This window comes from Streptomyces sp. NPDC050806 (assembly GCF_055586425.1).
Genome location: NZ_JBVJIF010000010.1, coordinates 395,088 through 504,532, shown reverse-complemented (window position 1 = coordinate 504,532; position 109,445 = coordinate 395,088). Strand labels below are relative to the sequence as shown.

Annotated in this window: 93 protein-coding genes and 1 tRNA gene (1 of these 94 only partly in view); 46 read left to right on the top strand and 48 right to left on the bottom strand. The window is 72.7% G+C overall.

Translation table 11 applies throughout. The features are described from left to right. Window positions 1-18: 18 nt before the first annotated feature. The 6 genes from ACZ6WH_RS31675 to ACZ6WH_RS31650 form a co-directional block, all read right to left on the bottom strand. A complete protein-coding gene (locus tag ACZ6WH_RS31675; RefSeq protein WP_469732679.1) occupies window positions 19-948 on the bottom strand; it encodes an ABC transporter permease in 930 nt (309 codons plus the stop codon). Window positions 949-1,035: 87 nt separating this feature from the next. Then, window positions 1,036-1,908 (bottom strand): glycosyltransferase family 2 protein, encoded by an 873-nt coding sequence (locus tag ACZ6WH_RS31670; RefSeq protein ID WP_399713562.1) that lies wholly within the window; start codon window positions 1,906-1,908, stop codon window positions 1,036-1,038. A gap of 17 nt (window positions 1,909-1,925) precedes the next feature. Further along, entirely contained in the window at window positions 1,926-2,705 is a 780-nt protein-coding gene (locus tag ACZ6WH_RS31665; RefSeq protein WP_361561218.1) for a CDP-alcohol phosphatidyltransferase family protein, read from the bottom strand. Further along, the gene (locus ACZ6WH_RS31660) at window positions 2,683-3,747 is read right to left on the bottom strand and encodes an iron-containing alcohol dehydrogenase family protein (RefSeq protein WP_469732676.1); all 1,065 of its coding nucleotides are present in this window, start codon (window positions 3,745-3,747) and stop codon (window positions 2,683-2,685) included. The genes ACZ6WH_RS31665 and ACZ6WH_RS31660 overlap by 23 nt, the downstream gene beginning before the upstream one ends. Further along, entirely contained in the window at window positions 3,735-4,472 is a 738-nt protein-coding gene (locus ACZ6WH_RS31655; RefSeq protein ID WP_432860664.1) for a phosphocholine cytidylyltransferase family protein, read from the bottom strand. The genes ACZ6WH_RS31660 and ACZ6WH_RS31655 overlap by 13 nt, the downstream gene beginning before the upstream one ends. Beyond that, the gene (locus tag ACZ6WH_RS31650; RefSeq protein WP_469732727.1) at window positions 4,469-6,289 is read right to left on the bottom strand and encodes a DUF5941 domain-containing protein; all 1,821 of its coding nucleotides are present in this window, start codon (window positions 6,287-6,289) and stop codon (window positions 4,469-4,471) included. Before ACZ6WH_RS31650 ends, ACZ6WH_RS31655 begins: the two co-directional genes overlap by 4 nt. 255 nt (window positions 6,290-6,544) lie before the next feature. On the opposite strand from ACZ6WH_RS31650, the gene galE reads away from it, so the two are divergent. Together galE and idi are read left to right on the top strand one after the other, a co-directional pair. Beyond that, complete coding sequence (gene galE / locus ACZ6WH_RS31645) at window positions 6,545-7,555, top strand: UDP-glucose 4-epimerase GalE (protein ID WP_469732674.1); 1,011 nt, start codon at window positions 6,545-6,547, stop codon at window positions 7,553-7,555. Between the two features lie 125 nt (window positions 7,556-7,680). Further along, window positions 7,681-8,292, top strand: coding sequence for an isopentenyl-diphosphate Delta-isomerase (gene idi / locus ACZ6WH_RS31640; RefSeq protein ID WP_399712694.1), 612 nt, complete (start codon window positions 7,681-7,683; stop codon window positions 8,290-8,292). On the opposite strand, the gene ACZ6WH_RS31635 is transcribed toward idi, so the two are convergent. The 3 genes from ACZ6WH_RS31635 to ACZ6WH_RS31625 all read right to left on the bottom strand — a co-directional run bounded on the left by ACZ6WH_RS31635 (window position 8,267) and on the right by ACZ6WH_RS31625 (window position 10,846). Further along, a complete protein-coding gene (locus ACZ6WH_RS31635; protein ID WP_432860659.1) occupies window positions 8,267-8,764 on the bottom strand; it encodes an ATP-binding protein in 498 nt (165 codons plus the stop codon). The two genes, idi and ACZ6WH_RS31635, sit on opposite strands and share 26 nt — an antisense overlap. Before the next feature lie 283 nt (window positions 8,765-9,047). After that, a tRNA-Met gene (locus ACZ6WH_RS31630) sits at window positions 9,048-9,121 on the bottom strand. A gap of 72 nt (window positions 9,122-9,193) precedes the next feature. Continuing rightward, the gene (locus tag ACZ6WH_RS31625) at window positions 9,194-10,846 is read right to left on the bottom strand and encodes an ABC-F family ATP-binding cassette domain-containing protein (RefSeq protein WP_469732671.1); all 1,653 of its coding nucleotides are present in this window, start codon (window positions 10,844-10,846) and stop codon (window positions 9,194-9,196) included. 229 nt (window positions 10,847-11,075) lie between these two features. Here ACZ6WH_RS31625 and ACZ6WH_RS31620 point away from each other — a divergent pair, with 229 nt between their 5' ends. Continuing rightward, window positions 11,076-11,825 (top strand): enoyl-CoA hydratase/isomerase family protein, encoded by a 750-nt coding sequence (locus ACZ6WH_RS31620; RefSeq protein ID WP_469732669.1) that lies wholly within the window; start codon window positions 11,076-11,078, stop codon window positions 11,823-11,825. A 13-nt stretch (window positions 11,826-11,838) separates the two neighbouring features. Here ACZ6WH_RS31620 and ACZ6WH_RS31615 read toward each other — a convergent pair whose 3' ends face one another. From ACZ6WH_RS31615 to ACZ6WH_RS31605, 3 genes are all read right to left on the bottom strand, one after another. Further along, window positions 11,839-12,630 (bottom strand): maleylpyruvate isomerase family mycothiol-dependent enzyme, encoded by a 792-nt coding sequence (locus tag ACZ6WH_RS31615; RefSeq protein WP_469732667.1) that lies wholly within the window; start codon window positions 12,628-12,630, stop codon window positions 11,839-11,841. Between the two features lie 64 nt (window positions 12,631-12,694). Next, window positions 12,695-13,339 (bottom strand): DJ-1/PfpI family protein, encoded by a 645-nt coding sequence (locus ACZ6WH_RS31610; protein ID WP_469732665.1) that lies wholly within the window; start codon window positions 13,337-13,339, stop codon window positions 12,695-12,697. A gap of 14 nt (window positions 13,340-13,353) precedes the next feature. Then, on the bottom strand, window positions 13,354-14,337 hold the full coding sequence (locus tag ACZ6WH_RS31605) for a GlxA family transcriptional regulator (RefSeq protein WP_469732663.1): 984 nt from the start codon (window positions 14,335-14,337) through the stop codon (window positions 13,354-13,356). Window positions 14,338-14,466: 129 nt separating this feature from the next. Here ACZ6WH_RS31605 and ACZ6WH_RS31600 point away from each other — a divergent pair, with 129 nt between their 5' ends. Both ACZ6WH_RS31600 and ACZ6WH_RS31595 read left to right on the top strand, forming a co-directional pair. Next, window positions 14,467-15,357: an SCO6745 family protein gene (locus ACZ6WH_RS31600; protein WP_469732661.1), complete on the top strand. Its 891-nt coding sequence runs from the start codon at window positions 14,467-14,469 to the stop codon at window positions 15,355-15,357. Between the two features lie 190 nt (window positions 15,358-15,547). Beyond that, window positions 15,548-17,983 carry a Tex family protein gene (locus tag ACZ6WH_RS31595; RefSeq protein ID WP_469732725.1) on the top strand — a complete coding sequence of 812 codons (2,436 nt, stop codon included), beginning with the start codon at window positions 15,548-15,550 and terminating at the stop codon, window positions 17,981-17,983. A 284-nt stretch (window positions 17,984-18,267) separates the two neighbouring features. Here ACZ6WH_RS31595 and ACZ6WH_RS31590 read toward each other — a convergent pair whose 3' ends face one another. Continuing rightward, window positions 18,268-18,900, bottom strand: coding sequence for a MarR family winged helix-turn-helix transcriptional regulator (locus ACZ6WH_RS31590; RefSeq protein ID WP_469732659.1), 633 nt, complete (start codon window positions 18,898-18,900; stop codon window positions 18,268-18,270). A 67-nt stretch (window positions 18,901-18,967) separates the two neighbouring features. Here ACZ6WH_RS31590 and ACZ6WH_RS31585 point away from each other — a divergent pair, with 67 nt between their 5' ends. Next, window positions 18,968-19,687 carry an SDR family NAD(P)-dependent oxidoreductase gene (locus ACZ6WH_RS31585; RefSeq protein WP_469732657.1) on the top strand — a complete coding sequence of 240 codons (720 nt, stop codon included), beginning with the start codon at window positions 18,968-18,970 and terminating at the stop codon, window positions 19,685-19,687. A 180-nt stretch (window positions 19,688-19,867) separates the two neighbouring features. Here the strand turns inward: ACZ6WH_RS31585 and ACZ6WH_RS31580 are convergent, their stop codons facing one another. After that, window positions 19,868-21,970, bottom strand: a complete 2,103-nt coding sequence (locus ACZ6WH_RS31580) for an FUSC family protein (protein ID WP_469732655.1) — start codon at window positions 21,968-21,970, stop codon at window positions 19,868-19,870. A gap of 189 nt (window positions 21,971-22,159) precedes the next feature. Between ACZ6WH_RS31580 and ACZ6WH_RS31575 the strand changes: the two genes are divergently transcribed. Beyond that, window positions 22,160-23,110 (top strand): FAD-dependent oxidoreductase, encoded by a 951-nt coding sequence (locus ACZ6WH_RS31575; protein WP_469732653.1) that lies wholly within the window; start codon window positions 22,160-22,162, stop codon window positions 23,108-23,110. Window positions 23,111-23,268: 158 nt separating this feature from the next. Here the strand turns inward: ACZ6WH_RS31575 and ACZ6WH_RS31570 are convergent, their stop codons facing one another. The 3 genes from ACZ6WH_RS31570 to ACZ6WH_RS31560 form a co-directional block, all read right to left on the bottom strand. After that, on the bottom strand, window positions 23,269-25,029 hold the full coding sequence (locus ACZ6WH_RS31570) for a BCCT family transporter (protein ID WP_469732651.1): 1,761 nt from the start codon (window positions 25,027-25,029) through the stop codon (window positions 23,269-23,271). Window positions 25,030-25,083: 54 nt separating this feature from the next. After that, window positions 25,084-26,397: a M14 family metallopeptidase gene (locus ACZ6WH_RS31565; RefSeq protein ID WP_469732649.1), complete on the bottom strand. Its 1,314-nt coding sequence runs from the start codon at window positions 26,395-26,397 to the stop codon at window positions 25,084-25,086. An 85-nt stretch (window positions 26,398-26,482) separates the two neighbouring features. After that, window positions 26,483-28,492, bottom strand: a complete 2,010-nt coding sequence (locus tag ACZ6WH_RS31560) for a Xaa-Pro dipeptidyl-peptidase (protein WP_469732647.1) — start codon at window positions 28,490-28,492, stop codon at window positions 26,483-26,485. 215 nt (window positions 28,493-28,707) lie between these two features. Between ACZ6WH_RS31560 and ACZ6WH_RS31555 the strand changes: the two genes are divergently transcribed. Further along, window positions 28,708-30,234 carry a M1 family metallopeptidase gene (locus ACZ6WH_RS31555; protein WP_469732645.1) on the top strand — a complete coding sequence of 509 codons (1,527 nt, stop codon included), beginning with the start codon at window positions 28,708-28,710 and terminating at the stop codon, window positions 30,232-30,234. Window positions 30,235-30,325: 91 nt separating this feature from the next. Beyond that, window positions 30,326-31,348, top strand: a complete 1,023-nt coding sequence (sph, locus tag ACZ6WH_RS31550; RefSeq protein ID WP_469732643.1) for a sphingomyelin phosphodiesterase — start codon at window positions 30,326-30,328, stop codon at window positions 31,346-31,348. A 73-nt stretch (window positions 31,349-31,421) separates the two neighbouring features. Here the strand turns inward: sph and ACZ6WH_RS31545 are convergent, their stop codons facing one another. The 3 genes from ACZ6WH_RS31545 to ACZ6WH_RS31535 form a co-directional block, all read right to left on the bottom strand. Next, window positions 31,422-32,825 carry an amino acid permease gene (locus ACZ6WH_RS31545; protein ID WP_469732723.1) on the bottom strand — a complete coding sequence of 468 codons (1,404 nt, stop codon included), beginning with the start codon at window positions 32,823-32,825 and terminating at the stop codon, window positions 31,422-31,424. 285 nt (window positions 32,826-33,110) lie between these two features. Continuing rightward, entirely contained in the window at window positions 33,111-33,869 is a 759-nt protein-coding gene (locus ACZ6WH_RS31540; RefSeq protein WP_469732641.1) for a hypothetical protein, read from the bottom strand. Further along, window positions 33,866-35,080 (bottom strand): TRAFAC clade GTPase domain-containing protein, encoded by a 1,215-nt coding sequence (locus ACZ6WH_RS31535; protein ID WP_469732639.1) that lies wholly within the window; start codon window positions 35,078-35,080, stop codon window positions 33,866-33,868. The genes ACZ6WH_RS31540 and ACZ6WH_RS31535 overlap by 4 nt, the downstream gene beginning before the upstream one ends. Window positions 35,081-35,212: 132 nt before the next feature. Between ACZ6WH_RS31535 and ACZ6WH_RS31530 the strand changes: the two genes are divergently transcribed. Then, the gene (locus ACZ6WH_RS31530; protein ID WP_469732721.1) at window positions 35,213-35,938 is read left to right on the top strand and encodes a MerR family transcriptional regulator; all 726 of its coding nucleotides are present in this window, start codon (window positions 35,213-35,215) and stop codon (window positions 35,936-35,938) included. Between the two features lie 42 nt (window positions 35,939-35,980). Here ACZ6WH_RS31530 and ACZ6WH_RS31525 read toward each other — a convergent pair whose 3' ends face one another. The 4 genes from ACZ6WH_RS31525 to ACZ6WH_RS31510 form a co-directional block, all read right to left on the bottom strand. Beyond that, window positions 35,981-38,152, bottom strand: coding sequence for a 3-hydroxyacyl-CoA dehydrogenase NAD-binding domain-containing protein (locus ACZ6WH_RS31525; protein WP_469732637.1), 2,172 nt, complete (start codon window positions 38,150-38,152; stop codon window positions 35,981-35,983). A gap of 34 nt (window positions 38,153-38,186) precedes the next feature. Beyond that, window positions 38,187-39,401, bottom strand: coding sequence for an acetyl-CoA C-acetyltransferase (locus ACZ6WH_RS31520; RefSeq protein WP_469732635.1), 1,215 nt, complete (start codon window positions 39,399-39,401; stop codon window positions 38,187-38,189). Window positions 39,402-39,467: 66 nt separating this feature from the next. Then, entirely contained in the window at window positions 39,468-40,610 is a 1,143-nt protein-coding gene (locus tag ACZ6WH_RS31515) for an acyl-CoA dehydrogenase family protein (protein WP_469732719.1), read from the bottom strand. Window positions 40,611-40,627: 17 nt separating this feature from the next. Further along, window positions 40,628-41,896: a CaiB/BaiF CoA transferase family protein gene (locus ACZ6WH_RS31510; RefSeq protein WP_469732633.1), complete on the bottom strand. Its 1,269-nt coding sequence runs from the start codon at window positions 41,894-41,896 to the stop codon at window positions 40,628-40,630. Between the two features lie 242 nt (window positions 41,897-42,138). On the opposite strand from ACZ6WH_RS31510, the gene ACZ6WH_RS31505 reads away from it, so the two are divergent. Both ACZ6WH_RS31505 and ACZ6WH_RS31500 read left to right on the top strand, forming a co-directional pair. Further along, the gene (locus ACZ6WH_RS31505; protein WP_469732631.1) at window positions 42,139-42,882 is read left to right on the top strand and encodes an MgtC/SapB family protein; all 744 of its coding nucleotides are present in this window, start codon (window positions 42,139-42,141) and stop codon (window positions 42,880-42,882) included. Between the two features lie 186 nt (window positions 42,883-43,068). Then, on the top strand, window positions 43,069-44,256 hold the full coding sequence (locus ACZ6WH_RS31500; RefSeq protein WP_469732629.1) for a saccharopine dehydrogenase family protein: 1,188 nt from the start codon (window positions 43,069-43,071) through the stop codon (window positions 44,254-44,256). 48 nt (window positions 44,257-44,304) lie between these two features. On the opposite strand, the gene ACZ6WH_RS31495 is transcribed toward ACZ6WH_RS31500, so the two are convergent. Continuing rightward, the gene (locus ACZ6WH_RS31495; protein WP_469732627.1) at window positions 44,305-45,039 is read right to left on the bottom strand and encodes an endonuclease V; all 735 of its coding nucleotides are present in this window, start codon (window positions 45,037-45,039) and stop codon (window positions 44,305-44,307) included. Between the two features lie 68 nt (window positions 45,040-45,107). On the opposite strand from ACZ6WH_RS31495, the gene ACZ6WH_RS31490 reads away from it, so the two are divergent. Then, complete coding sequence (locus ACZ6WH_RS31490; RefSeq protein WP_469732625.1) at window positions 45,108-46,532, top strand: carboxylesterase family protein; 1,425 nt, start codon at window positions 45,108-45,110, stop codon at window positions 46,530-46,532. A 41-nt stretch (window positions 46,533-46,573) separates the two neighbouring features. Here the strand turns inward: ACZ6WH_RS31490 and ACZ6WH_RS31485 are convergent, their stop codons facing one another. Continuing rightward, window positions 46,574-47,947: a cryptochrome/photolyase family protein gene (locus ACZ6WH_RS31485; RefSeq protein ID WP_469732623.1), complete on the bottom strand. Its 1,374-nt coding sequence runs from the start codon at window positions 47,945-47,947 to the stop codon at window positions 46,574-46,576. 240 nt (window positions 47,948-48,187) lie between these two features. On the opposite strand from ACZ6WH_RS31485, the gene ACZ6WH_RS31480 reads away from it, so the two are divergent. Both ACZ6WH_RS31480 and ACZ6WH_RS31475 read left to right on the top strand, forming a co-directional pair. After that, complete coding sequence (locus ACZ6WH_RS31480) at window positions 48,188-48,946, top strand: response regulator (RefSeq protein ID WP_469732621.1); 759 nt, start codon at window positions 48,188-48,190, stop codon at window positions 48,944-48,946. 90 nt (window positions 48,947-49,036) lie between these two features. Continuing rightward, window positions 49,037-49,552: a flavodoxin domain-containing protein gene (locus ACZ6WH_RS31475; RefSeq protein WP_469732619.1), complete on the top strand. Its 516-nt coding sequence runs from the start codon at window positions 49,037-49,039 to the stop codon at window positions 49,550-49,552. Window positions 49,553-49,645: 93 nt separating this feature from the next. Here ACZ6WH_RS31475 and ACZ6WH_RS31470 read toward each other — a convergent pair whose 3' ends face one another. Then, window positions 49,646-49,819, bottom strand: a complete 174-nt coding sequence (locus tag ACZ6WH_RS31470) for a hypothetical protein (protein ID WP_469732617.1) — start codon at window positions 49,817-49,819, stop codon at window positions 49,646-49,648. 176 nt (window positions 49,820-49,995) lie between these two features. On the opposite strand from ACZ6WH_RS31470, the gene ACZ6WH_RS31465 reads away from it, so the two are divergent. The 4 genes from ACZ6WH_RS31465 (at window position 49,996) to ACZ6WH_RS31450 (ending at window position 53,684) form a co-directional block, all read left to right on the top strand. Beyond that, window positions 49,996-50,295, top strand: a complete 300-nt coding sequence (locus ACZ6WH_RS31465) for a YciI family protein (RefSeq protein WP_469732615.1) — start codon at window positions 49,996-49,998, stop codon at window positions 50,293-50,295. Window positions 50,296-50,538: 243 nt separating this feature from the next. Further along, window positions 50,539-51,444 carry an SIS domain-containing protein gene (locus tag ACZ6WH_RS31460; RefSeq protein WP_469732613.1) on the top strand — a complete coding sequence of 302 codons (906 nt, stop codon included), beginning with the start codon at window positions 50,539-50,541 and terminating at the stop codon, window positions 51,442-51,444. Between the two features lie 207 nt (window positions 51,445-51,651). Beyond that, window positions 51,652-52,533 (top strand): class II fructose-bisphosphate aldolase, encoded by an 882-nt coding sequence (locus ACZ6WH_RS31455; protein ID WP_469732611.1) that lies wholly within the window; start codon window positions 51,652-51,654, stop codon window positions 52,531-52,533. Window positions 52,534-52,808: 275 nt separating this feature from the next. After that, window positions 52,809-53,684: a DeoR/GlpR family DNA-binding transcription regulator gene (locus tag ACZ6WH_RS31450; RefSeq protein WP_469732609.1), complete on the top strand. Its 876-nt coding sequence runs from the start codon at window positions 52,809-52,811 to the stop codon at window positions 53,682-53,684. A gap of 149 nt (window positions 53,685-53,833) precedes the next feature. Here ACZ6WH_RS31450 and ACZ6WH_RS31445 read toward each other — a convergent pair whose 3' ends face one another. Beyond that, window positions 53,834-54,808, bottom strand: coding sequence for an SDR family oxidoreductase (locus ACZ6WH_RS31445; protein ID WP_469732607.1), 975 nt, complete (start codon window positions 54,806-54,808; stop codon window positions 53,834-53,836). Window positions 54,809-54,891: 83 nt separating this feature from the next. On the opposite strand from ACZ6WH_RS31445, the gene ACZ6WH_RS31440 reads away from it, so the two are divergent. Beyond that, complete coding sequence (locus ACZ6WH_RS31440; protein ID WP_469732605.1) at window positions 54,892-55,626, top strand: TetR/AcrR family transcriptional regulator; 735 nt, start codon at window positions 54,892-54,894, stop codon at window positions 55,624-55,626. A 350-nt stretch (window positions 55,627-55,976) separates the two neighbouring features. On the opposite strand, the gene ACZ6WH_RS31435 is transcribed toward ACZ6WH_RS31440, so the two are convergent. After that, on the bottom strand, window positions 55,977-56,300 hold the full coding sequence (locus ACZ6WH_RS31435) for a hypothetical protein (RefSeq protein ID WP_469732603.1): 324 nt from the start codon (window positions 56,298-56,300) through the stop codon (window positions 55,977-55,979). 346 nt (window positions 56,301-56,646) lie between these two features. On the opposite strand from ACZ6WH_RS31435, the gene ACZ6WH_RS31430 reads away from it, so the two are divergent. Both ACZ6WH_RS31430 and ACZ6WH_RS31425 read left to right on the top strand, forming a co-directional pair. Next, window positions 56,647-58,524, top strand: a complete 1,878-nt coding sequence (locus tag ACZ6WH_RS31430) for an FUSC family protein (RefSeq protein WP_469732601.1) — start codon at window positions 56,647-56,649, stop codon at window positions 58,522-58,524. Between the two features lie 173 nt (window positions 58,525-58,697). Beyond that, the gene (locus ACZ6WH_RS31425) at window positions 58,698-59,204 is read left to right on the top strand and encodes a MarR family winged helix-turn-helix transcriptional regulator (RefSeq protein WP_432864890.1); all 507 of its coding nucleotides are present in this window, start codon (window positions 58,698-58,700) and stop codon (window positions 59,202-59,204) included. 46 nt (window positions 59,205-59,250) lie between these two features. Here ACZ6WH_RS31425 and ACZ6WH_RS31420 read toward each other — a convergent pair whose 3' ends face one another. Then, complete coding sequence (locus tag ACZ6WH_RS31420; RefSeq protein WP_469732717.1) at window positions 59,251-60,363, bottom strand: WD40/YVTN/BNR-like repeat-containing protein; 1,113 nt, start codon at window positions 60,361-60,363, stop codon at window positions 59,251-59,253. A gap of 221 nt (window positions 60,364-60,584) precedes the next feature. Here ACZ6WH_RS31420 and ACZ6WH_RS31415 point away from each other — a divergent pair, with 221 nt between their 5' ends. From ACZ6WH_RS31415 to ACZ6WH_RS31385, 7 genes are all read left to right on the top strand, one after another. Continuing rightward, the gene (locus ACZ6WH_RS31415) at window positions 60,585-60,830 is read left to right on the top strand and encodes a DUF2630 family protein (RefSeq protein WP_361561140.1); all 246 of its coding nucleotides are present in this window, start codon (window positions 60,585-60,587) and stop codon (window positions 60,828-60,830) included. 352 nt (window positions 60,831-61,182) lie between these two features. Beyond that, on the top strand, window positions 61,183-61,596 hold the full coding sequence (gene ssgD / locus ACZ6WH_RS31410; RefSeq protein WP_432860595.1) for a spore wall synthesis regulator SsgD: 414 nt from the start codon (window positions 61,183-61,185) through the stop codon (window positions 61,594-61,596). A 298-nt stretch (window positions 61,597-61,894) separates the two neighbouring features. Further along, a complete protein-coding gene (gene ssgD, locus ACZ6WH_RS31405) occupies window positions 61,895-62,302 on the top strand; it encodes a spore wall synthesis regulator SsgD (RefSeq protein WP_432860593.1) in 408 nt (135 codons plus the stop codon). Window positions 62,303-62,426: 124 nt separating this feature from the next. After that, window positions 62,427-63,134 carry a response regulator gene (locus ACZ6WH_RS31400; RefSeq protein ID WP_469732598.1) on the top strand — a complete coding sequence of 236 codons (708 nt, stop codon included), beginning with the start codon at window positions 62,427-62,429 and terminating at the stop codon, window positions 63,132-63,134. Then, entirely contained in the window at window positions 63,131-64,738 is a 1,608-nt protein-coding gene (locus ACZ6WH_RS31395; RefSeq protein WP_469732596.1) for an ATP-binding protein, read from the top strand. The genes ACZ6WH_RS31400 and ACZ6WH_RS31395 overlap by 4 nt, the downstream gene beginning before the upstream one ends. Beyond that, window positions 64,735-65,349 carry a hypothetical protein gene (locus ACZ6WH_RS31390; RefSeq protein ID WP_469732594.1) on the top strand — a complete coding sequence of 205 codons (615 nt, stop codon included), beginning with the start codon at window positions 64,735-64,737 and terminating at the stop codon, window positions 65,347-65,349. Before ACZ6WH_RS31395 ends, ACZ6WH_RS31390 begins: the two co-directional genes overlap by 4 nt. A gap of 76 nt (window positions 65,350-65,425) precedes the next feature. After that, complete coding sequence (locus ACZ6WH_RS31385) at window positions 65,426-67,054, top strand: GMC family oxidoreductase (RefSeq protein WP_469732592.1); 1,629 nt, start codon at window positions 65,426-65,428, stop codon at window positions 67,052-67,054. A gap of 30 nt (window positions 67,055-67,084) precedes the next feature. Here ACZ6WH_RS31385 and ACZ6WH_RS31380 read toward each other — a convergent pair whose 3' ends face one another. Together ACZ6WH_RS31380 and ACZ6WH_RS31375 are read right to left on the bottom strand one after the other, a co-directional pair. After that, on the bottom strand, window positions 67,085-68,392 hold the full coding sequence (locus tag ACZ6WH_RS31380; protein WP_469732590.1) for a DUF4185 domain-containing protein: 1,308 nt from the start codon (window positions 68,390-68,392) through the stop codon (window positions 67,085-67,087). Between the two features lie 101 nt (window positions 68,393-68,493). Further along, entirely contained in the window at window positions 68,494-69,483 is a 990-nt protein-coding gene (locus ACZ6WH_RS31375; RefSeq protein ID WP_469732588.1) for a multicopper oxidase domain-containing protein, read from the bottom strand. 194 nt (window positions 69,484-69,677) lie between these two features. Here ACZ6WH_RS31375 and ACZ6WH_RS31370 point away from each other — a divergent pair, with 194 nt between their 5' ends. Then, window positions 69,678-72,158, top strand: coding sequence for a ThuA domain-containing protein (locus tag ACZ6WH_RS31370; protein WP_469732586.1), 2,481 nt, complete (start codon window positions 69,678-69,680; stop codon window positions 72,156-72,158). After that, on the top strand, window positions 72,155-74,332 hold the full coding sequence (locus tag ACZ6WH_RS31365) for an OmpL47-type beta-barrel domain-containing protein (RefSeq protein ID WP_469732584.1): 2,178 nt from the start codon (window positions 72,155-72,157) through the stop codon (window positions 74,330-74,332). The genes ACZ6WH_RS31370 and ACZ6WH_RS31365 overlap by 4 nt, the downstream gene beginning before the upstream one ends. A gap of 77 nt (window positions 74,333-74,409) precedes the next feature. On the opposite strand, the gene ACZ6WH_RS31360 is transcribed toward ACZ6WH_RS31365, so the two are convergent. After that, on the bottom strand, window positions 74,410-75,702 hold the full coding sequence (locus ACZ6WH_RS31360) for a YeeE/YedE family protein (RefSeq protein WP_469732582.1): 1,293 nt from the start codon (window positions 75,700-75,702) through the stop codon (window positions 74,410-74,412). Window positions 75,703-75,971: 269 nt separating this feature from the next. On the opposite strand from ACZ6WH_RS31360, the gene ACZ6WH_RS31355 reads away from it, so the two are divergent. Both ACZ6WH_RS31355 and ACZ6WH_RS31350 read left to right on the top strand, forming a co-directional pair. Next, window positions 75,972-76,415 (top strand): YchJ family protein, encoded by a 444-nt coding sequence (locus tag ACZ6WH_RS31355; RefSeq protein WP_469732580.1) that lies wholly within the window; start codon window positions 75,972-75,974, stop codon window positions 76,413-76,415. Between the two features lie 115 nt (window positions 76,416-76,530). After that, window positions 76,531-77,124: a hypothetical protein gene (locus ACZ6WH_RS31350; RefSeq protein WP_469732578.1), complete on the top strand. Its 594-nt coding sequence runs from the start codon at window positions 76,531-76,533 to the stop codon at window positions 77,122-77,124. On the opposite strand, the gene ACZ6WH_RS31345 is transcribed toward ACZ6WH_RS31350, so the two are convergent. The 11 genes from ACZ6WH_RS31345 to ACZ6WH_RS31295 all read right to left on the bottom strand — a co-directional run bounded on the left by ACZ6WH_RS31345 (window position 77,058) and on the right by ACZ6WH_RS31295 (window position 91,807). Further along, complete coding sequence (locus ACZ6WH_RS31345) at window positions 77,058-78,284, bottom strand: thiolase (RefSeq protein ID WP_469732576.1); 1,227 nt, start codon at window positions 78,282-78,284, stop codon at window positions 77,058-77,060. The genes ACZ6WH_RS31350 and ACZ6WH_RS31345 overlap by 67 nt on opposite strands. Next, entirely contained in the window at window positions 78,281-78,658 is a 378-nt protein-coding gene (locus ACZ6WH_RS31340; RefSeq protein WP_469732574.1) for a Zn-ribbon domain-containing OB-fold protein, read from the bottom strand. The genes ACZ6WH_RS31345 and ACZ6WH_RS31340 overlap by 4 nt, the downstream gene beginning before the upstream one ends. Then, complete coding sequence (locus tag ACZ6WH_RS31335; protein WP_469732572.1) at window positions 78,655-80,832, bottom strand: acetate--CoA ligase family protein; 2,178 nt, start codon at window positions 80,830-80,832, stop codon at window positions 78,655-78,657. The genes ACZ6WH_RS31340 and ACZ6WH_RS31335 overlap by 4 nt, the downstream gene beginning before the upstream one ends. After that, window positions 80,829-81,977: an acyl-CoA dehydrogenase family protein gene (locus ACZ6WH_RS31330; protein WP_469732570.1), complete on the bottom strand. Its 1,149-nt coding sequence runs from the start codon at window positions 81,975-81,977 to the stop codon at window positions 80,829-80,831. The genes ACZ6WH_RS31335 and ACZ6WH_RS31330 overlap by 4 nt, the downstream gene beginning before the upstream one ends. 173 nt (window positions 81,978-82,150) lie before the next feature. After that, complete coding sequence (locus tag ACZ6WH_RS31325; protein WP_469732568.1) at window positions 82,151-84,490, bottom strand: penicillin acylase family protein; 2,340 nt, start codon at window positions 84,488-84,490, stop codon at window positions 82,151-82,153. After that, window positions 84,487-86,157 carry an amidohydrolase gene (locus tag ACZ6WH_RS31320; RefSeq protein WP_469732566.1) on the bottom strand — a complete coding sequence of 557 codons (1,671 nt, stop codon included), beginning with the start codon at window positions 86,155-86,157 and terminating at the stop codon, window positions 84,487-84,489. The genes ACZ6WH_RS31325 and ACZ6WH_RS31320 overlap by 4 nt, the downstream gene beginning before the upstream one ends. Beyond that, window positions 86,154-87,701: a sodium:solute symporter family protein gene (locus tag ACZ6WH_RS31315; protein WP_469732564.1), complete on the bottom strand. Its 1,548-nt coding sequence runs from the start codon at window positions 87,699-87,701 to the stop codon at window positions 86,154-86,156. The genes ACZ6WH_RS31320 and ACZ6WH_RS31315 overlap by 4 nt, the downstream gene beginning before the upstream one ends. After that, on the bottom strand, window positions 87,698-88,078 hold the full coding sequence (locus ACZ6WH_RS31310; RefSeq protein WP_469732562.1) for a DUF3311 domain-containing protein: 381 nt from the start codon (window positions 88,076-88,078) through the stop codon (window positions 87,698-87,700). The genes ACZ6WH_RS31315 and ACZ6WH_RS31310 overlap by 4 nt, the downstream gene beginning before the upstream one ends. Before the next feature lie 150 nt (window positions 88,079-88,228). Next, window positions 88,229-89,041, bottom strand: a complete 813-nt coding sequence (locus tag ACZ6WH_RS31305) for an SDR family NAD(P)-dependent oxidoreductase (protein WP_469732560.1) — start codon at window positions 89,039-89,041, stop codon at window positions 88,229-88,231. A gap of 86 nt (window positions 89,042-89,127) precedes the next feature. Beyond that, entirely contained in the window at window positions 89,128-90,582 is a 1,455-nt protein-coding gene (locus tag ACZ6WH_RS31300; RefSeq protein ID WP_469732558.1) for an aldehyde dehydrogenase family protein, read from the bottom strand. Next, entirely contained in the window at window positions 90,572-91,807 is a 1,236-nt protein-coding gene (locus ACZ6WH_RS31295; RefSeq protein ID WP_469732556.1) for a M20 family metallopeptidase, read from the bottom strand. The genes ACZ6WH_RS31300 and ACZ6WH_RS31295 overlap by 11 nt, the downstream gene beginning before the upstream one ends. A 135-nt stretch (window positions 91,808-91,942) precedes the next feature. Here ACZ6WH_RS31295 and ACZ6WH_RS31290 point away from each other — a divergent pair, with 135 nt between their 5' ends. The 9 genes from ACZ6WH_RS31290 to ACZ6WH_RS31250 all read left to right on the top strand — a co-directional run bounded on the left by ACZ6WH_RS31290 (window position 91,943) and on the right by ACZ6WH_RS31250 (window position 101,984). Then, complete coding sequence (locus ACZ6WH_RS31290; RefSeq protein ID WP_469732554.1) at window positions 91,943-92,716, top strand: FadR/GntR family transcriptional regulator; 774 nt, start codon at window positions 91,943-91,945, stop codon at window positions 92,714-92,716. A 633-nt stretch (window positions 92,717-93,349) separates the two neighbouring features. Then, a complete protein-coding gene (locus ACZ6WH_RS31285; protein WP_469732552.1) occupies window positions 93,350-93,697 on the top strand; it encodes a hypothetical protein in 348 nt (115 codons plus the stop codon). Between the two features lie 18 nt (window positions 93,698-93,715). Further along, complete coding sequence (locus tag ACZ6WH_RS31280) at window positions 93,716-93,964, top strand: hypothetical protein (RefSeq protein ID WP_469732550.1); 249 nt, start codon at window positions 93,716-93,718, stop codon at window positions 93,962-93,964. 227 nt (window positions 93,965-94,191) lie between these two features. Further along, complete coding sequence (locus ACZ6WH_RS31275; protein ID WP_469732548.1) at window positions 94,192-96,393, top strand: M64 family metallopeptidase; 2,202 nt, start codon at window positions 94,192-94,194, stop codon at window positions 96,391-96,393. A 43-nt stretch (window positions 96,394-96,436) separates the two neighbouring features. Continuing rightward, a complete protein-coding gene (locus ACZ6WH_RS31270; RefSeq protein WP_469732546.1) occupies window positions 96,437-97,762 on the top strand; it encodes a VWA domain-containing protein in 1,326 nt (441 codons plus the stop codon). Then, complete coding sequence (locus ACZ6WH_RS31265) at window positions 97,762-98,691, top strand: hypothetical protein (protein WP_469732544.1); 930 nt, start codon at window positions 97,762-97,764, stop codon at window positions 98,689-98,691. The genes ACZ6WH_RS31270 and ACZ6WH_RS31265 overlap by 1 nt, the downstream gene beginning before the upstream one ends. Window positions 98,692-98,849: 158 nt before the next feature. Next, complete coding sequence (locus ACZ6WH_RS31260; RefSeq protein ID WP_432860543.1) at window positions 98,850-99,500, top strand: TetR/AcrR family transcriptional regulator; 651 nt, start codon at window positions 98,850-98,852, stop codon at window positions 99,498-99,500. Next, window positions 99,493-101,160, top strand: a complete 1,668-nt coding sequence (locus tag ACZ6WH_RS31255; RefSeq protein ID WP_469732542.1) for an FAD-binding dehydrogenase — start codon at window positions 99,493-99,495, stop codon at window positions 101,158-101,160. The genes ACZ6WH_RS31260 and ACZ6WH_RS31255 overlap by 8 nt, the downstream gene beginning before the upstream one ends. Next, window positions 101,157-101,984, top strand: a complete 828-nt coding sequence (locus ACZ6WH_RS31250) for an SDR family oxidoreductase (RefSeq protein ID WP_469732540.1) — start codon at window positions 101,157-101,159, stop codon at window positions 101,982-101,984. The genes ACZ6WH_RS31255 and ACZ6WH_RS31250 overlap by 4 nt, the downstream gene beginning before the upstream one ends. Here the strand turns inward: ACZ6WH_RS31250 and ACZ6WH_RS31245 are convergent. After that, the gene (locus tag ACZ6WH_RS31245) at window positions 101,977-102,417 is read right to left on the bottom strand and encodes an ATP-binding protein (RefSeq protein WP_469732538.1); all 441 of its coding nucleotides are present in this window, start codon (window positions 102,415-102,417) and stop codon (window positions 101,977-101,979) included. The genes ACZ6WH_RS31250 and ACZ6WH_RS31245 overlap by 8 nt on opposite strands. 158 nt (window positions 102,418-102,575) lie before the next feature. On the opposite strand from ACZ6WH_RS31245, the gene ACZ6WH_RS31240 reads away from it, so the two are divergent. Both ACZ6WH_RS31240 and ACZ6WH_RS31235 read left to right on the top strand, forming a co-directional pair. Continuing rightward, window positions 102,576-103,391 (top strand): helix-turn-helix domain-containing protein, encoded by an 816-nt coding sequence (locus ACZ6WH_RS31240; protein WP_469732536.1) that lies wholly within the window; start codon window positions 102,576-102,578, stop codon window positions 103,389-103,391. Then, entirely contained in the window at window positions 103,388-103,591 is a 204-nt protein-coding gene (locus ACZ6WH_RS31235) for a DUF397 domain-containing protein (RefSeq protein ID WP_469732534.1), read from the top strand. The genes ACZ6WH_RS31240 and ACZ6WH_RS31235 overlap by 4 nt, the downstream gene beginning before the upstream one ends. A gap of 14 nt (window positions 103,592-103,605) precedes the next feature. On the opposite strand, the gene ACZ6WH_RS31230 is transcribed toward ACZ6WH_RS31235, so the two are convergent. After that, window positions 103,606-104,895, bottom strand: coding sequence for an MFS transporter (locus ACZ6WH_RS31230; protein ID WP_469732532.1), 1,290 nt, complete (start codon window positions 104,893-104,895; stop codon window positions 103,606-103,608). Between the two features lie 176 nt (window positions 104,896-105,071). Between ACZ6WH_RS31230 and ACZ6WH_RS31225 the strand changes: the two genes are divergently transcribed. Further along, complete coding sequence (locus tag ACZ6WH_RS31225; RefSeq protein ID WP_469732530.1) at window positions 105,072-105,851, top strand: FadR/GntR family transcriptional regulator; 780 nt, start codon at window positions 105,072-105,074, stop codon at window positions 105,849-105,851. A gap of 215 nt (window positions 105,852-106,066) precedes the next feature. Beyond that, a complete protein-coding gene (locus ACZ6WH_RS31220) occupies window positions 106,067-107,404 on the top strand; it encodes a pyridoxal phosphate-dependent decarboxylase family protein (RefSeq protein WP_469732528.1) in 1,338 nt (445 codons plus the stop codon). Window positions 107,405-107,443: 39 nt separating this feature from the next. Here the strand turns inward: ACZ6WH_RS31220 and ACZ6WH_RS31215 are convergent, their stop codons facing one another. Together ACZ6WH_RS31215 and ACZ6WH_RS31210 are read right to left on the bottom strand one after the other, a co-directional pair. After that, on the bottom strand, window positions 107,444-108,217 hold the full coding sequence (locus ACZ6WH_RS31215) for an IclR family transcriptional regulator (protein WP_469732526.1): 774 nt from the start codon (window positions 108,215-108,217) through the stop codon (window positions 107,444-107,446). A 132-nt stretch (window positions 108,218-108,349) separates the two neighbouring features. Continuing rightward, window positions 108,350-109,445 carry the final stretch of a HelD family protein gene (locus tag ACZ6WH_RS31210; protein ID WP_469732715.1) on the bottom strand. The gene runs 1,145 nt beyond the window's last position, so only the last 1,096 of its 2,241 coding nucleotides appear in the window; its start codon lies off the right edge, out of view; it ends in the stop codon at window positions 108,350-108,352.

Genomic DNA, 109,445 nt, shown 5'->3' with positions numbered 1-109,445 from the left:
AGATCGGTGCTCTGCTGCTCAGCCACGGCCGTACCGCTCCTCCGCCTTCCAGAAGTACACAAAGCCCACCAGGCCCATCACGACCGCCCAGCCCAACGCCAGCGCCCAGACGTGCGGCGGCAGCTGCCCGTACTTGAACGAGTCGATCAGCGCGAACCGCACCAGGTCGATGTAGACCGCGGCCGGATTCACGTCCAGCAGGAAGTGCACGAACCCCGGAACGTGCTTGCTCTTCATGATCTGGTCGATGCTGTACATCACGCCGGACGCGTACATCCACGTCCGCAGGATGAACGGCATCAGCTGCGCGAGGTCCGGGGTCTTGCTGCCCAGCCGCGCCATGATCATGGCCAGGCCGGTGTTGAAGACGAACTGCAGACACAGCGCCGGGATCGCCAGCAGCCACGACCAGCCCGGCACCTGCCCGAACGCCAGCAGGATCACCACGAGCACGCCCATGGAGAACATGAGTTGCTTGAGCTGCATCAGGCAGAACGAGATCGGCAGGCAGGCGCGCGGGAAGTGCAGCGCCCGCACCAGCCCCAGATTGCCCGAGATCGCCCGCGTCCCCGCCAGCACCGAGCTCTGCGTGAACGTGAAGATGAAGACGCCCGTCACCAGGAACGGCACGAAGTCCGGCACGCCCCGGCTGGTGCCGAGGAGCAGGCCGAAGATCAGGTAGTAGACCAGCGCGTTCAGCAGCGGCGTGGCCACCTGCCACAGCTGGCCCAGCTTGGCCTGGCTGTACTGGGCGGTCAGCTTGGCGCTGGAGAACGCCGCGATGAAGTGGCGCCGCTGCCACAGCTGCCGCACGTACGCCGGCAGGCTCGGCCGGGCGCCGCTCTGCGTCAGCCCGTACTTCTGGGCCAGCCGCACCGGCGTGAGCCCCTCCTCCGGGGCCCGCTGGGCATTCACGGCGACCGCACCGTCGTGCCTGGTCTCGCTCACAGTTGACACTCTCGTCCTCAAGGGGCGCTTCCCGGAGTGGGGTGAGTACCCCGGGCAGCGCCGGATGCTGCTCTCGCCCCGAGCTTGTCAGATGACCGGAGGCCGGCCCAGTCGGGTCAGGCGCCACACGGTACGCCACTTCATGGGGCGCCTGGGGCCGCACGGCTTGGTCCAGCCCTCCTTGAAACCGCCCAGCCAGGCCCGCAGCCCCGGCAGCGACGGGCGCCGCGCGAGGGTCAGCAGCAGCCATACCCCGAGGTACACCGGTACCAGCGGGGCGGGCAGGTTCCGACGCGCCAGCCACACCCGATTGCGCGCCACCATCCGGTGGTACACGGCGTGCCGGGTGGGCGCCATGGTCGGGTGCAGCAGGACCATGTCGGAGCGGTAGTCGATCATCCAGCCCGCGTCCAGGGCCCGCCAGGCGAGGTCGGTCTCCTCGTGGGCGTAGAAGAAGTCGTCGGGCAGCCCGCCGACCTCGTCGAAGACCTTCGTACGGACCGCGTTCGCGCCGCCGAGGAAGGTCGTGACGCGCGAGGAGCGCATCGGGTCGGACGCGCGCAGCCGCGGTACGTGGCGGCGCTGGGTCTCCCCGGTGTCCGGATCCGCGATGCGGAAGCTGATGATGCCGAGCTCCGGGTCGCGGGCGAACGCCTCGCGGCACAGCTCGGCCGTGTCCATGGTGGCGAGCAGGCCGTCGTCGTCGAGGAAGAGCAGGACGTCCTTCTCCGACCCGCCGGGCCCGAAGGCCTCGATCCCGACGTTCCGGCCCGCCGGGATGCCGACGTTCTCCGGCAGCTCCACGGTCCGTACGCCCTCGGGCAGCTCCGGCAGCGGCGAGCCGTTGCCGACGACCACGACCTCGACCGCGTCGCCGTTCTGCTTGGCGACGGAGTCGAGGAGCGCGCGCAGCTCCTCGGGGCGGTTGCCCATGGTGAGGACGACCGCGCCGAGCTTCAGGTTCTGGGGAGTCTGAGTCACTTGAGCCTGCTTGAAGCCATGATGGAAACGAGGTGCAGCAGCGTCTGGAGGAGCGCGATTCCGGCGAGCACCGCGACGCCGAGCCGCGAGAAGAACAGGTCTCCGCGGATCGTGTCGAGGACGGCCAGGACCAGGATCAGCAGCGACGCCTCGATCCCGAGGATCAGCCGGTGGAACTGGAGCGCGGCCGCCGCCTTGCGGGCCAGCGCCATGCCGGACGAGCGCGGCACGGACGCCGACTCCTGGACCGGCGGCTTCCCGGTCTGGTGGCGGGCGACGCCGACGAGGTCGGTCTCCGCCTTGATCATGATCGCGCCGACCGCGGCGAGGGTGCCGAGGAAGGCCCACAGCCAGTCGATCCGCCCGGAGCCCCACAGGTCGGCGGCGCGCAGGCCGAAGCCGACCAGCACGGCGGCGTCGGTCAGGTAGGCGCCGACCCGGTCCAGGTACACGCCGCCCAGCGAGTACTGCTCACGCCAGCGGGCGATCTCGCCGTCGACGCAGTCGAGCAGCAGGTAGAGCTGGACCGCGACGACGCCGAGGACGGCACCCGCGATCCCCGGCACCAGGAGTGCCGGGGCCGCGAGCACGCCGAAGACGGTCATCAGGTAGGTCAGCTGGTTGGGCGTGATCCTGGTGTTCACCAGGTAGCGGTCGCAGCGCAGCGAGATCTCTCGCATGTACAGGCGGCCCGCCCAGTGCTCACCGCTGCGGCGGTCCTTCACCCCTGCGGGGTGAACGACGGGCCGGAGTTCAGCTACCGATGGCCTTGGCATAGTCGAAGTATGCGTCCTTGATCTGGTCGGATTTCAGGTTGAGGTGTTCGAGGATCGTGTAGCGCCCGGGTCGCGTCTGCGGGGCGTACTCCACGACCTGCACGAACTCGTCCACGGTGAAGCCGATCTCCTCCGGCAGGACCGGCAGGCCGTGACGGCGGAGAACCTCTGCCATGAACACCGACTCCTCGGTGGCCCCGCGCAGATGCATCGCGAAGGCCGCACCCAGGCCGCACTGCTCGCCGTGGCTGGCCGCGCGCTTGGGGAAGAGGAGGTCGAAGGCGTGGTTGATCTCGTGGCAGGCGCCGGACGCCGGGCGGGAGTCGCCCGACACGGACATCGCGATGCCGGTGAGGACCAGGCCCTCGGCGAGCACCTGCAGGAAGCCGTCGTCGCCCACGCCACCGGGGTGGCGCAGTACGGCCTCGCCGGCCTGGCGCGCCATGGCGGCCGCGAGCCCGTCGATGTCCTCGCCGCGCTCGCGGGCGGCGAGCTCCCAGTCCCGGATCGCCGAGATGTTGGACAGGGCGTCGCCGATGCCGGAGCGGACGAAGCGGACCGGTGCCTCACGGATCACATCGAGGTCGATGACCACCGCGATGGGGTTCGGCACGCCGTACGAGCCGCGGCCCGCGTCGTTGTCCAGCGTCGCGACGGGCGAGCAGAGGCCGTCGTGCGACAGGTTCGTCGCCACGGCGACCAGCGGCAGGCCCACCCGCGCCGCGGCGAACTTGGCGCAGTCGATGATCTTGCCGCCGCCGAGGCCCACGACCGCGTCGAAGCGGCCCCGCTTCTTCATGGCGTCGGCGAGCTTGATGGCGTCGTCGAGCGTGCCACCCCCCACCTCGAACCACTCGGCGCTGGGCAGCGCCGGCGCGAGCCGCTCACGCAGCACGGAGCCGGAGCCGCCGCTGATGGCGATGGCGAGCTTGCCTGACGACGAGATCCTCTGGTCCGCGAGGACACCGGCCAGGTCGTTGAGCGCCCCCGGCCGGATGTCGACGACGAGCGGCGAGGGGATGAGCCTCGTCAGTACTGGCATGCGATTTCACGGCCCTTCGCGAGGTCGTCGTGGTTGTCGATCTCGACCCACTTGACATCGCCGATCGGGGCCACGTCGATCCGGAAGCCGCGGTTCACGAGCTCCTGGTAGCCGTGCTCGTAGAACTGCTGCGGGTCCGCCTCGAAGACGGTCTTCAGCGCGTCGGCCAGCTCGTCGGCGGCCTCTCCCTCGATGAGGGTGACGCCGATGTACTCACCGGTCGCCTCGGCCGGGTCCATCAGCTTGGTGATCTTCGTCATGCCCTTCTCGGGGTCGACGACGACCTTCATCTCCTCATCGGCCAGGTCCTTGACCGTGTCCAGCGCGAGGATGATCTTCTTGCCGTCGCCGCGCGCGGCGAGCAGGGTCTTCTCGACGGAGACCGGGTGCACGGTGTCGCCGTTGGCGAGGATCACGTCGTGCTTGATCGCGTCACGACCGCACCAGAGGGAGTAGGCGTTGTTCCACTCCTCGGCCTTGTCGTTGTCGATCAGCGTGAGCTTGAGGCCGTACTTCTGCTCCAGGGCCTCCTTGCGCTCGTACACGGCCTCCTTGCGGTAGCCGACGATGATCCCGACCTCGGTCAGGCCGATCTCGGCGAAGTTGCCGAGGGTGAGGTCGAGGATGGTCGTGTCGCCGTCGACCGGCACCAGGGCCTTGGGCAGGGTGTCGGTGTAGGGACGCAGACGCCGTCCGGCGCCGGCCGCCAGCACGAGGCCGATCATGCGGGTTCTCCTTCGTCGTGTACGGCGGGTGCATGGGAGGACACCCAGAAGCGGATGCTCTCGGTGAGCACCAGCAGCGCCAGGGCCCCCGCGAGGACCGTGAGCGCGATTGTGAAACCTGAGGTGGGCAGCGCGGCCGCGGCGATGGTGACCACGAGGGCGCGGCCCTCGTGCCCGCCGGTCGCCCGCACCAGGGCGCGCGGGGGCGCGCCGCTGCCGCCGCGGATGCGGTACACCGTGTCGTAGTGATGGTAGGCGACCGCGGCCACCAGCCCGAATGCCGCCGGCAACGCTCCGTTCACCTCGGAACGGGCCGCAATCACCAGAATCGCGACGTATTCGCCGATGCGGAAGAGCGGCGGCACGAGCCAGTCGAGCGCGCCCTTGAGGGGGCGGGCGACGGCAAGTCCGGAGAGTACGGCGTAGCCGAGCGCGGCGACGCAGACCCAGGGGCTGCCCCAGCCGGCGAACGCGGCGGTGGCGATCATCACAGCGGCGCCGACGGCGGCGATCACGGGGGCCGCGAAGCCGGGGAGCTTGCGGGCCGCGCCCTTGAAGGCGGCCGCGAAGCCCTCCGCGAGCGGCCCGGAGTCGCCGAGGTCGGCGAGCGCCTGCGCGGCGCGGTCGGTCCTCCCCCAGCTACCGCTGGGAGGTACCCCCATCGCTCCGCTCGCCCTGCGGGTCAGCGAGCGCAGTACGCGGCCCGCCGTGGTGTAGCAGGCGGCCAGCGCGCAGCCGACGAGCAGGACCCAGAAGACGATGCGGGGCGTGGTGCAGGCGGTGAGGACCGCGATCAGGGCCCAGCGCTCGCCGATCGGCAGCACGATCATCCGGCGGGCCCAGACCGTCCAGCCGACGCTGTCGAGCTTGTCGGAGAGGGCCGCGGTGGGACTGGTGTTGGCGGTGGCGTCGTGGTTCGCCTCGTTGAAGGAGAAGTCCACGACGTGCCGGACCGTCTGCAGCACCATGGCGCCGAGCGCGAGGGCCCAGACGTCATCCCCGCCGCGGGCCGCGCCGAGCGCCAGGCCCGCGTAGTACGCGTACTCCTTGGCGCGGTCGAACGTCGCGTCGAGCCAGGCGCCCATCGTCGAGTACTGCAGGGAGTAGCGGGCGAGCTGCCCGTCCGTGCAGTCCAGGACGAAGGAGAAGAGGAGGAGCACGCCGGCGGCGATGAAGCCGAGGCGATCGCCGGTGGCCGCGCAGCCCGCCGCGATCAGCGCGGTGAGCAGGGACGCGGTGGTCACCTGGTTCGGGGTGAGGCCGCGCCGCGCGCACCAGCGGGCGATGTACCGGGAGTACGGGCTGATGCAGTACGTGGTGAAGAACCCGTCGCGCGACTTCACGGCGGTCCGCAGCCGTACGGCCTCGTCGTCCACGGCGCTCACGGCGGCCCGCGCCTCGTGGCGCTGCTGTGCGCCGGAGGGTACGGAGGCGACCAGCGAGCCGAGCTCGGGGTGGTGCACCGATACGCCCTCGGCGTCCAGCGCCGTCGCGACGGCGTCCGGAAGCCCGTCGGCGGAGCCCGCCGCGGCGAGCGCGCGGGTGAGCGCGGCACGCGCCTCGGGCTGCGCCGTGAGCGCGCCGGTGACCGCCGCGGCCGGGAAGCGGGGGTCGGTCAGAGCGAGGCGAAGGCTGTGCAGGTGGCCGACGAACCGGGCGTCGACCAGCGCGACCCGGCGGCCTGCGGGGACCTCGGCCAGCAGCCGGGCCGCGTCGGCGGCGTCGGCCGCGCTGCGGACATCGAAGCCCAGCTCGCGCAGGTCGCCCTCGAGCGGCGACCCGGCGACCGGCGCACCGGTGAGGATTGCGGTCGACAGACGAATTCACTCCCTGAATGCTGGCAAGGCCGCCGGCCGGTCCGCATTCGGTACGAACTACCCGGGCAGCAGTCGTGGCACACCTCGGGCCCCGGAGGGGTCGGTGGCACGTCGGCAGAGGTTAGCGGATCGCCGGATGCGGCCGTTCACCACGCATTCACCGCGCGGTGGCCGACCGGCGGCGGCGTCTGCCGCGATCATCATGGTGGATCTTGCCGTCGATGAACAACTGCGGCGCTGGTTAGGGTGCCGGTTATGACATGGCTGATCACAGGTGGGACGGGTTATATCGGCGCGCATGTGGCGAGGGCCATGGTGGCGGCGGGCGAGCGGGTCGTCGTGCTCGACGACGTCTCCAGTGGATACCCCGCCCGGCTGCCCGCCGGGGTGCCTCTGGTGCGCGCTTCGGTACAGGACCGTGACGTGGTGGACGCCACGCTCGCGGAACACGGCGTGACCGGCGTCATCCACCTCGCCGCGAAGAAGCAGGTCGGCGAGTCGGTGGAGCAGCCGCTGACGTACTACAGGGAGAACGTGCACGGGCTGACCGTGCTGCTGGAGGCGGTGGCCGCGGCCGGCGTGCGCCGCTTCGTCCTCTCCTCGTCGGCGGCGGTGTACGGCATGCCGGACGTCGACCTCGTCACCGAGGACACCCCGTGCGCGCCGATGAACCCCTACGGCGAGACCAAGCTCGCGGGCGAGTGGCTGGTGCGCGCCGCGGGCCGGGCGCACGGCATCGCGACCGCCTGCCTGCGCTACTTCAACGTGGCGGGTGCGGCGGCGCCGGAACTGGCGGACGTCGGGGTCTTCAACATCATTCCGATGATGTTCGAGAAGGTGACCGCCGGCGAGCCTCCGCGGATCTTCGGCGACGACTACGACACCCCCGACGGCACCTGCATCCGGGACTACATCCACGTCGAGGACCTGGCCGAGGCGCACCTCGCCGCCGCACGCCGGCTCACGGGCCTCGACAGTCCGGAGGACCTCACGCTCAACGTCGGCACCGGGCAGGGCGTCTCCGTACGGGAAATGGCCGACCTGGTGCTCGGGGTCAGCGGCCGCCATGACCTGACGCCCGTCGTCGAGGCGCGGCGGGCCGGTGACCCGGCGCGGGTGGTCGCCTCGTGCGAGCGGGCGACCCGGGAGCTGGGCTGGCGCGCGCGGCACGGTATCGACGCGATGGTCGGCTCGGCGTGGGAGGGCTGGTGCCACCATCATCCGGAGGCTCGTGGGGCCGCTGGGGAGGGCGCACGGTCGGCTTGAGACGGCGCGTAACGGCTGCTGCGCGCCGCCTGTTCTGCCACGCCGCACACGGTGCGGCACTGTGCCATTGATACGGGCGCTACTAGGGCAGACTGAACATCGAGGACCGACCGAGAAGGATGGGCATGCCGATCACACCTGCCAACGGACAGACCGCCGGAACCGCGGCGGTGGCCGCGCCGGACACGGCCGCGGAGCCGATCATGCTGGAGCTGGTGGACGAGGACGGTAGAACGATCGGTACGGCGGAGAAGCTCGCCGCCCATCAGGCACCCGGGCAGCTGCACCGCGCGTTCTCCGTGTTCCTCTTCGACGAGCAGGGGCGGTTGCTGCTGCAGCGCCGCGCGCTGGGGAAGTACCACTCCCCCGGTGTGTGGTCCAACACCGCCTGCGGCCATCCGTACCCGGACGAGAAGCCGTTCGCGGCGGCGGCCCGGCGTACCGCAGAGGAGCTGGGTGTCGCCCCGTCGCTCCTCGGTGAGGCCGGCACCGTGCGCTACAACCACCCGGACCCGGAGTCCGGGCTGGTCGAGCAGGAGTACAACCACCTCTTCGTGGGCCTGGTCCGGGACACCCCGCAGCCGGACCCCGAGGAGGTCGGCGAGTACGCCTTCGTGACGCCGGCAGAGCTGACCCGGCGCCATGCCGAGGCCCCGTTCTCGGTGTGGTTCATGACCGTCCTGGACGCGGCGCGTCCGGCGATCCGTGAGCTCACAGGGGCGTCTGCGGGCTGGTAGGCGCGGGCACCTCGGCGAGCGGCAGCTCGGCCCAGACGACCTTGCCGCCGCTCGCCGTGTGCTCCACTCCGCACTTTCCGCCGGCCTCGGCGGTGAGCATCTTGATCAGCCAGAGGCCACGGCCGCCGAGATCTTCCTCGTCGGCCTCCATCGCCTTGGGCCGGTACGGGTGGTTGTCCTCGACGGCGATCCGTACCCAGTCCGCGCCGACCGCCAGCTCGACGTCGATCTGCGGGGAGAGCAGGGCTGCGTGCTGCACCGCGTTGGTGACCAGCTCGGAAGTGATCAGCAGCAGACCGTCCACGATGTCGGGCCCCGCGGGCACGCGCTGGTCGCCGAGCAGATCCCGTACCGCGTGCCGAGCCTGTGGCACCGAGGCCTCCAGTGCCGGAGCGGTGAACCTCCAGACACCTTCGTACGCGAGCGGGGCCGTCAGCTCCTCGGGAGGTTCGGCTGGGGGTCCGGAAGGCATCCTCACCCTTCGAGTGTTGGGAATCCCACCGTCCGGGCTGGCCTGCTGACAAAAAGTCAGCACTTATCGATAGTTTTTGAACGCATTTCTACGTGTCGATCATCCGGGAGATCGACCCTGACCCTTTTGTTCTTGTTTAAAGAACTGCGAGGAAGAGATGCGTTTCTCCGTTTCTCCCGCTTCGCCCCGACCGGCCGGAGCGCCGGCTCGGGGAACCGGCCGCACGCACGCCGAAGGCCCCTTCCTGTGAGGAAGGGGCCTTCGGTACGCACTGTTGCGTCAGTAGCGGGGACAGGATTTGAACCTGCGACCTCTGGGTTATGAGCCCAGCGAGCTACCGAGCTGCTCCACCCCGCGTCGGTGAACACCACCTTACGGGTTCCGTCCGGCAGGGCCAAATCCATTACCGACCGGACCGGCGGCTTCCCGTCAGCGCTCCGTCACCCGGCCGTCCGCGACCTCGACGCGCCGCGTGGTGTGCACCGCCTCCAGCAGCCGGCGGTCGTGGCTGACCAGCAGCAGCGTGCCGTTGTACGACGCGAGCGCGGACTCCAGCTGCTCGATCGCGGGCAGGTCGAGGTGGTTGGTCGGCTCGTCCAGGACGAGGAGGTTCACGCCGCGGCCCTGCAGGAGCGCGAGCGCCGCCCGGGTCCGCTCCCCCGGCGACAGCGTGGCCACCGGGCGCAGTACGTGCCCGGCCTTCAGCCCGAACTTCGCCAGCAGCGTCCGCACGTCCGCCGGCGCCATGTCGGGGACGGAGCGCCGGAAAGCGTCCACGAGCGGTTCGCCGGCCGCGTCCGGGTGCTGGAAGAGCTGGCCGCGGGCCTGTTCGATCTCCCCGACGACCACGCCGGGCCCGAGGTACGCGTCCCCGTCGTCGAGCGGCAGCCGGCCGAGCAGCGCGCCGAGGAGGGTGGACTTGCCGGAGCCGTTCGGGCCGGTGATCGCGACCCGGTCGGCCCAGTCGATCTGCAGGTCCACCGGGCCGAACCGGAAGTCCCCGCGGTCCAGGCGCGCGCCGCGGAGCGTGGCGACCACGGCTCCGGAGCGCGGCGCGGCCGCGATCTCCATGCGCAGCTCCCACTCCTTGCGCGGCTCCTCGACGACGTCCAGCCGGTCGATCAGGCGCTGGGTCTGTTTGGCCTTCGCCGCCTGCTTCTCGGTGGCCTCCACCCGGCCCTTGCGGGCGATCTTGTCGTTGTCGGGGGCCTTGCGGCGGGCGTTCCTGACGCCCTTCTCCATCCAGTTGCGCTGGAGGTGGGCGCGCGCTTCGAGGGACGCCTTGGTCTCGGCGTACTCCTCGTACTCCTCGCGGGCGTGCCGCCGGGCCCTCTCGCGCTCCTCCAGATACGCCGCGTACCCGCCGCCGAAGGCGTTCACCTGCTGCTGCGCGAGGTCCAGCTCCACCACCCGGTCGACCGTGCGGGTCAGGAACTCGCGGTCGTGGCTGACCAGGACGGTGCCGGCCCGGAGCCCGGTGACGAACCGCTCCAGCCGGTCCAGGCCGTCCAGGTCCAGGTCGTTGGTCGGCTCGTCCAGGAGGAAGACGTCGTACCGGGAGAGGAGGAGGGAGGCGAGCGAGGCGCGCGCCGCCTGGCCGCCCGAGAGGGAGGTCATCGGCTGGTCCAGGCCGACCGCCAGGCCCAGCTGGGCGGCGGTCTCCTCGGCCCGCTCGTCCAGGTCGGCGGCGCCGAGCGCGAGCCAGCGCTCCAGGGCGACGGCGTACGCGTCGTCGGCGCCCGGCTTCTCCTCGACCAGCGCCCGGGTCGCCTCGTCCAGGGCGAGCTGGGCGGCGGCGACGCCGGTGCGGCGGGCGAGGAAGTCGCGGACCGACTCCCCGGCGCGGCGCTCGGGTTCCTGCGGGAGGTGGCCGACGGTGGCGGTGGCGGGGCTCAGCCGCAGCTCGCCCTCCTGCGGGGTGTCCAGCCCGGCGAACAGCCGCAGCAGCGTGGACTTGCCCGCGCCGTTGGCACCGACCAGCCCGATCACCTCCCCCGGCGCGACGACGAGGTCGAGCCCGGAGAACAGGGTGCGGTCACCGTGGCCGGCGGCGAGGTTCTTGGCGACGAGAGTGGCAGACATCAGACCGCTGATCGTAGCCGCGCCGCCACCGAACAGGCGCGGCATTTCTTACGGCCCTGCGCACGCGGGCATCAGCCCGGCACACGTGGGCTCCGGCCTGCGCACGCGGGTCCACGGGGCGGTGCACGGCCGGGGGTTCGGGCGCGCGGGCCCTGCCACGTGCCGCGACGCTGTGATCGCGGTCTCTCCGGCGGGACGCGGGCCGGGCGTCGGTTCTACGATCCGCAGCATGAACCCAGGGCTCAGCACGCGTGTCAGCGGCGGCGTCGCGACCGTCACGATCAGCAATCCCGCCAAGCGGAACGCCATGACGGCCGACATGTGGCGGGCGGTGCCGGAGCTGGTGGCGCGGCTGGCCGAGGACCGGTCCGTCCGCGTACTGGTGCTGACCGGCGAGGGCAGTACGTTCTGCGCGGGGGCCGACATCGGGTCGCTGCGCGAGTCGGGGGACGAGAACCGCGGGCTCGCGCGGGCCGCCGAGGAGGCGCTCGCCGCTTTCCCCAAGCCGTCGCTGGCGGCGGTCCGCGGCTACTGCGTGGGCGGCGGGAGCCAGCTCGCCGCCGCCTGTGACCTGCGGTTCGCCGAGGAGGGCGCGCTCTTCGGCATCACCCCGGCGAAGCTGGGGATCGTCTACCCGGCCGCCTCCACCCGGCGGCTCGTACGGCTCGTGGGGCCGGCGACCGCCAAGTACCTCCTCTTCTCCGGGGAGTTGATCGACTGCGCGCGGGCGCTGCGGTCCGGGCTGGTGGACGAGGTGCTGCCGGAGGGTGAGCTGGACAAGCGGGTCGCGGACTTCTCGGCGGTGCTGACGAGCCGGTCGCAGCTGACCCAGGCGGCGGCGAAGGAATTCGCCGAGGGGCCGGCGGACGCGGAGCGGGACGCGTACTGGGAGGAGCAGGCCCGCGGCAGCGGCGACACGGCGGAGGGCGTCGCGGCCTTCCTGGAGCGCCGGGCGCCGCGCTTCGAGTGGACGGTGTGAGCCACCCGGCCGCTCACCCGAAGGAGACCCGGTCCAGCCAGAGGTCCAGCAGCTCCGCGTCTCCGAAGATCTCTATGCCGTCCCGCTGGGCGGGCCGCCTCCGGTAGATCGTCAGCAGCAGCTCGGTCAGCGGGCCGCGCACCGCGACGGCGGCCTTCTCGTGCGCCCGGCGCCATGCGATGACGTCGCCGGTGAGGTCGACCACCCACTCGGCCGCCGTCTCGGGCGCGGTGTCCGTGGCGTGGAAGTGCAGCGTGCGGCCGGGGCCGAGCAGCTCGCGCATCTCCGGGTGGTAATCGAACATCATCGGCAGCGAGCCGAGCGACAGCCACTCGTCGACCGCGTCGGCCGCCACCTCCTCGTCGAGGTCGTACGGCACGCCGAGGGCGAGCGCCGCGTCGGCGCGGTGGACGGCCGTCTCGTGCGCGAAGCGGCGGGCGTAGAACGCGGACCGCTCCCCCGGGACCGGGGTCCACAGCTCCGCGTCCGGCCCGGCCTCCCGGAGCGCGTCCGCCAGCTCCCGGGCCCCCTCGGCGAGCCAGCCGTCGAGGGCGGCCGGGTCCTCGCCCGCGTACCCCGAGAGGTCACGGAAGTGGGCATCGGGCAGCGGCTCCGTCACCCGGCCGCCGACCGTCTCCGCCGCCCAGCGCTGGCCGCCGCCGAGGTGCCGCACGAGCTGGTTGACGGTCCAGCCGGGGCAGGACGGGACCGGGGCCGACAGGTCGGCACCCTTGAGGTGGGAGCGCAACAGGTCGGTCTGCGCGACGATTTCGCCGCAGTGCCGGTCGAAACGCATCGGAGTCATGGGGAAACCGTAGACCGCACCACTGACAACGCCCCGGCGGAACGTGTCCGCCGAGGCGTTCGGGTCAGGCCGAGCCCTGCAGGATGAAGCGGCTGCGGTCGCGCAGCGCCGCCACGACGGCCGCCGGGGCCTTCTCCGGCGAGCCGCTGTCGTACGGCGGCTGCGGGTCGTACTCGACGGCGAGCTGCACGGTCTGCGCGAGGGTGTCGCCCTGGAGCCGGCCCAGCAGGGTCAGGCCCATGTCGATGCCCGAGGAGACGCCGGCCGCCGTGACGTACTTGCCGTCGAAAACGACCCGCTCCCCCGTGGGCTCCGCTCCGTACTCCTTGAGCTGGTCCAGCGCGAGCCAGTGGGAGGTGGCGCGGCGCCCCTCCAGGAGTCCGGCGGCGGCCAGCAGCAGCGAGCCGGTGCACACGGAGGTGGTCCAGGTGGTGGCGGTGTCGACGGCGCGCAGCCACTCGTGGAGCGGACCGTCGGTCATCAGGTCGCTCTGTCCGGGGCCGCCGGGCACGACCAGGATGTCGGGCGCGGCGACGTCCTCCAGGGCCGCGTCGGCGACCATCGCGAGGCCGTGGCTGTCGTTGCGTACGGGGCCCGTGCGCTCGGCCACGAAGACCGTCTCCGCGCCGGGCAGCCGCCCGAGCGTGTCGTACGGCCCGACGGCGTCCAGGGCGGTGAAGCGGTCGTAGAGGAGGATCGCGATCTGCATGAGGTGCCCTTTCGTCAGCGTGCGGCCGACGGCTGAGGGGCCGCCGGGTGGTGCGGGCGGTACCGGCGCCGGTACTCCGCCGGGCCGGTTCCGAGGGCGCGCAGGAAGGCGCGGCGCATGGCTTCGGGGGTGCCGTATCCGCAGCGGCGTGCGACGCGTTCGACGCCGTCGCCGGTGTCCTCCAGGAGCCGGCGCGCGGCCTCCAGCCGGACTCTGTCGACATAGCGACCTGGCGTCATGCCGACTTCGTCGCGGAACGCCCGCGCGAAGTGGCGTGGTGAGAGCCCCGAGCGGGCCGCGAGCGCCTCGACGGACAGGTCGGCGGCCGGGTGCTCGGTGATCCAGTGCTGGACCTCGCGCAGCGGCGGGCGCTCCGCGGTCTGCGCGGCGAGCTGGGCGCTGAACTGCGTCTGGTTGCCGGGGCGGCGCAGGAAGACGACGAGGTGGCGGGCGACGGTCAGTGCCACGTCCCGGCCGTGGTCCTCCTCCACGAGGGCCAGCGCGAGGTCGATGCCCGCGGTGACGCCGGCCGAGGTGGCCAGGTCGCCGTCCCGGATGAAGATCGGCTCGGGGTCGACGTCGACGCGGGGGAAGCGGCCGGCCAGCGTGTCGCACATCGCCCAGTGCGTGGTGGCGCGGCGGCCGTCCAGCAGGCCGGCGGCGGCCAGCAGGAACGCTCCCGTGCAGACCGAGACCTTGCGGCCGGCCCGCGGCGCATGAGTACGCAGCCAGTCGACGAGGCGCGGGTCGGGGTCCCTCGTGCCCTGCCCGCCGGGCACCAGGAGGGTGCCCGGGGATGCCGCGTCGGACAGCGCCAGGTCGGGCGTGATCCGCAGGCCGCTGGAGGTGCGTACCGGGGTGCCGTCGAACGTGGCCGTACGGACTCGGTAGGCGCCGGGCACACAGTGGCCGGCGCCCGTGAAGACCTCCAGGGGGCCGGTGACGTCCAGGCTCTGGACGCCGTCGAACAGGACGACAAGTACGTCGTGCGGTGGCATGGCCCCATCGTGGGCGCGGCCCGCGGTGGCGGCAATGACGTCTTTCCCACCTTTCCTGCCACGACGGCCGGCCCGGCCGTCCTCCGCCCCGGCCTACCGGGCATACCGACGGGTCGGTAACGTGCTGCCATGACCACCACGGCTTCCTCGCAGGACCCTTCCGCGCTCCCCGACCGCGCCGGACGGCGCTGTCACAACGTCGTCAACCCGCTGCACTCCACCGTCTACTTCGCCCCGGACTTCCCCGCCGAGATGGCGAAGCTCGGCATCGAGGACCGCAGCGCCGCCTACTTCCTCGGCCGGGCCGCCGCCATGGGCCCGGTGGGCCCCGGCGTCATCGCCGCGACGTTCTACAACTTCAAGTACGAGCTGATCGCCCGGCACATCCCGGAAGCCTGGTCGGTCGTCACGCCGCAGCAGGTGCTCGACGCACGGCTGCGCGCCGCCGACAGCACGCTGCGCCGGCTGCTGGGCGACGAGCTGGCGGAGTCCGACGAGATGGCCGAGGCGGCCCGGCTAGCGCTCCGCGCCGCCGAGGCCTGCGTCCGCCACGCCCGGCCGCTGTACGCCGCCCACGCCGACCTCCCGGTGCCCGAGGCGCCGCACCTGGCGTACTGGCACGCGGCGACGCTGCTGCGCGAGCACCGCGGTGACGGCCACCTCATCGCGCTCGCCGACGCCGGCCTGGGCCCCCTGGAGGCGCTCGCCTCGCACACCGCCAGCGGCCGCGGGATGAGCACCAAGTGGATCCTGGCGACCCGCGGCTGGTCGGCCGAGGAGTGGCAGGGGGCGCGCGACGCGCTGCGCGACCGCGGCCTCCTGGACGCCGAATACGGCCTGACCGAGGCCGGTACGCAGCTCCGCGCCGACCTGGAGGACACCACCGACCGTCTGGACGCGGCGCCGTACGATTTCCTCGGAGCGGAGGGCGTGGCCCGGCTGACGGAGCTGGCCACGAAGTTCACCACCACCGCGGTCGGCAACGGGGCGTTCCCCGCCGATCTGTTCGGCCAGGGCTGAGCCGGCCTTCGGGGCGGGCCGCCGGGCGTCCGGCGGTCCGCCCCGCTGCCGTGCCTCTTGTCACACCTGTGCACTCCTGCCCGGGTCACGCGACAGGCCGGACCGTGACCCTGCACAATGCAGGCTCAAGCACAGCGCGAGAAGGCAGGTCGGGAGCATCGTGACGGCAACCACCGAGTCCACCGGGCCCATCCAGTCCCCGGGGGCTCCCGGGGCCCCGGGGTCCATCGAGAGCAGGATCGCCGAGGAGCTCGGCGTCAGGGAGCGGCAGGTGAAGGCCGCGGTCGAACTGCTCGACGGCGGCTCGACCGTGCCGTTCATCGCCCGGTACCGCAAGGAAGCGACGGAGATGCTCGACGACGCGCAGCTGCGCGCGTTGGAGGAGCGGCTGCGCTACCTGCGGGAGCTGGAGGAGCGCCGGACGGCGGTACTGGAGTCCGTACGGTCCCAGGGGAAGCTGGACGCGGCGCTGGAGGCGCAGATCCGGGGCGCGGAGTCCAAGGCCCGCCTGGAGGACATCTACCTGCCGTTCAAGCCGAAGCGGCGGACGAAGGCGCAGATCGCCCGTGAGGCGGGGCTGGAGCCACTCGCCGACGGTCTGCTGAGCGACCCGTCCGTGGAGCCGCAGGCGGCCGCCGCCGCGTTCGTGGACGCCGACAAGGGCGTGGCCGACCCGGCAGCCGCCCTCGAAGGCGCGCGGGCCATCCTCACCGAGCGGTTCAGCGAGGACGCCGACCTCATCGGCGAGCTGCGCGAGCGGATGTGGACGCGCGGCCAGGTGGCGTCGAAGGTGCGCGAGGGCAAGGAGGAGGCGGGCGCGAAGTTCGCCGACTACTTCGACTTCGCCGAGCCGTTCACGGAGCTGCCCTCGCACCGCGTCCTGGCCATGTTCCGCGGCGAGAAGGAGGAGGTCCTCGACCTCGCTCTGGAGCCGGAGACCGAGCCGGTCGAAGGCCGGACGTCGTACGAGTCGTCGATCGCCCAGCGGTTCGGGATCGCCGACCGCGGCCGCCCGGCCGACGGCTGGCTGCTGGACACCGTGCGCTGGGCGTGGCGCACCCGCGTCCTCGTGCACCTCGGCATCGACCTGCGGCTGCGGCTGCGTCAGGCCGCCGAGGACGAGGGCGTACGGGTCTTCGCCTCCAACCTCCGCGACCTGCTGCTGGCCGCGCCGGCCGGCACCCGCGCCACGATGGGCCTCGACCCCGGCTTCCGTACGGGTGTGAAGGTGGCCGTCGTGGACGCGACCGGCAAGGTGGCCGCCACGGACACGATCTACCCGCACGTGCCGCAGCAGAAGTGGGACGCCTCGCTGGCCACTCTGGCGAAGCTCGCCCGCGAGCACGATGTGGAGCTCATCGCGATCGGCAACGGCACGGCCTCGCGCGAGACGGACAAGCTGGCCGCCGACCTGATCGCCGCGCAGCCGGAGTTGAAGCTGACGAAGGTGATGGTCTCCGAGGCGGGCGCCTCGGTGTATTCCGCCTCCGCCTTCGCCTCCCAGGAACTGCCCGGCATGGACGTCTCGCTGCGCGGCGCGGTGTCCATCGCGCGCCGTCTCCAGGACCCGCTGGCCGAGCTGGTCAAGATCGACCCGAAGTCGATCGGCGTCGGGCAGTACCAGCACGACCTCTCCGAGGTGAAGCTCTCGCGCTCCCTGGACGCGGTCGTCGAGGACTGCGTGAACGGCGTCGGCGTGGACGTCAACACCGCCTCCGCGCCGCTGCTCTCCCGGGTCTCCGGCATCGGTTCGGGCCTGGCCGAGAACATCGTGGCACACCGCGACGCCAACGGCCCGTTCCGTACCCGCAAGGCGCTCAAGGACGTGGCGCGGCTGGGCCCGAAGGCGTACGAGCAGTGCGCGGGCTTCCTGCGGATCCGCAACGGCGACGACCCGCTGGACGCCTCCAGCGTGCACCCCGAGTCCTACCCCGTGGTGCGCCGGATCGTCACTGCCGCGGGCAACGACGTGCCCTCCCTGATCGGCAACACCGCGGTGCTGCGCACCCTGAAGCCGGCCGACTTCGTGGACGACTCCTTCGGTCTGCCGACCGTCACGGACATCCTGAGCGAGCTGGAGAAGCCGGGGCGCGACCCGCGCCCCGAGTTCAAGACGGCGACCTTCAAGGAGGGCGTCGAGAAGATCGGCGACCTGCAGTCCGGGATGCTCCTGGAAGGCGTCGTCACGAACGTGGCCGCCTTCGGCGCCTTCGTCGACATCGGCGTCCACCAGGACGGCCTCGTGCACGTCTCGGCGATGTCGAAGACGTTCGTGAAGGACCCGCGGGACGTGGTGAAGCCGGGTGACATCGTGCGCGTGAAGGTGCTCGACGTCGACATCCCGCGCAAGCGGATCTCGCTGACGCTGCGGCTGGACGACGACCACAACGCGGCCTCCGGACAGGGCGGCCAGGGCGGTGGCCGTGGCGGGCGCCGCGAGGAGCGCGGCGGCGAGCGGCGCGGCGGTACGCCGCGGCAGCGGCAGGGCGGCGGTCAGGGCCGGCAGGGCGGCGGCAACGGCCGCGGCGGACGCGGTGGCGGCCGGGACGCGGCCCCCGCGAACGGCGCGATGGCCGACGCGCTGCGCCGCGCGGGCCTGCTGGGCAAGGACGGCGGCGGACGCTGAGCCGACGGGCGGCGCACCGCCCGGGCACGAACGACGGCGGGCGGCCGGAGCATACGTGTGCTCGGGCCGCCCGCCCTCGTATGTCCGGCCGGGCGCCGCGCCCGTAGGGCCCGCCGTCGCCGCACTCATCGGTCCCGCCGATGCCGTGCCCGTAGGCCCCATCCGATGCCGTGCCCGTAGGCATGACCCGCGCCGTACCCGTAGGACCCACCCGGCGCCACGCCTGCGGGGCAGCGGGGCAGCGGGCAGCGGGCAGCGGGCAGCGGGCAGCGCGACGATCCCGGTCAGGTGTCGCCGACGTGCGTCAGGCGGTCGTCCCCGAGGCGGTGCTGGACGTCGGCGAGGAGGGTGCGGAGCAGGGCGGTCAGTTCGGCCTGCTTCTCAGGGGTGAGGCCGTCGAGCAACTCGGCTTCCCGGTGCAGCACCTGGTCCACGGTCGCCTCGACGACCTCGTGGCCGGTCGGGGTCAGCGTGACCTCGACGGTGCGCGGGCGCCCCCGCGCGGGCCCGCGGGTCACCAGGTTCTCCCGTTCGGCACGGGCCACCCGCTGGGAGACTGCGCCGGCCGTGATCATGCTGCGGCGGCCGATCTCGCGGGTGCTGAGGGTGTACGGCGGGCCGCTCCGCCGCAGCACGCTGAGCAGGTCCAGGGTGGCGGTGTCCACGCCGGCGCGGGCGAGCGTACGGCGACGGTCGTCGCCGAAGAGCTTGGCGAGCTGCCAGACGCTCGTCACGATGCCGATGGAGGTGACGGGCGTCCCCGGACGCTCGCGCTCCCACGCGGCGGCGATGTCGCGCACGGGGTCGGACGGAGCCCCGACCGCGGACGGAGCCCCGACCTCCCCCTGCCGGCCGTCGTCGGCCTTCGTCCCGGTCTCGCTCGTCCCGGTCTCTCTCGTCTCATTCTCGCTTGTCACGGTGCCCCTTCCCTCTGCTATGTTTAGATCTAAATTTAGACCTGAATGGATGTGAGGGGTTCAGCTTATGGCACGCAACGTCCTGGTCACCGGCGGCGGCACGGGCATCGGCCACGCGATCGCGCGGCACTTCGCCGAGCAGGAGGACACGGTCTTCATCACCGGCCGCCGATCCGGTCCGCTCAAGGAGGCGGCGGAGCGGATCGGCGCCCGCGCCGTGGTGTGCGACCACACCGACCCCGATGCGCTCACCCGGCTGCTCGCCGAGCTGCCCGACAGCGTCGACGTGCTGGTCAACAACGCGGGCGGGAACACCGACTTCGATTCCGACGCGGCATCGGACCTGGCCGCGTACGCCCATGCCTTCCGGGCCAACCTCGACGCGAACCTGGTCAGCGCCGCGCTGACGACGAAGGCCCTGGAGGGGCGGCTCGCCGAGGGCGGCGCGGTGGTGCACATCGGATCGATCGCCGCCGCCCGGGGCGGTGGTTCGTACGGCGCGGCGAAGGCCGGGCTGGCGACGTGGAACATCGACCTGGCCGGCGCCCTGGGGCCGCGCGGGATCACCGCCAACGTGGTCGCGCCCGGCTACATCGCCGACACCGAGTTCTTCCGGGACCGGCTCACCGACGAGCGACGGACGCAGCTGGTGACGGAGACCGCCGTAGACCGGCCCGGCGTCCCCGAGGACGTGGCGGGCGCGGTGGCGTTCCTCGCCTCCCCGGCGGCGCGGCACATCACGGGGCAGGTCCTGCACGTGAACGGCGGCGCGCTCACCACCCGATGAGACGGGGAGCGCCGCGCCCTTGGGGACCTGGGGCCTCCGCGCCACGGGGGGGGCCGGGCCCCCGAGGGCACCGCGCCCGCGCCCTCGGGGCCCCGGATCGCCCCGCACGAGGGCGCCGCGTCCGCATCCCCGTGGGCCCCGGACCGCCGCCCCGCACGAGGGCGCCGCGCCCCGTACGTCTCAGACCGCCCCCGCGTACCCCCGCATCCGTTCCAGTTCGGTGGCGACGTCGCTGAGTGTGGCGCAGTCCGGCGCCGACTCCAGGGCGGGCGGAGGCAGCAGCCGGGGGCGGTGCCGACGCGGGGCGTCCAGCGCCCCCGCCATCTCCGTCAGCACCGCGCACAGCCGCCCCGCGTCCTCCTCGCTGGGCCGCTGCGCGCCCTGGTCCAGCCGGACGGCCGCGGCGGTCGTCGCATCCACGATGCGCTCGGCGGCCCTGACGACGGTCGGCCAGTCGGGGGCGTCGGTCCGGTGTGCCAACAGCTCCGCCGCTGCGGTCTCGGCCGCGGTACGGGCCTCGGCCAGCGCCTGGTAGGCGGCCCGGCGGAGCGCCAGCCGCTCCCCCGTGTCCGTACCGGGCTCGGTGGCGAGCACCTGGCGCAGGTACGCCTCCGTGCAGCGCAGCGCGGCGCCCACTCGTGGGCCGACCCGGCGGCGGGGGTCGGCGAGCTTCGGCAGATGGCCGACGACCAGCACGATGAGACAGGCGATCGAGGTGTCCACGATCCGCTCGGGTGCCGCCTCCCGCGCACCGCTGACGTGCACGAACGACAGCACCATCAGCGTGATGGCGACGGTCTGCAGGGCGAAGTGCCGGGTCGCGAACGGCAGCAGCGCACCGCCCGCGGTCGCCATCGCCACCGGCCACCACGCGCCGGGCAGCACCGGCCCGAGGAGCGCGAAGACCAGCACTCCGCAGGCGGTACCGGCGAACCGGTTGACCGTACGCGAGAACAGCGGCCCGAGGTCGGGCTTTACGAGGAAGGTGGCGGTGGCGGGCAGCCAGTACCAGTGGTCGGCGCGCAGCAGGAGCGCCGTGGCGGCGCAGGCGGCGATGCAGATGCCGACCCGCAGTCCGTAGTCGCGTCCGGCCGGCCCGAAGACGCGGCGGCCCGGCCCCCTGCGCCAGGCGAACACGCCCGCGACGCCGCGCGCCACGGAGGCCCAGCGCCCGGTCTCGAAGGCGGCGCGCGACCCGAAGGGGGTCCAGGCGCCGCTCTCCTCGGGTGCGGTGTGGTCGGCGGTGTCCGCCATCTCCTCCGGGGTCGCGCCGGGCCCCCCGAGGGCCGGGCGCAGCCCGCGGAGGAGCCGCTCGTCCGTGGCTCCCGCCGCGGCCCCGCCGCCCGGTGGCTGCGTACGGGCGAAGACCACCGCGGCGTCCAGCAGCGCCCGGTCGAAGGCGCTGCGGGCGGGCGTGGAGGTCTCGGGCGCCGGCAGCCGGCCGGGCGGCCGCCCGGTGCGCAGGGCGGCGGCGAGGGCACGCGGCCCGTCGGCGATGCGCGCGGGCAGCGGCCGTGCCTCCCAGAGCAGGGCGACGCTGGCCTCGCACAGCGCCGTGGCGGCGGCGAAGCGTTCGATGAGCCGCCGTTCGTCCGTGCGGGGCCTGCGGCGCAGCAGCCGGCGCAGCCGCATGGCCTCGTCCGCCCGGTCCAGAGCCGTGGTCAGCCGGCGCCTGGCAGGTTCGGCACCCGGTGTGCCGACCGCGGTCAGCGCCTCGGCGAGCGCGTCGAAGACGGTGGCGACGGTCGCGCGCTCGCCGCTGAGGGAGCCGCCCGGCGGCCGCGGCGAGCGCAGCACCAGCCGCAGCAGGAGCAGCCAGGCCGCGCCGGCGAGCGTCAGCAGGCTCTTCTGCCACGGCTCCAGCTGCGGCAGCGGCATGCCGGCACCGAGGATCGCGGCGGCGAGCATCTGCATGCCGGCGGTGGAGCGCACCGGCCCGGCGACACTGCCGGCGCCCGAGACGAACCCGATGCCGAAGAGGGCGGGGACCAGCCACCAGCCGACGCCCGACAGCGAGGCGCCGGCGAACATGCCCAGCGCGACGGCGAGCGCGGGCAGACCGATGTGCACCACGCCCTTGCGGCGGGTGCCGGGCCGGTCGTTGACGCCCGCGAGCATGGCGCCCAGACCCGCGAGCACGCCCGCGGCCGGGTGGCCGGTGGCGACGCCTGCGCCCAGCAGCGGCCCGGCGCACAGTGCCCCTCTGACCACCGCCGCCCACGGGACGGGCAGCCGCTGCCAGCGGAACGGGTGAGCGAGCCAGGCGGGTACGGCGCGGGGCATGGGCCTCCTCTGGTCGGCTGCGTACGGCTGCGGTACAGATCATCGCTGCGTACGAGTACGGACGGTCCGTGGGGCGTCGTCGGCCGACGGTGTGCTGCTACCAGCCTAAGTGCCCGCATTGTCCGGGTCGCTGCCGGAGGGTTAACCCAAGATCACAAAACGTCGAAGGGCTCCGGATACGGTCCTCCCATGACGAACGATGTGATCGTGATCGGAGCCGGGGTCACCGGGCTGACCTGCGCCGTCCGCCTCGCCGAGACGGGCCGGACGGTACGCGTGCTGAGCCGGGACCAGGCGGCGGGAACGACGTCCTCGGTGGCGGGCGGCCTGTGCTGGCCGTACCGCATCCTCCCGGAGGCGGCGGCGGTCGAGTGGTCGGTGCGCGGCTACGAGGCCTTGGCCGGGCTCGCCGGAGCGGACGACACAGGTGTGCGGATGGTGATGGGCACGATGGCGGCGGCGTCGGTGCCCGACCGCTGGCGGGAGGCCGTACCGGGGCTGCGCGCCGCGCGCCCCGAGGAGCTGCCCGCCGGCATACCCGAGGGCCTGCGCGCCCGCACCCCTCTGGTGGCGATGGACGCACACCTTCAGTACCTGGAGCGGCGGCTGGCCGCGGCCGGCGGCACCGTGGAGCGGCGTCCGGCCGGCTCCCTGGACGCCGTCGCGCGGGAGGCCGACGCGGTGGTGAACTGCTCGGGCCTGGGCGCCCGCGAGCTGGTGCCCGACCCGGACGTGCGTCCCGTGCAGGGCCAGTTGGTCATCGTCGAGAACCCGGGCGTCGAGGAGTGGTTCGTCGACGCCGACGGGCACGCGGACACCACGACATACGTGCTGCCGCAGCCGTACGGGGTCGTGCTGGGCGGCACGGCGGTCGAGGGCGCGTGGTCCACCGCACCCGATCCGGCGGTGGCCGAGGCGATCGTGGCGCGCTGTGCCCGCGTCCACCCGGCACTCGCCGAAGCGCGGATCCTCACGCACCGCGTGGGGCTGCGCCCGGCCCGCCCCGCGGTGCGCCTGGAGGCCGAGCGGCTGCCGGGCGGCGGACTGTGCGTCCACAACTACGGGCACGGCGGCGCGGGCGTCACCGTGGCGTGGGGCTGCGCCGACGAGGTGCTGCGGCTGCTGGACGCGGCGGCCTGAGGGCCCCTGAGCCGTGCCCGGCCGAGCAGGGCCGTGCCCGGCCGAGCAGGGCCGTGCCCGGCCGAGCAGGGCCGCGTCCGGCCGAACGAGGGCTGACGCGCCGGAGCGGAGGGCCGTGGCGGCCCTCCGCTCCGATGTCACGCCGACGTGAGTGCGGGTCAGTCCTTCCCGGTGCCCGCGGGTGCGGGACCGTCCTTGTCGCTGATGACCGTCGCCCCCTCCCCCGAGTCGCCGTTGGCCGGCCCGATCCGGATCTCGAAGTCGCCCTCGTACTTCTCGTGCCCGGCCACGACCGCGGCCTCGATGGCCTCCTCGCCGATCTGTCCGCGGACGATCAGCGGATCGCTCCGCAGGTCCTTCAGCAAGGCCCAGCACATCGCGATCATCACGAGTGTGAAGGGCGCCGCGACCAGGATCGTGAGGTTCTGCAGGCCGGTGAGTGCGTCACCGCTGCCGCCGCCGATGAGCAGCATGATCGCGGCGACCGCGCCCGTGACCACACCCCAGAAGATGACGACGGGCCGGGTCGGCTCCATGGTCCCCTTCTGGGACAGCGTGCCCATCACGATCGAGGCGGCGTCCGCGCCGGACACGAAGAAGATGCCGACCAGGATCATGACGAGCACGCTCATGAGGGTGGCGACCGGGTACTGGTGCAGCACATCGAAGAGCTGGCCCTCCACGGAGGAGACGTCCGACAGCTGCTTGTGCTCCTTGAGGAACATCGCGGACGTACCGAAGATCGCGAACCAGATGAGGCTCACGACGCTCGGCACCAGGATGACGCCGCCGACGAACTGACGGATCGTCCGGCCCCGGCTGATGCGCGCGATGAACATGCCCACGAAGGGCGTCCAGGAGATCCACCACGCCCAGTAGAAGACCGTCCAGCTGCGCAGCCAGGCGTCGACACCCTCACCACTGCTGGCTCCCGTGCGGCCGGCCAGCTGGGGCAGCTCGCCGATGAACGAGGCCACGCCGGTGGGCAGCATGTTCAGGATGAGGATGGTCGGCCCCGCGATGAACACGAAGACGGCCAGGATCAGCGCCAGCACCATGTTGATGTTGGACAGCCACTGGATGCCCTTGGCGATGCCGGAGACGGCCGAGAGGATGAAGGCGATCGTCAGCACGGTGATGATGAGGACCAGCAGGGTCGTGCTGACGCTGTCCTTCCAGCCCAGCACCTTGATGCCGCTGCCGATCTGCAGCGCTCCCAGACCCAGCGAGGCGGCCGAGCCGAAGAGCGTCGCGAAGATCGCGAGGATGTCGATGATCCGGCCGACCGTGCCGTTGGCCCGCCGCTTCCCGATCAGCGACGTGAAGACCGCGCTTATGGTCTGCCTGCGGCCGCGCCGGAAGGTGCTGTAGGCGATGCCGAGCCCGACCACCGCGTAGATCGCCCATGGATGGAGCGTCCAGTGGAAGAGCGTGGTGGCCATCGCGGTGTCCATGGCCTGCGCCGCGTCACCCGGGTGGGTGCCCGGCGGCGGCGTGCTGAAGTGCCCCAGCGGCTCGCTCACGCCGTAGAACATCAGGCCGATGCCCATACCGGCGCTGAACATCATCGCGATCCAGGAGACCGTGCGGAACTCCGGCTGCTCACCCTCGGCCCCGAGGGTGATCCGCCCGTACTTGCTGATGGCCAGCCAGATCGCGAAGATCACAAAGCCGGACGCGGCCAGTACGAAGGCCCATCCGCCGTTCTTGATGAGCCAGTCGAGCATCGTGCCCGACGCGTTCTCCAGTGACTCGGTGGAGGTGGCACCCCAGACGATGAAGGCCAGGGTGAGCAGTGCCGTGACGCCGAAGACGACCTTGTCGGTCTGGGCGGGCCCGGCACCCTGAGACTCCGTGGGCAGGTCTATGGGGGTTGGTGCCCCGCTTCCGCCCCCCGGTTCGTTCTCTCTGTCCGTCACGTGGTGACCTTTCGATGGGCTGGATTTCCCCTAGCCATTACCCCTTACCACGGTTCAACACCCGGATGAGGGCTTCGCGACCGTAAGGTGACCTGCGGACCGCCCGTCCAGCAGCAGGGGCACCAGCGCCCGTAGCGGCTGACGCAGCCGGACGAATGCACCCGCACCGTCATGTTCGACCCGTACACCGTGCAGCGCCAGTTCATCGCCGATTTCTTCGTACGCCGCGCCGTCCAGCCGGTAGCCGCACGGCGGGTCCTCGATGATCTGCTCGTCGGTGGCCGGTTCGTTGTCGGCGCCGCCGAGGTAGACCGGCCCGCGGTCCGCATATCCTGCCAGCCGCGCCGCCGTGGTGGCCGCCTCGATCCGGCCACGGCGCTCCCCGAGGAAGGCGAACGCGCCCTCCAGCCCGGCGAGCTGGGAGCCCACCCGGCGCCGGTTGTTGACGGCCGGGTCGTCCTTCTCGGCCTGGGTGAGCGGCGTCGTACGGGTCTCGACGAGCAGCCCGACGGAGTTCTTCACACCGGCCGTGTTGCGCAGGATGCGCTCCTGGCCGTCGCCCGCCACCTGCTTGACGGGCTCACCGGTCTCCGGGTCGGTCCAGATGCCGTAGATGCCGGTGCTGAAGCCGCTGTCCCGCACGGTGGGCCGGACGTACCGCTCGGAGAGGGTGGTGGCCTCCTTGTGCACCGCGTCCGCGGTGTTGAGGTTGCGCGGCCACAGTGCCAGCAGGTCCTTGTCGTAGTACGGCGGGGTGGCGCCGTACTCGTGCAGGTCGTAGACGGTGTCGGGGCGGTAGTCGCGGAAGACCCGGGCCATCGCACGGCCCTCGGCGGTCTTCAGCGCGATGTGGTCGCGGTTGATGTCCACGCCGTCGGAGTTGCCGCGAGTGTTCGCGGCGCGGCCGTCCGGATTGGCGGTGGGGATCACCAGGACGCTGGTACGGGCCAGGAAGCGGCGGGTGGCGTCGTCGGTGGCGTAGGCGAGGTCGCGGACGGTGGACAGGCAGGCCTCGCGGCCCGAGGGCTCGTTGCCGTGCTGGGAGCAGATCAGCAGGACGGAGTTGCCGTGGCGTACGCGGTCGGCGGAGGGCGGCTGCGCGGCGCCGATGCGGACGAGCTGGACCGGCCGGCCCTGGTTCGTCGAGCCGATGCGGTCGACCCGCATGCGCGCGCTCTCCCGGTCGGCGCGGGCGAGGAGTTCCTGCTCCTCGGGCTGGGTGGTCCAGCGGGCGCCGTCGCTCTCCTCGAAACCGGTGCGCGGCCCTTCGTGGCCAGCGGCGACGGCCTGGCCGGGTACGGCGAGGAAGGCCGTGGTGAGCGCGGTGGTGACGACGCCGAGCAGTGCGGTGCGGAATCTGTACCTCACGAAGCGGTGTCTCCCTTGAGCGGTTCGGACACGGTTCTCCGGGGCGGGCCGCACGTATGCGGTGCGGTGCGGCCCGCCCCGGAGGTCAGCGGGCCGCCGGTACGGGGCGGATCGGGCGCGGCGCATCGAGGCCGGCGAGCGGCGCGGCCTCGGTACGCGGTGTGCGCGCCGTACCGGAGAGGGCGTGCGCGGCCCCCGTGAGGGGCAGCTCGGCCTTGGTGCGGGACAGGTCGAGGGTGAGCGTCGGCTTCGTGGACGGCGGGTCGATGAGCCCGGCGTCCGTGCCGCCGATGATCAGGGCGAGCCGGTGCCCGGCGGGCACGACGTGGTCGGTCGCGGCCAGGTCCAGGGTGATCGTGTACGGCTTCCCGGGCGTCAGCGGGCGGCCCTTGTGCGGATCGGCGTACGTCCCCAGGTCGGCCCAGCCGCGGCTGACGACGGTCTGCGCCACCTTCGCGGTGTCGGGCGCGGTCTCCTTGAAGCAGGCGCTGTCGCCGTCCCGGCTCGCGCCCCAGCAGGTGCGCCGGTCCAGCGTCGTGATGCCCTCGCCCTCTCCGGCGTAGTCGCGGATGGTGGCGGGGCCGAGGTCGACCAGGACGGCCGAGAGGTGGGCGGTGGCCGTGGAGGGCGTGGCGGTCACGGTGACCCGGCCGGCGCCGGACAGCCGCAGCGGTGCGGCCAGCGGGGCGGTGCGGAACGCGGCCTTGGCGGCGGTCGGTTCGTCGGCGTGCTCGGCCCAGTCCGTCTCGCTCAGCTTCGGGTCGTCGGTGAAGGTCTCGGTGGCGCCGGACGGCGCGGGCCGCGTCCCGAGCACCCCGACACCCGGCTCCTCGCCCGTGCCGGGCCGCAGCGTCGTACGGGCGGCCGTGCCGGGCGCGGGCCAGACGCGGTCCGTCGTCCACTTCCCCGGGGCGCGTTCGACGTCGGCCATCGGGGCCCGGTCGATGCCGTTGTCGTAGCCCATCAGGTAGTGATCGAACCACCGGTGCAGCGTAGGCACCCAGTCGGCGCGCCGGAAGTCGAACGGGTCGACGTGGCCGGTCTGCGAGAGCCAGATCTTGCGCTCGACGCCGTGCTTCGCGAGCGCGTCCCACCACTGCCCGAAGTGCTTGGTGCGGACATTGAGGTCCTGCTTGCCGTGCACCACGAAGACGCTCGCCTTCACCTTGTGGGCGTCCTTCACGTAGTCGCGCTCCGACCACAGGTCCGTCCAGTCGCCGCTGCGCGGGGCGCCGTCGACGAGCTTCTTCTGAACGGCGGCACAGCGGGCGCGGGCTGCCGGGCTCTCGACGTAGTCCGACAGCCACTCGGGGCCGGAGTCGTAGAGCGGGGCGCCCTGGGAGAAGTAGTAGTCGTACCAGGAGGAGATGGCGCCGATGGGCACGATGGTCTTCAGGTTCGGCACCCCGGTGGCTGCCACGCCGTTGGCCACCGTGCCGTCGTAACTCTTGCCGATCATGCCGGTCCTGCCGTTGGACCAGCCGGCGGTGACCCGTTTCCCGCCCGTGGGGGCGTCGTAGGCGCGGGCGCGGCCGGCCAGCCAGTCCACGACGGCCTTGGCGGACCGCACGTCGGACCGGCCGCCGACGTCGACGCAGCCGTCCGAGTGGTTGGTGCCGGCGAGGTCGGCCAGGACCGTGGCGTACCCGCGCGGCACGAAGTAGTTGTCGTAGAACAGCGGGAACTGCACGGGGCGGCCGTCGGCGTCGTAGGTCTTCTTCTGGTTCTCGTTGCCGCGGCCGCAGCAGGAGTAGTACGGGCTCGCATCCATGATCACGGGGACCCGGCGGCCCTGCTCGGCGGCTTCGCGCGGCCGGACGATGTCGACGGCGACCCGGTCGGTCCTGCCGTCCGAGTCGCCGTCCAGTTTCGTGTCCACCCATACGGATTCGCGGATGGCGCGGTCGTAGGAGTAGACGGGTCTGCTCTCTCCGGGGCCCGCGGCCCGCGTATCTCCTGAGGCGGCGGCCCGCGTCCCTTCGGGGGCGGCCTGCGCGGTGCCACCGGGCGGCAGCAGGACGGCCAGCAGGGCGGCGGTGGCCGCCACGACAAACGCTTGCCACGGTATGCGGCCCAGCCGCGTGCGTATGGTCACCCGCCGGACCGTAGCGCGGGCTCCCGGCGCCACGTAAGGGTGCGGCAGGGACGGAAGTGACCATGACGGCCCGATGTCGGTCATGTGTCAGATATGGCCATGCACCTGACGTGAGACGCCGCAGTACATAGGGTCGGGAGAGACCCGAGCAGGGTCGGTGTCACCCCCCCACGTAGGCCGGAACCGTCCGGCCTCTCCGACGAGTTGGAGGACTCGTGCGTCACAGACTCCTCGTGCCGGGCGCTGCCGTGCTCAGCCTGCTGCTGGCGATCCCGGCATCGGCTGCCGACTACTCCCCCGGCGCGCCGGGCGCCGGCGACTCCTACTACCCCGAGAGCGGCAACGGCGGGTACGACGTCTCCCACTACGACCTGCGCCTGAAGTACCAGCCGAAGACGGACCTGCTGGAGGGCACCGCGACGCTGCTCGCGAAGACCACCCAGGACCTCTCCCGCTTCAACCTCGACTTCGGCCTGAAGGTCGGCGAGGTCCGCGTCAACGGCAAGAAGGCGTCCTTCAAGGCCTCCGGGAAGCACGAGCTGGAGGTGACGCCCGCCGCGCCGCTGCCCAAGGGCAAGGACATCAGCGTCGTCGTGCGGTACGCGGGCAAGCCCTCCGAGCTGAAGATCGACGGCTTCACGGCCTGGGCCCGCACCCCCGACGGCGGTGTGGTGGCGCAGGAGCCGGACTCGGCGGTGTGGTGGTACCCGAGCAACGACCACCCCACCGACAAGGCCACGTACGACATCTCCGTGGCGGTCCCGGACGGCACCCAGGCACTCAGCAACGGCGTCCTGCTCTCGCAGTCCTCCAAGCTCGGCTGGACGCGCTACAACTGGCGCTCGGACAAGCCGCAGGCGACGTACCTGACGACGCTCGCGGTCGGCAAGTTCGACATCACCAAGGACACCACCGCGAACGGCCTGCCGGTCATCAACGCGGTCAGCAAGGACCTGGGCAGCAACGAGGGCGCCGCGAAGGCCAGCATCGAGCGCTCCACCGAGGTCGCCGAGTGGCTGGAGACGGTCTTCGGCCCGTACCCCTTCAACGCGCTCGGCGGGTACGTGCCGAACGTCCCGGCGGGCTACGCGCTGGAGACCCAGACCCGCCCCTTCTACGGCAAGAAGGCCTTCGACGCGGGCACCAACGTCTCCGTGGTCGTGCACGAGCTGGCCCACCAGTGGTACGGCGACAGCGTGTCGCTGAAGGACTGGAAGGACATCTGGGTCAACGAGGGCTTCGCCCGCTACAGCCAGTGGCTCTGGTCGGAGAAGGAGGGCGAGGGCACCGCGCAGGAGCTGGCGGACTACGTGTACGACCAGCACCCGGCCGACGACGCCTTCTGGAAGGTGAAGCCGGGCGACCCGGGCCCGGACAACCAGTTCGACATCGCGGTCTACGACCGGGGCGCGCTGGCCCTCCAGGCGCTGCGCAACAAGCTCGGCGACAAGACGTTCTTCGGGCTCCTGAAGTCCTGGCCGACGGAGAACAAGTACGGCAATGCCTCGGTCGCCGACTTCGTGAAGTTCGCCGAGCAGAAGTCCGGCAAGCCGCTCGCGGAGTTCTTCGACACCTGGCTGTACCAGCCCGCCAAGCCCTCCGCCCCGGCGGCGAAGGGCGCGTCCATCGCGGCCGCGAAGACCGCGGCGGAGCGGCCGAAGTCCTGGAAGTCCATCGCGGCGACGAACGACGTCCACGCCCACGGTGACGTCCACGCGCAGGACGGGCACCGGCCGGAGTAAATCTCCCGGCCGACCGGCGGTTACCAGAAGGTAATCGCGGCTGGTTGGATGTGCGGCGCCGGATCAACCCACACCCCCACAGGGAGATTCAGTGCCGCACTCCACGCCGCACCGCACGCGCGCCGCCGTCCTCGCCGCCGCGATCACCGTCGCGGCGGCGCCGCTCGCCACCGCGGCGCCCGCGTCGGCCGCCACCGCGGACACCCCCGCGCTCAAGGTCCTGACATACAACACGTTCCTGTTCAGCAAGACGCTGTACCCCAATTGGGGCCAGGACCACCGCGCCAAGGAGATCCCGGCGGCCGGCTTCTTCCGGGGCCAGGACGTCGTCGTCCTCCAGGAGGCGTTCGACAACTCCTCCTCCGAAGCGCTCAAGGCGAACGCCGCGGCGGAATACCCGTACCAGACCCCGGTACTGGGCCGCTCGAAGACCGGCTGGGACGCCACCTCCGGGGCGTACTCCTCGCTCACCCCGGAGGACGGCGGGGTCACCGTCCTCAGCAAGTGGCCGGTGGTCCGCAAGGAGCAGCACGTCTTCAAGGACGCCTGCGGTTCGGACTACTGGTCCAACAAGGGGTTCGTCTACGCGGTGCTGAACGTGAACGGCCAGAAGGTGCACATCGTGGGCACCCACCCGCAGTCCACCGACCCGGGATGCGCCGCGGGCGAGGCCGCCGCGACGCGCGCGAAGCAGTTCAAGGAGCTGGACGCCTTCCTCGACGCCCGGCACATCCCGGCGGACGAGCAGGTCATGGTCGCCGGCGACCTCAACGTCGACTCACGGAGCGCGGAGTACGGGACGATGCTGACCGACGCCGGTCTGGTGGCCGCCGACGCCCGCACCGGCCACCCGTACTCCTTCGACACCCGGGACAACTCCGTCGCCAGGGACCGGTACCCCAGCGATCCCCGCGAGGACCTGGACCACGTCCTGCACCGCGCGGGCCACGTCCGCCCCGCGGGCTGGCACAACGAGGTCGTCAAGGAAGAGACCGCGCCCTGGACGGTCACCAGCGGCAGCGAGTCCTTCACGTACACGAATCTCTCGGACCACTACCCCGTCACGGCTGCCGCCGGCGCACCGGATGCAGCGCAGGATCAGCGCGCGAGGTAAGCCGGGACGGCTCGGGGCCACCGGGTGGCGGTCGGACGACCGCCACCCGGTGGCCCCGGGGCCGGTGCACGGGTCAGCCGCGCGGGCCGGGTACCTTCGGCGCGTCCGGTGCGGGCGGGCCCTCCAGGCCGTCCGAGCCGCCGGAGGCGCGTTCCGCCGCGATGCGGCCGACGCGGCCGCGGACGACGAACCAGCCGACGACCAGGGCCAGGACGATCAGCGGGGCCAGCATGACCGTGTCCCGGCCGACGCCGCCGTCGAACCACATCAGGACGATGACGCCGAGCAGGAACGCGATGGTGACGATGTCGGTGACCGGCGTGCCCGGGAGCCGGAACTTCGGGCGCTGGAGGAGGCCCTCCTTCGTCCGGCGGACGAACACCATGTGGCAGATCATGATGACGACCCAGGTGCTGATCACGCCGAGCGCCGCGATGTTGATCACGATCTCGAACGCCTGGCTGGGCACGAGGTAGTTCAGCGCGACGCCCAGCACACACACCGCCGAGGTGAGCAGGATGCCGCCGTACGGCACCTGGTGGCGGTTCATCCGGCCGACGAACCTGGGCGCGGAGCCGGACATCGACATCGAGCGCAGGATGCGGCCGGTGGAGTACAGGCCGGAGTTCAGACTGGACATGGCGGCGGTGAGCACGACGAGGTTCATCACGTCGCCGGCGGCCGGGACGCCGACGTTGGAGAGCACGGTGACGAAGGGGCTCTCGGAGCCGCTGTACTTGTCCCACGGCATCAGGAGCGTCAGCAGCACGACCGAGCCGACGTAGAAGATGCCCACCCGCCACATGATCGAGTTGACGGCCTTCGGGACGACCTTGTGCGGCTCGCTGGTCTCACCGGCGGTGACGCCGACCATCTCGACGGCGGAGTACGCGAAGACCACGCCCTGGAGTACGACGACCACGGGCAGCAGACCGGTCGGGAAGAACCCGCCGCTGTCGCTGATCAGGTCGAAGCCGGGGGTGTGACCGCTCACCGGGTGCTGGGTGGCCAGCAGGAAGATGCCGATGAACATGAAGACGACCAGCGCGGCGACCTTGATGATCGCGAACCAGAACTCCAGCTCGCCGAAGATCTTCACCGAGATCAGGTTCACGGTCAGCACGACCGCGAGCGCGATCAGCGCCATCACCCACTGGGGCACGTCGGTGAAGAGGCTCCAGTAGTGCGTGTAGAGCGCGATGGCGGTGATGTCGGCGATACCGGTCGTCGACCAGTTCACGACGTACATCCAGCCCGCGACGTAGGCGCCCTTCTCGCCCAGGAACTCACGGGCGTAGGAGACGAAGGAGCCCGAGGAGGGGCGGTGCAGCACCATCTCGCCCAGCGCGCGTACGACGAAGAACGCGAAGAGACCGCAGACCGCGTAGGCGACGGCGAGCGCGGGTCCCGCGGACGCCAGCCGGCCGCCGGCGCCCAGGAACAGGCCGGTGCCGATCGCGCCGCCGATGGCGATCATGTTGATGTGCCGGGCCTTGAGGCCCTTGCTGTATCCGGCATCGCCCGCGTCGTGCTGGGCATTGCCGTTCCCCCCGTCCGGCGGCCGGTAGGCGTCTTCCTGGACGGTATGCGTGCTCACGGGTGGGTCATCTCGCTTTCGGGAGGGCGATGGAGCCACGGTCGGCCGCTGCGGATCGCGCGAGCCGGGCCGACGGCACACCTTCCCCGAAGGACGGCCATCCGTCTGTGAAAGAGATCACACGAGCCGGGTTCTCCGCCCCGTGTTTCGTCCGTACGCCGTCCCTCAGTCCTTCAGGAGCAGCACGAGCACCAGCACCACGGCCACCGGCCAGCCCGCCAGCAGGACGACCGCCCAGAGGCCAGCGCCCGGGCCCTTGAGCAGCGCGAGGAGCCACGCGACGAGGCCGGCGTCGGCCTGCGGGAGGTCCCGGGCGCGCTGCGGCCCCGGGCCCGGCCCCGTCCGCGGTACCGCCTCTCCGGGGCGCCGAGAGGCGGCCACGGGAGGCGCGGCCCCACCCGCCGCCGGGCCGGAGGACGGCTCCGGTCCGGGCTCCGGCACCGGGACCGTCCCGACGGCCAGCGACGCCACCGGCACACGCGCCGAGACCAGGGGCCGGAACGCCCGCTCGTCGGCCAGGAAGCGCGCGAACACCTCCAGGGCCATCGGGCGCAGCCCCGGCAGATCGGCTTCCGTCACGGAGACCCGTGCCCGCGCGCCCGTCGCCCCGGTGACGACCACGCCGTACGCCACCTCCACGGGCCGGCCGCTGCGGTCGCGCAGCACCACGCCCTCGGCGCCGGGCGGTGACGCCTGGACGATGCGGTACGAAAGCCCGATCCGCCCGCCGTCCGGCAGCGCCGCCTCCGCGTGCCGGCTCTCCCCCGCCTGGGTGAGGCTGCCGGTGATCGCGTCGCGCAGCAGCCCGGACAGGCCGCGCTCGGCCAGGAAGCGCGGTACGAGCAGCGTCCGCTGCCCCACCACTCGGCCCCGCGCCACCAGGAAGGGCCAGCACCCGTAGTCCCGCGCTCCGCGGCGGTTCACAGGGCCTCGCCGTCACGCAGCACGGAGGACGGCATCCTGGCCACGAAGGAGGCCAGCTCGGCGTTCATCCGGTCCATGGCGATCCGCCGCGCGGAAGCGGCCTCCTCGGTGAGCCGGTCGACCTGGCCCAGCTCCCGCTCCCGCACCCCCATCTTGATGTCGCCCCTCTCGGTCAGCCTGCTGGCGAACATCTCCACCGCGGCCTCGCTCACCTTGTCGAGCTTCTTGCCGCCGACCACCGCGCCCAGCACACCGGTGAGGGTCTTGCTCAGCCGGGTGCTGAGCGTGCCGCTCAGCCACTTGATCCGCTCCCCGGCGGTCAGCGCCGTGCTCCGCTGGATGTCGAGGATGAGCTGGCGGCGGGTGGCGTCGTCGAGCCGGCCGAGGATCGAGGAGAAGATGTCGGGCAGGATCGCGAGGAAGGGGATCTCGACGTACTGCGGATGGGGCAGCGCACCCGGGTGCTTGCGCATCCGGCCGTCCGGTTCCAGCGTCGCGAAATCGGGGCCGACCGCACTGACGGGCAGCAGACGGACGGCGGGGGCGTACTCGTTCCCGGCCATGGTGACGTTCTCGACGAGGTGCGCGAACTCCTCGATGCCGCACAGCGCGTCCCGCACCGCCGCCAGCGAGGCGCCCTCCGTGCGGGCGTGCCCGGCGAGCAGGTCCCATTTGGTGACCACGAAGTGCACCGGCTTCTCCGACGACTGGAGCAGCCCGAAGATCAGCGACATCTCGTGGTGGAAGTGGTCCAGGCCCGCTTCGGTGCCCGTGAGCAGTTCGCGTACGTACTGTCCGTCCAGCAGGCACAGCACCGTGTCGGCCGCCACCAGCCGCTCGGCCAGTTCCTCCTGGGCCCGCGAGGCGGCGTCGTCGTGCGTGGCCTCGGTGAGCAGCTCGCCCGCGTAGTCCAGGTACTTGATGCGCAGCACCGAGTGGTTCGTGCCGCTCCGCCGGGTCTTGCAGTCGAAGGTGTACTCGCGGCTGTTGTGCACCCGCGTCGAGGCCGGCCACTCCTTGCGGTCCCGCACCTGGCGGTAGAACTCCATGAGCTCGATGCGCTGCGCCTGCGGGCACTCCAGGAAGATCGCGGCGCTGCTCTGCACCTGGAGGCGTTTGAAGAGGCTGGCGAGGTAGACCGTCTTGCCGGATCCGGACGGGCCCACCACCAGCACGCGCACGGTGAACGGGTCTTCGCTGAGTTCGAGCATGCGTCCCCCGTGGGCTCCGTACCGGAACAGCGGATGCTACTGAAGGGGGTGACGCGCCGGAGGGAGAGCGGCCGCTCCCTCACTCGTCAGAGTGGTGACAAGTGTGGTGAGACAGCAATACTGTCCAACATGATGGAGTCCGCTGCCGACGAGAGCCTGACCGTGGACGAGCTGGCCGCGCGGGCCGGGGTCACGGTCCGTACGATCCGGTTCTACAGCACCCGCGGGCTGCTCCCGCCGCCCGAGATCGGCCCGCGCCGCGTCGGCCGGTACGGCCCGGACCATCTCTCGCGGCTGGCCCTCATCGAGGAGCTGCAGCACCAGGGCATGACCCTGTCGGCCATCGAGCGCTATCTGGCGCAGCTGCCGCCGGACCTCAGTGCGCAGGATCTCGCCATCCACCGCGCCCTCGTGGCCGGCTGGCTCCCGGACCGGGCCGAGGAGCAGACCCGGGCGCAGCTGGAGCGGCGGGTGGGCCGGTCGCTGACCGATCCTGACCTGGACCGGCTGGCGGCGATGAGCGTGCTGGTGCGGACCCAGCAGAAGGACGTCTTCCAGGTGGATCCCGGGCTGCTGCAGCTGGGGGTGCGGCTGCTGGACGTGCCGATCGCGCTGGAGACGATCCTCGCGGCCCGCACCGTCGTCATGGAGCACACCCGCTCGGCGGCCCGGGAGCTGAGCCGGCTCTTCAAGGACGAGGTCGGCGCCGCGTACGAGGACGACGGACCGGACGCCGCGGAGGTGGCCCGCCGCAAGTCGCTCTCCGCCCACATGCAGCCGCTGGTCGTACAGGCCCTGGTCACGGCCTTCCAGCGGTCGATGAAGGAAGAACTGCAGGAGTGGTTCAGCGAGCGGTGAGCCGGAAGGGGCGGGCCCCGCAGGACCCGCCCCGTGCGCGCGTCAGTCCGTGAAGCGCTCGCCCTTCTCCGCCTTCTCCAGCAGCAGCGGCGAGGGCGCGAACCGCTCGCCGTACGTCGCCTGGAGCTCCTTGGCACGGGCCACGAAGCCGGCGACGCCACCCTCGTAACCGTTGATGTACTGCATCACGCCGCCGGTCCAGCCGGGGAAGCCGATGCCGAGGATGGAGCCGATGTTGGCGTCGGCGACCGAGGTGAGCACGCCCTCCTCGAAGAGGCGGACGGTGTCCAGCGCCTCGGAGAAGAGCATCCGCTCCTGCATGTCCTTGAACGGGATCTCCGCGTCCGGCTTGGTGTAGTGCTCGCGCAGCCCCGGCCACAGCCCGGCCCGCTTGCCGTCCTCGCCGTACTCGTAGAAGCCGGCGCCACCGCTGCGCCCCGGCCGCCCGAACTCGTCCACCATCCGGTCGATCAGCGCGTCGGCGGGGTGCGGCGCCCAGCTGCCGCCCGCGTCCTCGATCGCCTTGCGGGTCTCGTTGCGGATCTTCCGCGGCAGGGTGAGGGTCAGCTCGTCCATCAGCGAGAGCACCTTGGCCGGGTAGCCCGCCTGCCCCGCCGCCTGCTCCACGGAGGCCGGGTCGACGCCCTCCGCGACCATCGCCACGCCCTCGTTGATGAAGTGGCCGATGACGCGGGAGGTGAAGAAGCCGCGGCTGTCGTTCACCACGATCGGGGTCTTACGGATCTGGCGTACCAGGTCGAACGCGCGCGCCAGCGCCTCGTCACCGGTCCGCTCGCCCTTGATGATCTCCACCAGCGGCATCTTGTCGACCGGCGAGAAGAAGTGCAGGCCGATGAAGTCCCCCTGCCGCTCGACGCCTTCGGCGAGGCCGGTGATCGGGAGGGTGGAGGTGTTGGAGCAGAGCAGCGCGTCAGGCGCCACGATGCCCTGGATCTCCTGGAACACCTTGTGCTTGAGCGACGTGTCCTCGAACACCGCCTCGATGACGGCGTCGCAGCCCGCGAGGTCCTGCGGGTCGGCGGTCGGGGTGATCCGCGCCAGCAGCGCGTCCCGCTTCTCCTCGGTCGTCCGGCCCTTCGCGAGCGCCTTGGCGAGCAGCCCCTCGCTGTACGCCTTGCCCTTGTCGGCCGCCTCCTGGGAGACGTCCTTCAGCACGACGTCGATGCCGGCCCGGGCGCAGCTGTACGCGATGCCCGCGCCCATCATGCCGGCGCCGAGGACCGCGACCTTGGAGACCTTGCGCTCCTCGATGCCCTTCGGGCGGTTGGCGCCGGAGTTGACGGCCTGGAGGTCGAAGAAGAAGGCCTGGATCATGTTCTTCGAGGTCTGGCCGGTGACCAGCTCCACGAAGTAGCGCGCTTCGATGGTCTGCGCGGTCTCGAAGTCGACCTGGGAGCCCTCGACGGCGGCGGCGAGGATGTTGCGCGGGGCCGGGTAGGGCGCGCCGTTCAGCTGCTTCTTGAGGTTGGCGGGGAACGCCGGGAGGTTCGCGGCGAACTTCGGATTGGCGGGCGTGCCGCCGGGGATCCGGTAACCCTTGACGTCCCAGGGCTGCTGGGACTCGGGGTTGGCGTCGATGAACGCGCGGGCCTTGGCGAGCAGGTCCTCGGGGGTCTCGGCGACCTCGTGGATCAGCCCGTTGTCCTTGGCGCGGGTGGCGTTGTACTGCGTGCCCTGGAGCAGGACCTTCAGCAGCGCGTCGGCGATGCCGAGCAGCCGTACGGTACGGGTGACGCCGCCGCCGGCCGGGAGCAGGCCGAGGGTGACCTCGGGCAGGCCGATCTTGGTGCCGGGGGTGTCGAGCGCGACGCGGTGGTGACAGGCGAGCGCGATCTCGTAACCGCCGCCCAGCGCGGCGCCGTTGATGGCCGCGACGACCGGCTTGCCGAGCGTCTCGATGCGGCGCAGGTCGCGCTTGATGCCCTGGCCCGCCTCGAAGGCCCGCTGGGCGTTCTCGGGGGTGACGGCGATCAGTTCGCGCAGGTCGCCGCCGGCGAAGAAGGTCTTCTTGGCGGAGGTGAAGACGATGCCGCGGATGCTGTCCTTCTCGGCCTCCAGGCGGTCGGCGACCGCGGCGAGGGAGGTCTTGAAGTCCTCGTTCATCGTGTTCGCCGACTGGTTCGGGTCATCGAGGACGAGGGTGACGACGCCGGTCTCGTCCTGCTCCCAGCGGATCGTGCTGGTCTCACTCATGGTGCGTTCTCCGTAAGGGGTTCGGGACGGACGGTCAGAGGCGCTCGATGACGGTGGCGACGCCCATGCCGCCGCCGACGCAGAGGGTGGCCAGGCCGTAGCGCTTGTCCTGGCGCTCCAGCTCGTCGACGAGGGTGCCCAGGATCATCGCGCCGGTGGCGCCGAGCGGGTGGCCCATGGCGATGGCGCCGCCGTTGACGTTCACCTTGTCCAGGCTCAGGCCCATGTCGGCGACGAAGCGCAGCACGACGGCGGCGAACGCCTCGTTGATCTCCACGAGGTCGATGTCGTCGATCGTCAGGCCGGCCTTGGCGAGGGCCTTGCGGGTGGCCGGCGCCGGCCCGGTGAGCATGATGGTCGGCTCGGAGCCGGAGACCGCGGCGGACACGATGCGGGCGCGCGGGGTCAGGCCGTAGCGCTCGCCGACCTCCTTGGAGCCGATGGCGACCAGCGAGGCGCCGTCCACGATGCCGGAGGAGTTGCCGGCGTGGTGGACGTGGTCGATCCGCTCGACCCAGTGGTACTTCTGCAGCGCCACCGCGTCGAACCCGCCCATGTCGCCGATGGCGGCGAAGGAGGGCTTCAGGCCGGCGAGGGAGTCGGCGGTGGTGCCGGGGCGCATGTGCTCGTCGTGGTCCAGGACGGTGAGCCCGTTGCGGTCGGTGACGGGGACGACGGACCGCTCGAACCGGCCGTCCTTCCAGGCCGCCGCGGCCCGCTCCTGGGACATCGCGGCGTACTCGTCGACGTCGCGGCGGCTCCAGCCGCCGAGGGTGGCGATCAGGTCGGCACCGATGCCCTGGGGGACGAAGTTGGTGTCGAAGTTGGTCATCGGGTCGTTGAACCAGGCGCCGCCGTCGGAGGCCATCGGCACCCGGGACATCGACTCCACGCCGCCGGCCAGTACCAGGTCCTCCCAGCCGGACCGGACCTTGGCGGCGGCCAGGTTGACGGCCTCCAGGCCGGAGGCGCAGAAGCGGTTCTCCTGTACGCCGGCGACGGTGTCGGGCAGCCCGGCGGCGATCGCCGCGATCCGGGCGATGTCGGAGCCCTGGTCGCCGACCGGGCCGACGACGCCGAGCACGATGTCGTCGACGGCGGCCGGATCGAGGTCGGGGAAGCGCCGCCGCACCTCGTGGATGAGGCCGACGACCAGGTCGACCGGCTTGGTGCCGTGCAGCGCACCGGAGGCCTTGCCGCGCCCGCGCGGGGTGCGGATCGCGTCGTACACGTACGCTTCGGAAGTCACGGTGTGGAGCCTTTCAAGATGAGGGTGAGCCGTGCGTAACAGAGGGTCGGCCGGGTCGGGACCCCGTCAGCCGAGCAGCGAGCGGCCGATGATCTCCTTCATGATCTCGGTGGTGCCGCCGTAGATCGTCTGGATGCGGCCGTCGGTGAACGCCTTGGCGACGCGGTACTCGTTCATGTAGCCGTACCCGCCGTGCAGCTGCAGACAGCGGTCGGCCACCCGCTTCTGCAGTTCGGTGGCCCACCACTTGGCCATCGAGGCGTGTACGGCATCCAATTGCCCGGCCGAGTGGTCGACAATGCAGCGGTCCAGGAACGTGCGGGTGACGGCGCACTCGGTGGCCATCTCGGCGATCTCGAATCGGACGTGCTGGAGCTTGGCCAGCGGCCGGCCGAACGCCTCGCGCTCCTTCACGTACTGGGTCGTGATCTCCAGCAGGTGCTCGGCGGCGGCGATCCCGGCGACGGCGATGCCCATGCGCTCCTGCGCGAGATTGGTCATCAGGTGGATGAACGCACCGTTCAGCTCGCCGAGCAGGTTCTCCTTCGGCACGCGTACGTCGTTGAAGAACAGCTCGGCGGTGTCCTGGGACTTCTGGCCGATCTTGTCGAGGTTGCGGCCGCGCTCGAAGCCCTCCATGCCGCGCTCGACGACCAGCAGGCTGAGACCGTGCGCGCCCCCTTCGGGGGTGGTCTTCGCGACGACGACCACGAGGTCGGCCAGGATGCCGTTGGAGATGAAGGTCTTGGTACCGTTCAGCACCCAGTGGTCACCGCGGTCCTCCGCGCTCGTTCTGATGCCCTGAAGGTCGGAGCCCGCGCCCGGCTCGGTCATCGCGATGGCGGTGATGATCTCGCCGCTGCAGAAGCCGGGCAGCCAGCGCCGCTTCTGCTCCTCGGTGGCCAGCGAGGTGAGGTACGGGCCGATGATGTCGTTGTGCAGACCGATGGCCAGGCCCGCGGCGCCGGCCCGGGTGAACTCCTCGGCCAGTACGGCGCTGTAGCGGAAGTCGGGGTTGCCCCCGCCCCCGTACTCCTCGGCCACGGCGAGCCCCAGCAGCCCCTGCCGGCCGGCGGCGCGCCACGCCTCCCGGCTGACGATGCCGTCCCGCTCCCACTCCTCGTAGTGCGGCTCGACCTCCTTCTTCAGGAAGGTGCGCACGGTCTCCCGGAAGGCGTCGTGGTCCTCGGTGTAGATCTGGCGCTTCAGCTGCGCCGGCTGCTGGGTCATCGCTGCGGGCCTTCCTCGGGTCCGGCGCCGGGCCGGTTCTCGGGGTGTGCGGTGGACGGGCCTTCGGGGTGTGCGGTCGTCGGGGCTTCAGGACGTGCGGTGGTCGAGCCCTCGGGGCGTGCGGTGGACGAACCCTCAGGGCTTGCGGTGGTCAGGGCGGGGACGTCCCAGTCGCGGGCCACCTCTTCGGTGTCCGCACCGGGCAGGGCGGGGGCCCCGCGCACCGCTCCCGGCGTACGGGAGAAGCGCGGCGCGGGCGCGGGCTGGGTCAGCCCGGCGTGCTCGACGAAGGTGCCACGGGCGGCGAGATGGGGATGGGCCGGCGCCTCGCGCAGGGACAGCACGGGGGACACGCACGCGTCGGACCCCTCGAAGACGGCCGTCCACTCCTCCCGGGTACGGGTACGGAACCGGTCGGCGATGGCCGTACGCAGCTCGCCCCACTTGGCGAGATCCTCCCGCGGGGGCGCCTCGTCCGCGATGCCGAGCAGCCGCAGGAACTCGGCGTAGAACCGCTGCTCCAGCGCGCCGACGGCCATGTGGCCGCCGTCGGCCGTCTCGTACGTGCCGTAGAAGGGCGCGCCGCCGTCCAGCAGGTTGGCGGCGCGGCGGTCCTGCCAGGCGCCGGCCTCCAGCATGCCGCGGATCATGGTGGTGAGGTGGGCCGTGCCGTCGACGATCGCGGCGTCCACGACCTGGCCGCTGCCGCCCTCGGCGCGGGCGTGCTGGAGGGCCGCGAGGATGCCGATGACGAGGTAGAGCGAGCCGCCGGCGTAGTCGCCGAGGAGGTTGGCGGGGGCCACGGGCGGGCCGTCGGCGGTGCCGGTCATGCCGAGGGCGCCGGTGAGCGCGATGTAGCCGATGTCGTGGCCCGCGGTGTCGGCGAGCGGGCCGTCCTGGCCCCAGCCGGTCATCCGCCCGTAGACGAGGCGGGGGTTGCGGGCGAGGCAGTGCTCGGGGCCGACGCCCAGCCGTTCGGCGACGCCCGGCCGGAACCCCTCGATGAGCACATCGGCCCGCTCGGCCAGGTCGAGCACCTGCTCCTGCCCCTCGGGGGCCTTCAGGTCCACCAGCACGGAGCGCTTGCCCCGGTTGGTGAGGTCGTGCGCCGGGTCGATGCTGATGCCGGAGCCGCCGGGGCGGTCCACGCGTACGACGTCGGCGCCGAGATCGGCGAGGAGCATCGCGGCGAACGGGCCCGGCCCGATACCGGCGAGTTCCACCACGCGTACTCCGTTCAGCGGGCCGTTCCCTGTCTGCGCCATCGAGCCCCCTGTCCGTGAATCCTTCTGCGACCGTGTCTGTGACACCAATGCTGTAACACTCGTGATGTTAAGAACGTGTTCCACTTTCCACAAGCCCCCTCAGGGCAGGTTCGGGGACGGGCCCGGGAAGGGGTGGGAGGGGTGGTTCGGAGGCCGCGGACCGAGGGGCTTTCCGGGCGGCATTGCGGGCGGGTTGGACCCGCCGCCATTGCCTGCCGGGAGGCCGTGGTGACAATGGCCGGATGTCCTCCACGCACCTCGCCGCCGCACTGTTCGATCCCGGCTCCGGCCAGGGCTGGCGCCAGATCGCCGAGCTCTCCATCGCGCTGCTGCTGTCCTCCCTCATCGGGCTGGAACGTGAGGCGCGCCAGAAGAGCGCGGGCCTGCGCACGCACACCCTCGTGGGCGTCGGCAGTGCGCTCTTCATGGAGGTGTCGATCCACGGCTTCGGTGCGGTCACCGGCATCGACGGCATCGGGCTCGACCCGTCCCGGGTCGCGGCGCAGGTCGTCTCCGGCATCGGCTTCATCGGCGGTGGCCTGATCTTCGTGAAGAAGGACGCGGTGCGCGGCCTGACCACGGCCGCCACCGTCTGGCTCACCTGCGCCATCGGCATGGCCTGCGGCGGTGGCCTGCCGCTGCTGGCGCTCGCGTCGACGGCCGTGCACTTCCTGGTCGTCCGCGGCTTCCCCAAGGTCACCGACCGCATCGCGCCGGCCCCGTCCATCGAGCGCTTCGAACTGCGGCTCGCCTACCGGGCCCAGCACGGCCTGCTCGGCCGGATGCTGGAGATGTGCACCAGCGGCGGCTTCCAGGTCACCGACGTCCAGGTCGAAACCGACCCCGAAGCCCCCGACCGGGTCTCCTCGGAAGTCCGCCTCGGCCTGGAAGGCACCGCCTCGGCACACGACCTGGTGGAACGCCTCTCCGAACTGGAAGGCGTCCGCGGCATCACCTTGGGCCGCGAATCGGACCGCACGGAGTGAGACGGAGCGAGGGCGGCTCAGCGTCAGAGGGAGCGCGGGAAGGGGCATGGGCATGCCGGGATCTGCCACGGCGCCGAAGTCCGCAGCTTCCGAAGGGGCGTGTTGACGCCACGTACAACTGATCCATAGCGTGCGACCACTGACTGCGCGAGTACCTTGACCGACTCACACCGAAGGGGCCGCACCATGGCACGACAGGACGACGCGGGGCGGACGTACGACGTCGTCCTCTTCGGCGCCACCGGCTTCGCGGGCCGGCTCACCGCCGCCTACCTCGCCGCGCACGCCCCCGAAGGCTGCCGCTGGGCGCTGGCCGGGCGTGACAAGAGCAAGCTGGAGCGGCTCCGCGCCGAACTGGCGGCGAGCCACCCGGCCTGCGCCGACCTGCCCCTCGTGCACGCCGATGCCGCCGACCCCGAGTCGCTGCGGGCCGTGGCCGCCGCCACCCGGGTGCTGGCCACCACCGTCGGCCCGTACCTGAAGTACGGCGAACCGCTGGTCGCGGCCTGCGCGGAGGCGGGTACGGACTATGTGGACCTGACCGGTGAGCCGGAGTTCATCGACCGGATGTACGTGCGCCACCACGAGACGGCACGTGCCTCGGGCGCCCGACTGGTGCACGCCTGCGGCTTCGACTCCGTCCCGCACGACCTCGGTGTGCTCTACACGGTGGGGCTGCTGCCCGAGGGCGTATCGCTGCGCATGACCGGCATCGTCCGCACCAACGCCACCTTCTCGGGCGGCACCCTGGCCTCCGCGCTCACGGTGATGTCCCGGCCGCTCGGCATGGCGCGCGCCGCCCGGGAGCGGCAGCGCGTGGAGCCCCGCCCGGTGGGCCGCACGGTGCGCGCCGTCCCGGGGGCGCCGACCCGTGAGCAGGGCGTCTGGGGCGTGCCGCTGCCGACCCTCGACCCGCAGGTGATCGGCCGCTCCGCGGCGGCCCTGGAGCGGTACGGGCCGGACTTCCGCTACCGCCACTACGCCGGCGTCAGGCGGCTTCCCACGGTGGTCGGCGGCGTACTCGGCGCGGGCGCCGCGTACGGTGCGGCGCAGGTGCCGCCCGCGCGCCGGTGGCTGTCGGCACGGCTCGCGCCGGGCGACGGGCCGGACGAGAAGCGCCGCGCCCACAGCTGGTTCAAGGTCCGCTTCGTGGGCGAGGGCGGCGGCCGGCGGGTCGTCACCGAGGTGTCGGGCGGCGACCCGGGGTACGACGAGACGGCGAAGATGCTCGCCGAGTCGGCCCTGTGCCTGGCGTACGACGAACTCCCCGACACCGCGGGGCAGGTGACGCCGGCGGTCACGATGGGCGACGCGCTCACGGACCGCCTGCAGCGGGCCGGGCTGCGCTTCCGGGTGGTGGAGCAGCAGGGCTGACACGGGCCGTACGGGCCCCGTACGCAGGGCGCCGCACTCCGGGCACCGTTACGGGGTACCCGGCGCTTGCGCGTCGTCTCGGGCGTCCGCGAGCGCCCGGCGGCACAGCGCGTCGGCGGCACGAGTGGTCTCCGGCTGGCGGTAGGAGGCCGCCAGCCGCAACGTGTGGGCGCAGGCACGGTCCAGGCCGACGCGGTGGCCCACGGACACGAAGACCGGCTTCACGCCCGGCTGCGTCCGAAGGGCCCGGCCGACCTCCTCGCCGCCGTCCAGCAGCGCGGAGGTGGCGCCCCGTTCCGGTCCCGGCGCCTCGTACGTGAAGGTGAACGGGTTCTTCGCGACACCGATCACCGGCAGCCCCGTGAGCACCCCGAGGTGGCAGGCCAGCCCGAAGCGGCGCGGATGGGCGAGCCCGTAGCCGTCGCAGACCACCAGGTCCGGAACGCGGGCGAGCCGGTCGAGCGCGGCAAGCACGGTCGGAATCTCCCGGAACGCGAGCAGCCCGGGGACGTACGGGAAGGACACCGGGCCGACCGCCGTCGCCTCGTCGACGACGCCGCGCGTGCGGGCGTCGAGCGCCACGGCCGCGGCCGCGACGACGCCCCGCTCGTCGTCGTACGCGACGTCCACTCCGGCCACCGTGCCCGCGAAGCCCGGCTCGGGTCCGGGCTCGTCCAGGACGACGTGCGGGCGCAGCCGGTCCTGGGCGGCGCGGGCCGACGCCTCGTCGGCGGGCCAGTTGCGCAGTTCGTCGTCGCGGGAGACGGTTCCGTTGCTCGTCATCGTGGCGCCCACGCTACCGGGCCTCCGTGGCGGGGTGAGAGACGGACCGAGGGACAGGAGAGGCAGCGATGACGGTGCCGGAGGACGCACGGCCGGTCGTGGTCACGGAGAGGGGCGCGGTGCGCGGCGTACGGGAGGCGCCGACACCCGTACACGAAGAGCCCCTGGCGACCGGCCCCGAGGGGGAAGCGGTGTCGGTCGCCGCCTTCCGGGGGATCCCGTACGCGGCATCTCCTGTGGGCGAGCGGCGGTTCGCGCCGCCCCGGCCGCACCCCGGCTGGCCGGGCGTGCGCGACGCGGCACGGTCCGGCCCCTCGGCGCCGCAGGCCGCCTCGCGGCTGGAGGCCGTGATGGGGCCGCGCGCCGCGGACTGGGACGAGGACGGCTGCCTGAACCTCAACGTATGGACGCCCACTGCCGCGCTCGCCCCCGGAGCGCCGCCCCGCGCGGTACTCGTGTGGTTCCACGGCGGCGGCTGGACCAGCGGTTCGGGCGGCTGGGACTGGTACGACGGCGCGCGGCTCGCCGCACTCGGGGACATCGTCGTGGTCACCGCCAACTACCGGCTGGGCCCGCTGGGCTTCCTCCACCTGCCCGCCATCGGCGCGGCGAACCTGGGCAACCAGGACCAGGCCGCCGTCCTGCGCTGGGTACGGGACACCGTGGCGGCGTTCGGCGGCGATCCCGGCCGCGTCACCGTCGGCGGCCAGTCGGCGGGCGCCTGGTCGGCCCTCTCGCTCGCCCTCGACCCGGACACCGGCGGCCTGGTGCGCCGGGTGATCGCCCAGTCGGGGCCGTGGGGGCTGCGCCCGCAGGCCCCGACGGACGCAGCGGAGCGCACCGCCGCCTGTCTGCGCATCCTCGGCATCGATCCGGCCGGCTCCCCCACCGCTCTCGGCAAGGCGCTGCGCGCGCTGCCCGCCGGGCAGTTGGTGGCCGCGTACGGGCAACTGGCCGCCCGTACGGCCCGCCCGGGCGAGGTGGCACCGCCGATGTACCCGGTGCTCGGCGGGCCGGGCATGCCGCGCGCCTGGCAGGACGCCGTCGCCGACGGCGCGCTGGGCGGCAAGGAGCTGCTGATCGGCGCCACGGAGGACGAGATGACGGCGTTCCTGTCGTTCGGCGGCGTGGACCGGTCCGGCGTCGGCCGGCTCACCGGCCGGCTCTTCGGCGACGGCGTCACCGAGATCGCCGCTCATCGTGCGGCCCAGGGCGTCCCCGCCCACGTGTACCGCTTCACCCGCCGCCCGGTACCCGACCCGCACGGCTTCGGGGCGACGCACTGCGCCGAGCTGCCCTTCCTCTTCGGCACGTTCGACGCGTACCCCGAAGCGCCGATGCTCGGCCCCGTGGACGACGGCGACCGCGCGGCGGCCCGCGCCTTCGGCGGTGCCCTCGCCGCCTTCACCGCCACCGGCTCCCCCGAGGCACCGGGCCTCGCCCCCTGGGGCCCGTGGCTACCAGGGCCGTCCCCGGAGGTCATGCGCTTCTGAGCCCTTCGAGGAGCCGAGCGCCGGACGCCGTGCCCGCGGTCTCACTCCTTGCCGCGGGCGCGGCGGAAGCGGGCCAGGCCGTCGGCGAGGTCGATCAGCGGGTCGGGGTAGTCGTACTGTTCGCGCTCCCGTGCGGGCAGCTTCCACGGCTCGTGGACCGCGCGCCCCTCGATCCCGGCGAGTTCGGGAACCCAGCGGCGTACGTAGGCGCCTTCCGGGTCGTACCGCTTGCCCTGGGTGACGGGGTTGAAGACGCGGTTGGGCCGGGAGTCCGTTCCGGTGCCCGCCACCCACTGCCAGTTGAGCTGGTTGTTGGCCACGTCGCCGTCGACCAGCAGGCGCAGGAAGTGCCGGGCCCCCGCCCGCCAGTCCACGTACAGCGTCTTGGCCAGGAAACTCGCGGTCAGCAGCCGCCCGCGGTTGTGCATCCAGCCCTCGTGGGCCAGCTGCCGCATGGCGGCGTCGACGACGGGATAGCCCGTCCGCCCCTGCTGCCAGGCCTCGACCTCCGCCCGCGCCCCCTTCTCGGTGCGCCAGCGGTCGTGCTGGGTGCGGTACTCCTCGGCCGCCGCCCGGGGCCGGGCTGCCAGCACCTGATGGTGGAAGTCCCGCCAGCAGAGCTGCCGTACGAAGGCCTCGGCCCCCGCGCCGCCCTTCGTGCGCGCCCGGTGCACCGCCTCCACGGGGGAGACCGTCCCGAAGTGCAGGTGCGGGGAGAGCCGCGAGGTCGCGTCGCCCGCGAGGTCGTCGTGCCGGTCCTCGTACGCGTCCATGCCGTCACGGCCCCACGCGGACAGTCGTGCCCGCCCCTCGCTCTCGCCGCCTCTCGTCAGCCCTTCCGAGACGCCCTTGACGGCCTTCCGGGACGGGATCTTCTCCGAGCCGATGCCCTTCGGCACCCGGACGGTCCGCGGGGCGCCCAGCGGCTTGCGAAGGCTCTGCTGCTCCCACTTCCGGGCGTACGCGCCGAACACCGCGAAGTGGTCCCTGGACTGCGGGGCGACCGCGCCGGGCGGTACGGCGGTCACGACCCCGTCGTGCACGTGCAGCCGCCGGCCGTCGGCGGCCAGCGCGGCGCGCAGCCGGTCCTCGCGGCGCTGGGCGTAGCCGCTGACGTCGGCCGACATGTGAACATCGGCGGCGTCCGCCTCGGCGGCGACCTTGCACACGGTCTCGGCCACATCACCCGACCGCACCACCAGCCGGCCGCCCCGGTCCCGGAGCGCCGCGTCGAGGGCGGTGAGGCAGTCGGCCAGGAACGCCGAGCGGTTCGGCGTCGCGAAGCCTGCTGCCCCGATGGCATCGTCCCGCACGAAGAGCGGTACCACCTCCCGCCCCTGCTTCAAGGCCGCGCGCAATGCAGGCTGATCGTGCAGCCGCAGATCGGCGGTGAACAGGACGACGGACACGGTCATGGTGGTACTCCGGTTCAGGACGGCAGGCTGACGCCCCACGATGCCGTGCCGCCCGGCCCACCGCCCCGCGCCACGCCGCCCGCGGCCTACTTGCGAGCCGGCGCCCCGGACCCGCACCTGATGCTCTCCGCCGGCTCGCGCCCCTCGAAGAGGCCGGTCAGGGCATGGTGGGGAACGCCCGGACGTACAACGCTGGGAAGGGACAGCACGGGGGCGGGGGCGGCGGAAGGGCGGCCGGGAATGGCGACCGACGAACCGGGCAAGTACGGAGCCGTACGCACGACTCCGAGGGGCGGTGACACGGGGCACTCCGGAGAGTCGCCGATACGGGTCTTCCTGCTCGACGACCACGAAGTCGTGCGCCGCGGCCTGCGCGACCTCCTGGAGGACGAGCCGGACATGGCCGTCGTGGGCGACGCGGCCGACGCCCGCCAGGCGCTCGCCCGGGCCCCGGCGCTGCGGCCGCACGTCGCGGTGCTCGACGTACGTCTCGGCTCCAGTGCCGATACGGCGGACCACGAGGGCATCGACGTGTGCCGCGAGTTGCGCGTCGCGCTCCCCGGCCTGGCGTGCCTGATCCTCACGTCCTTCGACGACGACGAGGCCCTCTTCGACGCCATCATGGCCGGCGCCGCCGGCTACGTGCTCAAGCAGATCAAGGGCTCGGCCCTCGTGACGGCCGTACGGACGGTGGCGGCGGGCCGGTCGATGCTGGACCCCGGCGCCACCGCCCGCGTACTGGCCCGGGTGCGGGGCCCGGCCGTCCCCGCCGGCCCGCCCGAGCTGGCCCGGCTCTCTCCACGGGAGCGGCAGATCCTCGACCTCATCGGGGAGGGCCTGACAAACCGCCAGATAGCCGAGCGCCTCTACCTCGCCGAGAAGACCGTGAAGAACCGCATCTCCGCGATCCTCACCAAGCTCAAGGTCGGCCGCCGTATCCAGGCGGCGGTCATCGCCGAACGCGTACGGGAGCGCGAGAGGCCACCCGGCTACCGGTGACCATGGGCCCTTCGCCCACTGGCCCGGCAGGCCGCGCCCCGCATCGCCACCCCTTGTTCCAGGTACCGCCCGGAAACCTCAGGAATGTCCATGGCCATGGCCCCGTACCGCGTCCTGATCGCCTACGGAAGCTCGTCCGAGTCCACCCAGGGCATCGCGGAGGAAATCGCCGCCGCACTGCGGGAGGACGGCTTCGACACCGAACTGCGCCCCGCAGCGGAGATCGTGAGCGTGGGCCCGTACGACGCCGTCGTCCTCGGCGGTGAGCTGCGCGGCGGCCGGTGGCACCGCGATGCCCGCCGCTTCGCCCGTCGGCACGCGGCGCAACTGCGTTCCCGTGCCGTCTGGTTCTTCAGCAACGGCCCCGGCTCGGCGGACGCGTCGGCGAGCGGCGGGGCCGACGCGCCGCCGGTCCGCGGCGCGATCCGGGCCATGGACCGCGCCGGCGCCCGCGGCCACCTCACGATCGGTGGCCGGGCCGGCCGCCTCCCCCATGTCCCGTTCACCCGCTCTACGACCCCTGGCGACTTCTCGGCCGACCACCGGGAGGTGTCCCGGGTCCGCGACTGGGCGCATCACATCGCGAACGAGGTGAGCGACTCCTGACGGGGCGCGGCCGCCGGGTGCGCCGGGGCGACGCGTACGGGGTCCGGGCCGGGGAATTCGGCCGGCCGGCTCCACCGAGGTGCGGTGGCAGGGTCAGCGCTGGCCGCCGCCGAAGAGGGAGCCGAGGACGTTGCCGGCGAAGTCCAGGCCCGCCTGCTCCCGCGGAGTCAGCTGGTCCGGTTCGTCCGCGGGTGCCGCGACCGCGGACCCGGTGGCGAGCAGTCCTGCGGTGAAGACGGCTGCGAGCATGACGGTGAGACGTCGCATCATTGCTGTTCCTTCCCGTGAGGAAACCAGTGCGGCTCCATCCTCGGCCGCCCGCCGACCACCCGCCACGCGACACCCCCGGCGCTGCTGCGAACGGACCACGAGCGCCATCCGTACTGCTCCGGGCCGTACCGCCCCGCCACGAGCCGGTGCAACACCTGTCCTATATTTCAAGGATGTTCGTACTTGAGTTGACCTACACCGCCCCTCTCGACCGCGTGGAAGCCGCGCTCGACGAGCACGTCGCCTGGCTGGACCGGCACTACACCGCCGGGCACTTCCTCGCCTCCGGCCGCAAGCAGCCGCGCGACGGCGGCGTCATCCTCGCCTCGGTCGAGGACCGAGCGACGGCGGAGCGGATCAGCCAGGAGGACCCGTTCGTCACGGCCGGCGTGTGCGAGTACCGGATCACCGAGTTCATCGCCACCAAGACCGTCCCGGGCCTGGAGCGCTACCGCGAGCAGCCGCCCGCCTGACGCAAAAGACCTGACGAGAGGGGTGCGTGCGCCGGTTTTCCGGCGAAAGCACCCCTCTTTTTTCATGCCCCGACACCCCCGCTCACTCGTTCGAGGGATGGCAGCCTGGCACCAAACTGCGTACAGTTGATTGCACTGAAGCCAAAAGTTGCAGTTTCGCGCACGGACTGAGTGATTCACGCAAGCGCACGCAGGCAATGGACGCCGAGCGGCGGACGACGGGGACGAAGGGCGGGGTCAGCGATGAGCGGCATGTCGCACATGGAGCGAGAACTGCGCAGTCAGCCGGAGACCTGGCGCGAGGCGGCGCGCCTGGGCGGCGCGGACGGCCCGCTGCCGAAGGCCGGCCGGCGCGTGGCCGTCATCGGCTGCGGCACCTCGTGGTTCATGGCGCAGTCGTACGCCGCGCTGCGCGAGGCGGCCGGCGCCGGCGTCACCGACGCCTTCCCCGCCTCCGAGGCGTTCCTCGGCGCCGATCGGGGTTACGACGCCGTGGTGGCGATCACCCGTTCCGGCACCACGACCGAGGTCCTCCGCATACTCGAAGCCGTGAAGGGCCGGATCCCCACGGTGACCCTGCTGGGCGACCCGGACACCCCGGCGAAGGAGCTCTCCGACGAGACCGTCGCCCTGCCCTTCGCCGACGAACGCTCCGTCGTGCAGACGCGGTTCGCCACCACCGCCCTGGCCCTGCTCCGTACGCATCTGGGCGAGGACCTCTCCGCCGCGATAGGTGACGCCGAGGAGTCGCTGTCGGCGCCGGTCGCGCAGGAGTGGGTCGAAGCCGAGCAGTTCTCCTTCCTCGGCACCGGCTGGACCGTCGGCCTGGCCAACGAGGCGGCGCTCAAGATGCGCGAGGCCTCGCAGAGTTGGACCGAGTCCTACCCGGCCATGGAGTACCGGCACGGCCCGATATCCATCGCCGCTCCCGGACGCGTCACGTGGCTCTTCGGCAACGCACCGGAGGGGCTGGCCGACGACGTCGTACGGACCGGTGCCCGGTTCGTGGCACACGACCGCGACCCGCTCGCCGACCTCGTACTGGTCCACCGCGTCGCGCTGGAACGCGCCCGCGCCCGCGGCCTGGACCCCGACAGTCCCCGCAGCCTCACCCGCTCGGTCATGCTCACCCCGACGACGACTCCCTGACCGCGGCCTTCGCTTCCCTGCACCCCCTGGCCGCCCGGCCTCTGAGCCCCGCCACCGTCCATCGACCGGCACCCGCGCCTCACAGGCACCGCCGCCGTAATCGCTCCTCCCCCACCCACTCTCCTACGTGATCCAGAGATCCGGAGATCCCGTGATCAAGAGATCCCGAGATCCACGGACCGTCCATACGCCAGGGAGGCCGGCTCCATGCCCCTCGTCCCCACGTCAGAGATCGTCCGGGCCGCCGATGAGGCACGGGTCGGCGCCATGTCGTTCAACGTCATTCACCTGGAGACCGCGGAAGCGCTGGTCGCCGCCGCCGAGCGCACGGGCATTCCGCTCATCCTCCAGATCAGCGAGAACTGCATCCGGTACCACGGCAGTCTGTTGCCGATCACCCGAGCCTCCCTCGCGCTCGCGGAGGCCTCGTCCGCGCGGGTGGCCGTGCACCTGGACCACATCACGCAACACCAGCTCGTGTACGAGGGGGTCGAGGCCGGGGTGAGCTCGGTGATGGTCGACGCCTCCGCCCTCCCGTACGAGGAGAACGTGGCGACGACGGCGGAGCTGACCGCCTGGTGCCACGAGCGGGGCGTGTACGTCGAGGCGGAGCTCGGCGAGGTGGGCGGCAAGGACGGTGTCCACGCGCCCGGTGTGCGCACCGATCCGGACGAGGCGCTGGCGTACGTCACGGCCACGGAGGTGGACGCGCTCGCCGTGGCGGTCGGATCGTCGCACGCCATGCGGGAGCGAACGGCCGTACTGGACAAGGAGCTGATCGGGGCGCTGCACGAGAAACTGCCGGTACCGCTGGTGCTGCACGGCTCTTCGGGAGTACCGGACGACGAGCTGCGCAGGGCGATCGCCGCGGGCATGACGAAGATCAACATATCGACCCATCTGGTCTCGGTGTTCACCCGCTCCGTCCGGGAGACTCTGGCCACGGAGCCGGACCTGGTCGACTCGCGCAAGTACCTCAAGCCCGCCCGCGAAGCGGTGACCGAGGAGGCGGCCCGGCTGCTGAGCACGCTCAGCGCGAAGACGGCACTCCCCGGCCAGTACGCCCCCGCGACCCCGGCCTGCGGCTGATTCGGTGAGCAGGGAGCGGCGGTGAGCAGGCCGCGGCGGTGAGCAGCGAGCGGGTGGGTCGGCGAGGGGGTGACGGCTGGGCCGTAGCCGGGGCCGGGCCGGCGCTGGGCAGCTGCTGACCGGGGCGGGCGCGGCTGAGTCGGCGAGCGGGGCCTCGGTGAGCGGGGCGTCGCCCAGGACAGTGCGGGGGGGGCGAAGGAGCGGTGAAGGGGCGGTGACGGGGTTTGTGCCGACGGAGAGGGAGAGGGGGCGATGTCGACGGTTAGGGTCTTCGCATGAAGCGCCATGAACGGATGAATGCCCTGCTGGAGCTGCTCGGGGAGCGCGGCAGGGTGGAGGTCGACGAGGCGGCGACCGCGCTCGAGGTGTCGGCGGCGACCATGCGCCGCGACATGGACGCGCTGGCCGAGCAGCAGTTGCTCACCAGGACCCGTGGTGGCGCGGTGCTCAGTTCCGTGGCGTACGACCTGCCCATCCGTTACAAGCACTCGCACCGCGCGGCGGAGAAGGATGCGGTGGCCCAGGCGGCGGCCGGGCTGGTCGAGCGGGGCGACGTGGTCGGGCTGAGCGGGGGTACGACCACCACGGAGATCGCCCGGGTGCTCGCGACCCGGCCGGACTTCGCGGAGGCCGGACCGCAGCCGCATCTGACGATCGTCACGAACTCGCTCAACATCGCCAACGAGCTGGCCGTGCGGCCGCAGATCAAGATCGTACTGACGGGCGGGGTGGCGCACTCGCGGTCGTTCGAACTGGTCGGGCCGTTCAGCGAGCTGGTGCTGCAGCAGCTTTCCGTGGACATCTCGTTCATCGGGGCGAACGGTGTGGATCCGCAGCGGGGCGCCACGGTGCACGACGAGGCGGAGGCACGCATCAACCGACTGATGGCCGAACGCTCCCGGCGGGCCGTGGTCGTCGCGGACTCCTCCAAGATCGGGGAACGCTGCTTCGCCCGGGTCGGCGACGCGGATGTGTTCGACACGTTCATCACCGACGACCGCGTGGAGGAGTCGGTCCGGCAGGAATTCACCGACCGCGGCCTCCACGTCATCGCCGCCACGACGTCCCGAACCGCCTCCGGCCCCGCCTCTGCCACTGCCGCTGCCACCGCCTCTGCCTCGGCGCCGGCGCCCGCGCCGGATCCCCACTGACGCGGACCGGGGCCGCAGCCGGGGCCGCAGCCGGGGCCGGAGCCGGTGGGGCGACGGTGACGGGCCGATGCCGGGCGTCGGGGGGTCGGGGGTCGGGCCCCGACGGTCGGGCGCCGGGGGCGCCGGTGGTCGGGCGCCGGTGGTCGGTTTCAGGAGGTGGGGCGTAGGAGGGCTTCTGCGCCGCCGTCCACGAAGAGGAGTTGGCCGGTGACGTGGGTGTTCTCGGATGAGGTGAGCCAGGTGAGGAGGGGGGCGATCTGTTCGGGCCGGGCATGGCCGTTGAGCGGCATCGGGACGCTGGTGTCCACGACCTTGCGCAGGTCGGGGTCGGCGAGCATGCCCTCGGTCATCGGGGTGAGGACGGTGCCGGGGCCGATGGCGTTCAGCGGGATACCGGCGCCCGCCCAGTCGCCGGTGACCGCCGCGTGCCGTACCCACCGGGCTAGAGCGGCCTTGGACGAACCGTAGATCAGGTGGCCCTCGCCGCGGTCGAGGGCATTCTGTGCCGCGGTGGCCGCCGCCTCCTCGTCGCCCGCCAACGACGCCTCGACGATGGCCGGGTCGGTGGGATGGACGGCCGCGACGGAGGCCACGACGACCGCGCGTGGGGCGGTACCGGCGGCGAGCAGCGGGCGCAGGCTCTCCAACGTGGCGACCGCACCGAAGTAGTTGACGCGGACGGTGGCGGGGACGAAGTGCGCGAGGCCGGCGCAGGCGATGACGGCGTCGAGCCGGCCGCCGGTCAGTTCGTGTGCCTGTGAGGCCAGTTCGGTACGGCCGCTCTCCGTGGCGAGGTCTGCCGCTATCGCGACACCGTCGGCTTCCGTGGTCCGGTCGGCCCCGATGACGGTGTGGCCCGCGGCGCGCAGCCGGTCCGCGGTGGCCTTGCCGATACCGGACGCCGCTCCCGTGACGAGGTATGTGCGGGCTGTCGTGCGGTGCGCGGCCGCCGCAACCTCGGACGTACGTGCGGGCGCGGCATCGGGACCACCCGCCGGAGCCGGAGTGGTGGCGGGCGTGCCACCGGCCTCGGGACCCGGCGTGCGAGCGGAAGCCGAGAAGGAAGCAGCGGAAGGGGACGCAGAAGCGGAAGGGGAAGAAGAGGCGGAAGGGGAAGGGGGCATGTCGGCTCCTTGCGGCTCGGGGGCACGGGTGCGGGGGGCGTACGGAGCGGCAACTCGCTTGGGTGGCAGCCAACTTAGATTAAATGGCACGACATGCCAATAAGCGGGGCGCGGCACTGTGGCAGAGTGACGGGCCGGTGGTACGCGAGGACGGCGAAGGGGCGACGCGGATGGCAGCGGGGCGCGGGCGGCCGTCGTTCAGCGAAGACCGGCGCCAGGCGACCCGGATGGTGATCGCCGAGGCGGCGGCCGAGCTGTTCTCCGACCGGGGGTACGAGGCGACAACGGTCGAGCACATCGCGGCGGCCGCCGGGATCTCGTTGCGCACCTTCTACCGTTACTGCCCGGCGAAGGAGGACGCGCTCACGCCGGTCTTCACGGCGAGCGTCAGCGGCCTCGTCGACCAGCTGGCCGTCCGCCCCGCCGATGAACCCCTGGTCGAGGCCGTCGGGGCGGCGTTCGCGGAAGGGGCCGCGCTGCGTCGACTGGCCGACGCGGAGCGGGCGCGACGGCTGCTCCGGGTGATGGGTTCGGTGCCGGCACTCCGTACGCGCTGGCTGGCGGCGGGCCGGGATCTGCAAGACCGGCTCGCACCCGTTCTCGCCCCGCGCACCGACGGGGACCCCGACAGCATGGAGACCCGGCTGCTCGCCGCGGCGCTGATCGACGCGCTCACGGTGGCGATGGAGTTCTGGGCCCGGGAACAACACGGCCCGGAAGACCATGCTGATGAAGACGTCATGATCCTGACCGCTCGTGCGCTGCGGTATTTGCGGATCGATGACCGGCGGGCAGTCGATGACCAGCGGGCAGTCTGACCAGCGAGCGGTCAATGACCAGCGGGCTGTCGATGGCCAGCGAGCGGTCAATGACCGACGGGCGATGCCCGCGGCGGCCGACGGCGAGCCGTAACGGCGAACGACCCGGCCCAGCCCGGCCCACGACGACTGCGAACGGCCCACGACGCCGGACCGGCCTACCTGGCTACCTGGCTACCTGGCTACCTACCGGCCTAACCACCCACCGACCCGCCTGCCTGTCTGCCTACCCGCACCGGCCCACCCGGGCCCCGCCGCACTCCCCCGCCGGGCGGCCGCCCCCACCCCGTGGCCAGCCACCCCGCAGCCAGCCACCCCGCGACCTGCCACCCCGCGCGAGCGGTGTGTGTTCAGCAGGAGCGGTTCTTGACGTAGAGCGCGCGGGGGTCGCGGTCGGTGCCGTAGCGGACGTTCTTCGTGACGCCCTTCTTGAGGCGGCCGCGCGGATCGGGGCGCCACGGGACGACGATGGTGTAGCAGGCGGTCCGCTTGGCGCAGAGGTTCTTCAGCCGTACGTAGCGCTTGTGCTTCTTCGTGTAGTACTTCGCCACCTTGACGCACTGCGGCGTCCCCTGGTGGTGCCGGGAAGCGGCGGAGGCGGGCTCGGCCGACGCGATCCCGAGCGTGCCGCTCAGTATGGCCGCGACTATGGCTATAGCCAGGTATCTACGCATGGGTCCCCCCGTGATCGGTCCACTTGACTATCGCATTTTCCGCGAGACGGACAAGGGACACCCCACCGTACAAGGGAGCACGCTGCGGCCCAGGGGGCGGCGGGGGCGCCCGGACCGGGGGCACGCTTCCCGCGGTGCTCCCGGTGTGCTGCCGGGCGGAAGCGCCCGATGGGGCGGCCGGGGGACAGGGGCGATGACCCGAAGTCACCTCGCGGCCGGTCACTATCAGTCACGATCGGCCACGGCCAGGCCCTCAGGGGCACCAACGGCCACGATCGGACCTTCACGAGTGACGCCACCACACCGGCAAATCATTCACGAGTAAAACACCTGCTAATATTTATGTATGGGCAAGCACGCTGGACCGACACGACTGGGACAAAGGATCACGAGGAGCCTCCGCACCAGCAGCAACACCGACGTCTCCATCGGCACCAACGCATCCACCGACACCAACGCCTCCCCCGGCACCGCCCCCGCCACCGGCACCGATGCCGACGCCGGGCGCCTCGTCCGGGCGCGGCCGCTGCCGGTCAGGAGCACCGTGCGGCTCCGGCGGCCGCTGGAGACCCGGCACTGGCACAAGCCGGCCTTCAGCGCGGCCGTCGCCATCGCCGTACCGGATCTCGCGCTGCTCGCCCTGGACCGGATGGACCTGGTCCTCTACACCTCGGCCGGCGCGATGTGCGCGCTCTACGGACACAACAAGCCGTACGCCGCCCGTGCCCGGACCGTCGCGTGGGTGATCCTGGCCATGATCGCCAGCCTCGCCGTCGGCCTGGTCAGCTCGTCCTTCATCGGCAGCACCATGCTGCTGGTGGTGATCGCCTCGGCGCTGGCCGCGGTGCACAAGATGATGTGCGACGCGACCCGTATCGGGCCGCCCGGCAACCTCATCATCACCTTCATCTCGGCCTCGGCCTTCTTCGTGCCGCAGCGGCCGGACCAGATCCCGTTCCACCTGCTGCTCGCCGTCGCGGGCGGGGCCGTCGCCTGGCTGGTGTGCATGGCGCCCCGGCTCGTACGGCCGGAGGGGCCGCAGCGGATCGCCACCGCGCGGGCGCTGGAGGCCGCCGCCGGTCTGCTGCGTGTCGCGCCCGAGGCCACCGCCGGCCCCCGGCACACCACGGCCGCCGCGGTCAACGCCGCGTGGCAGACGGTCTTCCTCGTGCCGGCCCGCGGTGCGGCCACGTACGCCGCCAGGGCGCGGCTGGAGCGCCTGCTCGTCCGGGCGGAGTCCGCGCTGGCCGTGGCGGACGTGCCCGCCGGGGAGCGGGCGGCGGACGCCGAGCTGTTCGACGCCTGGGCGCGTGACCTGCGCCGTGGCCGGCCGCTGCCCGATGTGACGCTGGATGCCGGGCAGGCCGCCGAGCTGGCCGGCATCGCCGCCGATCAGGACGGAGCCGGGTCTGATCTGCGCCGGCCCGCCCCCGATCACCGGCGCGGCTTCCGGCCCGTCCTCGCGCAGCTGCGGCCCGGATCGCCGCTGCTGCCGCTCGGGGCGCGGGTGATGACCGGCTGTACGTTGGCGGGCTGGGCCTCCATGGCCATCGGCTCCGAGCACCCGTACTGGGCGGTCGTCACCGCGGCCTCGGTCTTCCAGGCCAACACCACGCTCTCCTGGCAGCGCGCCGTGCAGCGCTCCCTGGGCAACCTCCTCGGACTGCTCCTCTTCACCGCGCTGCTGCCCGTGATCCACACCGGGCACCTCGCGATGGTGCTGCTGGTGATCCTCTTCCAGATCGGCGCGGAGGCGTGGATCCCCCGCAACTACTGGCTCGGCTCGGTCTGCGTGACGCCGATGGCGCTGCTGCTGACCTCGTTCGGCAATGCGCTGCCCGCGGGCGTCCTCGTGCGCGACCGCTGGGTGGACACGGTGGTCGGCGCGATCATCGGCCTGGTCTGCTGCGTACTGGTGACCAACCGGCGGGCGACGGACCGTATCGAGGCCGCGGTCGGACGGGTCGTCGCGGCCCGGGAGGCGGCGGACGCGGTGCTCGCGGCGGACCGGCCGGACGGCCCGGCGGACGATCCGGCGGCGGGCTGGGCCCGCGACCGGCTCGCCGCGGCGCTGGTCGAGCTGCGCGAGGCGGTCGAGGTCGCCTCCGGCGAGTGGTGGCAGCGCGCGCTGCCCGCCGAGCGCGTGACCCTCGCCGAACGCGACGGCCACCGTGCGCTCGCGCGCCTCGTCCGCCACCTCACCGCACCCACGCTGGCGGCGTAGCGCGCGTACGGGCGTCTGCGCCCGTGGCCGCGTCCTCCCCGTCAGCCAGTCCCCCACCCCGGGCCCCGGCGCGGCCGGGGCCCGGAACACACAGCGCCCGGCGTAGGGCGGCAGTACAGGAGCGAGTGGGCAGAATGGGCGCGGAAGAACGGCCGGACGAAGGAGTGCTGAGCGTGGCCGAGGACATCGTCGCAGGGGTGCTGCGGCAATGGCAGCAGGTGCACCCCGGTCTCGACACCGGGCCGATGGCCGTGATCGGCCGGCTCAACCGCTGCTCCGCGCTGCTCCAGCAGGCGGTGGACGCGCCGCTCGCGCAGGAGGGACTGTCCCGGCCCGAATTCGACATCCTCGGCACCCTCCGGCGTACCGGGCGGGAACTCACCCCCGGCCAGCTCGCCCGCGAGACCTTCGCTTCGGGCGCCGCCGTGACCAAGCGGCTGCGCGTGCTGGAGGAGCGCGGCCTGGTCGCCCGGCGACCCGACGCCCGTGACCGCCGGGTCGCCCACCTCAGCCTCACCGACCAGGGCGTGGAGCTGATCGACCGGCTGCTGCCCGATCAGCTGTCGTTCGAGTCCAGCCTGCTGTCCGGGCTGTCCGGGGAGGAGCTGGGGCACCTCTCCACGACCCTCTCCGACCTGCTGCTGCACCTGGAGGGCCGGCTGGGCGCCCCGCGGGCCTGAACCGCGAGCGCCGGACAGCCACCGGGCTTCTCCCCCTGAGCGGCGATCACCATCCCCGTCGCACCGCCGCCCGCCCCCGCTCCCCCGCCGCCCAGCAGGCCAGGTCGGGAGTGCAGGACACGGTGTCGTACGAGCCGGTGTCGATCGTGCGCCAGGTGCGGCCGCCGTCCGTCGTGAGGTCGGTGCCGGTCGGACCGACGGCCAGCGCGGCGCGCCGCGAGTACGGCAGCCAGGCCACGCCCGAGCGGTACGCGGGCGGCGGCGTGCTCGCCGTGCGCCAGGTCGCGCCCGCGTCGTCGGTGACGGCGGCGGCCTCGGGCGACGGTTCGCCGGGGCGGTAGTCGCCGCCGACGGCCAGCCCGTGGGCTCGGTCGCGGAAGGCGAGGCCGAAGACGCCGCGGGCCGGGTCACCGGCCGACAGCGGCATGGCGGTGGCGGTCCACGTACGGCCCCGGTCGGCGGAGTGCAGCACCCGCGCGGTGGCCGCTCCACCCGTGGCGAGCCACACGTCCCGGCCGCCGCCGGACCGGCCCGGGGCGCCGCTCCGCGCCGTGACCAGGCACTGTCCCGAGGCGGCGAAGGAGGCCTCGCCCGGCTGGGCCGCGGGCATGCCGGCCGACGGGAGGACCCGCCAGCTGCGGCCGCCGTCGCCCGTGGCGAGGATGCGGTACTTGCCGTCGACCGGGTCGCTCACGGCGAGGCCGTGCCGGGTGTCGAAGAACGCCATGCAGTCGTAGAAGGCGCGCTGATCGGTGTTGCGGAAGCTCTCCGTCCAGGTGGCGCCGCCGTCCTCGGTACGGAAGATCCGCGACGCCTCGCCCTCGCCGATCGCCAGCACCACGGCGCGTCGGCCGTCGAACGCCTCGACGTCCCGGAACTCCAGCCCGTCAGCGCCGGGCGGCGAGACGTTCCGCCAGGTCGCACCGCCGTCGCGAGTCCGCAGGACGGTGCCTTCGGTGCCGGCCAGCCAGGCGGTACGCCGGCTGACGGCGGCGAGGCCCCGGAAGCGGACGTCCGTACCGGTGTCCCGCGACGCCCAGCCGCCGGGGAGCGCGCTCGTGACGTTCCGCGCGTCGGGCGCGGGAGCGGCAGGGTGCTCCGCCGCCGCGGCGGGCACCGCCCCGCAGACGACCGCGGTCGCGGCGACCGCCAGCCGCATGACCGGGCCTCGCCACCGCCCGCCCGAGCGCCGTACGCGTACGTGCTCCGTCGCGTGTCCCATCCGCCCCCCGTTTCCCGTGCGTCTCCCGCGCCTGCGCGATCCGCAGGAACGTAGCCGAAGCCCGGACCCGGCGCCAGACGCCGAATCGCGGCGCGCTCCCCCGCTTCCTACAGTGAGCCGTAGGGCTCAGGGGCTTTTCCGCCAGTGAGGAGTGACCCATGGACCAGCAGGAGATCCTCTCGCGCATTTCGGCGATGGTGGAGACGGAGAGGGCGCTGCGTGACCGCATCGGCGCCGAGGAGTCCGGCGGTGACGAGGAGCGCGCGCAGCTGGCCGCGCTGGAACGCGAGCTGAACCAGTGCTGGGACCTGCTGCGGCAGCGGCGCGCCAAGAGCGAGTTCGGGCAGAACCCGGACGAGGCGACCGTCCGCCCGTCGTCCCAGGTGGAGCAGTACCGGTCGTAGGCCGGTCCGGAGCTACGCAGCGTCTACGCATGTACCGCGGCGTGCGCCGTCCGTTCTGCGTATCCGGTCGTCGTGCGGGTGCCTGCGCGCCTACTGAAGGCGGCCGAGCGTACGTCCGTCCGACCTGGGCGGGTGGCGCGGAGGGCCGGGCCGCCCGGTGGGGGTGCGGCGCTTGCTGAGCGGCTGCTGCCGGGCTTCGGAGGGGCCATAGCGGAACCACGGAGCGCAGTTGCCCGCCCTTCCAGGAGCCCGTGACGCAGCTCACGCGGAAATCCGGTGCACTGCCGTAACGATGCCGCCGTCATAGATGTCGTAGAGGCAAGGAACCGCACCGGACACCAGGGAGCCGACGATGCCGGACATCATCGACCACGCTGTTCAGGCCGGCCTCATCGCGACGGAACCGCAGTCGCGCGCCGTCCTCGCTCGGCTGCGCTACAAGAGCAGCGATCCGTTCGCCGTCCAGGCGATCTTCCCGGCCTCGGCCTCTCTGGACGGCGCCGAGGTCAGGTGGACCTTCGGCCGGGAGCTGCTGGCCGAAGGGCTGCGCGGGCCGGCCGGGGACGGCGACGTGCATGCCTGGCCGTGCGGGCCGCGCCACACGATGCTGGAGTTCCACGCCGCCGAGGGCATGGCGATGGTCCGGTTCGCCGCCGCCGATCTGCGGCGTTTCCTGTCGAGTACGTACCTGGTGGTGCCCCGGGGCAGCGAGTCCCGTCTCCTGGACGTGGACGCCGATCTGGCGGCGCTGCTGCGCGAGGCCTGAGACACCGGTCCGGGACAGCGGTCCGGGACAGCGGTCCGGAACACGGGGCGCGGGTCAGGAACCCGGCACCCCGGGTGATCGTTCACCCGGTGTACCTGATATTCCGTACCTGGAGCCTGCAGCAGCACGGACGTCCGAACCTGGCCGCCTACCCCACACACGACAGAGATCACCTGACATGACATAGATCACACGCCTGTCACATGCACGCCTCACCCGGGCACTGCGTCTATCAGTGTGAGCCGTGCGCCGACCCGGCCATGCCCATGACCCCGACAGCCGCAAGGGAGCAGCCGCGATGCAGAGCGCCATCGACCAAGCCGTACAGGTCCGTCTGATCGCAACGGCGCCGGGAGCGCGTCCGGTCCCCGCGACCCTGCACTACCACCCGGCCGACCCGCTGGCCGTGCGGATGTCCTTCCCGCCGGAGATCTCGCTGGACGGCGCGGCGGTGGAGTGGGCGTTCGCGCGCGAGCTTTTGTCCGAGGGGCTGCGCGGACGGGCCGGCACCGGGGACGTACGGGTGCGTCCGCTGGGCGACGAACGGACGGTGCTGGAGCTGCACGTGGCGGACGGCGTCGCGATGGTGCAGATGAGCTCGGCGGACATCCGGCTCTTCCTGGCGCGGTCGTACGAGGCGGTGCCCGCCGGGGAGGAGCGGCTCGACGTGGACGGCGGCCTCGCGGAACTGCTCGGCGAGGGCTGACCGACCGGGGCGGGTCCACCGCCCCGCGCGAACCGCCCTGTTACCGACCCGCGAACCGCCCCGTCACCGACCCGCACGGACCACCTGTTACCGACCCGTCAAGAAACGTATTGATACTGGTCGCATGCCACGAGTACTGCTCATCGAGGACGACGCCGCTGTTCGGCACGGGGTCTCGCTCGCGCTGCGGCGGCGCGGGCATGAGGTGGCGGCCGCGGCCAGCGGCGAGGAGGGGCTGACCACACTGCCGGCCTTCCGGCCGGACATCGTGCTGTTGGACCTGATGCTGCCGGGCAAGGACGGCTTCGAGGTGTGCCGCCGCATCAGGGCGGACCGGCAGCTGCCGATCATCATGCTCACGGCGCGCGGCGACGACCTCGACGTGGTGCTCGGCCTGGAAGCCGGCGCGGACGACTACATCGTGAAGCCCGCACGCGGCGAGGTGCTGGAGGCCCGTATCCGGGCGGTGCTGCGGCGGACGGCGCCGCCGGCGTTCGACGACGCCGGGCCGCACGAGCCGGGGCCGGCCCCCGTGGAGGCGCACGGCGAACTGGTCGTGGACCGGGCGGGGCTGGTGGTGGCCAAGAACGGCCAGGACCTGGCGCTGGCCCCCTCGGAGATGAAGCTGCTGCTGTTCCTGTCGGCGGCGCCCGGGCAGGTGTTCAGCCGCCAGCAGCTGCTGGAGCACGTGTGGGAGCACAGCTACCACGGCGACGCGCGGCTGGTGGACGCGTGTGTGATGCGGCTCCGGACGAAGATCGAGGACACCCCGCGCAGCCCGCGGTACGTCCAGACGGTCCGCGGCTTCGGCTACCGCTTCGGCCCGCTGTGACGGGCTCCCGCGGCCGGGCCGGGCTGCGGCAGTTGCTGCGCGGCCTGCGGGCCCGGCTCGTCGTGGCGTTCCTGCTGGTCGCGGCCGTCAGCGCGCTGACCACCGCGGCGCTCACGTACCGCGAGGCCCGCAACGCGATCCTGGAGCGCTCGCAGGACACCGCCATCAATGATCTCCGGGCGCAGATCAATTCGCTCGCGCCGGACCTGCCGGTGCCGCCGAGCCGCGCCGACCTGGACGAGTTCGCGCGGCAGCTGGACCGGTCGGGCAAGGCCCGGGACTGGGACGTCGAGGCGGACTACGAAGGCGTACCGGACAACGGCTCGGACGCGGCCGTGGCGGTGCCGCAGGAGCTGCGGGACTCCGTGGAGCGGCGGCACGTTCCGGCGTTCCAGCGGGTCGAGCGCGACGGCGAGCCGTGGCTGCTGATCGGCATGCCGGTCACCCGGGCGCACGACCGCGCGCCGTCGAAGCTCTCCGTCTACGCCCGGCTGCCGCTGCGCGCCGAGGAGGCCAACGTCGAGGAGCTGGTGAGCGCCGCGCGGCGAGGCGCGCTGCCGGTGCTGGCGCTGGCCCTCATCCCGGCGCTGTTCGCTGCGCGGGGCGTGCTGCGGCCGGTCCGCAAGCTGCGGCAGGCCGCCGGGCGGATCGCCCAGGGCAAGCTGGACACCCGGCTGGAGGTCAAGGGCGAGGACGAACTGGCCGAGCTGTCCCTCACGTTCAACGACATGGCGGCGCACCTGGAGGAGAACGTCGCCGAACTGCGCCGCCTGGAGTCCAATTCGCGGCGGTTCGCCGCGGACGTCTCGCACGAGCTGCGCACGCCGCTGGCCGCGATGACCGCGGTGACGGACGTCCTGGACGAGGACGCGGAGGCCGGTGGGCTGGACCCGGACACCGCGTCGGCGGTGCGGCTGATCAGCCAGGAGACCGGCAAGCTGGCCCGCATGGTGGAGGACCTGATGGAGGTGTCCCGGTTCGACGCGGGAGCCGCCGCGCTCCATCCGTACGAGGTGGACGTCGCCGAGGCGATCCGTAAGACGCTGCAGGCCAGGGCGTGGCAGGAGCGGGTGGCCGCGGAGCTGCCGACGGGCGTGCGGGCACGGCTGGACGCGCGCCGGCTGGACGTGGTGGTCGCCAACCTGGTCGGCAACGCGCTGCACCACGGGGGCGAGCCGGTCGCGGTGCGGCTGCGCGCGCCGGTGGACGGCCGGCTGCTGATCGAGGTGGCGGACCGGGGCCCCGGCATCGATCCGGAGGTGCTCCCGCACGTCTTCGACCGCTTCTACAAGGCCGATTCCGCCCGCGCGCGGTCCGAGGGCAGCGGCCTGGGTCTGGCGATCGCGATGGAGAACGTACGGCTGCACGGCGGCACCCTGCGCGCCGCCAACGCCCCCGACGGCGGCGCGGTCTTCACCATCGACCTGCCCCTGCGCACGGACGAGACGGACGCCCCGGAGGACGAGCTGGAGGGCGAGCTGGGAGGCGAGCCGAACCAGCCACACGCAACGGGCACGAAGGGTACGAAGGGCTCGCCCCGCACGACCGGCACAACCAGCACGACCGGCACAACCCGCGCGACCGACGGCGAGGAAGACGCATGAGCCGCCCCCCGAAAGCGCGCACCCGCACCGCGGTCGCCGTCCTCGCCGCGCTGCTGGCCGGTACGCTCGCCGGCTGCGGCATCGAACCCAGTGACGTGATCGACGCCGGGGAGCCGGCGACCGGGCTGAAGTCGGACGGGCAGGCCCCCGCCGACGTGCAGCTGTTCTTCCTCGCGTCCACCGGGCTGCGGGCCGCCGCCCGGTCGGCGGATCACCAGGCCACCCCGCAGCGCGCCGTAGACCTGCTGCTCGCCGGGCCGAACACCGCCGAGCGCCAGCGGGGCCTGACGACCGCGCTGCCGGACCTGCACGACAAGGTCACCGTCACGCCGCGGGACGGCCGCATCACGATCACCGTGCCGACCGACCCGGAGCGGCTGGACCAGCCCGCGCTCAGCCAGCTGGTGTGCACGGCGGCCAACGGGCAGGTGCCGGGCGGCCGGTCGCCGGAGGAGACCTCCGTGACGGTGCGCGGCGAGGACGTGGAGGTCGGCCCGCTGGTGTGCGGCGGCAACAACGCCTATCCGTACATCACGCCGCGGACGGCCTCGCCGAGCCCCGCCACCACGGCGGCCCCGCAGAGCGCCCCCGAGCCGTCCTCGCGGTCCTGACCGGGCGGCCCGCTTCCTCTACGCTGCTCTCGGCGATCAATCCGGTCACCATGCCGATGGGGCAAGGGAGTTGCGGATGGTACGGCGGTCAGCGGCGCGCGGAGGAGCGGCCTCGGGAACGTACGACTACATCGTCGTCGGGGCGGGTTCGGCGGGCTGCGTGCTCGCGGCCCGGCTGTCCGAGGACCCGACGGTGCGGGTGGCGCTGGTCGAGGCGGGCGGCCCCGACCGCCGGCAGGAGGTCCGCATACCCGCCGCCTTCCCGAAGCTGTTCAAGACGGCGTACGACTGGGACTTCAGCACCACCGCGCAGCCCGCGCTGAACGGCCGGGAGCTGTACTGGCCGCGCGGCCGCACCCTCGGCGGCTCGTCCTCGCTGAACGCGATGATGTGGGTGCGCGGCCACCGCGCCGACTACGACGCGTGGGCGGCGACGGCCGGCGAGGAGTGGGGGTACGACCGGGTCGCCCGCTACTTCCGGCGGGCCGAACGGTGGGCGGGCCCGCCGGCGCCGGCGCTCAACGCCGATGCCGGGCAGCGGGCGCACGGCTCGGCCGGACCGCTGTGGATCTCCCCCGCGCGTGACCTGCACCCGCTCTCGTCCGCCTTCCTCGACGCCTGCATGGAGTCGGGCCTGCCGCGGCTGGCGGAGCTGAACGGCCCGGACCACAGCGGCTGCGCGGCCACCCCGCTGTCGCAGCGGCGCGGGCGGCGCTGGAGCACGGCCGACGGCTATCTGCGGCCCACGCTGCGGCGCGCCAACCTCACGGTGCTCACGGACAGCGAGGCGCGCCGCGTCCTCTTCAACGAGGGCCGGGCCTGCGGGGTGGAGCTGGCGGACGGGGTGCTGCGGGCCCGCCGCGAAGTGCTGCTGAGCGCCGGGGCGATCGGCTCCCCGCAGCTGCTGCTGCGCTCGGGCGTCGGGGACGCCGACGATCTCAAGGCGCTGGGGATCGTCCCGGTGGCCGACCTGCCGGGGGTGGGGCGCCATCTTGAGGACCATCTGTCGGTGCCGGTGCTGCGGTACGCGGTGGACCCGGTGACGCTGACCGGCGCGGACACCCCCGTCAACGTCGCGCGCTATCTGGTGGCCCGGCGCGGGCCGCTGACCTCGAACGTCGGTGAGGCCGTCGCGTTCGTGCGGAGCGAGCCCGGACTGCCGGCGCCGGACCTGGAACTGATCTTCGCGCCGGTGCCGTTCGTCCGGCACGGCCTGGAGGCACCGGCCGAGCACGGCGTGACCATCGGGGTCGTGCTGCTCCAGCCGGAGAGCCACGGCCGCGTCACGCTCACGGATGCCGATCCGGCCGCGCCGCCGCGCATCGAGCCCGCGTACCTGAGCCGGCCGGCCGATCTGCGGCGGATGGTGGCGGGCGTGCGGTTCGCCGAGGAGCTGTTCGGCAACGCGGCGCTGCGCCCGCACCTCGGCGGAGCGCTGCCGCCGTGGCGGACGAGCGAGGACGACGCCGGTACGGAGGACACGGTGCGGGCGCTGGCGGAGACGCTGTACCACCCGGTGGGCACCTGCCGGATGGGCACGGGCGACGACACGGTGACCGATCCGGCGTTGCGGGTGCGGGGCGTCACGGGCCTGCGGGTGGTGGACGCGTCGGTCATGCCGCGTATCACCCGGGGCCACACCAACGCCCCGACCGTGATGATCGCCGAACGCGCCGCCGATCTGATCCGGCACGGGGACGGCTGACGCGCGGCCGGGCCCGCGCCCTTCGGGCGGTCATCGGCCGGGATCCGTCGTCAGCCGGACCCGCAGGAACCGCGGCCGGTAGAGCGACACGTCGTCGTTGACCGCGCCGGTGGCCGCGGTGCCGGGCGGGCCGAGGGTGTTGACGTCGTAACTGAGCAGCAGGCCGGAGCGGTCGGTGAACTCCGGGTGCGCCTGCGGGTTGTAGACGGCGGTGCGCTCGGCGGATCCTGCGGGGTCGGGCGGCCGGGGCGGGGTGACCGCGCCGTTCGGGCCGTGCCAGGGGCCCCGGGCCGAACAGGACCAGTAGCTGGTGAAGGTGGCCAGGCCGTGGCCGCCGCCACCCGCCGCGTCCATGGTGAACAGCACCCAGGTGCCGCCGTCCCGGACGACGGTGTAGGCGCTGCCCACGCCGCGCCGGCCGTCGTTGCGCAGGACGGGCGCGGCCCGCTCCGGGTCGGCCCGCCAGCCGTGGCCGTCCCAGTAGCGCCAGGCGCGCGGGTCGGCGAGGCGGCCGGTGGGGACGCGGGCCACGTACGCCTGCCCTGCCGGCCGGTCCGTGGGGGCGTCATTACCGTAGACGTAGGTGTGGCGCCCGTACGGTACGGCCGCGGTGCCGTACAGCACGCGGGCGCCGGGGTCGGCGGCCGGTGAGCGGTCGCCGACCGTGCTGACGCCTGCCGGCCGCAGTCCGGGCAGGGAGAGCGTGGCGACCTCGGTGATGCGGGGCTCGCCGAAGAGCCAGGGGCCCTCGCCGGGGGCGCGGTTCCACAGCAGGACACGGAGCACTCGTGCGGAGGAGCCGGGGGCGCGGGGTTCGACGCGCGCGGCCACCGGCCACCGCCACGCCCCGGCCGGGCCCTGGGAGCGCGGCGGGTCGGGGAAGTATCCGGCGGGTCCGGCCGGGGTGCGGCGGATCAGCGTGTCGTACGGGCGCCCCGGACTCCTCGACAGGACGAGCGAGTTGCGGATCAGGCCGGGCGTGCCGCCGTCGGCCCGAGCGCGCCAGGAGTGCGGCTGTCCTTTGGGGTTGGGCGGCGGCTGGACGCGGTCGAGGAAGGTGTCGGAGAAGAGCCAGAGGGTGCGGCCGTCGGGGAGGCGTACGGAGTGGGTGCCGTCGCCGCCGGTCCAGTCGTCCAGCCGGGAGTTGTCGTCGCCGTAGCGGGCGAAGGCCCGGGTGAAGCGGGGGTCGGGGGCCCAGGAGGCGATCTTCCGGGCGGTGCAGGGGGCGGCGTTCCCGCCCGTCGGTACGGTGACGAGCACGGCGGTCACGACGGCCGCGGCGAGCAGGGCCGCCAGGACTGCGGTACGCCGGGACACCCGGCCGACGGGACTCCTCATGCCCCGATCATGCCGCGCCGGGAGGCGCGCTCCGGTCAGGGCATGCCGGCGGACACCGCCCGGTGGTGCCCGGCTGACGTCCAGTGATGCCCGACCGACGTCTAGTGGTGCCCGTCGTGTCCGGGAACGGTGCCGTCGGGCTTGGCGACGAGCAGCATGCCGGCCATGCCCATGTCGGAGTGGCTCTGGACGTGGCAGTGGTACATCCAGGCGCCCGCGCCGACCCCCTCCCCCGCGAGGAACTGGAAGCCGAAGGAGTCCGCGGGGCCGGTGATCTTGTTGTCGATGACCTGGCTGGGGTCGTCGGGGCCCGTCAGCAGGCCCGTACGGTTGTCGGCCCAGCGGTGCCCGTGCACATGGAAGGTGTGGTAGTACTCGCCGTGCGTGATCATGATGATCTCCACGCGGTCGCCGACGGTGACCTTGAAGTCGGGCCCCTTCGGCAGGTTGTTGATCGTCATGTCGTTGAAGACGATGGTGAACTGGCGGTCCGGGTCGGGCAGGATGTCGCCCTCCCTGCGCACCACGACCGGCCCGTAGAGACCCTTGCGGATGCCGCCGGTGCCGTGCTCGGTGCCGACGACGTGGTCGTGGTAGTGCCAGTAGCCCGCGCTGCCCGGACGCCAGGTGCCGTCCTTGCGTCTGCCGGGCTTGTGCGTGCGCCAGGTGTAGGTGCGGGTGCCGCCCGGCGCGATGTGGCTGCCGTTCATCTTCGTGCCGTCGCTGGCGGTGTCGTAGTCCACGCCGTGGACGTGCAGACTGGCCTCGACGTCCAGGGTGTTGGTGACCTCGACGTGCAAGGTGTCGCCCTCGGTCAGCTCGATGAGCGGGCCGGGGATGGCGGCCTTGCCCTTCTCCAGGCCGTAGCCGAGCTGCCCGTCGGGGAGCTGCTCCATGTAGAGCCTGAGGTGCCTGACCTCGCCGCCGGCACCGGCCCTGCGTACGTTGCCGGCGGCCCTGGCGGGTGGCGCGGCGGCCGTGGCCCCCACGGCCAGACCGACTGCGCCGAGCGCCGCGGTGGCGGCCCCACCGGCGAACAGCCGACGGCTCAACGCCCCTTGCACAGCGGAAGTTCCGGCTTCCTCGGTCATCGTGCTCCCCTCGCAGAAAGCGCTCTCGGCAGTGAGCCGTCCGGAACGGTAGCGCCGTGATCTTCGTTTATCCACGGTCAGGACAAAGTTTGTTGACTTGCGGTCATAGCTATTGGCGGACCGCCGAAAGAGGTCTAGCTTCGTCGGCTGTTGCTGTGCTCTCACAGCTGTTCCTCAGAGGGGTGGGTGAACCAATGCGTCGCGCACCACGTCGGAAAACCTCCACCACCGGACGGTGGAGACGGACGGCCGGCCTGTCGGCCCTGGCCGTCGCGGCGGCCCTGCTGGGCGGTACCCCCGCGCTGGCCGGTGCGCCACCGGAACCATCCGTACCGAAGCTGGCGCTGCCGTCCCCGCCGGGCGGGGAGAACGTCCGCGTACTGGTCTTCCACGCCTCGGCGGGCGAGGAGCCGCCGACGGTGAACGCCGGGATCGAGGCGATCGAGAAGATCGGCCGGCAGGGGCCGGCCCTTGAGCACTTCACCGTCGATGCCACCGCCGACGCCTCGGTGTTCACCAGGCCCAAGCTCGGCAAGTACAACGCGGTCGTCTTCCTGACCGGCGGCGGGGACATCCTCGACCCGGAGCAGGAAGCGGGCCTGGAGAGCTACATGAAGGCCGGCGGCGGATTCGTCGGCATCCACGACGCGGCCCGCGCCGAGCCGTACTCCTCCTGGTTCACCGGCCTGATCGGTGCCCGCCCCACCGGCGGCACGGACACCGTGCAGCGCGCCACCGTCGAGGTGGGCGACCGGGAGAACCCCGCCACCAAGAGCCTGCCGCTGGAGTGGAAGCGCCCCGACAAGTGGCTCAACTGGGCGGAGAATCCCAGCGGTTCGGTGCACACCGTGGCCCGCGTACGGGAGAACACCTTCCAGCCGGGTACCGGCGCCAACGGCGCCGACCACCCCGTCTCCTGGTGCCGTGACTACGACGGCGGACGGTCCTTCTACACCGGCATGGGCGGCACCGCGGCCGGCTTCCAGGAGAGCGACTTCCGCGCCCACCTGCGCGGCGCACTGCTGTGGACCACCCGCCTGGCCCGCGCCGACTGCCAGGCCACCATCACCTCCCACTACAAGGCGGAGCGGGCCACCCAGCCCAACCAGCCGGGGCAGCACGACCAGATCGGCGAGCCGCACGGCGTGGTGACCGCCAAGGACGGCCGGGTGTTCTACATCGGCCGCGGCGGCGAGGGCTCGGACGCGCCCGTCATCACCGACTGGAACAACCCCGACATCGGCAAGGGCAAGGGCACCGTCCACATCTACGACCCGGCGACGAAGAAGGTCACGCTCGCCGGCGAGGTCACCGTCTTCGGCAACAAGGGCGGCGGCGACGAGCTGGTCAAGAACGAGGAGGGGCTGCTCGGCATCGAGCTGGACCCCGACTTCGCCGACAACGGCTGGGTCTACCTGCACTACACGCCGCACTCGGGGATCGACCGCGAGACGCACATGGCCGAGCGCCGCGTCTCCCGCTTCCACCTCGACCCGAAGACGAACAAGCTGGACCTCTCCTCGGAGAAGGTGCTGCTGAAGTGGCCGGTGCAGATCCACAGCTGCTGCCACGCGGGCGGCGGCATGGCGTGGGACTCCAAGGACAACCTCTACATCGCCACCGGTGACAACAACTCCAGCCAGTTCAGCGACGGTTACTCGGGCAACAACCCGGAGCCGAACTTCAAGGGCGTGTCGTTCGCCGACGCCCGCCGCACCGCGGGCAACACCAACAACCTCAACGGGAAGATCCTGCGGATCCACCCCGAGGACGACGGCACGTACACCCTGCCCGAGGGGAACCTCTTCACCGGCAAGGAGCCCGACGAGGGCGGCGGCAAGACCCGCGGCGAGATCTACGTCATGGGCGTCCGCAACCCCTCCCGCATCTCCGTCGACAAGAAGACCGACACCCTCTACGCGGGCTGGGTAGGCCCGGACGCGACCGAGCCGAGCGAGACCTGGGGCCCGGCGAAGTACGACACCTTCGCCGCGATCACCCATGCCTCCAACCGCGGCTGGCCGTTCTGCATGGGCAACGAGCAGCCCTACCGCGACCGCAACCTCCCGGACCCGAGCAAGCCGCTGGGCTGGTACGACTGCGACAACCTGAAGAACGAGTCGCCCAACAACGACGGGCTGGTCAACATCCCGCCCGCCGAGGGCAACAACATCTGGTACTCCCCCGCCGGCGGCGGCCCGGACTTCCCGCGCAACGCCGACGGCGTGCCGAGCTACAAGAAGAGCGAGCAGAAGTTCCTGCTCCCGTGGCTCAAGGGCGGCGGCCAGGCCGCGATGGACGGCCCGGTCTACCGGTACGACGCGAAGACGGCGGGCAAGGACGCCTGGCCCGCGTACTGGGACGGCAAGTGGTTCGTCGGTGACTTCTACGACGCCGACCAGCCGCGGCACGCGGTCGTCATGGACCCGAAGACGGTGGGTTCCGGCGGGCTGCCGGTGCACGCCGAGACCCTCGACAAGATCGTCCCGGCCGGTGCCGACGGCATCCGCAACCTGATGGGCTGGACGTTCGCGCCCGACGGGTCGCTCTACGTCCTGGACTACGGGCGCGGCTTCTTCACCTCCGACGACAAGTCCGCACTGTGGCACATCACGTACCACGGCGGTCCGGCGACTCCGCTCCCCGCGGACCTGGCCCGGAAGGACGCCCGATGAACCGGCGGCTGACCGCCCTGCTGTCCGTCCTCTTCCTGCTGCTCGGCGTGGGCGCGACCACGGCGTACGGACAGCCGGCGCCCGTCGCGGAGCAGCAGGTGCTGACCTGGACGGCGGGCGACGACATCACCAAGTACACCTCGGCGCCCACCACCGCCGTGGCCGGGAAGGCGACCATCGTCTTCGAGAACAGCGAGGCCACCGGCAACACGATGGGCATGCCGCACACGCTGACCTTCGTGACCTCCGACTCGGAGTACAACCAGGACGTCAGCCTGAACATCCTGGCGAACCCCGGTGACTCCTCGGGCGGCAAGCACACCGCCGAGGTCACCCTGACCCCCGGCAAGTACCGCTACCACTGCACGATCCCCGGCCACGAGACGATGCAGGGCGTCCTCGTCGTCACCGAGGGCGGCGGCGAGGACACCACCGCGCCGGAGACCGCGGCGAAGGTCGAGGGGCAGAAGAACGCCGACGGCGCGTACGTGGGCAGCGCGACCGTGTCCCTCTCGGCCACCGACGAGGGCTCGGGCGTGGACCGGATCGAGTACGCGGTGGGCGACGGCGGCTTCCAGCCGTACACCGCGCCCCTCGTGGTCGATCAGGTCGGCTCCCACAAGGTCCGCTACCGCGCGGCCGACAAGGCGGGCAATGTCGCGGCGGAGAAGTCCGCCGACTTCACCGTGGTCGCGCCGGACACCGATGACACGACCCCGCCGGAGACCTCGGCGACGGTGACCGGCGAGAAGAACGCGGACGGCGCCTACCTCGGCATGGCGACGGTGACCGTCACCGCCTCCGACACCGGGTCCGGCGTCAACACCATCGAGTACGCGGTCGGGGACGGCGCATGGCAGCCGTACACCGCGCCGGTGATGGTGCACGAGGTGGGCACCCACAAGGTGCGCTACCGGGCCGCGGACAAGGCGGGCAACGCGGCGGTGGAGAAGTCGGTGGACTTCACGGTCGTCGAGCCGCCGGCCGAGGACACCACGCCGCCGGAGACCGCCGCGAAGGCCGAGGGGCAGAAGAACTCCGACGGCGCGTACGTCGGCAGCGCCGAGGTCACCGTCACCGCCACCGACTCCGGGAGCGGCGTGGACAAGGTGGAGTACTCCCTCGACGGCGGCCCCTACCTCGCGTACGAGGCGCCGGTCGTCGTGGACCGCACCGGCCACCACTCGCTCGCGCACCGGGCGACCGACAAGGCGGGCAACACCTCGCCGGCCCGTACGTTCTCCCTCGACGTCGTCGCGGGCGGCGGGGTGCCCGCACCGCCCTGCCCCGAGCACGACGAGCGGCTGACCGTCATCGTCGGCACGGTGGACACCGGCGTGCCGAACCGGATCACCGGCAACCGCTGCATGATCAACGAGCTGATCGAGGACGAGAAGGACTGGTCCTCGCAGGCGCTCTTCCTCAAGCACGTCACGGAGGTGACGGACAGGCTCCAGAAGGACGGGGTGATCGACAAGCGGGAGTACCGGGCGATCAACAAGGCCGCCCGCCAGTCCGGCATCGGCAGGCCCGGCCAGCACACCGGCTACCGCGACCTCTTCGACGGGACGCAGGCGTCCTTCGAGAAGTGGCAGCAGGTCGGCGGCGGCGCCTTCTCGCTCACCGGGGACGGCGCGATGACCAGCAGCACGAAGGTCGACGGCATGGGCATGCTGTGGTTCCCCGAGCGGCGCTTCGACGACTTCTCGCTGAAGCTCCAGTTCCGGGACGACGCGCCGGGCACCGGCAACGCCAACGGCGGCGTCTTCGTCCGCTTCCCCAACGTCCACGACCACCCGGAGGAGTCCCGGCCGGAGTGGGTCGCCATCAAGTACGGACATGAGGTCCAGATCCTGGACCGCCCGGACGGCGACATGTACAAGACGGGCTCGCTCTACGGCTTCGACCGGGTCGGCCTCGGCGGTGCGGGCGTCACGCCCAAGGGCACCTGGAACGACTACGAGATCCGGGTGGTCGACCAGCACTACGAGATCTACCGCAACGGCAAGCTGATCAACGAGTTCGACAACACCGGCGGGCAGACCTTCTACCCGCCGCGGGACGACGACCCGGGCACCGACGGCCGGCGCTACGCCTCCGGCTATGTGGGACTCCAGGTCCACAGTACGAGCGACGTCATCTCGTACCGCAATATCCGCATCCAGGAGCTGTGAGCGCGCCGCACTCACGGTGACGACGGCGGCCGCCGGGATCCTTCCCGGCGGCCGCCGCTGTCGTGTGCGTCAGTCGGTCAGCAGACGCCGTCGCCCGGCTTGGGGTTGCCGAGTCCGAAGGCGGGGCGGAGGCGGAGGCCCGCCCAGGTGCCGACGAGGGCGGCCGCGCCCCAGATCCAGCCGTGCAGGCTGCCGGAGGCGATGCCGGCGAGGTACGCGCCGATGTTGCAGCCGCCGGCCATCCGGGCGCCGACGCCCATCAGGATGCCGCCGAGCACGGCCGCGAGCGCGGTGCGGACGGGGATGCCGCGGTGCAGCTTCCACACGCCGCCCGCCGCGGCCGCGACCGCGGCACCGATCATGATGCCGATGTCCGTCAGGCTGGTCTTGTCGGCCAGCACCGGACCCGCGTACGAGGCGGCGTTCTTGGGGTCCTGCCAGAACGCCCAGGTCTCGGGCGAGGCGCCCAGCGCGCCCGCCAGCTTCGAGCCCCACAGCGCGAAGGCGCTGGTGATGCCCCAGGCTCCCCCGGAGACCAGCAGTACGGCGGCCCCGAGGACGGCGAGGACCAGGGCGCCGGCCCACAGGGTCCAGGAGCCGCGGAAGGTGCGGGCCAGGGTGGTGCGCGCGGACGGCGGGGTGCCGAGCGGCGGCGGGTTGCGACGGGCCTGGACGCGGCGGGACACCAGCACCACCACGGCGAGCAGCACCATGGTCACGGCCCAGGAGCCGCCCCAGCCGAGGTGGTCGGAGAAGAGCACCGGGTCGAACGCGGGCAGGTCGCGCCAGAGGTCGAACTGCCAGGCGGCCAGCGTCGAGCCGGCGATGAAACCGCCGAGGGTGAGCACGATCGTGCTCTGGCCGGAGCCGACCGCGAAGAGCGTGCCGGAGGCGCAGGCGCCGCCGAGCTGCATGCCGACGGCGAAGAGGAAGGCGCCGACCAGCAGGGCGACGCCCAGCGGCCCCGCGCTGGGTGCCGGTGCCGAGCCGAACAGCCCGGTGCCCGTGCCGATGACCAGCGCGAAGAGCGTCGCGGTGGTGCCGAGCAGCAGGGCGTGCGCGCGCAGCCCGGTGCCGTTGCCGACGGCGATCAGCTGCCGCCAGGCGGAGGTGAAGCCGAAGCGGGAGTGGAAGAGGGCGAAGCCCAGGGCGATGCCGAGGAGCAGCAGGATGCCGGGCTTGGCGCCGTTGGCGGTCCACACGTACGCGGTGAGGGCGGCGCCGATGAGGCCGGCGACCACGAGGGGCGTACGGCGGACGGGCGGCGCGGGCTCCGCCGTGGGCGCGGGCGTGTGGGTGGGGGCCGGGGTGAGCAGAGAGCTGGAACGGGGCGGGGCCCCGGCCGCCCCGGCGGGGGGAGCGGTCGTCACGTGGTGTCTCCGTGGGAGGGGAGGCGGTACGCGCGGTACCGGGAAGGGGAGAAGGCCGGACCTGTGGGCGTCAGCGGCTACAGAGCGCGTCGTCGACGTCCCACGGCGTCGCCGCAAAGAGCACGAGCGTGAGCACACTGGCGGGTCCGGACATGCCGTCCACGGTAATACCGGGTGTAAGCCGCACGTAACGTTGTCCCGAATGGCGAGATGAAGCGTCCGCTCGACGATATGGCGGCCGTACCTCCGCGACCGGGCACAATGGGCGCATGTCCCGTCGCACCCCACGCCCGAAGCAGGTCAGGCAGGCCACAGCGCCGGCCGTCACCGCCACCTCGCCCTGCCCCTGCGGCCTGTCCGCCACGTACGGGGAATGCTGCGGGCGATTCCACGCCGGGACGGCCGCGGCGCCCACCTGCGAGCGGCTGATGCGGTCGCGCTACAGCGCTTTCGTGGTCCGGGACGAGGCCTACCTGCTGCGGACCTGGCACCCGGACTCCCGGCCGGCCCGGGTCGAGTGCGACCCGGGGCAGCGCTGGCTGGGTCTGGAGATCCTGGGGACCTCCGAGGGCAGCGCGTTCCACACCACCGGCACGGTCGAGTTCCGGGCCCGCTTCCGGCACGGCGGCGCGGAGGACGCGCTGCACGAGCACAGCCGCTTCGTCCGGCACGACGGTGCCTGGGTCTACCTGGACGCGCTCTTCACGGAGTGAGGGCGCCGCGGCCGGTGCCGAGTCCGCGGGACAGGGGTACCCCCGGGTCCTCTCCCGGGGTCCGATCAGGGATGTCCCGGATGGATTTGAGAACGGCCGTCCAGATCCTTGACGCATGACAACGACACAGCGCTCGTTCCTCTACGGCCCCCTCCTGTTCGGTGCCTACGGAGTGATCCGTCTCCTCGACGGGCTCGACGGAACCAAAGGACCGGGGCTGGCCTGGACGACAGGGCACCTGTGCTTCCTCGGGGGTCTCGCCTTCTTCGCGCAGGGATTCGCTGTCATGCGGAAGACGGCGGGGAACGACCGGTGGTCCTCGGCAGGCTTCTGGACCGGCAACGCGGGGATCGTCGCGCTCACGGTCCAGTTCGGCGTCGACATCGTGACGGGGCTGATGGCCGGCAGCCATGCGGAGATGGCCCGGCTGACGGGCGACTTCCAGTCCGTGCCGGGCGTCGAGCTCGCCTTCTACCTCCTCGGCCCGATGCTGTTCTTCCTCGGCCAGCTGCTGCTCACAGGCCGCCTGGCCGCCCTGCGTGTTCTCGCACCGTGGGCACCGGTCCTCGTCCTCGCCGACTCGTTGCTCTCCTACGCCTTCAAGGACCTGATCCCGCTCGGTGCCGCGCTCCTGCTGCTTTCCTACTCTCCGCTGTGGCGGGCCGGTGCCTCCCGTACGGACTCCCCCGCACCCCGGGAGGCAGCCTGAACCCGCCGGCCTCGGACGGCCGCCTCCGTGCCCAGGATCGCCGTGACCTGGCTGGAGAGGACCCCGCCGTTGCCGTGTGCGAGCGCGGTCCTGGCGCCGGGCACCTGCCGCTCGCCGCAGTCGCCGCGCAACTGCCGGACGGCCTCGATGACGGTGAAGATGCCGTACATGCCGGGGTGGCCGTAGGAGAGGCCGCCGCCGTTGGTGTTGACCGGCAGCCGCCCGCCGGGCGCGATCCCGCCGTCCGCGACGAACGCGCCGCCCTCGCCCTTGGCGCAGAACCCCAGGTCCTCCAGGAAGAGGACGGGGTTGATGGTGAACGCGTCGTACAGCTCGACGACGTCGATGTCGGCGGGGGTCAGGCCCGCCGCCTCGAATGCCCGCCGCCCGGAGTCGGTGGCCGCCGTCACCGTGAGGTCCGGCATCCGCGAGATGTTGCGGTGCCAGCTGGCCTCACCCGCGCCCAGCAAGTAGGCGGGCGTGCCCGGGAGGTCGCGGGCGCGCTCGGCGGAGGTGACGACCAGCGCGCCGCCGCCATCGGTGACCAGGCAGCAGTCCCGTACGGTCAGCGGGTCGCTGATCATCCGGGAGGTGAGCACGTCCTCCCTGGTGAGCGGCTTGCGCTCGAACGCGGCCGGGTTGAGCTGCGCCCACTCCCGCGCGGCCACCGCCACGTCCGCCAACTGCTCGCGGGTGGTGCCGTACTGGTACATGTGCCGGGCGGCGGCCAGCGCGTACATGGTGATCGGGTAGCGCGGCCCGTACGGCGCCTCGTACGGGTCGGGCCTGGTCGGGGAGACCAGCCGGCCGCCGTCGGAGCGCTGGGTGGAGCCGTAGACGATGAGCGCCGTGGTGCATTGCCCCCGCTCGATGGCGGTGGCGGCGTGCAGCAGGTGGGACACGAAGGAGCTGCCGCCGATGTTGGTGCCGTCGAGGTGGCGCGGCCGGATGCCGAGGTACTCGGCGGTGTCCATGGCGGCCATGGGGAGGTACGAGGAGGCCGTGAACAGGCCGTCCACCTCGGACTTGCGGATTCCGGCGTCGGCGAGGGCGCGGGCCGCCGCCTGGCCGGCGAGGTCCAGCGGGGTGAGGCCCGGCGCGACCTCGCCCAGGTCGGATTCGGCGACGCCGACGACGGCGGCCGTGCCTCGCGGGCTCATCGCTGTGCCTCCTTCATGAAGACGGCCACCCGCTCGTCCCCTTCGTCGGCGGCCGTGAACCGCACAGTGGTGCCGATCTCCACGGTCGCCGGGTCGATTCCGTCGACCCGCGACATCATCCGGAAGCCCTCGTCGAGGTCGACCAGGACGACTCCCCGGGCGCCGTCACGGCCGCGCACGACGGTGGCGGAGTGGACCGTGCCGCGGCCCGCGCTGCGTTCCCAGGTCAGCTCCTGGGAGCCGCAGTCCGGGCAGAGCACGCGGGGCGGGAAGACGGCCCCCGCGCAGTCGTCGCAGCGCTGGTAGCGGAGTTCGCCGCGGTCCAGCCCCTCGCGGTAGGCGCGGGCCGGTGGCGTTGCGGTGGGCTCGCTCATGCATCGTCCTTTCCGTCCGTCGGTGCCGCGGCGCCGGACCGCGGGGTGAGCACGGCGAGGCAGTCCACCGCCGTCGCGCCCTCGCCCGCCGCGCCGAGGAGCAGGGGGTTCACGTCGAGTTCGGCCAGTTCGCCGGCGAGGTCGGTGGCGAGCCAGGACAGCCGGTGCACCGCGTCGGCCGCGGCGTCCAGGTCGCGCGCGGCGGCGCCGCGCACCCCGTCGAGCACGGGCGCGGCCCGCAGTGCGCGGAGCAGCCGGCGGGCGCCCGGCGGATCGACCGGGGCGACGGCCACCTGGCTGTCGTCGAGCACGTCGACCAGGACGCCGCCGAAGCCCGCGACGACGACCGGGCCGAACGCCGGGTCGTGCTTGATCCCGAGGAGCAGTTCGGCCGCGCCGTCCGCGGCCGCCATGCGCTGGACGAGGAGCCGGGCGTCCGGGACGCCGGCCCGTGCGGCGGCGCGCAGTACGTCCTGTGCGGCGGCACGCACGGCGTCCGCGCCGGTCAAGCCGAGCCGTACGCCGCCCAGTTCGCTCTTGTGGGCGACCTCGGCGGAGAGCAGCTTGACGGCGACCGGTCCGCCGCCGAGCCCGGCCGCCGCCGTGACCGCTTCCTCGGCGCCCGCCACCGCCACGGACTCCGCGCAGCGCAGCCCGTACGCCGCGATCAGCCACGCCGACTCGGCCTCGTCCAGCCGGGTACGGCCCTGCTTCCGGGCGCGGGCAATCACCTCGCGGGCCACGTGGGCATCGATGCCGGCGGGACGTTCGCGGGTGGGCAGCGGCGGGCGGAGGCTGAAGTCGGCGAGCCGGCCGAGCGCGGCGGCGGCCCGGCCGGGGTCGGTGTAGCAGGGGATGCCGAGGTCGCGCAGGCGGCGCCGGGCCCGGCCGTCGCCGCCGGTCCAGACGACGACCAGCGGCCGGTCGGTGGCCCGGTAGGCCTCGGCGAGGGTGTCGGTGAGCCGGTCGGCGTGCGCGTCGGCGTTGCCGAGGAGTACGGCGAGCATGTCCGTGCCGGGGTGCCGGAGGGCGACCTGGAGGCCGCTGCGGAGGATGCCGGGGTCGCTGACGAGCGCGGCGGTGAGGTCGACGGGGTTTCGTGGCGAGCCGAACGGCGGGATGGCGGCGGCCATTTCGCGCTGCCACTCCGGCTCCCAGGGCGCGACCTCGATGCCGTGGGTGCCGGCCTCGTCGGCCATGAGGACGCCCGCGCCGCCGGAGAGCGAGAGGGTGGTGAGGCGGCGGCCCTTCGTACGGCGGCCGGCGGCGAACACCTGGGCGGCGTCCAGCAGCGGCTCCATCCCGGCGACCCGGACGATGCCGTACTGCCGGGCCGCGCCGTCGAAGACCCGGTCCTCGCCCGCGAGCGAGGCGGTGTGCGACTGCGCGGCCCGCGCCCCGGCTGCGGAGCGGCCGACCTTCACCGCGACCAGCGGCTTGCCGGCGGCGTGCGCGCGCCGCGCCGCCCGCAGCAGCCGCGGTCCGTCGGAGACGCCTTCCAGGTACGCCAGCAGGACCCGGGCCTCGTCGGTGCCGGCGAGCACGTCGAGCAGCTCCGCGACGGACACGTCCAGCTCGTTGCCGGTGTTGACGTAGTGCGAGAAGCCGATGCCGTCCTGCTGGGCCGCGCTGAAGATGAACGTCCCGAAGGCACCGCTCTGGCTGAGGAACGCGACGGGACCGGCGAGGAGTTCCCGGTCGCCGTCGAGGGCCGAGGTGAAGGTGGGGACGGCATGGTCGCGGAGGCTCAGCAGGCCGAGGCAGTTGGGGCCGAGCACGCGGATGCCGGTCTCCCGGACGGCGGCCGCCAGGTCGCGCTGGAGGGCGGCGCCGGCCTCCCCGGTCTCGGCGAAACCGGCGGCGCCCACGATCGCCGCCCGGATGCCGCGCCGGGCGCAGTCCCGTACCGCGCCGGCGGCCTGCGCCGCGTCCAGCATGATCATGGCCAGGTCGATGTCGCCGTCGATGGCGTCGAGGGCGGGGTAGGCCTTGAGGCCCTGGACGGTGTCCCGGCGGGAGTTGACCGGCAGCACGCGGCCGGTGAACCCGTAGCGTTTGAGGAGGTCGACGGGGCGGCCGGAGAGCTTGAGCGGATTGTCGGAGGCGCCGAGTACCGCGATGGAGCGCGGGTGCAGCAGCACGTCGAGGGCCCCGGTCCGGTCGGCGGGGGTCATGCGGTCGTCTCCCGCAGCAGCTGTTTGCCGATGATGAGTTTCTGGATCTCGCTGGTGCCCTCGTAGATGCGGAAGAGCCGGGCGTCGCGGTAGAGGCGTTCGGCGGTCGTGCCGCGCATGTAGCCGGTGCCGCCGTGCACCTGTACGGCCCGGTCGGCGACCCGGCAGACCATCTCGCTGCAGAACAGCTTGGCGCTGGAGGGGCCGAGCCGGGTGTCGGTGCCGGCGTCGAAGTCCTCGGCGGCGGTCAGCACCATCGAGCGCCCGGCGTGCAGTTCGGCGTAGGAGTCGGCGAGCAGCTCCTGAACCAACTGGAAGCGGCTGATGGCGGCGCCGCCCTGGTGGGCCGTGGCGGCGTACCGTACGGCCTCGTCCAGCGCACGCGAGGCGAGGCCGACGCAGAGCGCGGCGATGTGCAGCCGGCCGCGGGTCAGCGAGGCCATCGCGGCGCCGAACCCGGCGTTCTCGCGCTCGCCCAGCAGGGCCGTGCCGGGCAGCCGGACGTCGTCGAAGGAGACCTCGGCGGTGTGGGCGCCGCGCTGCCCCATCTTGTCGTCGGGCGGGCCGATGCGGACGCCGGGGGTGCCGGTCTCCACGAGGAAGGCGGAGATGCCCTTGTTCGGGGCCGCGTCGGGGTCGGTACGGGCGAAGACCACCAGCAGGTCGGCCACGTCGGCGTTGGTGATGAAGCGCTTGGCGCCGGTGAGCACCCAGTCTGCCCCGCTGCGTACGGCCCTGGTGCGCAGGCCGCTGGGGTCGGATCCCGCGCCGTCCTCGGTGAGCGCGAAGGAGGCGATGGCGGTGCCGGAGGCGAGCGCGGGCAGCCAGCGCTTCCGCTGCTCCTCGGTGCCGGAGTTGACCAGGGCCTTGCCCGCGATGCCGTTGTTGGTGCCCATCAGGGAGCGGAACGCGGGCGTGGTCCAGCCCAGTTCGAAGGCGAGCCGGACGTCCTGGCGCATGTCCAGGCCGAGGCCGCCGTATTCCTCCGGCAGTGACCAGCCGAAGAGTCCCATGTCCGCGGCGGCGCGGCGCAGCTCGTCCGGTACGTGGTCGGTGCGTTCGATCTCGTCCTCGCGCGGCACGACCTCGTGGCGTACGAAGTCCCGGACGGTGCGCAGGATGTCCCGGAAGACGTCGGCGTCCATGTGTGCCCCTTTCCGATGCGGGTGGGGTGGTGCCGTGAACCGTTGTGGTGCGGTGAACCGTTCGTGAGCGGGCCTGCGCCGCGAACGTACCAGCAAGGTGGTCGATACAACTATCACTCCAGCAGATCAACCGGCCGCCTCGTCCAGGACCTCGCCGGCCGGCTGCCGGTCGCTCACTCCCCCGTGGCGCCGCCCGGTACGAGGGTGATCCGCCGGGTGGTGTGCTTCTCGATCTGCTCGCGCGAGTACAGCAGCGGGAACGCGCCGTCCGCCGCCCACACATCGAACAGATCGCGGTAGTGCGGACTGGCCGGGTCACCGGACTGGCCCGGGGTGCTCATCACCAGCGACTCGTCCCACGCGCCCACGTCCACGACCAGCCGGAAGCTGGCGCCGCCGGTCTGCCGGAAGCCGGGGCCGTAGGAGGTTGCCGACACCGTCTCGCCGCTGCCGCCGCGTGGCGCCGGGCCCACCGAGGTCCAGTCCGACGCCTCTTCGCCGAGCAGCTTGGCGAGGGGATGGTGCGGATGCGCCCGGTGGAGCGCGCCCCACCGCCATGTGCCGCTGTCGGGACCGAGCAGCTGTCCGGCCTCCGCCATCGCGGGGCCGAGGGTGGTGAGCACGGCCGTACGGATCACCGCGTCCGGGTCGGGGCCCAGCCGGTCCCCGGGATCGAGGAGCAGCGAGAGGTCTACGCGGGCGTCGGCGGTGGCGTCCTCGGCGGGCAGGACGCGGGCCAGGGCAGCGGCCACCCGTTCCGCGGGGAGCAGCCGGCGGAGGGCCTGTCTCAGCAGTTCGGCCCGGAAGTGGCGGCGGTACCAGATCTCGAAGAGCGCAGCGGCGGCCGAGTCCGCGTCGAGCGCGGCGTCCCAGTCCCGCAGCAGCTTCAGCCCCTCGGCGACGCGCGGGTCGTCACTGGTCAGCCCGGCGAGCAGCGGCTGGATGCGGCGCGCCGGCAGGCTCACGTAGTCGTTCTGGAGGGCCACGCAGTCCGCCACGGTCCAGTCCGACCGGGCGGCGAGGACCTCGGCGATGCGCTCGTGGCGGTGGGGCGCGTACCAGTCGTGGGTGACGGTGCGTTCGGCGTGCGGGTAGTCGTCGGGGAGGTTGAGCTGGTTGGCCGTGGCGAACCAGCCGTCCTCCGGGTCGCGTACGGAGGGCAGCGCGCCGACCGGGTGGTGGCCGTCCCATTCGTACCGGCCGTCGCCCGGCACCGGCAGCGTGCCGTCCCAGCCGCGGCGGACCGGGACCCGGCCGGCCGGGCGCCAGCCGATGGTGCCGTCGGGTGCCGCGTAGACCTGGTTCTCGCCGGGGGCGCCCCACCGCTCCATGGCCGCGACGAAGGCGTCGGGCCCGGTCGCGCCCATGTAGTCCATGCTGCCGAGGTAGGGCGCCATGCCCGGCTCCAGCCAGGCCGCCCGTACCGCGAACGCGGCGGTGCGGTCCGGGCGTTCGTCGATGACGGGCCCGTGCCGGGTGAACCACAGGTCGGCGGTGACGGGCTCGCCGCCGCGCACCGGGATGGTCTCGGTGACCTTCGTCATCGCCTCCCAGCCGTCGCCGTAGGCATACCGCTTCGGGTCGGCGGGGTCGGTGCGGTAGACGTACAGGTCCTCCTGGTCGATCGGGAAGATCGTGAGGCCGAAGGCGAGGCGGCCGTTGTGGCCGATGGAGACGCCGGGCAGCGCCGGCTCGCCCGCGCCGATCACGTCGAGGCCGGGCGCCGAGAGGTGGGCGAGGTAGCGCAGCGCGGGCAGCGTGATGGCGCGGTGCGGGTCGTTGGCCAGCACGGGGCGGCCGGTGGCGGTGCGGGACGGGGCGAGCACCCAGTTGTTGCTGCCGTCGATGCCCTGGCGCGGGGCCTGCGGGGCCCATGGCGGGGTGGTGGCCATCCGGTAGACGCGCAGTACGTCGTCGGGGATGACGGAGAGGTCCAGCCCTTCGGGCACGCGCAGTTCGTGCGCGGGCTCGCGGACCTTGCGCAGCTCCTCCACCTCGGGTCCGAAGTCCCTTACAGTGCGGGCCCGTTCGACCTCGTCGTGGAGGTTGTAGTGGAGGCCGTGGCTGCGGATGCGGGCGACGTCGGCGGGCTGCCAGTACGCCGGTTCGTAGTCCAGCAGCCGGAACTCCGGCGGGAGGTGCTCGCGCCGCTCGCGGCAGAACGCGACGAACGCGTTGATGCCCCGCACGAACGCGGTGGTGACCCGCTCGGCGTCCGGGCCGTACGACTCCCACTCCGCCGCCATATCGCCGCGGTAGAGGAACAACCGGGCGGCCCGGTCGTGTTCCGCGTACTCCGGGCCGAACACCTCCGCCAGCAGGCCGAGGCCGCGCCGCCGCCACAGGTCGATCTGGAAGAGCCGGTCGCGCGCCGCGTTGAAGCCCTGCGCGAGGAAGAGGTCGGCGCGCGAACCGGCGTACAGGTGCGGGACGCCCCAGCGGTCGATGAGGATCTCCACGGGCGCGGACAGTCCCGGCACCTCGAAGGTGTCGGTGGCTCCGGCCGCGGTCATCGGGCGGCCTCCTCGTGCACGCGCCGTCCGCCCACGTAGGTCGCGCGCACGGGGATGGCGGCGATGCCGTACGGGTCGGCGGTGAGCGGGTTCTCGCCGAGGACGGTGAAGTCGGCGAGGTGGCCGGCGGCGATCCGGCCCTTGTGGTGGGCCGTGCCCTCCGCCTCGGCGGACCCTAGGGTGAAGATCCGCAGCGCCTCGGCGGCGGTGACCCGCTGCGAGGGCCCGACCTTCGCGCCGTCCTCGATGCCCTCGCGGGTGACCATCGACTGGAGGCCGAGCAGTGGTTCGTAGGGTCCGCAGGGGTAGTCGGAGGAGCCGGCGACGGTGACGCCGGCGTCCAGGAAGGAGCGGTGCGCGAACATCCGCTCCGTGCGCTCGGGCCCGTACCAGGTGTTCAGCGCTCCGCCGTGGTAGCCGGCATACCCGGCGAACGGTACGGCGATGGCGTCCAGCGCCTTCATCCGGGCGAGGATCGCGTCGTCGATGAGCGTGCAGTGCTCGATGCGGTGCCGCAGTCCGGGGCGCGGCAGCTCGCGCTGTGCCGCCTCGAACGCGTCCAGGACGAGCCGGATCGCGGCGTCGCCGTTGGCGTGCACGCCGATCCGGTCGCCCGCCGCGTGCACCTCCCGTACCTGCGCGAACAGTTCCTCGGTCGAGGTGGTCTGCAGGCCGTGCCCGTCGGCGCCGCCGCACTCGGGGTCGGCGTACGGCTCGGCGAGCAGACAGGTCCGGCCGCCGATCGCCCCGTCCAGGAACGCCTTCACCCCGACGAACCGCAGCAGGTCGTCGCCGAAGCCGCTGCCGACGCCGAGCGCCCGCGCCCTGGCGTAGTGGTCGATGGAGAGCAGCATGCCGGTACGCAGCGTGAGCAGGCCCCGGTCGCGGGCGGTGCGCAGCAGGGCGACGTCGTCCGGGGCGATCAGCGCGTCGCAGATCGAGGTGAGTCCGGCGGCGTGCCACAGCTCCTGTGCGCGCAGCAGGCCGCGCAGCCGGTCCTCCGGCGAGCTGGGCGCGAGCGGCGAATCGCCGCGGGCGGTGGCCGGGTAGACCACGTTCATCAGGGCGCGTTCGATCAGCCGGCCGTCGAGACGGCCGTCCGCGTCGCGGCCGAAGTCGCCGCCGTCGGGGGCCGGGGTGTCCTCGTCGATGCCGAGGGCCCGTAGCCCCGCGGAGTTGACGACGCCCCAGTGTCCGGCGACGTGCACGACGAGCACCGGGTGGCCGGGGGCCGCCCGGTCCAGTTCGTGGCGGGTGATCCGGCCGGTCTTGACGTCGTCGTACCGGCTGCCGCGTACCCACTCCCCCGGCGCCGTGCGCCCCGCCTCGGCGGTGACGGTGGCGAGCAGCGCGTCGGCCGTCGCCACCGCCGCGGCCGACAGGTCCAGGTGGAGCAGGTCGGTGGCGGCCATCGCGAGGTGGATGTGCGCGTCGTTGAGGCCGGGGATCACGGTGGCGTCCCCGAAGTCGACCTCGGGCGCGCCGGGGAAGCGGTCGCGCAGCGCGGCGAAGCCGCCGGTCGCGCGTATGCGGCCGTCGGCGACGGCGAAGCCCTCCGGCTCGGGCGCGCCGTCCACGCCGGTGCCGTCCGTGCGCTGGCTGACGATGCGGGCGGCGCGGTAAAGCACGGGGGTGGTCTCGTCGGTCACGTCGGTCACGTCGGTCACGGAGCCTCCTTCGGGGCCGCCGGGGCGGCCGGGGCCTGGTCGGTGCCGGTCGTCGGAGTCGTACCCACCCGCCGCGGCGCGGGCGCCTGCCCCTCGGGCCGGGCGAAGGTGACCGCCGCGGTGACGACGAGGTTGACGGCCAGTCCGACGATGCCGCCGTTGACGCCGTGCAGCGGGTCGTTGCCGGTCGCCCAGAGCGCCACGACGACCGCCAGCCCGGTGCACATCCCGGCCAGCGCGCCGGCCTTCGTCATCCGCCGCCAGAACAGCGCGAGCAGCACGATGGGCACCAGCTGCGCGAGCCCCTCGTACGACAGGACCGACAGCTGGACCAGGGTGTTGGGGTAGAAGAGGGCGCCGCCCAGGGCGATCAGCCCGGCGATGAGGCAGACCAGCTGGGAGAGCCGCTTGGTGCGCACGTCGTCGGCGGGCGTGCGGCCGGTACGGCGGCTGCGCGGGTCGGCGCCGTTGCCGCCGCCGAGCAGCGTGCGGCCCCAGAGCGTGCCGATGGCCAGCATGAACACGCTCATCGGGACGATCGCCGAGAGCGCGCCCGCGACACCGATGACGGCCACGACGGGGGCCGGGAGAGCGTCGGTGACCAGGCTGAACAGCGCGAGGTCGGGATTGCCGAGGGCCGGCATGACGAACAGGGCGGTGGCGCCGATCATCATGGGGACGAAGAGCAGGAGCTGGTACCAGGGCAGCAGTACGGCATTGCGGCGCAGCGCGTTCGGGCTCCGCGCGCTGAGGTAACCGGCGACCGTGGTCGGGAAGATGGTGATGGTCACGGCGTTGAGCAGCGTCGTCGTGACGAACCACATCCCGCCCTTGCCGCCGGACTCGTGCCCGGGGAAGGTCAGCCAGTCGGCCTTCTCCGTGACCATGCGGTGCATGAAGTCGCCGACGCCGTCGAGGTAGTGCATCGGTACGTACACCGCGAGGAAGACCACCGCGAAGATGACCAGCACGTCCTTGAGCGCGCTGACCCACGCCGAGCCGCGCAGCCCGGAGACCAGGATGAAGACCTCGGCGACGACGAAGGAGATGACGGCGGCGACCCGCAGGTCCACGCTCCCGTACGTCATCGCGTTGACGACCACGCCCATGCCCTGGATCTGCACCTGGATGTAGGGCACGAGGAAGACGGTGGCGATGACCGCGACGACGATGCCCACCGGCCGGGAGCGGAAGCGGTGTTCGGCCAGGTCGGCGATGGAGATCAGCCCGTGCCGGCTGGCGTACGTCCAGATGGCCGGGCCGACGACGTACCCCACGGCGAAGCCGACGGTGAGGTACGCGACGAGGTAGAGGATCGGCACGCCGAAGGAGTACGACCAGCCGGCCGTGCCGAGGAAGGAGAAGCTGGTGTAGGTCTCTCCGGCCATCAGCAGCCAGATGAAGAGGACGCCCAGCCCCCGGCTGGAGACCGACCACTCGGCCAGGCCCTTGTCCCGGCCGCGCGCGCTGAGCACGCCGATGACGATGGTCGCGATCATGGCGAGGCCGAAGATGGTGGTCGCGATCGCCGCTGATCCGCTCATACGGCGCCTCCTTCGGGTCCGCCGGGCGCGGCCCCGGGCGCGGCCCCGGACGCGGCGGACGGGCCCGTGTCCGGCCGGTCGCCGGGCAGCGGTTCGGCGGCGTCGACGCGGTAGGCGGGGTCCAGGCGGGTGACGGCCCAGATGACGAGCGGGCTGACGACCGTGGCGGCGACGAGCCAGAACAGCAGGAACGGCATGCCGAGGACGCGCGGTTCGATGCTGTTGGCCACCAGCGGCGCCAGGCAGTACAGCACGGCCGGCACGAGCAGCAGCCACAGCGCGGGGCGCCGGGCGCTCACCTCGGGCAGTCCGTCGGACGGGTGCGGCCCGGTCGCCGCCGGGCCCTCCCGCCCTCTGTCCTCGGGGGCGTGCGACATGGAACTCCTTCGGGGAAGGGGGTGTGTCCGGGACGGCCGAGCGGGCGGCCGGTCGGGCAGCCGCGGGGACGGCGTCCGGCCGACCGGACGGTATCGCAGGTCAGAGAGGAATCAAGGCCCCAAGCCGGGGTCGGTCCTCGGGCGCCCGCGTCAGACCGAGGGTTCGTACCGGCCATCGACCGCGGTCCAGCCGCCGTCCACGGCCAGCACGCTGCCGGTGACGAAGGTGGAGGCGTCCGAGACCAGGTAGTGCACGGCACCGGCCAGTTCCTCCGCGCCGGCCCACCGCCGCAGCGCGGACGCCTGCGCGTACGCGTCGTACCACTCGGGGTCGGCGGCGATCTGGTCGGTCAGCGGCGTCCGCACGACGCCGGGCGCGATCGCGTTGAACCGCACCCCGCGCGGCCCCCACTCGGCCGCCGCCGTCCGCAGGAACTGCACCAGTCCCGCCTTGGAGGCGGCGTACACGCTCTGGCCCGGCTCGACCTGCACCGCGCGCATCGAGGCGAGCCCGACCACGCTGCCGCTGCCCCGCTCGGCCATGGCCGGGGCGACGGCCTGCACGAGCGCGAAGTGCGCCCGGAGGTTGAGCGCCACGACCCGGTCGAACTCCGCCAGGGTGTAATCGGCGATCCGCTTGCGGATGTTGGCGCCGACGGTGACGACCAGCCCGTCCGGTGCGCCCCACGCTGCCGCCGCCGTGCGCACGGCCTCGTCGTCCAGCACGTCGAGCGCGTATGCGGTCGCCGTCCCCGTACCGCTGCCGGGAGCCGCCGGTTCCTCCCCCGCGAGCCGCACGGTCTCCTCCGCGCCCTTCAGGTCCCGGTCGGCCACAGTCACGTCGGCGCCGTGCGCGACCAGCGCCCGTACGGCCTCACGCCCGATGCCACTGCCCCCGCCGACCACGACGACATGCCGCCCGTCGAGCCGGAAGAGTTGCGCGTACGTCATACGGGGCTGCATACGGGGCTCCTTCGCCCGGTCGTCGTGGGAAGGTCCGGCGGCGTCCCGGGCCGCCGCCGCTGCGGGCGCCGTCGGCCGCGCGGGCGTCACGGCCTGATCACCGCCATGCGGGTCACGGTCAGTTCCTCGATGGCGAAACGCGGGCCCTCGCGGCCGATGCCGGAGTCCTTCACGCCGCCGTACGGGGCGACGTCGCTGCGGTAGCCCGGGACTTCGTTGATGACGACGCCACCGACATCGAGCGCGTCGATCGCGGTGAACGCGGCACCCAGGTCGCGGGTGAACACCGCGGCGTGCAGGCCGTACCGCGAGTCGTTGACCAGCGCGTACGCCGCGTCCAGATCCGGCACCGTGCGCAGCGCGACGACCGGGCCGAAGATCTCCTCGTCCCAGGCGGGCAGCCCGCCCGGCACCTCGGCCAGCAGCGCGGGGGCGAGGCAGCGCCCCACCCGCTCGCCACCGGCGATCACCCGGGCGCCGGCCGCGCGTGCCTCCTCGATCCAGGCCAGCACCCGGTCGGTGGCCGCCTCGTCGATGAGCGCGGCCACCCGGGTCGCCTCCTCGCGCGGATCGCCGACCACCACGTCCGCGAGCCGGTCGGTGATCTTCGCCGTCAGCTCCTTGGCGACCTCCTCGACCGCGATCACCCGCTGCACGGCGATGCACGCCTGGCCCGAGGCGTAGTAGCCGCCGCGGACCACGGCGTCGGCCGCCGCGTCGAGATCGGCGTCGGCGGCCACCACCAGCGCGGCGTTGGAGCCCAGTTCGAGGACGACCTTGCGGGGCGCGGCGTCCCGCGCGATCCGGTGGCCGATCGCGGCGGAGCCGGTGAACGAGACCGCCGCCACCGCTTCGTGCGTGGTCAGCGTGCGGCCCACCGCCGCGTCCCCGGTGACCAGCTGTACCGCGCCCACCGGGGCGCCGGCCGCGGCCAGTTGCCGGCGGACCAGGTGGACCAGCCAGAGCGTGGCGAGCGGAGTGGCCGGCGCCGGCTTGATCACCACGGGACAGCCGGCCGCCAGCGCGGGCGCGATCTTGTGGGAGGCGAGCAGCATCGGGTAGTTGAAGCCCGCGATGCCCACCACGACGCCGATGGGGCGGCGGGTCCAGAAGCCCGTCATGCCGTCCCCGGAGGGCAGCATGTCCAGCGGCACGGTCTCGCCGTGGACATGGACCACCTCGTCCGCCGCCGCCTCCCAGGTGGAGACCGCGCGCTGCACCTCCGTACGGCAGTCCACCCGCGGCTTGCCGGTCTCCAGGACGAGCAGGTCCTCCATGGGCCGCGCGACCTCGGCGAGCGCCGCCGCCACCCCGCCGAGCACCCGGCGCCGTACGCGGGAGGGCAGCCGGGCCACGTCCTTCCGCAGTGCCGCCGCGTGCTCCACGGCCTGCCGCGCGAGCGCCTCGTCCCCCACGGGCGCCCGCGCGACCTCGCTGCCGTCGTACGAGAAGCGGACCGGCTCGGTACGGGGCGCCGGCACCCAGGCGGCACCGACCGGCAGCCCGGCCGGGAAGCGTCCGGCGCTCTCCTCAGGCGTCATCGCGGGGCACCCCCCGGGTCAGGAAGTGGCGCGCCGCCTCGGCGTACACCCGGGTGTACTCGCCGATCTCGCGCACCTCCACGTACTCGTCCTTCTGGTGCGCGATCCACTTGCCGCCGGGTCCGTAGACGACCGTGGGCAGCCCGGCGTCGCGGGTCAGGACCGTGCCGTCGGTGGTGCCGGGCACTGCTCCGAAGGGCGGGGGGCTGCCGTGCACCCGCTCGTGCGCCGCCACCAGCCCGGCGACCACCGGGTGGTCCTCGGCGATCTCGATCGCCGGGCGGTCGTCGACGACGGTCAGGGCGACGGTGACGCCGACGGTCGCCGCGGCCTCCTCGGCCTCGTGGCGGATGCGGTCGATCAGCTCGGCGTGGTCGGTGCCCGGGATCGTCCGTACGTCGACGCCGACCAGGCCGTGTGCCGGGATGACGTTGAGCTGGTCGGGGTCGCCGCCCTGCAGCACGGTCGGGGTGACGGTGACCTGCCCGGCGTGCGGATGGGCCCCGAAGCGCACCTCGGCCCAGGTCTGGGCGCGGCCGAGCGCCTCGACGATCCTGGCCCCCGCGACGACCGGATTCCTGCCCTCCTGCGGCATCGCGCCGTGCGCCATGACCCCGGTCAGCTCCAGCCGGAGCCGGATGCCGCCGCGGGCCGAGGTGCACACCTCGTACCCCTCCGGCTCGCAGACGATCACTCCGTCGATCTCCGCGGCCGGCGGCGAGGCGGCGAACGCCTTGGCGCCGAGCATCATGCCTTCCTCGTCGCACAGCACGCCGAGGACGATCCGGCCGGGGAACGGTCCGGCCTGCTGCAGCGCGCGCACGCCGTAGATCATGGCGGCCACCCCGGACTTCATGTCCGCCGCGCCCCGGCCCCACAGCTTGCCGTCGCGGATCTCCGCGGCGTACGGATCGACGCTCCACACCGCCGGGTCGCCCTCGGTGACCACGTCCGTGTGCCCCTCGAACATCAGGGTCGGCCCGGCGCCGCCCTTGCCGTCGACGACGGCGATGACGTTCGGGCGGCCCGGCGCGACCTCCACCACCTCGTGCTGCCAGCCGAATTCGGTGAAGAGCGCCGCCACCAGGTCGGCGGCCGGGCGTTCGACGTCGGTGGCGCCGGTGGCATTGACGGTACGCAGCCGGATCAGATCCTGGGTGAAGGCGACGGCCGCGTCGGCGTCGATCGTGATCTCGGTCGGCGGGTGGGTCTGGGCGGCTTGCATAGAACCTCCAAAACACCTGGCCGGGAGGCCAGTCCACTGGTCAGACCAGTTGATTTCCCGTACTCTGCTCGCACGTTCATGCGTGGGTCAAGAGGCCACCAGCAGCAATCGGTAAGGAAACGGAACGGGGTCCCGATGGCCGGCTACGACGCTCCCTTCACCCCCGTCCAGCCGGTACGGGCCTACCAGCGGGTGGCCGAGCAGATCGAGGAACGCATCCTCCGCGGCGAACTGCCGCCCGGCTCCCGCCTCCCCGCCGAACGCGAACTGGTCAATCAGTTCGGCGTCGGCCGCTCCACGGTCCGCGAGGCGCTGCGCGTCCTGCAGTCCGCCGGCCTGGTCCGGTCCCGGCCCGGCGACCCGCTCGGCGCCGAGGTGCTCGGCGTCTCCGCCGACAACCTCAGCCAGGCGCTCGGCCGGCTCACCCGCTCCCACATATCCAGCCTCGGCGAACTGATCCAGTTCCGGATGGTCCTGGAGGCCGAGAGCAACCGGCTCGCCGCCCGGCTGCGTACGGAGGACGACCTGGCGCGGATGGCCGGGCTGATCGACCGGATGCGGTCGCTGTCCGCCGGGCCGGGCGCCGGACTGCGGGCGTTCAGCGAGGCCGACGCGCTGTTCCACCAGGCCGTCGCGGAGGCCAGCCGCAACGCGCTGCTCGGGCTCTGCGCCCGCGCCGTGCACGACGCCGTCGTGGACATCATCGAGCGCAAGATCGCCGATGCCTCGGACGCGGCGGCCTGGCGGGAACGCTCCATCGACCACCACGAGCAGGTACTCGCCGCGATCCGCGCCGGCGACGCCCCGCACGCCGCCCGGCTGGCCCGCCAGGCCCTGTACGCCTACTACGCCGAACACGTCGAACCGGACACCCGGGCCCTGCTCAACGCGGCGCTGGAGCAGGACTAGCGTCCGTCGTCAAAGGCCGTCAGGTGGTGGATCACAGCGGGTGATACGCCGCCGGCAACTCGCTCGTCACGGCAGAGAGTTGCTTGATCCTGCGAATCCGCGAACCGCGACGGGTCGAACCCGCGTAGGCGGCCGCGCCGAGCGCGCGGCGACATGAACGAGGACACCTGCCTGGTCGGCGGCGTACGCGGCATGCCGTGCACCGCGACGAATAATTGGTAATTCGCGTCACTTCCCTCACAGGAAGCAGGCTGAAGATTGAATTCCAATTCTGCGGAATTGCCCATACTTCACTCGGCGCTGTTGACTTCCCGGAGAGAGAGGAGCAGCCTTCCATCACGGTGATGTTCGGCTTGCCGGAACGAGCGTGCCGTCGATTCCGCAGCACCGACAGCCATCGCACACACTGGCGACCGAAAGGACATGACCGTCGACCCGACCGGTCGGCTCTGACGCATCAGAACGACCGGCGCCGGGCCCGGGAATGGCGTTCGTATATACGTTCGCCGAACCGTACCCGTGACGACACCGCGCGGCGCACTTCCGATGATCCCGTCCGTCCGGACAGTCACGAAAGAAAAGAATTGACCAGCTGCGGACCCTTCTGACCCCACAACGTACGGGGAGGCAAGAATGGCGGCCACGACCAGGCAACTGTTCGTGAATTCACCAGCCAGCAGGTCCGTCACGATCGACCTGGGGGCATCGACCACATTCGTGGCCTGGGGTTCGATCACGATGCTCGACCCGCGAATCCAATTCGACCGGGACAACGCCGTCGTGATCGACATACCTTTCGTCAACGGAGCTCGAACAAACACTCAGGTTTCCGGAGGTGACCACTGGGGGGATTCCGGCGCCTTCAGCAACGTCCACGATTCAGCAATCGTCCGCTTCGGCCGGACTGTCACCTTCAGGATGCGCACGTTCGGCCCTGATATTGACGCCATGGGATGCGGGATCGTCATCACCAATCCGTGACCCCCGAAAGGGAATCCAATGCCGAGGTACTTCGTCTACGACAAGGAAAACGGTCGCGTTGTGCATGTGCACGAAACGTATGACGTGACGAGTGGTGCCACCCGTCCGTGTACACGGGAAGAAGTGTTCGCGGTTGTGGATGAGGGTCTGGACAAAGAGCAGCTCGACATATTGCAGTCCGAGTTCGAGCCGGAGGCCGGCTCCGGGGAACTGCGTGTCGATCTCACCACTCAGAACGTGGTGGCGGCCGGGGTGCCGAACAGGTAGCCGGTCGAGCGGCCCGGCGGCATCCGCGTTCGCCGCGGTCGCGCCATGAAGGGAGCCGGCCGCACCGCGCCCCGGGGGTGCCCACCGCACGCACCAAGTACTGGACTCGGTGCGGAGCGCGGCGGTCAACGTCGTCCCTCCGCCTGCCCGCCGGGCAGGCGGAGGGACATCGCGCCACCCTGAGCCGGTGCTCGACGCTGAGCGGTGGCACGCGGTGACCAACCGCCGTGTTCGCGGCCGACAACTGGGCGCTGGAGGTGCCGCCCGCGCAGCAGGAAGGCCTCACGTTCCCGCTGCACCTGGTCCTCCTCAGCGACATGGGCTTCTTCTTCGCGGCCCCGACCTTGAAGTTCACCGGCGCCGTCGGCTCTCCGCTCAACCACCTCGCCATCAAGCAGCACAGCCAACTGCCGCCCCTTTACGTCCAGTTCGCCACCACCGTACGCTCCGGACCACGGTTCACACCGCGCGGGGAGGGCGTCGTCATGAGCGCGAGAGCTGGACGCAGGGGCCGGGCCGCCGTCGGCCTGTGCGCAGCGGCCGGGCTGCTGGCCGGGGCGGCGGCGCTCGGCCCGGCGCCGGCGGCCGGTGCGGCGCAGCAGCGGGGCGCGGTCACCAAGGCCGCCAAGGTGCTGCCGATTCAGTCGACCGGCCCCGCGGAGAAGCGTTTCAACCTGGTCTTTCTCGGTGACGGCTACACCGCGGACGAGATGCCGGAGTTCCGGGCGAACGTGGCGAAGCACCTCAACGTGCTGTGGAGCACCGAGCCGTTCGCCTCCTACCGCTCGTACATCAATGTCTGGGCGGTGGAGACGCCGTCCGCCGAGTCCGGTGTCGACTGTGATCCGGGGCTCGAAGCGCCGCGCCGGGACACGGCGCTGGACATGGGGTTCTGGGGCGGGTGCGACGCGCAGAGCGTGCAACGGCTGATCACGATGGACGACGGGAAGGCCAGGGCGGCGGCCGATCTGGTCGCCGGCACCTCGGCCGGGAACCGGCAGATCGTGGGGCTGGCGCACAGTGACACCTACGGCGGCGCGGGCGGCACGTACGCCACCGCGTCCGGCGGCAACTCGCTGTCCTCGCTGATCACCCCGCACGAGATCGGCCACTCGCTGGGGAAGCTGCAGGACGAGTACGACTACTACCAGCGCGGCGTTCCCGGCGGCCGGTACGCGGAGGGCGAGCCGGATTCGGCGCACCACACGGTGCTGACCGCGCGGCAGATGCGGGAGCAGCGCAAGAAGTGGTGGCGCTGGCTGGGTGAGGAGAGCGAGTCCGGCGGCCGTATCGGGCGGTACGAGGGCGGCATGTACAGCACGACGGGGGTCTGGCGGCCGAGCGCGCATTCCATGATGAAGACCCTCGGCTACCCCTTCGACCAGGTGGAGCGCGAGGTGATGACGCGCGCCATCGCCGCCAAGGTGAATCCGGTGCAGGACCACACCCCGAACGGCGCACCCATCGGCGCCGACCGCTCCGTGTGGGTCGACACGCTGCACCCCACGGGTGGTGAGCTGAAGGTGACCTGGCGGCTGGACGGCCGGCCGCTCCCCGGGACGGCCGGGCTGCGCACGGTGGACCTGCGCCGGTACGTCCCTTCCGGCGAGCGGCCGCGCCGCCTCACGGCCACCGTCACCGACCCGACGCCCTTCGTCCGCGATCCGGCCGTGCGCGGCTCGGCCGCCCTGACCCGTACGGTCACCTGGACCGTCGACCCGTCCGTGACCACGGATCCGGTTCCCGTGGCGGCGGAGTTCACCGGGCACACCGCCACCGAAGCGCCCGTGGGCGCGTCCTCCGTGCTGTACGCCGACACCACGCACCCCGTACGCGGCGCGGTGCGGGTCTCGTGGGCGGTGGACGGCCGCCCGGTGGCGGACCGCGGCAACGACCGTGACCTGGACCTGGGGGCGCTCCGGCTGCGGCCCGGGGACCACACCGTCACCGCCCGCGTGGCCGGCTCCCGCCCCTCCCCCGCCACCCGTCTGACGTGGACCGTCGACGCCACCCCCGCGACCGTCTCGTACGCCCTGTCGGAGCCGCTGCGGACGGTGCACCGTCCGGGCAGGCCCGTGGAGTACGTGTACGACGGTCCCTTCACGATGAAGCTCACCGGGAAGGACGACAACGACGGTTACGTGGTGACGCAGTTCCGGGTGGACGGGGACGGCTGGTTCACGTACTTCGGGTGGCCGACGGACGCGGACGCGCCGTTCCGGTTCTCCCCCGGCGGCACCGTCGTCGACGGCCTCGTCCACGGCAAGCTCGGCACGCCGCGGGCCGTTCCGTGGGACGACGCCACACCGGACTACGGGACCCACACCATCGAGTACCGGGCGCTGGACGCGGCGGGGAACACCGGTCCCGCGAAGCGCTTCCGGGTCACCCTGAGGCCGCCTCAGCAGGCGCTCCGCAGCGCTTCATGACGCGAGTTGGGCAGTTCGCCCGCAAGATCAATATGATCCGGCAATGATCATAAAACGACGACTGGCGGCCGTGGTGTGCGGCTTGCTGGTCGGTTTGACGGGCGGGCTCGCGCCGGCGACCGCCGTGGCCGACGGACCGGCCACCTCGGAGACGTCCGCTGAGACGTCCGGCACCTCGGCGGAGACGGCCGAGGACGCCCCCAAGGTCGACCTGGTGCTCGACGTGAGCGGCTCGATGCGGGCCCGCGACATCGACGGGCAGTCCCGCATGTCGGCGGCCAAGCAGGCGTTCAACGAGGTGCTGGACGCGGTGCCCCAAGAGGTGCGGCTCGGCATTCGTACGCTCGGTGCCGAGTACCGCGGTGACGACCGCAAGGTGGGCTGCAAGGACACCCGCGCGCTGTACCCCGTCGGCCCGGTGGACCGCACCGAGGCCAAGACCGCGGTCGCCACGCTGACGCCGACCGGCTGGACGCCGATCGGCCCGGCCCTGCTGAAGGCCGCCGACGACCTGGAGGGCGGCGACGGCGCCCGCCGCATCGTGCTGATCAGCGACGGCGAGGACACCTGCCGGCCGCTCGACCCGTGCGAGGTGGCGCGCGAACTCGCGGCCAAGGGCATCCACCTGACCGTCGACACGCTCGGCCTGGTGCCGGACGCCAAGACGCGTACCCAGCTGAGCTGCATCGCCGAGGCCACCGGCGGTACGTACACCTCGGTGCAGCACAAGGACGAGCTGTCCGGCCGGGTCAAGCAGCTGGTGCACCGGACGGTCGAGCCGTCGCTCACGCCGGAACCGGCGAAGGGTTCGGACAGCTGCGAGCGCGCGCCGCAGCTGAAGCCCGGGCTCTACACCGACCGGGAGGAGTTCGGCGAGCACCGCTTCTACAAGGTGGACGTACGGCCGGGCCAGGAGCTGCGCGCCTCGGTGAGCGTGGCGGCCGACCGGGCCGTCAACGACGACTACGGCGTCCAGCTGCGCGCCTCGACGCTGCGCGGCCGGGAGATCGTGCGCGGCGAGGCCACCGGTGACGGCCGTACGGACGTGCTCTCGACCGGTCTGCGCTATCCGAAGGCGGACGACGGCGGCGCGGCGGAGGACGCGGACGGCGAGCCGGTCCCCGAGACCGTCTGCCTGCGCGTCAGCAACGCCTTCTCGGCGCCCGCTTCGGTCAAGGCGGCGCCGGGGCTGCCGGTCGAGCTGTCCGTCGATGTCGTGGACGGGCCGGACGAGGCGTCCGACGCCGCGTTCCTGGGCCTCGGCCACGGCTGGTGGTTCCTGATCGCCGTCACGCTGACCGGCCTGCTCGCCGGGCTGGTGTGGGGCTGGATCTCGCGCTGGCGCGTCACCGTCTGGAGGACCCACTGATGTCTGCCGCAGCTTCTGTACGGACGCGCCTGTCCGCCGCAGCTTCTGTACGAACGCGTCTGTCCGCCGCGCCTTCTGTACGGCGGCGCCTGTCCGCCGCTCTGCTCGCCGGTGCGGCGCTCCTCGGGACGGTCGCGGGCGGGGTCGCCCTCGCCGGGCCCGCGTCGGCCGCCTCCGTGGCGCCGGCCGAGGACCCCACCCCGTCGTCCGGCACCCCGTCGTCCGACGCGTCCGCGTCCGCGACCGCCTCCGCCGACCCGGAGGACGCGCCGCCGCCCACCGAGGCCGGCACCTCCTTCCGTACCGCCACGGTCATCCGGCCGGGCCAGCAGGCCACCGCGCCGGCGTCCACCGGTGACTACCTCTACTGGCAGTTCCCGGCCGACGCGGGGCAGGGCGCCAGGGTGGACGCGAAGGTGAAGCTGCCGGACGCCGAGGCCCGGCACGGCGACTCCACCTGGCAGCTCGATGTGTACGACGGGCTGCGCCGCCGGCAGGCCTGCCGGTACGGCACGCAGACCCGGACGGCCGCGGCCGACGCCGCGACGGTCGAGCTGTCCTGCACCCTGCGGACGGTCCGGGCCGCGGCGGAGCCCTGGTCGAACGACCCGCTCCCCGGCGCGTACTACGTCCGGCTCACCGCCGTGCGTACCGCCTCCGCCGACACCGGTCTGCCCGTCGAGACCGCGGTGACCGCCACCACCACGGACGCGGGCAGCGCTCAGGCCGTGGACGGCTCGCTGGGCGCGCCCCTGGTCCAGGGGTCGGCCGCGCGGCCCGAGCCGGACGGCGGCTGGTCGTCCGGCTGGTGGTCGGCGCGCTGGCTGTGGACCGCGGCGGGCGCGGTGCTGGCGGCGCTCGCGGGCATCGCGGGGTACGCGGTCACGCGGGGACGCGGGCGGCCGTCACACCTGCCGCCGGCCGTCTGACCTGCGGCGTGCTCCATGGGGCGGGCCGGGTGGTACGTCCACCCGGCCCGCCCCTTCGACTGCCCGCCCGACTGCCCGCGTCGCACCCCTTGTCGATACACGAACGCATCCCATACATTCGCGTATCGAACGGCGTACGACGGAAGGCGGGGCCGCTCATGACATCCGCAGAGGCGGCGGCGCAGCCGCGGCGCGTCACCCGGCGCCGGGCGCAGACCCGGCAGCGGCTCCTCGACGCCGCGCTGACGGTCTTCGCCGAGGAGGGCTTCGGCCGGTCCACCGTGGACCAGGTGTGCGAGCGGGCCGGGTACACCCGGGGCGCTTTCTACTCCAACTTCACCTCGCTCGACGAGCTGTTCCTCGCCATGTGGGAGCAGCGCTCGGGGGCGATGCTGGCCGATCTGCGGACCGCCTCGGCCCGGCTCGGCACGCTGGAGTCGGTCTCCCCGGACGAGGCGCTGCGCGCCGTGCTGGAGGTCATTCCGGTCGACGACGCGTGGTTTCGCGTGACGGCGGAGTTCACGGCGCACGCGCTGCGCAATCCTTCTCTGCGCCGGGTGATGGCCGCCCGTGAGCGGGCCGTCCAGGACACCCTGCTGCCGCTCGTCGAGACCGCGCTGGCCCGCGCCGGACGGCGGGTCACCGACCGTACGGGCCTCGGACACGCCCTGGTCGCCGTGCACGACGGCACCGCGGTGCAGTGCTTGATGGAGCCGGACGACGCGGCCGTACGGCGGCGCCGCGAGGAGTTGTTCCGGCACGTGGTGAACGCCTACAGCATCCAGAGCGAAGGGGCTCGGCATGAGTGAGCGTGAACAGGCCGATGTGATCGTCGTGGGCGCCGGCCTGGCCGGCCTCGTCGCGACGTACGAGCTGGCCAGGGCCGGGCGCAAGGTGCTGCTCGTGGATCAGGAGAGCGCGGCCAACCTGGGCGGCCAGGCGTTCTGGTCGCTCGGCGGGCTGTTCCTGGTGGACAGCCCCGAGCAGCGCCGGATGGGCATCAAGGACTCCTACGAGCTGGCGCTGCAGGACTGGCTGGGCTCGGCCGGGTTCGACCGCGAGCGCGAGGACCACTGGCCGCGCCAGTGGGCACAGGCGTACGTGCAGTTCGCCGCCGGGGAGAAGCGCGCCTACCTGCACGACCTGGGTCTGCGGCTGATGCCGAACGTCGGCTGGGCCGAGCGCGGCTCCGGGCTCGCCGCCGGGCACGGCAATTCCGTACCGCGCTTCCACCTCACCTGGGGCACGGGGCCGGAGGTCGTACGGGTCTTCCGCGAGCCGGTGCTGGCGGCGGAGCACCGCGGGCTGGTGACGTTCAAGCACCGCCACCAGGTCGACGAGCTGATCGTGGAGAACGGCACCGCGGTCGGCGTCCGGGGCACGGTGCTGGAGCCGTCGAGCGCGGCGCGCGGCGTGAAGTCCTCCCGTACCGGCACCGGTTCCTTCGAACTCCGCGCCCAGGCCGTCGTCGTCACCTCCGGCGGCATCGGCGGCAATGCGGACCTGGTGCGCAAGAACTGGCCGGTGGACCGGCTGGGCCCGGCGCCGGAGCAGATGATCTGCGGCGTGCCCGCACACGTCGACGGGCGGATGCTGGAGATCACCGAGAGCGCGGGCGGCAGCATCGTCAACCGCGACCGTATGTGGCACTACGTCGAGGGCATCCGGAACTGGGACCCGATCTGGCCCGACCACGCCATCCGCATCATCCCCGGCCCGTCCTCCCTCTGGCTCGACGCCGCCGGCAAGCGGCTCCCCCCGCCGCTCTTCCCCGGCTTCGACACGCTGGCCACGCTGCGGCACATCCGGGCCGGCGGCCACGACCACAGCTGGTTCATCCTGACGCAGTCGATCATCGAGAAGGAGTTCGCGCTCTCCGGCTCCGAGCAGAACCCGGACTTCACCGGCAAGGACCTCAAGATGACGCTCGGCCGGACGAAGAAGGGCCCGACGGGCCCGGTCGCCGCGTTCATGGAACACGGCGCCGACTTCGTCGTCCGCGACAACCTCCGCGACCTGGTGACCGGCATGAACGCGCTGGGCAGCGGGCCGGAGCTGGACTACGACCAGGTGCGCCGGGAGGTGGTGGCCCGCGACCGTGAGGTGGGCCTGGCGTACTCCAAGGACATGCAGCTGATGGCGGTCCGCAACGCGCGCGCCTACCTGGCCGACAAGATCGTCCGAGTGGCCAAGCCGCACCGGCTGCTCGACCCCGCGCACGGCCCGCTGATCGCCGTACGGCTGAACCTGCTCACCCGCAAGACGCTCGGCGGCCTGGAGACCACGCTCGACGCGCAGGTCGTACGGCCCGACGGCACCCCCTTCCCCGGCCTGTACGCGGCGGGCGAGGTCGCCGGATTCGGCGGCGGCGGGGTGCACGGCTACAACGCGCTGGAGGGCACGTTCCTCGGCGGCTGCATCTTCTCCGGCCGCGCGGCGGGCCGGGCGCTGGCGAAGGAGCTGGCATGACGGGCGGCACCCCGCGCGGGGGCGAGCGTCGTACGGCGCTCGTCACCGGAGCGTCCTCCGGCATCGGCCGGGCGGTCTGCCAGGCGCTGCTGGCCCGCGGCTACCGGGTCGTCGCCACCAGCCGCAGCCCGGAGAAGATCCCCGAGGCCGACCGCCTGCCCGGCGCCGAGTACCTCGCCCTCGACCTCACCGACCCGTCGAGCATCGAGGCATGCGCCTCGGCGGCGGGCGAGGTGGACGTCCTCGTCAACAACGCGGGCGAGAGCCAGCTCGCCCCCCTCGAAGAACTCCCCATGGACGCACTGGAACGCCTCTTCCAGCTCAACGTCTTCGGCGCGGTGCGGCTGACACAGCTGCTGCTGCCGGGCATGCGGGCGCGGCGCCATGGCCGGGTCGTCATGGTCGGCTCCATGCTGGCCAGCTTCCCGCTCGCCTTCCGCTCCTCGTACGTGGCATCCAAGGCGGCCATCAAGGCGTTCGCGACCGCGGCCCGCCGCGAACTCTCCCCGCACGGCGTCTGGTTGACCACCGTGGAGCCCGGCTCCATCAACACGGGCATCAGCGAGCGGCGGACCCGCTACCTCGCCGACAACTCCCCCTACGCCGACGCCTTCGGCACCGTCTCCGCCCGCCTGGACCGCAACGAGGCGACCGGCATCAGCGCGGCCACGGTGGCGGCCACGGTCCTCAAGGCCATCGAGGCACCCCGCCCCAAGCCCCTCTACGCGGTGGGCAGCAACGCCCCGCTCGTCTTCACCCTCCGCCGCCTGATCTCCCGCCGCCGCGCCGAGTCCCTGGTGTCCCGCAAACACGGCCTCAAGTGAGCCGCGCCGGGGGCGGACACGCGATCTCGCACCACACGGTCTTGGTGCACGGGTCGCTGCCCGCGTCCGTACCCCAGCGCTCGGCCAGCGCCTCGACCAGCAGCAGCCCGCGACCCGACTCCCCGTCAGGCGTCCGGCGCCCGACGGTGGGCAACCGCTCGGGACCCGTATCGGTCACCTCGATGCGGAGCGCCCGACCGTGGTCGAGGAGGGCGAGCCGGAGCCGGAAGTCCCGGCCCCGGACGCGGCCGTGCCGTACGGCGTTGGCCGCCAGCTCCGCCACGAGGTGAGCGGCGGCGTCGGACACCGCGCAGCCGTACGGCCGGCCCCAGTCGGCCAGTTGCGCCACCGCGAGTCGGCGGGCGAGGCGTGCGCCGCGCGGTGTGGCGGAGAGCTGGATACGGAAAGCCGGGTGACCGGTCTGCTCGTTCATGTCACTCAGCGTGGTCAGTTCTGCGTAGGCTGAATACCCAGGTCGGCCGTACGCACGGTCGCTGTCCGGCTGCCGTCCGGGCCTGTACGGGCGGCGCCCCGTGACGCTGCGTGCGCCGCGGCGTTGGGTACGGGCGGGACGGCCCGGTGGGGGCTCACATGGACGTCGGCCGGGAAAATGACGACGACGAAACGGCGGCGGTACTGCGTACGGTCGGCAGAGTCATCAAGTCGTGCCGCGAACGAGCGGGACTCCGCCAGGCGGAACTGGGCGCCGCCATCGGCTACAGCGAGGAACAGGTCTCCGCGGTCGAACGCGGCCGCCGCGTCCCCAAACCGGAGTTCCTGGACGCGGCGGACGGCGCCCTGACGGCGGACGGCCTGATCTCGGGCCTGAAGAAGGACGTGGAGGCGGCGAGGTACCCGAAGAAGGTGCGGGACCTGACGAAGCTGGAGGCCGAGTCGGTCGCGTTGGACACGTACGCAAACCACACGTTGGCCGCACTACTGCAGACCGAGGAGTACACACGCACGTTGTTCGGGATGCGGCGTCCGGCACACTCGGAGGATGTCATCGAACGGAGTGTCGCCGCACGCGTCGCACGGCAGGTGGTCTTGGACAGCTCCAAGACCGCGCCAGGCTTCAGTTTCGTACAGGAGGAGGTGACACTCCGGCGCCCCGTCGGAGGCAGAATGGTGAAGCGGCGACAGCTCGAACGGCTGTTGGAGGTCGGGGAGTTCCGGAACGTCGAGATTCAGGTCATGCCGACGGACCGGGACGACCATGCGGGCCTGGAGGGCCCGTTCCGGCTGTTCAAGCTACGCGGCGGCACCACTCTGGGGTACAGCTCCCACCTCATCTCCGACGTGACTGAGGTGCAGACGCTCGAAATGCGGTATGGGATCATCCGGGCTCAGGCTCTGACCCCGAGGGAGTCATTGGCCTTCATCGACGAACTGCTGGGGGAAACATGAGCGACGGGGAAAAGTGGACCCGGAGCAGCTACAGCGGCAACGAGCACGACTCCGACTGTGTCGAGATCGCGGACGTCGGCGACGCCGTTCTCATACGTGACTCCAAAGACATCCACCGGGCGCGGATTGCCGTCGGGCCGGAGGCATGGGCCGCGTTCCTCGGGGCGGTCACCGTGCTTGTTGACGTCGCCCAGGGGTGACGAGCGCGCGTCGGTTACGCGCTCCGTGGTGGGCGGTGGAGCATCAGGCACACCGCGCTGAGGGCGGCCATCGCGGCGAAGGCGAGGGCTACCGGGGTCCAGGAGTTGCCCGTTGCGGAGAAGAGCCAGGTCGCGGCGGACGGGGCCGCGCTGCCGAGCAGGCCCGCGAGCTGGAAGCTCATCGAGAGGCCCGTGTAGCGGACGCGGGGCGTGAACCAGCCCGACAGGAGCGTACCGATCGATGCGTACGCGATCGTGCTGGCCAGCATCGGGAGGCACATCGCCGCCCACAGGCCCCCGACCGTACGGGTGTCGGCGAGCCAGAACATCGGGAAGGCGATGAGGAGATGGAGGAGGATCCCGGCCAGGGTCACCCGGCGCATGCCGAGGCGGTCGGCGGCCAGGGCGGCCAGGGGGGTGCAGACGATGACGACGACGGAGGCGGCCGTGCCGGCGCCCGCGGCCTCCGACTCGGAGAAGCCGAGCCGCCCGACGGCGTAGGTCGACATGAAGGTGACGACCACGTAGTAGCCGCCGACGGTGATCAGGAAGGCGCCGGTGGCCAGCAGCCAGGTGCGCCAGGCGTCCCGGACGACGCCGACGACGGGAGCCGCCTGCTTCGCCTCGGTCTCCTCCGCCGCGCGCGCCGCCTCGAACTCGGGTGACTCCTCGATCGAGGAACGGATGACAAGGCCGAGGAGGACGAGGACGGCGGAGAGGAGGAAGGGGATGCGCCACGCCCAGGCCACCAGGGCGTCGTGCCCGAGGAGCGCGACCAGCGAGAAGACGCCGGTGGAGAGGAAGTAGCCGACGCCGTCCCCGACTTGGGGGAAGGAGCCGAAGAAGGCCCGGCGCCGGGGCGGGGCGTGTTCGACGGCGAAGAGGACCGCGCCGCCCCACTCACCGCCGACGGCGAGCGACTGCGTCATGCGCATCAGGACGAGGAGCACGGGGGCCGCGACGCCGATCGTGGCGTAGCCGGGCAGCAGGCCGACGGCGATGGTGGCCAGGCCCATGAGCAGCATCGACCAGATCAGTGCCTTCTTGCGGCCGTACCGGTCGCCGATGTGCCCAAAGACGATCGCGCCGAGCGGGCGGCCGAGGGAGCCGACGAAGAGGGTCGTGAACGAGAGCAGCGTGCCGAGGGCCGGGCCCGCCTCGGGGAAGAACAGACCGGGGAAGACCAGCGCCGACGCGGTCGCGTAGATCCCAAAGTCGTACCACTCCACGCTGGTGCCGATGAGCGAGGCGCCGGCGACCTTCCAGGGATTGGCGCGGCGGGGCGGTGCGGCTGTGCTCGTCATTCCTTGCTCCTCCTGGAAGGGGTCCGGCCACGCCTGGATGAAGTGAAGAAATGGGTCCGACTGGACCCGAATGAAGGTTCAGTGGACGGTAAGGTCGGCCCCGAAGGCTGTCAATAGGGTCCGAGGAAAGCTCCGCAGCGGGCTGAGCAGAACCCTTCACCCACGGGGAGTCACGGATGAGCGGTACGGACGCGGAGCAGGACGGCGCGCGGCGGTCCGCGTCGCGCGACGTCGTCGCCGAGGCGCTGCGCAAGCGGATCGCGCTGGGCGGCTTCGAGCCCGGCGACCGGCTGCCGACCGAGCGCGAGCTGGCGGCGGCGTTCGGCGCGGGGCGCAACACCGTGCGGCAGGCCCTGCGGCAGCTCGCCGACGAGGGCCTGGTCGTGACGACGCTCGGCCGCAACGGTGGTACGCGAGTGGCGGAGGCGGCCCCCGTGGGCACCGCCGGCACGGGCGCGCAGGCCGCGGTGGCCGCCGACATCCGGGCGACGCTGCGGGACTACATGGAGTACCGGGGAGCCGTCGAGCCGCTCGCGGCCCGGCTCGCAGCGGAGCGCGGCTCCACCCCGGCCCGCCGGGAGCTGGTGAAGCTCCTGGACGCCGGGATCGGGACGCCCGGCGGGGCCGTCGACATCAGCGCGTACCACCGGGTGGACAGCAGGTTCCACCTCGCCGTGGCGGCGGCCGGCGGCAACGAGGTGCTGCACGAGGCGGTGGCGAGGGCGCGCGCCGAGATGTTCGTGGGCGGCAACGCGTTGTGGCTGCGTGCCGACTGGCATGTGGTGTACGGCGCGGAGGCCGACCTGAGCTGCGTCTTCCGCGATGAGCACGAAGGCATCGCGCTCGCCGTGCTCGCCGGTGACGGGGCCGCGGCGGAGCAGCGGATGCGGGACCACCTGGCGGACTCCTACCAGCAGTTCGTGCGGCTGCTGGACCACTTCGAGGGCCGCGGCTGACGCACGGGGCGCCGGAACCGTCTTGACCACCGCTCGGGGGCTCGCTTACTCTCCGAATTGGATCCGGAAGGATCCAATAATGGACCGCTACCGCCGTCCGCGCCCCGAGCGGCCCACACACGCACACCGGCACTCGCCCGCACACCGGCACTCGCCCGCACGCCCCCAGGAGGTACCCCCTGCACACCTACGACGAGGACCTCACCCGTCAGGTGATGGACCACCTCCGCCACCGCGTCTCCCTGCCCGAGCCGCCGCTCGGCCGCACCGCCGACCCCGCCGAGCTGGACGTCGCCCTCAAGGGCGCGATAGGCGCGGAGCCGCGCCCGGCCGCCGACGTCCTGCGCACGTACGCCGAGGACATCGAGCCCGCCGTCATCTCCTGCGACCACCCGGCCTTCCTCGCCTTCATCCCCGGCGCCCCCACCAAGGCCGCGGCGCTCTTCGACATGGTCGTCTCGGGGTCGTCGCTGCACGGTGTGTCGTGGCTGGAGGCGTCCGGCGCCATCGCCGCCGAGAACCAGGTGCTGCGGCTCTTCGCCGATCTCGCGGGCCTCCCCGAGAGCGCCGGCGGCTGCTTCGTCAGCGGCGGCTCGGCCGGCAACCTCTCCGCGCTCGTCGTCGCCCGCGACACGGGCCGGCACCGGCTCGGGCTCACCGGGCACGCGCCCGTCCGCATCGCCGTCAGCGACCAGGTGCACTCCTCCGTCGGCAACACCCTGCGCATCCTCGGCATCGACGCCCTCGTCGTGCCGACCGAGGACCACCGGCTCACCGGCGAGGCCGTGCGCACGGCCCTGGACGCCGCCGAGCACGACGGCGGCGCGCCCGTCGTCGCCGTGGTCGCCACCGCCGGCACCACCAACGCCGGGATCATCGACGACCTCGCGGGCGTCGCCGCGCAGGCCCGCGCCCGCGGCCTGTGGTTCCACGTCGACGCCGCGTACGGGGGCGGCGGCCTCTTCGTACCCGAACTCCGCGCCCGTATGGCCGGTATCGAGCACGCCGACTCACTCGTCGTCGACCCGCACAAGTGGATGTTCGCGCCGTTCGACTGCGGGGCGCTGCTCTACCGGGACCCGCGCCTGGCCAGGGCCGTCCACACCCAGGACGCCTCGTACCTCGACGCCATCCACGGGGACGGCGCGGGCGCCGGCGACCTGGAATGGAACCCGAGCGACTACGCCTACCACCTCACGCGACGGCCGCGCGGCCTGCCGCTGTGGTTCTCCCTCGCCGTGCACGGCACGGACGCGTACCGGGACGCGGTCGCCCACGGGCTCCGACTCGCCCGGCACACCGCCCGGCTCGCCGAGCGCACCGACGGCCTCGAACTCCTCCGGGAGCCCGAGCTGTCCGTCGTCCTGATACGCCGCGCCGGCTGGCAGCCGCGCGACTACTACGCCTGGTCCAAGCGGCTGCTGGCCGCCGGAACGGCGTTCGTCACACCGACCGTGTGGGAGGGCGAGACCGTCGTACGCCTCGCCTTCCTCCACCCCGGCATCACCGAGCAGACCGTCGACCGCATCCTCGGCTCGCTGCTGACCGACTGAACCGCAACGGGCTGACGCATCGTCAAGGGCGCGAGCGCGTCACCGCCAGGCGCCCCGGTGTCCCAGGCTCGTGGACAGGTCGCGGGCGCCCTTCGTGGCCAGCTCCGCCAGGTCGGTCTCGCTGGAGTCGGTCCAGCGGATCATCGGTACGGAGATGGAGAGGGCGGCGACGACCCGGCCGGTGCTGTCGCGCACCGGGGCCGCGACGCAGGAGACGTCCGGGTTGGACTCGCGGTGCTCGGTGGCGGTGCCGCGGTCCCGGACGGCGGCCAGTTCGGCGCGGAGCGCGGCCGGGTCGGTGAGGGTGCCGGGCGTCAGGGCGACCAGCTCGCGGCCCTCGATGCGGGCGTCCAGCTCCGCGTCCGGCAGCGAGGCGAGGAGCATCTTGCCCACCGCCGTGCAGTGCGCGGGCAGCCGGCGGCCCGCGGCGGAGACCATGCGGACGGCGTGCGTGGAGTCCACCTTGGCGATGTAGATGACGTCGGCGCCCTCCAGGATGGCGACGTGCACCGTCTCGTCGCAGGTGGCGGCCACCTCGCGGGCCACCCGCTGCCCCTCGGCCGCGAGGTCGAGCTGTTCCGCGTACCGGCTGCCGAGCTGGTACGCGCGGACCCCGAGGCGGTAGCGGCCCGGCTGATCGGGTACGGGGACGAGGTACGAGCGGGCCGCCAGCGTGGTCAGCAGCTCGTGCACGGTGGTACGCGGCAGTTGCAGCTTCCGGACCACGTCGGGGGCCGACTGCGGACCCTCCGCCTCCAGGAACAGTTCGAGTATGTCCAGTGCCCGGGTCACCGCAGGGACCAGTCGTCCCATGCCGCTCACCCACCCTCCGCCGCGCCGACTGTGTTCGTCATTCCGGTCAACGGCCGGAATGACGAACACAGGGTAGGGCGATGAGGGTTCGGCTGTCGACGGCCGGGACAGCACTGCCGCCGGCCGCCGTTCTCAGTGCGCCGCCAGCCCCTCCAGCCCCGCCGGGAGCGGCTGCGTGTGGACCACGCCCAGCCGCTGCGTGGCGCGGGTGAGGGCGACGTAGAGGTCGCTCACGCCGAACTCGGCCGGCTCCGCCACGAGCACCGTGTCGAACTCCAGCCCCTTGGCCTGCCGCGGGTCCAGCAGCACGACCGGGCTGGTGAGGTCGGGGGCCGTGCCCGCCGACGCGGTGGGCACGGCGGCCAGCAGCGCTTCGTGGTGGTGGCGCTGGGCGATGACCGCGAGGCGGCCCTCGGTACCGGTCTCCCGGGCGACCGCGTCGGCGACCGCGCGCGGCAGGTCGTCGGTCCGCCTCGACCAGGGCGGTACGCCGGTGGAGCGGACCGAGCGCGGCGGTTCGAAGGCCGCGGCCGTCGGCGTACCGGCGTACGCGGCCCGGAGCGCGGCCGCCGCGACCTCCATGATCTCGGCGGGGGTGCGGTAGTTGACACCGAGGCGCACATGCTCCCAGCGGTCGCCGACGTACGGCGTGAGGATGGACTCCCACGTGCCGCAGCTGCCGGGCTCGGCGGTCTGCGCCGGGTCGCCGACCAGCGTCATCGAGCGGGTCGGGCAGCGGCGCATCAGCAGCCGCCACATCATGGCGGACAGCTCCTGCGCCTCGTCGACGATGATGTGGCCGAAGGCCCAGGTGCGGTCGGCGGCGGCGCGCTCGGCCGCGGTGCGGTGGTCGGTCTCCTCCTGCCGGTCGGCGAGCAACTCGGCGTCGATGAGGTCCTGAACGCCCAGTACCTCCGAATCCTCGTCGTCCTTGCCCTCGAACTCGTGCGTGCGCGAGGCGTACGCGAGGTCGATCACGCCCTGTGCGTAGGCGATCCGCTCCTGGCGCTCGGCCTCGGCGGCGGCCTGCGCGGCCGAGTCGTCGTCGCCGAGCAGCTCGGCGGCCTCGTCCAGCAGCGGGATGTCGGCGGCGGTCCACTCGCCGCCGTCGCGCCGGATCGCGGCCGCGTCGGCCTCGGGGAGGTGTACCGGGTCGGCGAGGAAGTCGGTGACCAGCTGCTGCGGGGTGAGGGCCGGCCAGAGGTCGGCGATGGCGGCGTGCACCTCG

Coding starts and splice junctions, on each gene's coding strand:
- ACZ6WH_RS31315 (WP_469732564.1), bottom strand. CDS start 87,701: ATGAGCGGATCAGCGGCGATCGCGACCACCATCTTCGGCCTCGCCATG.
- ACZ6WH_RS31575 (WP_469732653.1), top strand. CDS start 22,160: ATGACGAACGATGTGATCGTGATCGGAGCCGGGGTCACCGGGCTGACC.
- ACZ6WH_RS31290 (WP_469732554.1), top strand. CDS start 91,943: ATGGCCGGCTACGACGCTCCCTTCACCCCCGTCCAGCCGGTACGGGCC.
- ACZ6WH_RS31270 (WP_469732546.1), top strand. CDS start 96,437: ATGATCATAAAACGACGACTGGCGGCCGTGGTGTGCGGCTTGCTGGTC.
- ACZ6WH_RS31240 (WP_469732536.1), top strand. CDS start 102,576: ATGGACGTCGGCCGGGAAAATGACGACGACGAAACGGCGGCGGTACTG.
- ACZ6WH_RS31265 (WP_469732544.1), top strand. CDS start 97,762: ATGTCTGCCGCAGCTTCTGTACGGACGCGCCTGTCCGCCGCAGCTTCT.
- ACZ6WH_RS31530 (WP_469732721.1), top strand. CDS start 35,213: ATGGAGTCCGCTGCCGACGAGAGCCTGACCGTGGACGAGCTGGCCGCG.
- ACZ6WH_RS31465 (WP_469732615.1), top strand. CDS start 49,996: ATGTTCGTACTTGAGTTGACCTACACCGCCCCTCTCGACCGCGTGGAA.
- ACZ6WH_RS31280 (WP_469732550.1), top strand. CDS start 93,716: ATGCCGAGGTACTTCGTCTACGACAAGGAAAACGGTCGCGTTGTGCAT.
- ACZ6WH_RS31510 (WP_469732633.1), bottom strand. CDS start 41,896: ATGGCGCAGACAGGGAACGGCCCGCTGAACGGAGTACGCGTGGTGGAA.
- ACZ6WH_RS31385 (WP_469732592.1), top strand. CDS start 65,426: ATGGTACGGCGGTCAGCGGCGCGCGGAGGAGCGGCCTCGGGAACGTAC.
- ACZ6WH_RS31535 (WP_469732639.1), bottom strand. CDS start 35,080: ATGCTCGAACTCAGCGAAGACCCGTTCACCGTGCGCGTGCTGGTGGTG.
- ACZ6WH_RS31215 (WP_469732526.1), bottom strand. CDS start 108,217: ATGGGACGACTGGTCCCTGCGGTGACCCGGGCACTGGACATACTCGAA.
- ACZ6WH_RS31365 (WP_469732584.1), top strand. CDS start 72,155: ATGAACCGGCGGCTGACCGCCCTGCTGTCCGTCCTCTTCCTGCTGCTC.
- ACZ6WH_RS31500 (WP_469732629.1), top strand. CDS start 43,069: ATGGCACGACAGGACGACGCGGGGCGGACGTACGACGTCGTCCTCTTC.
- ACZ6WH_RS31625 (WP_469732671.1), bottom strand. CDS start 10,846: ATGTCTGCCACTCTCGTCGCCAAGAACCTCGCCGCCGGCCACGGTGAC.
- ACZ6WH_RS31470 (WP_469732617.1), bottom strand. CDS start 49,819: ATGCGACGTCTCACCGTCATGCTCGCAGCCGTCTTCACCGCAGGACTG.
- ACZ6WH_RS31305 (WP_469732560.1), bottom strand. CDS start 89,041: ATGCAGCCCCGTATGACGTACGCGCAACTCTTCCGGCTCGACGGGCGG.
- ACZ6WH_RS31485 (WP_469732623.1), bottom strand. CDS start 47,947: ATGACCGTGTCCGTCGTCCTGTTCACCGCCGATCTGCGGCTGCACGAT.
- ACZ6WH_RS31325 (WP_469732568.1), bottom strand. CDS start 84,490: ATGACCGCGGCCGGAGCCACCGACACCTTCGAGGTGCCGGGACTGTCC.
- ACZ6WH_RS31600 (WP_469732661.1), top strand. CDS start 14,467: ATGACCACCACGGCTTCCTCGCAGGACCCTTCCGCGCTCCCCGACCGC.
- ACZ6WH_RS31295 (WP_469732556.1), bottom strand. CDS start 91,807: ATGCAAGCCGCCCAGACCCACCCGCCGACCGAGATCACGATCGACGCC.
- ssgD (WP_432860595.1), top strand. CDS start 61,183: ATGCCGGACATCATCGACCACGCTGTTCAGGCCGGCCTCATCGCGACG.
- ACZ6WH_RS31505 (WP_469732631.1), top strand. CDS start 42,139: ATGTCCTCCACGCACCTCGCCGCCGCACTGTTCGATCCCGGCTCCGGC.
- ACZ6WH_RS31245 (WP_469732538.1), bottom strand. CDS start 102,417: ATGAACGAGCAGACCGGTCACCCGGCTTTCCGTATCCAGCTCTCCGCC.
- ACZ6WH_RS31340 (WP_469732574.1), bottom strand. CDS start 78,658: ATGAGCGAGCCCACCGCAACGCCACCGGCCCGCGCCTACCGCGAGGGG.
- ACZ6WH_RS31350 (WP_469732578.1), top strand. CDS start 76,531: ATGACAACGACACAGCGCTCGTTCCTCTACGGCCCCCTCCTGTTCGGT.
- ACZ6WH_RS31420 (WP_469732717.1), bottom strand. CDS start 60,363: ATGCGGCTGGCGGTCGCCGCGACCGCGGTCGTCTGCGGGGCGGTGCCC.
- ACZ6WH_RS31235 (WP_469732534.1), top strand. CDS start 103,388: ATGAGCGACGGGGAAAAGTGGACCCGGAGCAGCTACAGCGGCAACGAG.
- ACZ6WH_RS31615 (WP_469732667.1), bottom strand. CDS start 12,630: ATGACTCCGATGCGTTTCGACCGGCACTGCGGCGAAATCGTCGCGCAG.
- ACZ6WH_RS31380 (WP_469732590.1), bottom strand. CDS start 68,392: ATGAGGAGTCCCGTCGGCCGGGTGTCCCGGCGTACCGCAGTCCTGGCG.
- ACZ6WH_RS31490 (WP_469732625.1), top strand. CDS start 45,108: ATGACGGTGCCGGAGGACGCACGGCCGGTCGTGGTCACGGAGAGGGGC.
- ACZ6WH_RS31605 (WP_469732663.1), bottom strand. CDS start 14,337: ATGCCACCGCACGACGTACTTGTCGTCCTGTTCGACGGCGTCCAGAGC.
- ACZ6WH_RS31480 (WP_469732621.1), top strand. CDS start 48,188: ATGGCGACCGACGAACCGGGCAAGTACGGAGCCGTACGCACGACTCCG.
- ACZ6WH_RS31230 (WP_469732532.1), bottom strand. CDS start 104,895: ATGACGAGCACAGCCGCACCGCCCCGCCGCGCCAATCCCTGGAAGGTC.
- ACZ6WH_RS31415 (WP_361561140.1), top strand. CDS start 60,585: ATGGACCAGCAGGAGATCCTCTCGCGCATTTCGGCGATGGTGGAGACG.
- ACZ6WH_RS31655 (WP_432860664.1), bottom strand. CDS start 4,472: ATGATCGGCCTCGTGCTGGCGGCCGGCGCCGGACGGCGTCTGCGTCCC.
- ACZ6WH_RS31390 (WP_469732594.1), top strand. CDS start 64,735: ATGAGCCGCCCCCCGAAAGCGCGCACCCGCACCGCGGTCGCCGTCCTC.
- ACZ6WH_RS31370 (WP_469732586.1), top strand. CDS start 69,678: ATGCGTCGCGCACCACGTCGGAAAACCTCCACCACCGGACGGTGGAGA.
- ACZ6WH_RS31610 (WP_469732665.1), bottom strand. CDS start 13,339: ATGCAGATCGCGATCCTCCTCTACGACCGCTTCACCGCCCTGGACGCC.
- ACZ6WH_RS31440 (WP_469732605.1), top strand. CDS start 54,892: ATGGCACGACATGCCAATAAGCGGGGCGCGGCACTGTGGCAGAGTGAC.
- ACZ6WH_RS31475 (WP_469732619.1), top strand. CDS start 49,037: ATGGCCATGGCCCCGTACCGCGTCCTGATCGCCTACGGAAGCTCGTCC.
- ACZ6WH_RS31430 (WP_469732601.1), top strand. CDS start 56,647: ATGGGCAAGCACGCTGGACCGACACGACTGGGACAAAGGATCACGAGG.
- ACZ6WH_RS31580 (WP_469732655.1), bottom strand. CDS start 21,970: ATGCCCCGCGCCGTACCCGCCTGGCTCGCTCACCCGTTCCGCTGGCAG.
- ACZ6WH_RS31665 (WP_361561218.1), bottom strand. CDS start 2,705: ATGCCAAGGCCATCGGTAGCTGAACTCCGGCCCGTCGTTCACCCCGCA.
- ACZ6WH_RS31260 (WP_432860543.1), top strand. CDS start 98,850: ATGACATCCGCAGAGGCGGCGGCGCAGCCGCGGCGCGTCACCCGGCGC.
- ACZ6WH_RS31335 (WP_469732572.1), bottom strand. CDS start 80,832: ATGACCCCCGCCGACCGGACCGGGGCCCTCGACGTGCTGCTGCACCCG.
- ssgD (WP_432860593.1), top strand. CDS start 61,895: ATGCAGAGCGCCATCGACCAAGCCGTACAGGTCCGTCTGATCGCAACG.
- ACZ6WH_RS31225 (WP_469732530.1), top strand. CDS start 105,072: ATGAGCGGTACGGACGCGGAGCAGGACGGCGCGCGGCGGTCCGCGTCG.
- ACZ6WH_RS31585 (WP_469732657.1), top strand. CDS start 18,968: ATGGCACGCAACGTCCTGGTCACCGGCGGCGGCACGGGCATCGGCCAC.
- ACZ6WH_RS31435 (WP_469732603.1), bottom strand. CDS start 56,300: ATGCGTAGATACCTGGCTATAGCCATAGTCGCGGCCATACTGAGCGGC.
- ACZ6WH_RS31345 (WP_469732576.1), bottom strand. CDS start 78,284: ATGAGCCCGCGAGGCACGGCCGCCGTCGTCGGCGTCGCCGAATCCGAC.
- ACZ6WH_RS31460 (WP_469732613.1), top strand. CDS start 50,539: ATGAGCGGCATGTCGCACATGGAGCGAGAACTGCGCAGTCAGCCGGAG.
- ACZ6WH_RS31525 (WP_469732637.1), bottom strand. CDS start 38,152: ATGAGTGAGACCAGCACGATCCGCTGGGAGCAGGACGAGACCGGCGTC.
- galE (WP_469732674.1), top strand. CDS start 6,545: ATGACATGGCTGATCACAGGTGGGACGGGTTATATCGGCGCGCATGTG.
- ACZ6WH_RS31355 (WP_469732580.1), top strand. CDS start 75,972: ATGTCCCGTCGCACCCCACGCCCGAAGCAGGTCAGGCAGGCCACAGCG.
- idi (WP_399712694.1), top strand. CDS start 7,681: ATGCCGATCACACCTGCCAACGGACAGACCGCCGGAACCGCGGCGGTG.
- ACZ6WH_RS31635 (WP_432860659.1), bottom strand. CDS start 8,764: ATGCCTTCCGGACCCCCAGCCGAACCTCCCGAGGAGCTGACGGCCCCG.
- ACZ6WH_RS31455 (WP_469732611.1), top strand. CDS start 51,652: ATGCCCCTCGTCCCCACGTCAGAGATCGTCCGGGCCGCCGATGAGGCA.
- ACZ6WH_RS31285 (WP_469732552.1), top strand. CDS start 93,350: ATGGCGGCCACGACCAGGCAACTGTTCGTGAATTCACCAGCCAGCAGG.
- ACZ6WH_RS31450 (WP_469732609.1), top strand. CDS start 52,809: ATGAAGCGCCATGAACGGATGAATGCCCTGCTGGAGCTGCTCGGGGAG.
- ACZ6WH_RS31300 (WP_469732558.1), bottom strand. CDS start 90,582: ATGACGCCTGAGGAGAGCGCCGGACGCTTCCCGGCCGGGCTGCCGGTC.
- ACZ6WH_RS31330 (WP_469732570.1), bottom strand. CDS start 81,977: ATGGACGCCGACGTCTTCCGGGACATCCTGCGCACCGTCCGGGACTTC.
- ACZ6WH_RS31620 (WP_469732669.1), top strand. CDS start 11,076: ATGAACCCAGGGCTCAGCACGCGTGTCAGCGGCGGCGTCGCGACCGTC.
- ACZ6WH_RS31445 (WP_469732607.1), bottom strand. CDS start 54,808: ATGCCCCCTTCCCCTTCCGCCTCTTCTTCCCCTTCCGCTTCTGCGTCC.
- ACZ6WH_RS31250 (WP_469732540.1), top strand. CDS start 101,157: ATGACGGGCGGCACCCCGCGCGGGGGCGAGCGTCGTACGGCGCTCGTC.
- ACZ6WH_RS31220 (WP_469732528.1), top strand. CDS start 106,067: ATGGACCACCTCCGCCACCGCGTCTCCCTGCCCGAGCCGCCGCTCGGC.
- ACZ6WH_RS31495 (WP_469732627.1), bottom strand. CDS start 45,039: ATGACGAGCAACGGAACCGTCTCCCGCGACGACGAACTGCGCAACTGG.
- ACZ6WH_RS31310 (WP_469732562.1), bottom strand. CDS start 88,078: ATGTCGCACGCCCCCGAGGACAGAGGGCGGGAGGGCCCGGCGGCGACC.
- ACZ6WH_RS31545 (WP_469732723.1), bottom strand. CDS start 32,825: ATGATCGCCATCGGCGGCGCGATCGGCACCGGCCTGTTCCTGGGCGCC.
- ACZ6WH_RS31660 (WP_469732676.1), bottom strand. CDS start 3,747: ATGCCAGTACTGACGAGGCTCATCCCCTCGCCGCTCGTCGTCGACATC.
- ACZ6WH_RS31375 (WP_469732588.1), bottom strand. CDS start 69,483: ATGACCGAGGAAGCCGGAACTTCCGCTGTGCAAGGGGCGTTGAGCCGT.
- ACZ6WH_RS31400 (WP_469732598.1), top strand. CDS start 62,427: ATGCCACGAGTACTGCTCATCGAGGACGACGCCGCTGTTCGGCACGGG.
- ACZ6WH_RS31255 (WP_469732542.1), top strand. CDS start 99,493: ATGAGTGAGCGTGAACAGGCCGATGTGATCGTCGTGGGCGCCGGCCTG.